This window comes from Neptunomonas sp., assembly GCF_016744175.1.
Classification (GTDB): domain Bacteria; phylum Pseudomonadota; class Gammaproteobacteria; order Pseudomonadales; family Balneatricaceae; genus Neptunomonas.
The window spans coordinates 65136-159303 of sequence record NZ_JADGEV010000002.1; the positions used below are offsets into that span (position 1 = coordinate 65136).

General features: G+C 43.4%; 90 protein-coding genes, 1 other RNA gene and 1 pseudogene. 24 read left to right on the forward strand and 68 right to left on the reverse strand.

What is annotated here, in order from left to right; genetic code table 11:
• A pseudogene (locus QZZ55_RS01325) lies at window positions 1-314 on the reverse strand (hypothetical protein); the annotation flags it as partial.
• Between the two features lie 3 nt (window positions 315-317).
• On the reverse strand, window positions 318-1859 hold the full coding sequence (locus QZZ55_RS01330) for a 2-isopropylmalate synthase (protein WP_293264510.1): 1542 nt from the start codon (window positions 1857-1859) through the stop codon (window positions 318-320).
• A gap of 348 nt (window positions 1860-2207) precedes the next feature.
• Between QZZ55_RS01330 and QZZ55_RS01335 the strand changes: the two genes are divergently transcribed.
• Window positions 2208-3362 (forward strand): PatB family C-S lyase, encoded by a 1155-nt coding sequence (locus QZZ55_RS01335; protein WP_293264512.1) that lies wholly within the window; start codon window positions 2208-2210, stop codon window positions 3360-3362.
• A gap of 43 nt (window positions 3363-3405) precedes the next feature.
• Here the strand turns inward: QZZ55_RS01335 and epmA are convergent, their stop codons facing one another.
• Both epmA and efp read right to left on the reverse strand, forming a co-directional pair.
• Complete coding sequence (epmA, locus tag QZZ55_RS01340; RefSeq protein WP_293264514.1) at window positions 3406-4371, reverse strand: EF-P lysine aminoacylase EpmA; 966 nt, start codon at window positions 4369-4371, stop codon at window positions 3406-3408.
• Window positions 4372-4454: 83 nt separating this feature from the next.
• Window positions 4455-5015: an elongation factor P gene (gene efp, locus QZZ55_RS01345; protein WP_028468067.1), complete on the reverse strand. Its 561-nt coding sequence runs from the start codon at window positions 5013-5015 to the stop codon at window positions 4455-4457.
• A gap of 141 nt (window positions 5016-5156) precedes the next feature.
• On the opposite strand from efp, the gene epmB reads away from it, so the two are divergent.
• From epmB to lnt, 7 genes are all read left to right on the forward strand, one after another.
• Window positions 5157-6167 (forward strand): EF-P beta-lysylation protein EpmB, encoded by a 1011-nt coding sequence (epmB, locus tag QZZ55_RS01350; RefSeq protein WP_293264517.1) that lies wholly within the window; start codon window positions 5157-5159, stop codon window positions 6165-6167.
• 124 nt (window positions 6168-6291) lie between these two features.
• Window positions 6292-6780 carry a hypothetical protein gene (locus QZZ55_RS01355; RefSeq protein WP_293264519.1) on the forward strand — a complete coding sequence of 163 codons (489 nt, stop codon included), beginning with the start codon at window positions 6292-6294 and terminating at the stop codon, window positions 6778-6780.
• A gap of 225 nt (window positions 6781-7005) precedes the next feature.
• Window positions 7006-8346 (forward strand): tRNA (N6-isopentenyl adenosine(37)-C2)-methylthiotransferase MiaB, encoded by a 1341-nt coding sequence (gene miaB / locus QZZ55_RS01360; RefSeq protein ID WP_293264521.1) that lies wholly within the window; start codon window positions 7006-7008, stop codon window positions 8344-8346.
• Between the two features lie 27 nt (window positions 8347-8373).
• Window positions 8374-9384, forward strand: coding sequence for a PhoH family protein (locus tag QZZ55_RS01365; RefSeq protein ID WP_293264523.1), 1011 nt, complete (start codon window positions 8374-8376; stop codon window positions 9382-9384).
• Complete coding sequence (gene ybeY, locus QZZ55_RS01370; RefSeq protein ID WP_293264525.1) at window positions 9381-9845, forward strand: rRNA maturation RNase YbeY; 465 nt, start codon at window positions 9381-9383, stop codon at window positions 9843-9845. Before QZZ55_RS01365 ends, ybeY begins: the two co-directional genes overlap by 4 nt.
• Window positions 9846-9855: 10 nt before the next feature.
• Complete coding sequence (locus QZZ55_RS01375) at window positions 9856-10692, forward strand: transporter associated domain-containing protein (RefSeq protein WP_293264526.1); 837 nt, start codon at window positions 9856-9858, stop codon at window positions 10690-10692.
• A 13-nt stretch (window positions 10693-10705) separates the two neighbouring features.
• Window positions 10706-12208, forward strand: a complete 1503-nt coding sequence (gene lnt, locus QZZ55_RS01380) for an apolipoprotein N-acyltransferase (RefSeq protein ID WP_293264528.1) — start codon at window positions 10706-10708, stop codon at window positions 12206-12208.
• Here lnt and QZZ55_RS01385 read toward each other — a convergent pair.
• From QZZ55_RS01385 to QZZ55_RS01415, 7 genes are all read right to left on the reverse strand, one after another.
• On the reverse strand, window positions 12177-12842 hold the full coding sequence (locus tag QZZ55_RS01385) for an aminodeoxychorismate/anthranilate synthase component II (protein ID WP_293264530.1): 666 nt from the start codon (window positions 12840-12842) through the stop codon (window positions 12177-12179). The genes lnt and QZZ55_RS01385 overlap by 32 nt on opposite strands.
• A 2-nt stretch (window positions 12843-12844) precedes the next feature.
• Window positions 12845-14242, reverse strand: coding sequence for a chorismate-binding protein (locus QZZ55_RS01390; RefSeq protein ID WP_293264532.1), 1398 nt, complete (start codon window positions 14240-14242; stop codon window positions 12845-12847).
• Between the two features lie 10 nt (window positions 14243-14252).
• Entirely contained in the window at window positions 14253-14501 is a 249-nt protein-coding gene (locus QZZ55_RS01395) for a Trp family transcriptional regulator (protein ID WP_293264534.1), read from the reverse strand.
• A gap of 123 nt (window positions 14502-14624) precedes the next feature.
• Window positions 14625-14996 (reverse strand): hypothetical protein, encoded by a 372-nt coding sequence (locus QZZ55_RS01400; RefSeq protein WP_293264536.1) that lies wholly within the window; start codon window positions 14994-14996, stop codon window positions 14625-14627.
• Window positions 14997-15090: 94 nt separating this feature from the next.
• Window positions 15091-15693: a peptidylprolyl isomerase gene (locus QZZ55_RS01405; RefSeq protein WP_293264538.1), complete on the reverse strand. Its 603-nt coding sequence runs from the start codon at window positions 15691-15693 to the stop codon at window positions 15091-15093.
• A gap of 98 nt (window positions 15694-15791) precedes the next feature.
• Complete coding sequence (locus QZZ55_RS01410) at window positions 15792-16493, reverse strand: MOSC domain-containing protein (RefSeq protein ID WP_293264540.1); 702 nt, start codon at window positions 16491-16493, stop codon at window positions 15792-15794.
• A gap of 441 nt (window positions 16494-16934) precedes the next feature.
• Complete coding sequence (locus QZZ55_RS01415; protein ID WP_293264542.1) at window positions 16935-18821, reverse strand: methyl-accepting chemotaxis protein; 1887 nt, start codon at window positions 18819-18821, stop codon at window positions 16935-16937.
• Between the two features lie 411 nt (window positions 18822-19232).
• On the opposite strand from QZZ55_RS01415, the gene QZZ55_RS01420 reads away from it, so the two are divergent.
• From QZZ55_RS01420 to QZZ55_RS01430, 3 genes are all read left to right on the forward strand, one after another.
• Complete coding sequence (locus QZZ55_RS01420; protein ID WP_293264544.1) at window positions 19233-20513, forward strand: DEAD/DEAH box helicase; 1281 nt, start codon at window positions 19233-19235, stop codon at window positions 20511-20513.
• A gap of 230 nt (window positions 20514-20743) precedes the next feature.
• On the forward strand, window positions 20744-21847 hold the full coding sequence (locus QZZ55_RS01425; RefSeq protein WP_293264546.1) for a phosphoribosylaminoimidazolesuccinocarboxamide synthase: 1104 nt from the start codon (window positions 20744-20746) through the stop codon (window positions 21845-21847).
• Window positions 21848-21882: 35 nt separating this feature from the next.
• Window positions 21883-22362 (forward strand): DUF4124 domain-containing protein, encoded by a 480-nt coding sequence (locus tag QZZ55_RS01430; RefSeq protein ID WP_293264548.1) that lies wholly within the window; start codon window positions 21883-21885, stop codon window positions 22360-22362.
• Window positions 22363-22390: 28 nt separating this feature from the next.
• Here QZZ55_RS01430 and QZZ55_RS01435 read toward each other — a convergent pair whose 3' ends face one another.
• Complete coding sequence (locus QZZ55_RS01435) at window positions 22391-22933, reverse strand: zinc ribbon-containing protein (RefSeq protein ID WP_293264550.1); 543 nt, start codon at window positions 22931-22933, stop codon at window positions 22391-22393.
• 158 nt (window positions 22934-23091) lie between these two features.
• On the opposite strand from QZZ55_RS01435, the gene leuS reads away from it, so the two are divergent.
• From leuS to QZZ55_RS01455, 4 genes are all read left to right on the forward strand, one after another.
• Entirely contained in the window at window positions 23092-25686 is a 2595-nt protein-coding gene (gene leuS, locus QZZ55_RS01440) for a leucine--tRNA ligase (protein ID WP_293264552.1), read from the forward strand.
• 17 nt (window positions 25687-25703) lie between these two features.
• The gene (gene lptE / locus QZZ55_RS01445) at window positions 25704-26204 is read left to right on the forward strand and encodes an LPS assembly lipoprotein LptE (protein WP_293264553.1); all 501 of its coding nucleotides are present in this window, start codon (window positions 25704-25706) and stop codon (window positions 26202-26204) included.
• 19 nt (window positions 26205-26223) lie between these two features.
• Window positions 26224-27252, forward strand: a complete 1029-nt coding sequence (holA, locus tag QZZ55_RS01450) for a DNA polymerase III subunit delta (protein WP_293264554.1) — start codon at window positions 26224-26226, stop codon at window positions 27250-27252.
• Between the two features lie 65 nt (window positions 27253-27317).
• A complete protein-coding gene (locus tag QZZ55_RS01455; RefSeq protein WP_293264555.1) occupies window positions 27318-27632 on the forward strand; it encodes a cytochrome c in 315 nt (104 codons plus the stop codon).
• A gap of 47 nt (window positions 27633-27679) precedes the next feature.
• Here the strand turns inward: QZZ55_RS01455 and QZZ55_RS01460 are convergent, their stop codons facing one another.
• The 14 genes from QZZ55_RS01460 to QZZ55_RS01525 form a co-directional block, all read right to left on the reverse strand.
• A complete protein-coding gene (locus QZZ55_RS01460; RefSeq protein ID WP_293264557.1) occupies window positions 27680-28120 on the reverse strand; it encodes an OsmC family protein in 441 nt (146 codons plus the stop codon).
• Window positions 28121-28278: 158 nt separating this feature from the next.
• The gene (gene lipA / locus QZZ55_RS01465) at window positions 28279-29262 is read right to left on the reverse strand and encodes a lipoyl synthase (RefSeq protein WP_293264559.1); all 984 of its coding nucleotides are present in this window, start codon (window positions 29260-29262) and stop codon (window positions 28279-28281) included.
• A gap of 1 nt (window position 29263) precedes the next feature.
• Entirely contained in the window at window positions 29264-29920 is a 657-nt protein-coding gene (gene lipB, locus QZZ55_RS01470; protein ID WP_293264561.1) for a lipoyl(octanoyl) transferase LipB, read from the reverse strand.
• Window positions 29920-30210 (reverse strand): DUF493 family protein, encoded by a 291-nt coding sequence (locus QZZ55_RS01475; RefSeq protein WP_293264563.1) that lies wholly within the window; start codon window positions 30208-30210, stop codon window positions 29920-29922. Before QZZ55_RS01475 ends, lipB begins: the two co-directional genes overlap by 1 nt.
• A gap of 2 nt (window positions 30211-30212) precedes the next feature.
• Window positions 30213-31067 carry an aminotransferase class IV gene (locus QZZ55_RS01480; RefSeq protein WP_293264565.1) on the reverse strand — a complete coding sequence of 285 codons (855 nt, stop codon included), beginning with the start codon at window positions 31065-31067 and terminating at the stop codon, window positions 30213-30215.
• Between the two features lie 78 nt (window positions 31068-31145).
• Window positions 31146-32294, reverse strand: a complete 1149-nt coding sequence (locus QZZ55_RS01485) for a D-alanyl-D-alanine carboxypeptidase family protein (RefSeq protein WP_293264682.1) — start codon at window positions 32292-32294, stop codon at window positions 31146-31148.
• A gap of 110 nt (window positions 32295-32404) precedes the next feature.
• The gene (locus QZZ55_RS01490) at window positions 32405-33244 is read right to left on the reverse strand and encodes a septal ring lytic transglycosylase RlpA family protein (RefSeq protein WP_293264567.1); all 840 of its coding nucleotides are present in this window, start codon (window positions 33242-33244) and stop codon (window positions 32405-32407) included.
• 6 nt (window positions 33245-33250) lie between these two features.
• Window positions 33251-34282, reverse strand: coding sequence for a lytic murein transglycosylase B (gene mltB / locus QZZ55_RS01495; protein WP_293264569.1), 1032 nt, complete (start codon window positions 34280-34282; stop codon window positions 33251-33253).
• A gap of 8 nt (window positions 34283-34290) precedes the next feature.
• Window positions 34291-35433, reverse strand: a complete 1143-nt coding sequence (gene rodA / locus QZZ55_RS01500; protein ID WP_293264571.1) for a rod shape-determining protein RodA — start codon at window positions 35431-35433, stop codon at window positions 34291-34293.
• Window positions 35426-37342 (reverse strand): penicillin-binding protein 2, encoded by a 1917-nt coding sequence (mrdA, locus tag QZZ55_RS01505; RefSeq protein WP_293264573.1) that lies wholly within the window; start codon window positions 37340-37342, stop codon window positions 35426-35428. The genes rodA and mrdA overlap by 8 nt, the downstream gene beginning before the upstream one ends.
• A gap of 2 nt (window positions 37343-37344) precedes the next feature.
• Entirely contained in the window at window positions 37345-37812 is a 468-nt protein-coding gene (rlmH, locus tag QZZ55_RS01510) for a 23S rRNA (pseudouridine(1915)-N(3))-methyltransferase RlmH (RefSeq protein ID WP_293264575.1), read from the reverse strand.
• Complete coding sequence (rsfS, locus tag QZZ55_RS01515; RefSeq protein ID WP_293264684.1) at window positions 37812-38183, reverse strand: ribosome silencing factor; 372 nt, start codon at window positions 38181-38183, stop codon at window positions 37812-37814. The genes rlmH and rsfS overlap by 1 nt, the downstream gene beginning before the upstream one ends.
• 10 nt (window positions 38184-38193) lie before the next feature.
• Complete coding sequence (gene nadD / locus QZZ55_RS01520) at window positions 38194-38871, reverse strand: nicotinate-nucleotide adenylyltransferase (protein WP_293264577.1); 678 nt, start codon at window positions 38869-38871, stop codon at window positions 38194-38196.
• A complete protein-coding gene (locus QZZ55_RS01525; protein ID WP_293264579.1) occupies window positions 38849-40105 on the reverse strand; it encodes a glutamate-5-semialdehyde dehydrogenase in 1257 nt (418 codons plus the stop codon). The genes nadD and QZZ55_RS01525 overlap by 23 nt, the downstream gene beginning before the upstream one ends.
• Window positions 40106-40224: 119 nt before the next feature.
• Here QZZ55_RS01525 and QZZ55_RS01530 point away from each other — a divergent pair, with 119 nt between their 5' ends.
• Window positions 40225-41859: a hypothetical protein gene (locus QZZ55_RS01530; protein ID WP_293264581.1), complete on the forward strand. Its 1635-nt coding sequence runs from the start codon at window positions 40225-40227 to the stop codon at window positions 41857-41859.
• Window positions 41860-41899: 40 nt separating this feature from the next.
• Here the strand turns inward: QZZ55_RS01530 and parC are convergent, their stop codons facing one another.
• From parC to ffh, 20 genes are all read right to left on the reverse strand, one after another.
• A complete protein-coding gene (gene parC, locus QZZ55_RS01535; protein ID WP_293264583.1) occupies window positions 41900-44170 on the reverse strand; it encodes a DNA topoisomerase IV subunit A in 2271 nt (756 codons plus the stop codon).
• 22 nt (window positions 44171-44192) lie between these two features.
• Window positions 44193-46085: a DNA topoisomerase IV subunit B gene (gene parE / locus QZZ55_RS01540; protein ID WP_293264585.1), complete on the reverse strand. Its 1893-nt coding sequence runs from the start codon at window positions 46083-46085 to the stop codon at window positions 44193-44195.
• A 17-nt stretch (window positions 46086-46102) separates the two neighbouring features.
• The gene (locus QZZ55_RS01545) at window positions 46103-46738 is read right to left on the reverse strand and encodes a YqiA/YcfP family alpha/beta fold hydrolase (protein WP_293264587.1); all 636 of its coding nucleotides are present in this window, start codon (window positions 46736-46738) and stop codon (window positions 46103-46105) included.
• Between the two features lie 58 nt (window positions 46739-46796).
• The gene (locus tag QZZ55_RS01550; protein WP_293264589.1) at window positions 46797-47552 is read right to left on the reverse strand and encodes a metallophosphoesterase; all 756 of its coding nucleotides are present in this window, start codon (window positions 47550-47552) and stop codon (window positions 46797-46799) included.
• Between the two features lie 5 nt (window positions 47553-47557).
• Complete coding sequence (locus QZZ55_RS01555; protein ID WP_293264591.1) at window positions 47558-48001, reverse strand: DUF1249 domain-containing protein; 444 nt, start codon at window positions 47999-48001, stop codon at window positions 47558-47560.
• Window positions 47998-48630, reverse strand: coding sequence for an NUDIX domain-containing protein (locus tag QZZ55_RS01560; protein ID WP_293264593.1), 633 nt, complete (start codon window positions 48628-48630; stop codon window positions 47998-48000). Before QZZ55_RS01560 ends, QZZ55_RS01555 begins: the two co-directional genes overlap by 4 nt.
• Window positions 48631-48834: 204 nt before the next feature.
• Window positions 48835-52536 carry an ABC transporter substrate binding protein gene (locus QZZ55_RS01565; protein ID WP_293264595.1) on the reverse strand — a complete coding sequence of 1234 codons (3702 nt, stop codon included), beginning with the start codon at window positions 52534-52536 and terminating at the stop codon, window positions 48835-48837.
• 68 nt (window positions 52537-52604) lie between these two features.
• Complete coding sequence (gene nfo / locus QZZ55_RS01570; protein ID WP_293264597.1) at window positions 52605-53459, reverse strand: deoxyribonuclease IV; 855 nt, start codon at window positions 53457-53459, stop codon at window positions 52605-52607.
• Window positions 53460-53513: 54 nt separating this feature from the next.
• Window positions 53514-53696 (reverse strand): hypothetical protein, encoded by a 183-nt coding sequence (locus QZZ55_RS01575; protein WP_293264599.1) that lies wholly within the window; start codon window positions 53694-53696, stop codon window positions 53514-53516.
• Between the two features lie 12 nt (window positions 53697-53708).
• Window positions 53709-55451: a single-stranded-DNA-specific exonuclease RecJ gene (recJ, locus tag QZZ55_RS01580; RefSeq protein WP_293264601.1), complete on the reverse strand. Its 1743-nt coding sequence runs from the start codon at window positions 55449-55451 to the stop codon at window positions 53709-53711.
• Between the two features lie 89 nt (window positions 55452-55540).
• Window positions 55541-56938, reverse strand: coding sequence for a threonine synthase (gene thrC, locus QZZ55_RS01585; protein ID WP_293264603.1), 1398 nt, complete (start codon window positions 56936-56938; stop codon window positions 55541-55543).
• An 11-nt stretch (window positions 56939-56949) separates the two neighbouring features.
• Window positions 56950-58251, reverse strand: coding sequence for a homoserine dehydrogenase (locus QZZ55_RS01590; protein WP_293264605.1), 1302 nt, complete (start codon window positions 58249-58251; stop codon window positions 56950-56952).
• Between the two features lie 168 nt (window positions 58252-58419).
• Window positions 58420-59142 (reverse strand): DsbC family protein, encoded by a 723-nt coding sequence (locus tag QZZ55_RS01595; protein WP_293264607.1) that lies wholly within the window; start codon window positions 59140-59142, stop codon window positions 58420-58422.
• A 66-nt stretch (window positions 59143-59208) separates the two neighbouring features.
• Window positions 59209-60153 (reverse strand): site-specific tyrosine recombinase XerD, encoded by a 945-nt coding sequence (gene xerD, locus QZZ55_RS01600; RefSeq protein ID WP_293264609.1) that lies wholly within the window; start codon window positions 60151-60153, stop codon window positions 59209-59211.
• 2 nt (window positions 60154-60155) lie between these two features.
• Window positions 60156-61511, reverse strand: coding sequence for a hypothetical protein (locus tag QZZ55_RS01605; RefSeq protein WP_293264611.1), 1356 nt, complete (start codon window positions 61509-61511; stop codon window positions 60156-60158).
• Window positions 61512-61646: 135 nt separating this feature from the next.
• Complete coding sequence (gene rplS, locus QZZ55_RS01610; protein ID WP_293264613.1) at window positions 61647-62003, reverse strand: 50S ribosomal protein L19; 357 nt, start codon at window positions 62001-62003, stop codon at window positions 61647-61649.
• A gap of 16 nt (window positions 62004-62019) precedes the next feature.
• On the reverse strand, window positions 62020-62769 hold the full coding sequence (gene trmD, locus QZZ55_RS01615; RefSeq protein ID WP_293264615.1) for a tRNA (guanosine(37)-N1)-methyltransferase TrmD: 750 nt from the start codon (window positions 62767-62769) through the stop codon (window positions 62020-62022).
• A gap of 3 nt (window positions 62770-62772) precedes the next feature.
• A complete protein-coding gene (rimM, locus tag QZZ55_RS01620) occupies window positions 62773-63306 on the reverse strand; it encodes a ribosome maturation factor RimM (RefSeq protein WP_293264617.1) in 534 nt (177 codons plus the stop codon).
• 26 nt (window positions 63307-63332) lie between these two features.
• Window positions 63333-63584, reverse strand: a complete 252-nt coding sequence (gene rpsP, locus QZZ55_RS01625) for a 30S ribosomal protein S16 (RefSeq protein WP_028468010.1) — start codon at window positions 63582-63584, stop codon at window positions 63333-63335.
• Between the two features lie 154 nt (window positions 63585-63738).
• Window positions 63739-65124: a signal recognition particle protein gene (gene ffh / locus QZZ55_RS01630; protein WP_293264620.1), complete on the reverse strand. Its 1386-nt coding sequence runs from the start codon at window positions 65122-65124 to the stop codon at window positions 63739-63741.
• Window positions 65125-65311: 187 nt separating this feature from the next.
• On the opposite strand from ffh, the gene ccsA reads away from it, so the two are divergent.
• Together ccsA and QZZ55_RS01640 are read left to right on the forward strand one after the other, a co-directional pair.
• On the forward strand, window positions 65312-66100 hold the full coding sequence (gene ccsA, locus QZZ55_RS01635; RefSeq protein ID WP_293264622.1) for a cytochrome c biogenesis protein CcsA: 789 nt from the start codon (window positions 65312-65314) through the stop codon (window positions 66098-66100).
• A gap of 75 nt (window positions 66101-66175) precedes the next feature.
• Entirely contained in the window at window positions 66176-67438 is a 1263-nt protein-coding gene (locus QZZ55_RS01640) for an HlyC/CorC family transporter (RefSeq protein ID WP_293264624.1), read from the forward strand.
• A 53-nt stretch (window positions 67439-67491) separates the two neighbouring features.
• On the opposite strand, the gene QZZ55_RS01645 is transcribed toward QZZ55_RS01640, so the two are convergent.
• Together QZZ55_RS01645 and QZZ55_RS01650 are read right to left on the reverse strand one after the other, a co-directional pair.
• Window positions 67492-67680 carry a DUF1289 domain-containing protein gene (locus QZZ55_RS01645; protein WP_293264626.1) on the reverse strand — a complete coding sequence of 63 codons (189 nt, stop codon included), beginning with the start codon at window positions 67678-67680 and terminating at the stop codon, window positions 67492-67494.
• A gap of 53 nt (window positions 67681-67733) precedes the next feature.
• On the reverse strand, window positions 67734-68330 hold the full coding sequence (locus QZZ55_RS01650) for a CoA pyrophosphatase (RefSeq protein ID WP_293264628.1): 597 nt from the start codon (window positions 68328-68330) through the stop codon (window positions 67734-67736).
• A gap of 97 nt (window positions 68331-68427) precedes the next feature.
• Here QZZ55_RS01650 and QZZ55_RS01655 point away from each other — a divergent pair, with 97 nt between their 5' ends.
• Window positions 68428-68991, forward strand: coding sequence for an NUDIX hydrolase (locus QZZ55_RS01655; RefSeq protein WP_293264630.1), 564 nt, complete (start codon window positions 68428-68430; stop codon window positions 68989-68991).
• Between the two features lie 13 nt (window positions 68992-69004).
• Here the strand turns inward: QZZ55_RS01655 and QZZ55_RS01660 are convergent, their stop codons facing one another.
• The 10 genes from QZZ55_RS01660 to QZZ55_RS01705 form a co-directional block, all read right to left on the reverse strand.
• Window positions 69005-69919, reverse strand: a complete 915-nt coding sequence (locus tag QZZ55_RS01660) for a DMT family transporter (protein WP_293264632.1) — start codon at window positions 69917-69919, stop codon at window positions 69005-69007.
• 66 nt (window positions 69920-69985) lie between these two features.
• Window positions 69986-72874 carry an EAL domain-containing protein gene (locus tag QZZ55_RS01665; RefSeq protein ID WP_293264634.1) on the reverse strand — a complete coding sequence of 963 codons (2889 nt, stop codon included), beginning with the start codon at window positions 72872-72874 and terminating at the stop codon, window positions 69986-69988.
• A 286-nt stretch (window positions 72875-73160) separates the two neighbouring features.
• Window positions 73161-75029, reverse strand: coding sequence for a V-type ATP synthase subunit A (locus tag QZZ55_RS01670; RefSeq protein WP_293264636.1), 1869 nt, complete (start codon window positions 75027-75029; stop codon window positions 73161-73163).
• Window positions 75026-75727: a DUF2764 family protein gene (locus QZZ55_RS01675; protein WP_293264638.1), complete on the reverse strand. Its 702-nt coding sequence runs from the start codon at window positions 75725-75727 to the stop codon at window positions 75026-75028. The genes QZZ55_RS01670 and QZZ55_RS01675 overlap by 4 nt, the downstream gene beginning before the upstream one ends.
• A gap of 12 nt (window positions 75728-75739) precedes the next feature.
• Window positions 75740-76417 (reverse strand): hypothetical protein, encoded by a 678-nt coding sequence (locus QZZ55_RS01680; RefSeq protein WP_293264640.1) that lies wholly within the window; start codon window positions 76415-76417, stop codon window positions 75740-75742.
• An 84-nt stretch (window positions 76418-76501) separates the two neighbouring features.
• On the reverse strand, window positions 76502-76948 hold the full coding sequence (locus tag QZZ55_RS01685) for an ATP synthase subunit C (RefSeq protein WP_293264642.1): 447 nt from the start codon (window positions 76946-76948) through the stop codon (window positions 76502-76504).
• A gap of 2 nt (window positions 76949-76950) precedes the next feature.
• Window positions 76951-78747, reverse strand: coding sequence for a V-type ATP synthase subunit I (locus tag QZZ55_RS01690; RefSeq protein ID WP_293264644.1), 1797 nt, complete (start codon window positions 78745-78747; stop codon window positions 76951-76953).
• Entirely contained in the window at window positions 78744-79358 is a 615-nt protein-coding gene (locus QZZ55_RS01695; RefSeq protein WP_293264646.1) for a V-type ATP synthase subunit D, read from the reverse strand. The genes QZZ55_RS01690 and QZZ55_RS01695 overlap by 4 nt, the downstream gene beginning before the upstream one ends.
• On the reverse strand, window positions 79339-80694 hold the full coding sequence (locus QZZ55_RS01700; protein ID WP_293264648.1) for a V-type ATP synthase subunit B: 1356 nt from the start codon (window positions 80692-80694) through the stop codon (window positions 79339-79341). The genes QZZ55_RS01695 and QZZ55_RS01700 overlap by 20 nt, the downstream gene beginning before the upstream one ends.
• Window positions 80695-80825: 131 nt before the next feature.
• The gene (locus QZZ55_RS01705; protein WP_293264650.1) at window positions 80826-81137 is read right to left on the reverse strand and encodes an NGG1p interacting factor NIF3; all 312 of its coding nucleotides are present in this window, start codon (window positions 81135-81137) and stop codon (window positions 80826-80828) included.
• Between the two features lie 252 nt (window positions 81138-81389).
• Between QZZ55_RS01705 and QZZ55_RS01710 the strand changes: the two genes are divergently transcribed.
• Entirely contained in the window at window positions 81390-82019 is a 630-nt protein-coding gene (locus QZZ55_RS01710; protein ID WP_293264652.1) for a hypothetical protein, read from the forward strand.
• Between the two features lie 39 nt (window positions 82020-82058).
• Here QZZ55_RS01710 and QZZ55_RS01715 read toward each other — a convergent pair whose 3' ends face one another.
• From QZZ55_RS01715 to grpE, 6 genes are all read right to left on the reverse strand, one after another.
• Window positions 82059-82448: a DUF3461 family protein gene (locus tag QZZ55_RS01715; RefSeq protein ID WP_293264654.1), complete on the reverse strand. Its 390-nt coding sequence runs from the start codon at window positions 82446-82448 to the stop codon at window positions 82059-82061.
• Between the two features lie 161 nt (window positions 82449-82609).
• Window positions 82610-83410: a 4-hydroxy-tetrahydrodipicolinate reductase gene (dapB, locus tag QZZ55_RS01720; protein WP_293264656.1), complete on the reverse strand. Its 801-nt coding sequence runs from the start codon at window positions 83408-83410 to the stop codon at window positions 82610-82612.
• Between the two features lie 29 nt (window positions 83411-83439).
• On the reverse strand, window positions 83440-84243 hold the full coding sequence (cysE, locus tag QZZ55_RS01725) for a serine O-acetyltransferase (protein WP_293264658.1): 804 nt from the start codon (window positions 84241-84243) through the stop codon (window positions 83440-83442).
• A 45-nt stretch (window positions 84244-84288) separates the two neighbouring features.
• Window positions 84289-85416, reverse strand: coding sequence for a molecular chaperone DnaJ (gene dnaJ, locus QZZ55_RS01730; RefSeq protein ID WP_293264660.1), 1128 nt, complete (start codon window positions 85414-85416; stop codon window positions 84289-84291).
• Window positions 85417-85525: 109 nt separating this feature from the next.
• Window positions 85526-87445: a molecular chaperone DnaK gene (gene dnaK / locus QZZ55_RS01735; protein WP_293264662.1), complete on the reverse strand. Its 1920-nt coding sequence runs from the start codon at window positions 87443-87445 to the stop codon at window positions 85526-85528.
• Between the two features lie 114 nt (window positions 87446-87559).
• Window positions 87560-88153 (reverse strand): nucleotide exchange factor GrpE, encoded by a 594-nt coding sequence (gene grpE / locus QZZ55_RS01740; RefSeq protein ID WP_293264664.1) that lies wholly within the window; start codon window positions 88151-88153, stop codon window positions 87560-87562.
• A 190-nt stretch (window positions 88154-88343) separates the two neighbouring features.
• On the opposite strand from grpE, the gene recN reads away from it, so the two are divergent.
• The gene (gene recN, locus QZZ55_RS01745; protein ID WP_293264666.1) at window positions 88344-90002 is read left to right on the forward strand and encodes a DNA repair protein RecN; all 1659 of its coding nucleotides are present in this window, start codon (window positions 88344-88346) and stop codon (window positions 90000-90002) included.
• Window positions 90003-90075: 73 nt separating this feature from the next.
• Here the strand turns inward: recN and fur are convergent, their stop codons facing one another.
• Window positions 90076-90498 (reverse strand): ferric iron uptake transcriptional regulator, encoded by a 423-nt coding sequence (fur, locus tag QZZ55_RS01750; RefSeq protein ID WP_293264668.1) that lies wholly within the window; start codon window positions 90496-90498, stop codon window positions 90076-90078.
• 82 nt (window positions 90499-90580) lie between these two features.
• Here fur and bamE point away from each other — a divergent pair, with 82 nt between their 5' ends.
• Window positions 90581-90919 carry an outer membrane protein assembly factor BamE gene (gene bamE / locus QZZ55_RS01755; RefSeq protein WP_293264670.1) on the forward strand — a complete coding sequence of 113 codons (339 nt, stop codon included), beginning with the start codon at window positions 90581-90583 and terminating at the stop codon, window positions 90917-90919.
• Here the strand turns inward: bamE and QZZ55_RS01760 are convergent, their stop codons facing one another.
• Genes QZZ55_RS01760 through QZZ55_RS01770 form a run of 3 tightly spaced genes read right to left on the reverse strand, consistent with a single transcriptional unit; the run spans window position 90920 to window position 93039 of the window.
• Entirely contained in the window at window positions 90920-91222 is a 303-nt protein-coding gene (locus QZZ55_RS01760; RefSeq protein WP_293264672.1) for an RnfH family protein, read from the reverse strand.
• 4 nt (window positions 91223-91226) lie between these two features.
• A complete protein-coding gene (locus tag QZZ55_RS01765) occupies window positions 91227-91658 on the reverse strand; it encodes a type II toxin-antitoxin system RatA family toxin (protein WP_293264674.1) in 432 nt (143 codons plus the stop codon).
• 16 nt (window positions 91659-91674) lie between these two features.
• Window positions 91675-93039, reverse strand: a complete 1365-nt coding sequence (locus tag QZZ55_RS01770; RefSeq protein ID WP_293264676.1) for a sodium-dependent transporter — start codon at window positions 93037-93039, stop codon at window positions 91675-91677.
• A gap of 176 nt (window positions 93040-93215) precedes the next feature.
• Between QZZ55_RS01770 and smpB the strand changes: the two genes are divergently transcribed.
• Together smpB and ssrA are read left to right on the forward strand one after the other, a co-directional pair.
• The gene (gene smpB / locus QZZ55_RS01775) at window positions 93216-93692 is read left to right on the forward strand and encodes an SsrA-binding protein SmpB (RefSeq protein WP_293264678.1); all 477 of its coding nucleotides are present in this window, start codon (window positions 93216-93218) and stop codon (window positions 93690-93692) included.
• A 58-nt stretch (window positions 93693-93750) separates the two neighbouring features.
• Window positions 93751-94109, forward strand: a transfer-messenger RNA (tmRNA) gene (gene ssrA, locus QZZ55_RS01780).
• Window positions 94110-94168: the final 59 nt, after the last annotated feature.

Sequence of the window (94168 nt, forward strand, 5' to 3'; positions counted from 1 at the left end):
TTATTTGAAATAACAGGATGTTTCGAGGGGGCAGGCGACAAATGAAGCGACTCTGCCGTAACGGGTGCCATCTGTGGTTTACGCTGTCCAGCAGGGCTTGAACTTACATGAGCAGGCTCACCGTCAGAGAGCGCTGGCATCTCATCAGGAGCATCATCAGACGAAAAATCTTCATCCATGTGCCCGTATATAAACTGGTAGACACTATCCGGCGAAGGCTTTGCGCCCGGCAATACAGCTCGGGGCAACCAGCTAGTCACCCCCATTGCCGCCAAGTATTGATGGCGCTGTTGCTCTGTGTGCTCAGACGACATTCATTAGACCTGCGGGTGAGCTTTTTGGACATTTGCATCCAACAGGTTGAGCGCGTGTACATAAGCCTTAGCTGAAGCGATAATAATATCAATATCAGACCCCATACCATTCACAATACGGCCAGCTTTCTCTAAGCGCACAGTCACTTCACCCTGCGAGTCTGTTCCGCTAGTAATAGCATTAACAGAGTACAGTTCGAGGCTAGAGTCAGAATGCACTATCTCTTCAATTGCTTTTAAAGCAGCATCAACGGGACCACCACCTTCAGACTCTGCTTTCTGCTCAACACCATCTACCATCAAGGAGATTTGAGCAACAGGCACTTCACCTGTTTGAGAAGTGACATTCAAAGAAGACAATTTATACTTTTCATAAGCATCAGCTGCACGTACGTCAGAAACGAGTGCGATAAGATCTTCATCAAAAATCTCATGCTTTTTGTCCGCTAATTCTTTAAAACGAGCAAATGCATGGTTCAGCTCAGCATCAGAGCTAAATGCCGTTCCTAGTTCGTCTAAGCGCGAGCGAAAAGCGTTTCGGCCTGAATGCTTACCCATCACCATTCGGTTGGTTTGCCAGCCGACATCTTGCGCCGTCATAATTTCGTAAGTTTCACGGTGTTTCAACACACCATCTTGATGAATGCCAGATTCATGCGCAAACGCATTTGCCCCAACAATGGCCTTATTCGGCTGTACAGGGAAGCCTGTAATACTAGACACGAGACGTGATGCAGGAACAATTTGTGTTGTATCAATATTTGTTTGCAAACCCAGCAAGTCTTTTCGTGTGCGGATGGCCATAACAAACTCTTCAAGAGATGCATTACCAGCACGCTCACCCAAGCCATTAATTGTACATTCCACTTGGCGCGCACCTGCGGTAACCGCGGCCAAAGAGTTTGCCACAGCCAAACCTAAATCATTATGGCAATGAACTGAAAAAATTGCTTTATCTGCATTGGGTATACGCTGTAGCAACTGCCCAATGGTATATCCAAATTCTTCAGGTATTGCGTAACCAACAGTATCAGGGATGTTGATAGTCCGAGCACCCGCATCAATCACTTTTTCTATGATACGACACATGAAATCAAGTTCTGACCGGCTTGCATCTTCTAACGAAAACTCAACATCGCTAATCAAATTATGCGCACGCTTAACAGCATGTACCGCATGCTCAATCACCTGATCAGGTGTCATTTGAAGCTTATACTTCATATGGATCGGCGATGTTGCTATGAAGGTATGAATACGCCCTGAAGCAGCCCCTACAAGCGCTTCTCCTGCACGGTCTATATCAGCATCCAATGCGCGTGATAATGAGCAAACTGTACTTTCGGTGACGTTATTCGCAATCGCTTTAATTGACTCAAAGTCACCCGGCGAAGCAATGGCGAAACCGGCTTCTATAACATCCACACGCATTTTTTCTAGTTGCTTAGCAATACGTAACTTTTCATCCTTGGTCATTGATGCACCAGGACTTTGTTCACCATCACGTAGCGTTGTATCAAAAATTATGACTTGGTCTTTACTGCTCATCGGAGGGGCTCCAATCAGTTACTCAATGCACGACAAGGACACTGAATTAAACGAATTATTTTTAACGAAATTTAACAAGGATGAGAACACGACTTAGCTACCTTAAAGCAGAGGGCGTTGAGGCTATAAACGCGTTAATTCACCACACGCAATGGTTGTCGTATCAACACGTGCTATATAGCTCACATAGGCGCTCACGAATTGCATATTCACCTGTTAACCGAATTGATTTGAATTACCGATAACTATAACCTGAAGCTAGCTATTTGTAACCTACCAGCCGCTGCAATTACTACGAGAAAGTACGCTCGTATGTGATGTAAACGTTGTACAAAGCAGGAAAGCCCAATGACACCTACAAATTTTGATGCTTTTATTGATCGTAGTGATACAGCCAGCCAAAAGTGGGAGCGGTACCGGGACACTGAAATACTCCCTATGTGGGTTGCTGACACCGACTTTATGGCCCCACCAAGTGTTATACAGGCACTGCAACAAAGAGTAGCGCATGGGGTCTTTGGATATACCAATACACCCGCAGAACTCAACCAGCTTGTCATTGATAGAATGCAATCGCTTTATGAATGGGAAATAGAAACTAACTGGCTAGTATGGTTGCCAGGCCTGGTGTGCGGTCTTAATCTGGCGTGCAGGGCTGTAGGCGAGGCAGGCGACCACGTTATTTCTCCCCAACCTGTTTACCCACCTTTTGTCTCTGCACCTCACTTATCAAAACGCAAAGTTATTCAGGTACCGATGAAGCAAGAAAACGACCGCTTCATTCTCGATTTTGCAGTATTAGAGAGCTCCATCACACCCGATACGCACATGATTCTTTTTTGTAATCCGCACAACCCCGGCGGCAGTGTTTACAGAAAGGAAGAGTTAGATAAACTGGCCGCTATCGCCAAAAAGCACCAACTTATCATTTGTTCTGACGAAATCCACTGCGATCTAATTCTTGAAGAAGAGTTAAAACACATACCGTTGGCTTCATTAAATTCCGATAGCGCTTCACGTACCATCACGCTAATGGCGCCCAGTAAAACGTATAACATTGCAGGACTTGGCTGCTCATTTGCCATCATTCCTGACGAACAATTACGTAAGCAGTTTATTAATGTGAGAAAAGGTATTGTACCTGACGTAAATTTACTCGGTTACACTGCCGCTATTGGTGCCTATCAGGCGGGTGATGACTGGAACCAAAAGCAGCTAAGCTATCTAAGAGAAAACAGAGATTACCTAATACAAGAATTGAACCAGATTCCAGGCTTAAAACTAAACCCCATTGAAGCTACTTATTTAGCGTGGATAGACATATCAGCTGCAAAATTAGAAAACCCAGCACGCTTTTTTGAAGAAGCAGGAATAGGTATGTCACCCGGACGTGATTTTGGTGATGCCAACTATATGCGACTTAACTTTGGTTGCCCACGGCCTTTATTAGAAGAGGCCGTAAAGCGCATAAAAAGTGCTCTGCTGAATCATCTCCCCGCATAACCTACACCTGCTTTGAGCGGTAACAGGCTTAGAGCAGGTCCTATTAGGCATTTCGGAATGTAAACGGTATCACTTCTTCTATATGCGAGGCATTCAAGGCAAGCATAACCAATCTATCCACACCTAAAGCGACACCTGCGCAATCTGGCAAACCAGAAGCCAGCGCGGCAACTAGGCGTTGCTCTAATGGGCGCTGAGGCAACTTTAATAATTTTCTTGTCTGTTGATCAGCACTTAATCGTCGCTGCTGCTCTTGTGAATCTGTGAGTTCATGGTAACCATTTGCCAGCTCCATTCCTCCCACAAACAACTCAAAGCGAGCTGCCACTAATTCACCATCCTCACCCTCTTTAATGCGCGCCAATGCTGATTGACTCGCCGGATAATCAGTAATAAACACCGACTCATCTTTTAACATGGGTTCAATCAAATGCGACATCAATAAATTCAACCAAGCATCACGGTCGTCTAAACTCATGTCAATTTCAACATGTTTATGCATTGCTTCAGCGAGTTGAGCTGTGCTAGATTTTTGCAAATCAAGCCCCAGTTTCTCTTTGAATATGTCATTATAGGTACACCGTCGAATTGGCCCTATGTCTAAAACCAACTGCACCAGACGCTCAACATCATCCATTAATGCATTGTCATCAAGCCCTAATCGATACCATTCCAACATCGTAAATTCTGGATTATGAAAGCGCCCCTCTTCACCATTGCGGAACACTTTTCCCAGCTGATAGATTGAACCACTTCCCGCTGCTAAGAGACGTTTCATTGCATATTCAGGCGAGGTTTGCAGATAACATGTTTCTGCCTCTGCCTCAGGGTAGCCACGAAAGCTCACTTCTAATGAATCAATAAAAGGATCACTGACCGCACACTGAGAGAGAACTGCCGTATCAACTTCGAGTACTTCTTGCTCAGAAAAATACTGTCGAATCGACGCAAAAACAGCTGCTCTTTTGTGTAAGCTTTTTATACAAGTGGTTGGCTTCCAATCAGGCATGAACATTTCACCATTTACTACAAAACACAAATAGACAGAAACAAAAACGGCAGCCAAAGCTGCCGTTAAACAACATTTAAAAACTACGCTCGGCTAACGTAATCGCCAGTGCGTGTATCAATTTTTAAAATATCGCCCTGTTCAATAAATAATGGAACACGAACGGATGCACCTGTACTCAACTTAGCAGGCTTAGAGCCACCTTGAGCGGTATCACCCTTCAAACCGGGATCAGTTTCAACTACTTCAAGCTCAACAAAATTAGCCGTTGTAATTGCAATTGGGTTGTCGTTCCAAAGCGTAACCATGCAGGTATCATTTTCTTTGAGCCATTTAGCAGCATCACCAACCGCAGTTTCATCAGCAGCGTATTGCTCAAAAGTAACCGGCACCATGAAATGGTATAGCTCACCGTCGTTATAGAGATATTCCATATCGCGGTCCATAACATCTGCACCTTCAACGCTTTCGTTGGATTTAAAGGTACGCTCCCAAACACGACCGGTGAGTAAATTACGCATTTTTACACGAGTAAACGCCTGGCCTTTACCCGGCTTTACAAATTCTACATCCTGCATCGCACATGGGTCACCTTCAAGCATTACTTTTAGGCCGTTCTTTAACTGGTTCGCGGAATATCCCATAATTTTCTCTAATTAATAATTAAGCTAAAATAATTTCACTAAAAAATAGTCAAATTAAAAAGGTTTCACACCAAAATTGACACCTATTCTACTTGAAAGGAGAATGCGAGCAAAATTGAATCGCTTTAGGCCCCAGTCATCATGAATCATATTACACCTTTTTTTGTTGAAACCGACTGGCAAACCCTGCTACGGCAGTCTATTTGCAACATTGACGAGCTACTCAATGAGGTTAAATTAGATTCAAGCATACTTCCAGTAAGCGCCCAAGCCGCCACTGATTTTGCGATCAGAGTTCCAACTCCGTATTTAAATCGTATCGAAAAAGGCAACCCGAACGACCCTCTTCTACTACAAGTGTTACCCCAGCCTGCTGAAATGGAACGCTATCCTGGCTATTCTAATGACCCCTTGGAAGAACTCGATACCAACCCTGCTCCAGGATTGATACACAAATACAAAGGCCGTGTACTTTTAATTCTCAGTGGTGCTTGTGCCATTAATTGCCGTTACTGCTTTCGGCGACATTTCCCCTATCAAGAGAACCAACTAGGCAGCCAGCAGTGGCAACAAGTACTGCAGTACCTGAAAAATGACCAGAGCATTACTGAAGTGATTTTTTCGGGCGGAGACCCTTTAGCCACTCCGGACAAACGCTTAAACAATATGATTCGTGACATTGAAGCCATCGCCCATATTCAACGACTCAGGATCCACAGCCGTCTACCCGTCGTTATTCCTCAGCGTGTTACCGATGAACTCTGCCATACATTAGCCTCTTCTCGACTCCAAACTGTCTGCGTTTTGCATGTCAATCACGCCAACGAAGTGGATACACAAGTAGCCAAGAGTATTGCTAAATTACAAGCGGCAAAAGTGACCGTACTCAACCAATCAGTCCTGCTCAAAGGCATTAACGACTCAGTTGATTGCCTGAAAAACCTCAGTGAAAAACTCTTTACCTACGGCGTTCTACCTTACTATCTATTTGTGCTTGACCCCGTTCACGGCGCTGCTCATTTTGATGTGAGTGATAATGACGCCATTGCTTTAGTCAATACACTGCAAACAGAACTTCCCGGTTACCTTGTTCCAAGGCTTGCCAGAGAGATTCCCGGGCGCCCATCAAAAACACTGCTATCCTTAACTTAATTTAAGGCAAGATAAAACTTAATCAGTTACCCTTAAGCTATTAGGTGTATAAAGGGAATAACACTCCAACAACGAGTGCCTTCTGATATTTTATTGCCATTTGCTATCGTCACAGGATTAATCAATGCAACTCATAAAACGGTCATTCATACTTATTGCACTCGTATTACTAGCCGCCTGTAGTACCGAGAAAGAGATAGTAAAGATACCTGACCCTGAGCCTGTATATGTACCTGAGCCACTCATCACGCTAGAGCTGGCTGAGCCAGTTCAAAAGAAAAAACGCGGCCCGGTCGGTGCAAACATCCACTTCACAAACTCTTCAACCGGCATTTACCAATACATACTGTTTCGTACCACTGCCTATGATAAAGATGGCAATGTTGTGCGCGCAAGAAAGAGTCGTGACCAAAGTGCTTACCTAAGAGTCGCAGGGCCTGTTCACCCTGGGGAATACAGTAAAGGGCACTCTTGGAAAAATACCTGGAGAAGTAAAGCGAATATAGATTGTATCGATATAGATCATGTAGAGATCGTATTCAGTGATGGAAGCGTTGAAGTTGCACAAGGTGACAGGCTGACAAAGCTAACCAATGGTACATGCGTTCGATAAATAACAACCGTCATTTAGGGGCACTTTCTTATAATGCTTAAAGCAAATAAGAAAGCTCCCCACAGTGAAATCCCCCGCTAAAGCTTTAACCTTATATATCGGCTACTCCCACCCCACTTGCCTAGCGATAAAATCGATTCCGGCCGACTCTGCAAAACCTATTAAAAGCCCACCCTATCCAGTACAATGACCGGTCTTTTTGCAAACGATAGAACAAGGTGTGTAATGGCGAAAAAGCTATTTATTAAAACTCATGGCTGTCAAATGAACGAGTATGATTCTGCACGCATGTCGGATCTACTGGGTGAAAGTCACGAGTTGGAGCTAACCGATAGCCCGGATGATGCAGATGTCCTGCTATTAAATACTTGTTCTATTAGGGAAAAAGCACAAGAGAAGGTTTTTCATCAGCTAGGCCGCTGGCGTAAATTAAAGAATGCCCGCCCAGATCTTGTTATCGGTGTAGGCGGCTGCGTGGCAAGCCAAGAAGGCGAGAACATTCTCAAACGCGCCCCTTATGTTGATATGATTTTCGGCCCGCAAACACTACACCGTCTACCAGAAATGATAGATCTGACTAATCAGGGTAAAAAAGGCATCGTTGATATCAGCTTTCCTGAAATTGAGAAATTTGACGTTTTGCCTACACCTAAAGCAGACGGTGCCGAAGCGTTTGTCTCTGTTATGGAAGGGTGCAGCAAATACTGCTCATTCTGTGTCGTTCCCTATACGCGCGGAGAAGAGGTCAGTCGCCCAATAGATGACGTAATTACCGAGTGTGTTGAATTAGCTGAGCAAGGTGTTAGAGAAGTAAACCTACTAGGCCAGAACGTAAATGCCTATCGTGGTGAAACACATGATGGCGACACAGCAGACTTAGCAGAACTCATTCGTAATGTAGCGGCGGTTGATGGCATAGATCGCATCCGTTTCACCACGTCACATCCCGTAGAGTTTACAGACAATTTAATTCAAGCTTTTGCTGACGTACCTGAACTGGTTAACCACCTTCACTTACCAGTGCAGTCTGGTTCTGACCGAATTTTGATGGCCATGAAACGTGGCCATACGGTATTAGAGTATAAATCAAAAATTCGCCGTCTGATGAAAATACGCCCCGAACTAACCATGTCCTCTGATTTCATCATTGGCTTCCCGGGCGAAACCGAAGCAGACTTTGAAGCGACAATGAACCTCATTCAAGAAATTGGATTTGATAACTCCTTCAGCTTTATTTATAGCAGACGACCAGGAACGCCCGCATCTGACTTGCCTGATACTGTTTCTGAAGAAACCAAAAAAGAACATTTGCAGATTCTACAAACACGTATTATTCAGCAAACCATGCAAATCAGCCGTCGAATGATTGGCTCAACCCAACGCATTTTGGTTAACCGCTATTCAAGAAAAGACCCCGGGCTTTTATCTGGACGCACAGAGAACAACCGTGTCGTCAATTTCAAATGCGACAACCCGAACCTGATTGGCCACTTCGCGGATGTGCGCATCCTCGATGCTTATCAGAACTCCTTGCTTGGTGAGCTAGTAAGCTCTGAGCTTGATTAAACCCATTGCGGATTGAACAACACCAGTATGACCACACAAACGACTAAAGACGTTAAATTTTTACTAGCGCCTTTTCATGCAGACGCTCTTGCCAACCTATGCGGCAAACTAAATGAACACCTAAAGTTATTAGAATCACGTTTAGATGTCACGATTCATAACCGCAGCAACGAGTTTCAAGTGTCTGGCAAAAACCAGCAAACACAACTCGCTGGAGAAATGATAAAGCAGCTTTATCAAGACTCAATAGATGGTACTGACATCACACCAGAGCTGATCCATTTACTATTGCAACAATCTGGAATTGAGCAACGCGCAAGCAACGGCAACAAACAGCCTAAAGGCGATATTAGCATTCGCACGCGTAAAGCACTCATCAGACCGCGCGGACCTAATCAACAAAACTATTTACGTTCTATTTTGCAGCACGATATCAATTTTGGCATTGGCCCTGCAGGAACAGGAAAAACGTACTTAGCTGTTGCCTGTGCTGTTCAAGCCTTAGAGCAAGAAGAGATCGAGCGTATTTTGCTGGTACGCCCTGCCGTTGAAGCAGGTGAAAAACTAGGTTTTCTACCTGGCGATTTATCGCAGAAGGTTGACCCCTACCTCCGCCCTCTTTATGACGCATTGTATGAAATGCTTGGCTTCGAGAAAGTCGACAAACTCCTTGAACGCAACATTATCGAAGTGGCTCCACTTGCTTACATGCGCGGACGTACACTAAATGGTGCCTTTGTTATTTTGGATGAAAGCCAAAATACCACACGTGAGCAGATGAAAATGTTCCTCACACGCATAGGTTTTGGCACAACCGCGGTTATCACTGGAGATATTACTCAGGTCGATTTACCTAAAGGCACCCCCTCAGGGCTCAAGCACGCTATCCATGTGTTAAGTGGTGTAAAAGATATTGGCTTCACTCACTTCTCATCTAAAGATGTTGTAAGACATCCTCTAGTGCAACATATTGTAGAAGCTTATGAGCGGTTTGATCTAGAACAAGAGCAAGACAAAAACAAAGGTCAGCAATCATGAGTTATGAAGTTGATATCCAAAGAGAAATCAACGATTCTGAGGTAGATACACCCTCTGATGAAGATTTTCAACGCTGGGTTACTTTAGCGCTCACCGACAGAAAATCAGGTGGTGAAATCTGCATACGGCTAGTAGAGCCCACTGAAAGCCAACAGCTAAATAGTGACTATCGCGGCAAAGATGCACCCACCAATGTTCTCTCTTTTCCCTTTGAAGCACCTGAAGGTATTCCTATGGAGCTTTTAGGAGACCTAGCGATTTGTGCAGATATTGTTGCCAAAGAAGCCCACGAACAAAATAAACCTGTACTTAACCATTGGGCGCATATGGTAATACATGGGACCTTGCATCTTATTGGTTTCGACCATATAAATGATAGCGATGCCGAACAGATGGAAACGCTAGAAACAACCCTACTGGCGTCCATCAATATACCTGACCCTTACCAACAAGGAGTGTGAGAAATTAGTTATGAGTGAAGACCGATCGGGACAACCACGAAGTTGGTTCGGGCGTTTTGCCCAGGCGTTCTCTGATGAGCCTAAAACACGCGAAGAAGTATTAACCATTCTACGCGATGCAGCAGAAGAGAGTGTACTGGACCAAGAGGCCCTCAGCATTATTGAAGGCGCGATTCAAGTTGCCGAGATGCAAGTTCGAGATGTCATGATCCCACGCTCTCAAATGGTTGTGGTTGAAGCAGAACAAACACCTAAAGAATTTCTTCCTCTTATTATTTCCAGTGCCCACTCCCGTTTCCCTGTCATTGGAGAGTCCCCTGATGAAGTCATCGGCGTCTTATTAGCAAAAGATCTTTTGCCATTAATTATTGACGATGGACAAGAAGAGTTCGACATTTACAACAAACTACGCAAAGCAACCTTCATTCCCGAAAGCAAGCGCCTTAATATTCTACTTAAAGAATTCAGGGCCAATCGAAATCACATGGCGATTGTCATTGATGAGTTTGGTGGTATTGCAGGTCTAGTCACCATTGAAGATGTTCTAGAGCAAATTGTCGGCGAAATAGAAGATGAACACGATATAGACGAAGATGAAGGCAATATTCGTTTATTTGATGACAATGCATACATTGTAAAAGCATTGACTGAAATTGAAGACTTTAACGAGTACTTTGACACGAGTTTCCCTGACGACGAGTTTGACACCATCGGCGGCATCGTCACACACCGTTTCGGCCATCTGCCTCGTAAGGATGAAGAAGTATCCATCCAAAACTTCACCTTCAAAGTATTATCATCCGATAACCGACGCATTCGTTTATTGCAGGTAATACGCAAATCATAAAGTGCCAGTAAGCATGCAAAAATCTTTAACAAAATATCGCGCTCTGATTGCTCTAATCAGCGGCGCGCTGACTCCACTGGCGTTTTCACCTTTTGATTTCTGGGGATTAATTTTTCTTACTCCAGGCATCTTATTTCTACTACTAGATAACCTTTCACCCAAAAAAGCCGCATGGATTAGTTGGTGTTTTGGCACCGGTTTTTTCGGCACGGGTGTCTCTTGGGTCTATGTGAGCATTCATACCTACGGCAATGCTCCTGTATGGCTTGCCGCATTAATGACACTGGCATTCGCAATGGGGCTAGCTCTCACATTCGCCCTACAAGGCTGGTGCTATGCAAGGTGGCTATCGCGATCATCTCTCTCTAGTATCGGGTTTATTGGCTTGTGGATCCTTTTTGAATGGTGCCGCAGCTGGTTTCTCACCGGTTTCCCTTGGTTATATCTTGGTTACGCTCTCATCGACTCACCTTTAAAATTTTGGGCACCCATTGGCGGCGTATGGCTACTTTCACTGGTTGTACTGTGCTTATCTGTCTCAACAATATTACTTCTTGCGGCGCGCAAAACCTCCCAGCGCATCATGTTGGCTGTAGTAATAACGCTACCCTTCATGTCACTGGCTTTACCAAAAGATTGGACGCAGACAACGGGAGAAACTCAAGAGATTGATATAGTCCAAGCCAATATTCCTCAACAGCTAAAGTGGAATAAAAGTTACTTGCCTGAGTTCATAAACACTTACAGCCGAATGACACTTGAAGAGACCCGCGCCCCTTTGGTCATTTGGCCCGAAACAGCTATCCCTGCCCTACTCTCATCAGCAAAACCTTATCTGAGCAAACTACTCGCACAATTAGAGCAAGATAATCGCTCCCTTATCAGCGGTTTACCTTCTATCGAGAGAGATGCTAAACACCCTGCGGGCTATCGCGTACACAACAGTCTGGCGTTATTAACAGACAAAACAGACACTTACCATAAACAACGACTGGTTCCCTTTGGTGAGTACGTGCCAATGGAAAGCTATTTACGTGGATTAATTGAATTTTTCAATTTGCCTATGTCGAGCTTTAGCTTGCCCACACAGCAGCAAACAACACTCAGCCTTGGTTCCAGCAAAATTGCTGCTGCAATCTGTTATGAAATAGCCTACCCAGAACTTGTGAGACAGTTATCTACAGACAGTGATTGGATTCTCACTGTTTCCAACGACACATGGTTCAGCCACTCCTTAGCCCCTGCTCAACATATGCAGATAGCACGTATGCGCGCATTAGAAAACGGCCGGTGGTTAGTTAGAAGTACGAATAACGGGCTAACAGCGATAGTCGACCCTTATGGTGATATAACGGCACAAGCACCGGCATATCAGCAGGCAGTATTATCAGGGAGCATTGAAAAAAGAACTGGAGCAACACCTTATCAAAATTACGGTGCTACTCCCGTGTTGCTGTTCAGCTTATTGCTGATAGTGGTTTGCTTTACTCGTCGGCAAAAAGAAAGTTCCGAATAAGCTCTTTACCACCCTCTGTGGCAAAAGACTCAGGATGGAACTGAATACCCGTAATAGGGTATTCACGATGACGCACAGCCATCACTTCAAACTCCCCCCCTTGATGAATTTTTGTATAGTCATCAAACTCGTCTGCCGTTAAACCTCCAACAATCGAGGTTAACTCCAAACATTCAGGAAAGCTTTCTGCCTCAGCCATCAAAGAGTGGTAACGCATCACCTCTAGTTGATCAGGAATTCCACGAAAGATTCCTTGGCCGTTATGCGTTATAGGGCTCACTTTGCCGTGCATAGGAACATGCGCTTTAACCACCTTTCCACCAAACTGATGCACAATCCCCTGCATTCCCAAGCACACACCCAATAAAGGTATGGTTTTACCAAACTGCGCGATCACTTGAGCACAAACACCAAAATAGTGCTCATCATCTGGTGATCCCGGCCCCGGAGAGATAATAATGCGATCAGGGTTAGCCGCTTGAATCTCACTTAACGTGATCTGGTCATTACGCTTAACGACAATATCAAAATTGTCTAACGTGCCTTTGGATTTTTCAGAGGTAAGAATCTCACCGATAAACTGATAAAGGTTATACGTAAAGGAGTCATAATTATCGATAATGTAAACTTTCATGCTCACGCCTCCTCTTTAATAAACTGATCTAATACTTTCTTAGTGCCCGCAAACTTACGACGAATCTCTTCATACTCATCTTCAGGATTAGAATCATAAACATTTCCACCACACGTTTGAACATACGCTTTCTCACCATTAGCAAACACAGTGCGAATCGGAATCGCGAACGCACAATCGCCATTAAAGGAGAAATGCCCAACGGCACCACCATAAGGACCACGCCCATCTAACTCAAGATCATCGATCACTTTCATCGCTTCAATTTTTGGTGCTCCGGTTAACGTACCGGCAGGAAAATTACTGGCCAGTGCCGAGAACATATCCTGATCTTCTGCAATAATGCCAACAATTTCACTGGAGATATGCTGTACATGGCTAAAGCGTTTTATATCCATCAGACTACGTACTTTAACCGTACCAAACTGAGCTACACGGCCAATGTCATTTCGATGCAAATCAACAATCATATTGTGTTCTGCAATCTCTTTAGGGTCATTTAATAAGGTACGCGCTAATGCCCGATCTTCATCTTCCGTTGCTCCACGTTTTGCTGTGCCCGCCAACGGGAAGGTTTCCATTTCTCCCTGACGCAAACGGAACAGTAACTCGGGGCTAGCACCAATTAACTTTTGCTCACCAAATTTAACGTAATACATCTGTGGCGACGGGTTTACTTCACGTAATTGCTCATAAATATTGATCGTATCGCCTTCCAACTTAAAGCGTTTTTTAAAGCCAACTTCTGTCTGGAAAATTTTCCCATCAATAATATCCTGCTTAACTTTCATGACGGCTGCAGCATGTTCTGCTTGCGTCATCGTCTCACCCATCGGTGTTATTTCCAGCTCACCATTTCCTACATACTTTTGCGCAATCAGTGATTCAACCAAATCCAATCGGCTATCTGTATAATAGAAGTAGATCACTTCTCCGGTCATCTTATCCAGAATCAAACCATCTTTATAAAGACCAAACTTAAACGCCTCAAACATATCACTGCGCTGCAAGTTAAGCGTCGGCTCAAAGTAGTTCATACTGTCATAACCGATATAGCCCGTTAGCCCGCCAGCATACTTACGCGAAATAACATTTTGTGGCACTAACTCTCGCAGCAAATAATACGGGTTATCGCTTTGATACTGTGCACACGTCCCATCACGCTCCTGAATGAAGAGCGTTTTCTCTTGCGCCCAGATAATTTTTTCAGGATCAAAGCCAATAATCGAATGGCGTGAGATAAAACTATCCTCACCCAGCGACTCCAACATAAAGCATGTTTCAAATTGCTTTTCGATCTTCTTGAAGAGATCAAAAAAATCGCAATCAGAAGCAATCGTCACATAATGAGGTTTTCTGGATAGGTCGATACGATCAGGTTTACAGGAAGTCATTGTCATTTAGCCTTATTCATTCTTCTTCAGCTTTGAGTGCACGTGAACCACGAGTCACCGTTGCAATACCAACACCTAGGGTTTCAGCAATTTGGCGCTGCGGCACACTCTGCTTCAACATCTTAAAAATCTGCAAACGCTTAGTGACTTCACTAAATTCAGCCGGGGTTAGCAAAGCGCGTAGCGCAGCCTCCATCTCATCTGGCGTTTTTAATACCAGCAGATGCTCCATTAACTCAAGAGTATATTGTTTATCTGTATTCATGTACTAGTATGCTAGTGCATAGAGAATAATTGTCAATAGGGGCGAAGATTTAAAAGAGGATTTATATAGACACAAAAAAGCCCCGATGAATATCGAGGCTCTTAAAATAACAACAGTACTTGCTTAATGAACTGTATATCCATCTTCTGCTATAAGTTTTCGAGCTTCATCTAAGTCTAACGCCTCAAGAGGCTCAGCCAGGTAATAAGGCAAAGTCACAGGACTTTCACTTAACTTAATAAGATCCCCCTCTTGAAGCCTCTCAATTACTGAGTGAACGGTCTGCTCAAGGTTATCTGGTGCAGAAGCGTATCGACTGCTGACATAATCCAGCAATTCCTGAATTGAATGCGCACCATCAGCTAACGACACAACAAGGCCTAGCCATTCATCCAAAGGCGTTACATTATCAGGCTGGTTGATATCCACCAGCCCAACTTCATTATTCTTTTTGGTGTAAATTACCGTTCGGTAAAAATATTGCGCATTATTCAAAATCAACACCTATCTATTCTTTCTAGCGTTAATATCGTTCCTGCTGATATTACACATAACTGAGCAGGAACATGTTTACGTATAAGGAATTAAGTTACTCAGCCACTAATACAAACGGTTTTTCTACAGATAACGTTCCGCTATCAGTGATGATTACTTCATTCTGAGGCGCATCACTTCTATCAGTTTTTAATTTCTCAACTCTGTTTATTACTTCCATGCCTTCGATAACTTTCCCAAAAACCGTGTGACGTCCGTCTAACCATGGGGTTTTTGCAAACGTGATGAAAAACTGCGACCCGTTCGTATTCGGACCAGCATTTGCCATAGATAACCAACCAGCGCCAAGGTGCTTCAATTTAAAGTTCTCATCAGGAAACTTATCACCATAAATCGATTTTCCACCTGTTCCATTACCCTTTGTGAAATCCCCTCCTTGCATCATGAACTGTGGAATAACACGATGAAACTTAGAACCTTTGTAGCCAAATCCTTTTTCATGAGTAGACAAGGCATAAAAATTATTCACGGTTTTAGGTACAGTATCACCGAATAAGCCAATAACAATACGCCCTTCAGGCTTGCCACCAATGGAAATATCCATAAATACTTTTTTAGTGACTAGCAAATCAGTGCTTGCATACGTTGGAGATAAACTAATAACAAATAAGAAAACAAATATAATCGCTTTTTTCATTTTTACTCTTCTATTTTTGTGTGAATACAAATCGAAACTCTTCAATTAATCTAAAGCAATGAGCCCTTGATCTTTCGAATCGAGTATATCATTCAGGTTTATACTTTCGCGCTCATTTCTGCTCGCCCTAATAATCTAAAACTCCAGTTCTCTACCTCACTACGCTCAAGACGCTGTATAACCTTATCCATCCAACTCGAAGAGAGTCTGCATTGCTGCTTTAGCTTTAACAGCCCATCCATATTCAATGGATCACCAAAGAACACATCACAGGCTTCACGTACCGTCATCGCATCTGGCACTCGCTCTACTAGCACAAGCGGTAGCTTTTTATTCACTATCCCCGGCTGAATAATCCGATACAACCAACCGCAGCGACTTAATTCTTGCATATCAACAGAAAATTCATCAATACCCCAACGTTTATTAAGCTTAAAACAAGGTGAGCGAGGTTGGCTAACTTCAATGATAGCCTCCCCCCATCGATAACGATCGCCCAAGCAGGCGGTATCTTCTGTCATACCTTCTGAGCTAAGGTTTTCACCCATACCCGGGGCTTGCCAGTTATGATCTACACCATATTTTTTTAGCCAATAGGCGTAGTGTTCTGAAGGATACTGGTGTAGCGCCCGCTCTAACCCGCCATGATGACGCTGGTCTGCACACTGATCACCTTCTAGGCCTATAGAAGATAGGTAAATATCTTTATCGATTGCTAATTTATCAATCGCAGTTTCAAGGCCATAACGCTGTGCTACTTTCCCACAGTAAACTCTATCGAGGTAGTGTTGATTGTTCATATAATCCTTATAACCTGAGCAGGTCATACCCAAACCTATTCCAACCCAGTAATTGGCACCACCGGTGTCCTTTGCATTACGTCACTACGCCAAAAATGTAGAGATCAACTAATGAGACTCCAAACTTCTACATAAAGGCTACAGGTAGCAACTCATTGCCACTATTAGATGTTAACTACGAAAAATTAACAAGATTCAGTCATTTTGAAACGTCCAGAAAAACCCAACGGCTCAACAAGAACACAGTATAAAGCAGAGATGAGAAAGTTAATTACTGAAAAACAATGTAATCATTATTAAGCCTTAATGCTCAGCTAAAAGAAAAAACTTTTAGCTTTAGATAGCAAACCTATTGAATGACAGGCTTTGGCCCATTAATGATGACTCCCAGCATCTAAGAAGACACTATTCACCATTAAATGGGACAAAGCCTTAAAGCAGTTAAACCTTAAAAGCATCTACCGAGTTATTCAGTTCACGTGCAATGTTTGCCAACCCTTCTGCTAGCTGCTTATTCTGCTCCGAGCTGTCAAAAGTATTTTTTGCCAAGCCATGAATCTCCACAATGCTGACATTAATGGTCTCTGCAACAGTGGACTGCTCTTCAGCAGCAGTAGCAATTTGGCTATTCATGTCCTGAATGCTAATTGCTTCAGAACCGATGACCACAAGCGCTTGATTTGCTTCAGAGGATTTAGCACCCGTAACTTCAACACCAGATGCATTTTTTTCCATAAGTTTTACCGCATTCATGGCCGCTGATTGCAAATTATCAATCATGTTTTGAATTTCACTGGTACTCGTTTTAGTTTTGTTAGCCAAACCACGGATTTCATCTGCTACTACCGCAAACCCTCTACCCGCCTCTCCTGCACGGGCAGCCTCTATGGCTGCATTCAAAGCGAGCAGGTTCGTTTGCTCAGAAATACTGTTTATAACTTCCAGAATACTGCCGACCCGGTTAGTTTCACTATCCAGCTGAAGAATAACCTCTTGGACATTCGTGATACCGGTAATTAGCTGAGCAATGCTGCCATTCATCTCATCAACCACTTCACTCCCCTTAATAGCAGAAGTCTGAGCCTGATTAGCTGAATCAGCTGCATGTTGAGCGCTACGAGCCACTTCATCTACAGTCATTGTCATCTCATTCATCGCTGTGGCAGTATGCTCCAACTGCTCCATTTGTGAGCGAGAACTATGGTTCACTTGGCCAGCAGACAACATCATTTCTTGAGATGAATTATTCAGTTTTGCGGTGGTATTATTAATGGTAGAAACCGTTTCTCGTAGGCTAGAGATCATGGCTAGTACCTGTGCATAAATACCCGTCTCATCTCCCTTAGTTTCAATCGAATAACGCAAGTCACCAGCAGCAACCCGCTGCACTAAAGCTTCAATAACACGCGGCTCTCCACCAATAGGTAAATACATTAAGCGATGTATAACGTAATAAACGACAGCCAAAGATAAACAGATAAAGATAAGCGCAAGCACGCTAGCTAATATGAGATTTTTGTTAGAAGCCAATAAAATGTGATCCCATGACTCCCATGCCCACACAGTCCAACCAAACTCAGCCACCTGTGAAGACACTACAAAATATTCTTTACCTTCGAACGCATAGCTATGCTCACTACTCTGCGCGTCTTTAAAAGGTTGGTAACTGGGACGCTGCTCATACAAATTGGTGCCTATATAATCGGGATACTTTGCGGCTAAAATAAAGCCGTCTGCTCTACTAACAAACAACTGGTTGTTCTTGTCCAAGCCTTCAATAAAGTCAGTAATTGTATTCAGAGATAAGTTGATAGATAACACACCCACTACAGTGCTATCACGTGTAATAGGCACGGCAACCGCCATAACCAAGTTACCCGAAGCGCTTTTATAGGGTGTAGTAATAATCTTCCTTTCACCCGAAAGAGCTCGCAGATACCACTCTCGCTGCTTTTCTTTCGCATTAAAATTGGGAATCAAACCATTTTTATTTATCGCATAGGTACGTCCATCTCGCAGACCAACATAGGCGTTAAGTACTTTAAATTGACTTTTAAGTGAACTCAATTGCGGCAACAACTCAGCAACCACCACATCTCCTGAAGCTGTAATTTCTACTTCACCTGCGGAGAGTTCTAACGCGTCGAACATACGATTCATCTTCTCTCCAATCGCCCTAGAAATCAGAAACGACTGGTTCTGCAACTTCTGTTCATAGTTATGAACCGATGCAGTTTTAAAGTGATAAAACCCGACAACAGATATGCTAACAATCGCTAAAGCGAACAACATACCTACATAGATTAGCAACTTTGCTTTGGCACTCATTAATCAGCCTCCAAGAGAATACAGCTTAGAGAATAGACCACCAAACAAGAAAATAACAAACTAAAAACTATAATAACGAAACTAAAAGTATCAATTTTAAGGAATTTATCCAAAAATAATTTGTTTTAACATTGACTTTTTTGTGAAGAAAAACTCACTACTTTACCTGCGTACGCTTAAGCAGATTTGATTTATTTGTTAAATTCGTAATAACGAATGAATGTATAAATACATACATCAAATAACAAATCTATACACAGGAAAGTCAATTCAACCTCATAATCACAAATTAGTTTTTACAAAATATGCCTAGCTATACAGCACTTACAAAAAACGACGCTTGTAAGGTCGATTTCCTTTATAATAGCCGCCCTGCATTTTGGCTGTGGCTGTGCCCACAAAGGATAGACAATGAAATTTTCCTCTTTAGATCTCGCTCCCGAGTTGCAACGCGCTCTGGACGCTTGTGGTTACAGCCAAATGACACCAATCCAAGAGCAAGCGATTATTCCTGCTCGGCGCGGTAAAGATGTGCTGGCTAACGCACAAACAGGTACCGGTAAAACAGCCGCATTTACTGTACCTATTTTACAGCAGATGGTTGATCGCCCAGCCACAACACAACCTGGTCATGTGCGCACCTTGATTTTAGCTCCCACACGCGAGCTTGCAGAACAGCTAACAAATACTATTAAAGGTTATGCTCAGTTTCTGCCATTTACCGTTAAAGGAATATATGGCGGTGTAAGTACTGCATCGCAAAAGGGGAAGTTAAAAGCGGGGGTTGATATTTTAGTTGCGACGCCAGGACGTCTACTTGAGCATGTAGTGCAATGTAATATCAGTCTTACACAGGCCGAATTTGTCGTATTAGATGAAGCAGACCGTATGCTGGACATGGGCTTTATCAGCGACGTATACAAGCTAATCCAGCAAACGTCCAAGAAACATCAAACACTCATGTTTTCTGCAACGGTAACGCCGACTGTTAACGAATTAGCTAAAAAGCTAATGTCACGCCACGAAACGATCCGTGCTACAAAACAAAATGCGACAGCCGATACAGTCGAGCACGTGGTTTATCCTGTTGAAGAGCGTCGCAAAGCAGATCTATTTGTCGAACTGATAAAAAAACATAATTGGTTTCAGGTATTGGTCTTTACCAGCACTAAAGCCCAAGCCGATGAGTTAGTCGTCGACTTCAAAATGGACAAAATATCTTATGTTGTTTGCCACGGTGATAAAACGCAGGGGTCGCGTAAACGTGCCTTAGCCGACTTTAAAGCGGGTAAAGTGCAGGTGATGATCGCAACTGAAGTTGCCGCTCGTGGTTTGGACATTAAAGGGCTTGAGTATGTTGTGAACTATAACCTGCCTTACCTAGCAGAGGATTATGTACACCGTATAGGCCGCACAGGGCGTGCAGGTGCTAAAGGTCATGCTATTTCCTTTGTAAGCCGTGAAGAAGAGCGTGCACTAGATGATATTGAGCGCTTAATTGGCTCACGTATTCAGCGTATCCATCAAAAGGGCTACGAGGTAGGGAGCCGAGATAACATACGTAAACAGCTTTCACAAAAAGCACATAAGCCCCGCACTAACAAAGCGAGCCAAACCAAAATCATTCGTAATAAAGTTACAACAGCTAAAACAACAGGCAAAGCGAAACAAAAACAGAAGCAAAAGAAATAAGACGCTTTCATCCCTAACGCTTAATAGGGCCATTACACTACGTACCACTCGTAATGGTCTACACCACTTATCTTCAAGATCCAATGCCTTAGTTCGCGCTAAGGCTATTTTTATCCCTACCTATTACTGCGTAAAAATCGTGTCTCATATTTTCTAATCTGATAAAATCCCCATCTATAATCTATTCTATAAAACTTGTACCACCTACCCTAAACAGGACAGCGCAACTCATGAGTCTTGCCGATAAAGTGCTGGCAGTTAATAACGATCTGCCGATTCGTACCGATAGCCCCGTCCACAGCGGTAAAGTACGCTCGGTTTACTGGTTAACCGAAGCCGATAGCCAGCGCCTAATCAAAGAGAAAGGCTATGATGTTGCCGCTGATGCGCCTTTAGCGATTATGGTCATTAGTGATCGTATATCTGCATTTGACTGCATCTGGCATGGCGAAGGCGGCATGAACGGAGTACCTGGCAAAGGCGCAGCCCTGAACGCAATATCCAACCATTGGTTTAAGCTATTTCGTGACAACGGCCTAGCCGATAGCCATATTTTAGATATCCCACACCCATTTGTATGGATCGTACAAAAGGCTAAACCAGTGATGATTGAAGCCATTTGCCGTCAGTACATCACAGGGTCTATGTGGCGTGCATACTCTAAAGGTGAGCGTGAATTTTGCGGCATTCAACTACCCGACGGTTTACAGAAAGACCAAAAGCTTCCTGAGATTCTGATCACGCCATCAACTAAAGGCATTCTTAAAGGCATACCGGGCGTACCAGAAGCGGATGACGTAAACATTACCCGCCAAAACTTAGAAGATAACTTTGCTGCTTTTAATTTGCGTAGCCAAGATGATATCAATCAATATGAAAAGCTACTGAAAGAGGGCTTTGGCGTTATCAGTGATGCACTGACCGCTTTGGAGCAAACCTTTGTCGATACCAAATTTGAATTTGGTTATGTTACTGATGCTGCTGGTAATGAAAAACTAATTTACATGGACGAAGTCGGCACCCCTGATTCTTCTCGTATCTGGGACACGGTGGCTTACAATAATGGAAAAATTGTTGAGAACTCCAAAGAAGGGTTTCGCCAATGGCTGTTAAACCACTTCCCTGAGCCTGATATATTGCTTAACAAAGAGCGCATGCCTGAACGTGAAGCTCTGGCTCGCGATAACGCCTTACCGGAAACCGTTATGATGGACATTTCAGCAACCTATGTAGGCGTTGCAGAGAAAGTGACCGGAAAAAAACTAGAACTTTCTGACAATCCGAAAGCCGATATTGTTGATATTTTGCGCAATCAGTACGATCTTATAGATTAGTCATACATTTTATAAGCCCTAAACAGAGATAAAAAATGCCGTATATAACTTTCCCTTTAATACTCGCTTTACTACTTTGCAGCTACACAGTAAACGCAGAAATTTATAAATGGAAAGACGAAAACGGTAAGACACACTATTCCGGCACGCCACGCGTGCTGGCACCCAACGTTAAGGAAGTTAAGCTACAAAAACAGCCTGCCGACCGGGCCAACGCACACCGTCAGGAACGCCTACTTAATAATAAAAAGCGTGATATTCGCCGTATTAAAGAAGAGAAAAGAAGCAAACTACGAAAAGAAAAACGCGTCCAAGCTGAACAAAAAGCCATGCTTAAACAAGAAGCTCGTGATCGGGATATGTGTGAGAAATATAAAGCACGCTACTCCAGATACCAGAAAAAAGGCATTCAAGGCATTAACGTTGTTACAGGGAAAAAGCAAAAGCTAACAGGCGCTGCTGCTCGCAACGCCCTCAAAGATGCAAAAGAGAATGTAGAGCTGTTCTGTAAATAACTACTCAACAGCAGCTAATTGGCAGTTTTTATACATTCCACGGGCTTGAAATACGCTTAAAGTGCTCTGAACTACATGCCACACATGGCTGAATCAGGCTCGTTTGCCTCAACTGCACTTCCTGCTTGCACTCCTGACACTCGAACGTCCCTACCGCAGCAATTTCACCCGCCATATATTCATCATCGGCATTTGCTAACTGCTCTCTTAACCTCTCCTGCTCAACTCTTGTTTGGTCAGCCAGAGCAACTAGCTTCTGCACAACCGTGTTTTCAAGAATATTTAAGTCAAAGTGCAACCAAGCAGCAATCCCCTCACCCGTTTCATGTGCGTAATAGCCAAGCTGCTTAAGATCTCGCTTGAGATAGGCACTGAGAAGATCCATTTCATCCCGCGTCATCTCTTCAGCGGTTAACTCCAATTCAACCGCTTCTTCAATCTTTTCTTGTAGGTAATCCCAAGAGCGATGCTCGGCGTTTTCTAATGTGCCTGTTAAGCGATCCAGAACACGATTGTATAAACTCGAAGCATCCTGTTTATTTTCAAGCATTTTTTTTGAATCTTTGTCCATTTTCAACTCCGGTCTAACGCAATTAGACGACCTATACTGCTGTTGATAGCAGGGCTTATATTGTATGCTATGCAGCATACTCTAAACTTTCCAGTAGACTCTTTAACCAGCATCAACATAAGCCGGTTTATTGCCTGAGATTCCAATACGATACTACTATGAACGATCAATACGAACCGCAAAAGATAGAAACCCAGACTCAACAGTACTGGGAAGATAATAATAGTTTCCTATGCACCGAAGATACCAGTAAAGAAAAATTTTACTGCCTATCCATGTTCCCTTACCCAAGTGGCCGTCTGCACATGGGACATGTTCGTAACTACACTATCGGTGATGTAATCTCTCGTTACCAGCGTATGCAAGGAAAAAATGTACTCCAACCGATGGGTTGGGATGCTTTTGGCCTTCCGGCTGAAAATGCAGCGATGAACAACAATGTTCCGCCTGCTAAGTGGACATATGAAAACGTAAGCTACATGCGCGATCAGTTAAAACTGATGGGCTTTGGTTATGACTGGAACCGCGAACTCGCTACTTGTCACCCTGAATACTACCGTTGGGAGCAATGGTTCTTTACTCGCCTAATGGAAAAAGGGCTTGTTTATAAAAAAGAAGCTGAGGTTAACTGGGATCCAGTTGATATGACAGTACTTGCTAATGAGCAAGTAATCGATGGACGCGGCTGGCGCTCTGGGGCTTTAGTTGAACGTAAAAAAATCCCTCAGTGGTTCCTTAAAATCACTGACTACGCAGACCAGCTTGTTGACGACTTAGATAAGCTAACTGATTGGCCTGAACAGGTTATTACGCAGCAGCGCAACTGGATTGGCCGCTCCCAAGGTGTTGAGCTTAAGTTCCATGTTGAAGATGGCTCTGACCTAGAAGTCTTTACCACACGCCCTGATACATTAATGGGGGTTACGTATGTTGCCGTGGCGGCACAACACCCATTGGCATTAAAAGCTGCCGAATCCAACCCAGAATTAGCTCAGTTTATTGATGAATGTAAAAACATCAAAATGGCTGAAGCAGACATGGCTACGATGGAAAAACGCGGCATGTCGCTGGGTATTCAAGCGACTCACCCCCTAACGGGCGAACAAGTTCCAGTTTGGACAGCTAACTTTGTCCTAATGGATTATGGTTCAGGCGCTGTTATGGCAGTGCCAGCTCATGACCAGCGTGACTGGGAATTTGCTAAGAAATATGGACTAAAGATCAAACAAGTTATCGACTCAACAAATAGCGATATACAGGTCGATATTGAAAAAGAAGCCTTCACAGACAAAGGGACTTTAATCAACTCCGGTGACTTCAACGACCTTGAATTTGACCTGGCCTTTAAAGCAATATCATCTGAGCTTGAACGCCAACGTAAAGGCCAAATCACTATCAACTACCGATTGCGCGATTGGGGTGTTTCACGTCAGCGTTATTGGGGCACGCCAATTCCGGTTATTAACTGTGCAAGCTGTGGTGCATTGCCCGTACCTGAAGATCAACTGCCCGTTGTGTTACCTGAAAATGTTGAATTTGATGGTAGTGGCTCACCAATCAAAAAAATGGACAGCTTCATTAATACCACCTGCCCTTCATGCGGTGGTGCTGCTGAACGTGAAACAGATACCTTCGATACCTTTATGGAATCAAGCTGGTACTACGCTCGCTATGCAAGTCGCTCGACCGATAACGCTATGCTTGATCCAGAGAAAGCCAATTACTGGCTGCCTGTAGATCAATATATTGGCGGTATCGAGCACGCTATTTTACATTTATTGTATTCTCGTTTTTTCCACAAATTGATGCGTGACGAAGGCTTAGTCAATTCTGATGAACCATTCACTCGCCTACTTTGCCAAGGTATGGTTTTAGCTAATACTTATTACCGCGAAGATGAAAAAGGCGGAAAAGTATGGATTGCACCAACCGACGTTGTAACTGAAACAGATGATAAAGGTCGTATTGTTAGCGCTAATCACAAAGACGATGGCCAAGCTGTTATGCAAGCGGGCGTTACCAAAATGTCCAAGTCAAAAAACAACGGTATTGACCCGCAGGTCATGATCGATAAGTACGGTGCTGATACTGTGCGCTTGTTTATGATGTTCGCCGCACCGCCTGAGCAGTCGTTAGAATGGTCTGATTCTGGCGTTGAAGGTGCAAACCGTTTCCTACGTCGTTTGTGGAAACATGTACATGATCACTTATTAGATGGACAGGGCGTTGTAGAGCTAGATACAACTGCACTCACTGAACCGCAGAAAGAGTTGCGCCGCAAAGTGCATGAAACCATCAAGAAAGTATCTGATGATATTGAGCGTCGCCAGACATTTAATACCGCTATTGCCGCCGTAATGGAACTTCTGAACAGTATTACTAAGTTTGTTGATGTCAGCGACCAAGGCCGTGCAGTTATGCGTGAAGCATTACAAACAGCTATACAGTTGCTGTCTCCTATCGTGCCACACATCACTCACAAGTTGTGGAGCGAGCTTGGACATACAACAGACCTTCTCAACTCACCTTGGCCTACATTTGATGAAACAGCATTAGTGCGCTCATCCATTCAAATGGTTGTACAAGTGAATGGCAAAGTGCGAGCAAAAATGGATGTTGCGGCCGATGCGGATCAAGACACTATTTTGCATTCAGCACTAGCACTAGAGAATGTTCAAAAGTTTATGGTGGACAAATCAATTCGTAAAAAGATTGTAGTGCCCGGAAAACTGGTCAACATTGTTGTAGGTTAAAAGGAGTTATTAAATAGATGACCAATTACCACTTTTTAAGCCGATTTGTGTGTTTCACTCTAGCCATTGCTCTGATATCTGGATGCGGCTTTAAATTACGCGGCACGATGGATGTTCCCGAGTCATCAAGGATGGTCACACTTATTTTAAAAAGTGGTTCACCCGCTCAGTTTGACCAAGCGCTGAAACGTACGCTTAACCAGCAGGGTATTTCTCTACTGGAAGCAGCGCCTTATCAGCTAGCAATAAAGCAAGTTAGAGAGAACCGACGCTCTATCACACTAGATCGTAAAGCCAACGTGGATGAGTATGAACTGCTAGTATTGGTTAAATTTGAAATATTAAACCTCGAAGGTGAATCTGTTTCAGGTCCTCTAGTGGCGCGTACTGAGCGTATCTTTGATTACAATGCCGATGCTGCTACTGCAAGCTACTCATTGGAAAAAGAAATTCGTTCCGAAATGTGGCAATCGATCTCTGAACGTATCGTTCGCCAATTCGTCGCTCAAACACGCTAATGCCACAAGATAACGACAAATGAAGCTTTCTGCTGAGCAACTGACAGGCCACTTGCAACAAACGCATGCACCTGTGTATTTGATATCAGGTGATGAACCACTTATCAGTGCAGAATGTTGCGATCAATTGCGCAGTGCTTTTCGCCAGAAAGGCTTCAGCGAACGAGAAGTACTTCATGTAGAAGGCCAATTCAAATGGGAATACCTGCTCGAATGCGCTAACGCTCTTTCTCTTTTTGCTGAGCAAAAGCTTATTGAAATTCGCTTAGGCAGCCATAAAGTCAATAAAGCGGCTAGCGAAATTATTCAAGAGTACATCGCACACGCCCCTCCTGAAAATATCCTGCTAATCATTGCCGACAAGCTAGATAGCGGAGCAAAAAAATCTGCATGGCACAAAGCTATCGAACAAAAAGGTGTCTGTGTTGAAATCTGGCCGGTCGAAATACATCAACTCCCAGGTTGGATCAGGCATCGGGCGAATAGCAAAAAAATGCAACTCGATGATAGTGCAGTGCAGTTACTGTGTGATCGAGTGGAAGGCAATTTATTAGCAGCCAAGCAAGAACTAGACAAGTTACACCTACTCCACCCACATGGCATCCTTACCGCTGAACAGATTGTTGACGCTGTTTCAGATAACTCAAGGTACGATGTTTATGGCCTTATGGACACGATTGCACTAGGACAAAGCGAGCGCTGTATTAAGATTCTCAATGTGTTACGCCAAGAAGGGACGGAGCCGCCTATTGTTTTGTGGGCATTAACACGCGAAATTAGAATTCTATACGCTATCAGCCAAGGCCTAGAACGTGGTTTAGCTTACGAGACTATCTGCCAAAAAGAGCGCATATGGGGTAAGCGAAAACAATCGTTGCGCCGCTGTGCTGAACGCCTCAGCTTATCAACATTAGAAGATTTATTAAAAACTAGCCAACAACTAGACAAAGTAATCAAAGGAATGGCTACTGGATCTCCTTGGTTAATGCTGTCAGATATCAGTATTGCGCTCTCCGGAAAACGCCTTCAACTCACACCGTTCTTCTAATATCCTGCATTGAATCACAGAATAAACTACACTGATTCATAGGGACTTAGAAAAGGTCGGTTCATATGAAGAGCTGCATATTACAAATTTGTTCTCTATTGATCGTATTTATTACTCTTTCAGGCTGCACTGAAGAAAACCCTTTAAAACTAAAACAAGGCGACCAGCTCTACAATTACTACTGTAAGCAATGTCACATTAAAAGTGGCGTAGGCGCTCAGTATGAGCACTTACCTAAAGATCGCAAGAAAATGGCTGACTACGAAATCATACTCATGATTAAGCATGGCTACAGCATGGGTCATCAAATGCCGGTGTTTACTCAACTGTCAGATGAACAAGCCGATGCGATCGCAGAATACGTAGCAAAGATCCAATAAGCGCCAAAAAAAATGGGCCAGAATAAGCAACCCTGGCCCAAGATAGTTTACTCAGCTAACGTATGAACCACTTCAGTTGCCAGTTTAATGTTGTCATGTAGCGGACAACGATCACATACTTCATCAAGGAAAGCTTGTTTTTCAGTAGACGACAGCTGCGCATCAATTTCAGCTGTAACACGCACTACTTGAAAACCAGAACGATTATCTGTTGGTTTTCCTAACAAACCTGCAGGATCATAGTCGGCTTCCACTGACACTGAAAAGCTGTGCAGCTCTATCTTTTGCTGTTTAGCTGCGACGCGTCCAATGGTAGCAACGCAACCTGCCAGAGAAAATAGAAAATATTCCAAGGGGGTCGGACCTTCATCTGTACCGCCGCCTGCAGCAGGCTGATCAATAATAACTTTATGACCACGAATATCAGATTGAACTCGAAATGAATCACCCATTTCCGCTTCAACTCGCACTGTTTTAGTAACAGACATAACCTCTCCATATAAGAATATACTAATGTAATAATATTAGTATATACCACTATAAGAATAGATCTATTGAGCTTAATCAGGAGAGGAAGTATAGAGTAAAAGAAACAGGTGCTGTTCTTGCAACAACACCTGTCATATAGCGATTAGTTAGAAAGAGATTAACTAACTGTTTCACCTTTCGCTTGTAAATCAGCATGGTAAGAAGAGCGAACCAATGGGCCACTCGCAACATGGCTAAAGCCCAGTTCTTTGGCTACACGCGCAAACTCATCAAACTCATCAGGCGTAACAAAGCGATCAACTGGCAAATGGTTACGGCTCGGTTGCAAATACTGCCCAATGGTCAGCATGTTTACATTATGAGCACGAAGATCCTTTAATACTTCTATAATCTCTTCGTTTGTCTCACCCACACCTACCATCAATCCAGACTTAGTACGGATATCAGGACACTTTTCTTTAAACCCCTTAAGTAGGTCAAGTGACCACTGATAGTCGGCGCCTGGACGTACTTTACGGTACAAGCGAGGCACTGTTTCAAGGTTGTGGTTGAATACATCAGGAGGTGTTTGGCTAAGAATATTTAACGCCACTTCCATACGACCACGAAAATCAGGCACTAACGTTTCTACTTGAATCGTAGTAGAGCGTTGACGTGTTTCAGATATGCAGTTTGCAATGTGCTGAGCACCACCATCACGAAGATCATCACGATCTACTGAAGTTATCACCACATAGCGTAAACCCATATCAGTAATAGCTTCGGCCAGCTCTCTAGGCTCATTTTCAGCCAATGCATTTGGGCGACCGTGTGCTACATCACAAAATGGACAGCGGCGTGTGCAGATATCACCCATCACCATAAAAGTGGCTGTTCCATTAGTAAAACACTCACCTAAATTTGGGCAGCTTGCTTCTTCACAAACTGAAGACAATTTATGATGGCGCAGCTTTTCTTTAATTTTTTGAACTTCCTTGCTCGAGCCCATACGAACTCGTAACCATGGTGGCTTACGAAGCATTTCATCCTTTTCTGTCGGGATTACTTTAATAGGGATACGTGCCATTTTTTCAGCACCACGTAATTTAACACCCTGTTCCACCTTCACTACTGAAGAGGCTTTATCGGAACTGTTCGCCATACTATTGTGAGTCCAAGGAAGTTTGATGTGATATGGAATTATAACCTATTTCTTTAGTCAAGTAATTCACAAGCCATTGGGTTGCTTGATGCGGATCCGCATCAGTTACTAAGGAGCAAAGCTGTGTCATTTCCATACCGGCGTAACCGCATGGGTTAATTCTTAAAAATGGTTCTAGATCCATATTAAGATTTAAAGCCAAACCATGGAATGTACAACCACGTCGTACACGTAAGCCAAGCGATGCTATTTTCGCTTGGCCAACGTAAACACCTGGTGCATCCGGTTTCGCAAAAGCCTCTACTCCGAAGTGTTGCAGTGCACTAATAACACCCTTTTCCATGAGTGTAACTACATCACGAACACCAAGCTTATTTCTGCGCAGATCCAACAAAAGGTAAATTACCAGCTGGCCCGGCCCATGATAAGTCACTTGCCCGCCTCGATCGACCTGAACAACAGGAATGTCACCTGTCAAAAGCAGATGCTCCTCTTTTCCTGCCTGACCTTGCGTAAAAACGGGTTCGTGTTGCAGGACCCATATCTCATCAGCCGTGTCAGCATCCCGCTGATCCGTAAATGCTTGCATCTTTTGCCATATAGGCTCATATGGCTGGATACCGAGATCACGGGTAATCAGTTTATTATTGGTACTCATCAGATCACTATATGCACACGATCAGAAGCAATTAATTCTTCATGCAAATTTTTGAGCTGCTCCTCACCTGTCGCCGTAATAAACATTCTAATGGATCTGAACGTTCCTTTTTTACTGTCTTGAATAGTAATCCGGCTTTCATCTAAATCAGGTACATGCACCCGCATAACATCGACAACAAACGATTGGAAATCATCAGCATTTTTGCCGACGACTTTAATTGGATAATCGGGACAAGGAAATTCAATTTTTGGTGGTTGTACTTCTGTTGAAGGCTGTTCTTCGCTCATAATTACTCCCCCGTCATCAATTGATGTTGATAACGAGTAAAAATTTCAAACATGCGCTGCCAAAGAGGGCCTTTCAGGCCATTCCCAACAACATAATCATCTACCTGCATCACAGGCACAATCGCTCTTGTTGAGCTAGAAATCCAGACCTCATCTGCGCCAATCAACCGCTGGTAATCGATTTCCGTTTCTTGACGAGGAATTCCATATTGATCAGCTAGCTCTAAAATCAGCGCCCTAGTAGTACCGCTCAATATTTCTGTGCCGATAGGAGGCGTATATAGAACACCCTGCTCGACAATAAAGAAGTTGCAACTCGCTCCTTCAGTGAGCGCCCCATCACGTTGTAATATTGCCTCTTGAGCACCCAGCTCGCGCGCCTGCTGGAGCACCAAAATATTAGGCAGTAAACACGTCGATTTTATATCACAACGATGCCAGCGAAGGTCGGCGGTAACGATAACCTTTATACCTTCAACTTTATCAGCACCCTCCTGATAAATATCTCGAATCGGCTGACAGCACGCAAACACTGTAGGCACAAGGCCTTGGTCTATTGCATGAACACGTTTGCCCGCACTACCGCGCGTTACTTGTAGGTAAACAGAGAGATTACCTCCGCCATTTAATTCAACTAAACGGCTTAGGGTAATAATCCAGTCAAGCTCTAATTCAATTCGTAATGCGCGAAGACTATGCTCCAAGCGTTGCAAGTGCTCTTCCAGTCTGAAGCCGACACCCTGATAAAAAGGTATCACTTCATACACGCTGTCACTGAACAGGAAGCCACGATCAAATACCGACACAGTGGCTTGGTCAGCGGGGATATACTCCCCATTTAAATATACTGTATCCATTGTCACCAAAACACAAAAGCTCACATTAAAAATGTGAGCTCATGTAACAGGCTAACTCCAAAGAGAATCAGCAGCTAATTAGCTAATCAAGCTCATAAAGAACAACATAATGGTATGCCATATCTGCTTCAATATGCCACCTTCCTCTACATTTTCCATTGCAACTAATGGCACTCTGACAACGTCTTCACCATTTAATGTAACGCGAACAGCACCATACTCCTGCCCTTTAACAACAGGTGCTTTAATCACTTTATCCACATCCATTGTTGCATTTAATTCATCGGCCTGACCTCTAGGAATGGTCACGGCTAATGACTCATCAAGACCTAAACGAACCTGATCCTGAATACCGCCCCATACTTTAGCGGTATTAAGGATCTCATCAGAACCGTATAGCTTATGCGTACGGAAGTAGCGAAATGCATAAGCCAATACTTTTTGGCTTTCTTGTGCTCTTGCTTCTTCGCTACTGGTGCCCATAACAACAGATATCAAACGCATGCCGTCACGCTTGGCTGAAGCAACTAAGCAGTACCCTGCTTCGTCCGTGTGGCCTGTTTTTATGCCATCTACGGTGCGGTCACGCCAAAGTAACTTGTTACGATTTGGCTGGCGGATATTGTTATAGGTAAAGTATTTTTCTGAATAGATTCCATAATGTTCAGGAAACTGCTGGATAATCGCTTTTGCAAGAATAGCTAAATCTTTAGCTGTAGAGAAGTGCCCTTCAGCTGGTAAACCCGTCGCATTATTAAAATGAGTATTATTCATACCCAGCAGTTTGGCATGCTGGTTCATTAAATCAGCAAAAGCAGATTCACTACCCGCAATATGCTCTGCTACTGCTACCGAAGCATCGTTGCCTGATTGAATAATTATACCTTTAAGCAAATCATCCAGTTTGACCTGCGTACCTTCTTTGATAAACATCCTCGAACCCGGAGTCCTCCAAGCTTTTTCGCTGACCAGTACTAGGTCATCTTTGCTGATATTCCCTTTATCCAGTTCGTATTCAACCAGATAACTAGTCATCATCTTTGTTAGGCTTGCTGGCGCAAAGCGCTCATCGGATCTACTGGATAGGATTAGCTTCCCGGTATCAGCATCCATCACTAAGTATGAGGTTGCCGAAATCTGTGGTGCAGAAGGGATCAACGCAGTCGCTGCTTGTAGGTGTCCAACACTTAGAAAAAGGAATAGAAAAGTTAAAAAGGCTGTTTGCAGTCTTTGCACAGTAAATTCCTGAATATGTCTGCTGATTTATTTCCAGAGTAGACGTTATTACAAAGAATAAGTTCTACTCAACTTTATGTTTTATGCGGTTTATCGCTATTTTATGGCAAGTCTACCAGATGCGCCCCAACAAACCCTCTTTGGTCTAGCTTTTCAATCATAATATCTACATTTTCATGATTCTTCACTGGCCCAAGTAACACCCTATATAGTTGCCCACTTGTACGATTAACACTATTTACATGAGCGGCAACGCTAAAATCACGATTTAATTGATTCGCTACTTTACGCGCCGATATTTGAGCCGAATAAGCACCGACCTGCAAATAACTTCCGGAAGCAAGAGCTCTGCCTTGTGCCACGCTTACACGTGACACTTGAGGAGCAGAAATCACTTTAGAGGCATTCCATGTAACGGGATTAATGGCTTCAACTTCTACCGCTGCAGTTCCACTACGCAACATACCCAGCTTTGAAGCAGCGGCATAAGACAAATCTATAATTCTACCCTTATGAAATGGGCCCCGATCATTAACACGCACTATCACTTGCCTACCGTTCTTTAAGTTTGTCACTTTTACGTACGTTGGTATAGGAAGTGACTTATGCGCAGCTGTCATTTTATACATATCATAGGTTTCACCATTAGAGGTCAGGTGGCCATGAAATTTATTACCATACCAAGATGCCCCTCCTCTCTCTTTATAACCATTTGATGATGACATTACTGAGTAGCGCTTTCCCAATACTTTATAATTACTCTTATTACCGCCACGGCTTTTTGGTTCAACTTTTGGAACCGCATCTTTCACGTGAGACACATCAACTTTTGCTGCAGGCCCATGGTCATATTTTATACTGTAACGGCTTGAGCTTGGCTTACTACTACAACCACTCAATAACAGAGCAATGATGGAAACTGATAGTATTAGAAATTTCATTCAGTGCTAACCTTTCGCGTCTGTTTGTTTAGCTGCTATTTTTTCAGCCAATTTCTTAGTCTTTATCTCTTCACTTAACTGCAGCACTGCCATCGCATATAAACGGCTACGGTTGTAACGAGTAACAACATAATAATTATTATAACCAAGCCAATAAGCTTCACTGTCTTGATCTTTCATTTTCAGTAATACGGCAGCTACATCCTGCGCCTCTACCTGGCTTGCCTTCACACCCAAGGCTTTCCAGCCTGATAGTAGTTTCGCCGGTTTTTCACCCGTATTAATAATATCATTAGGCAATGACCTCGATAATTTTACTTCAGTTACTGCATTTTTATTTGCCAGCCAACCATGCTTAAAGAAATAGTTGGCAACACTACCAATGGCATCTACCGGGCTATTCCATAGGTCTTTTTTCCCATCACGATCAAAATCTACTGCATAAGCTAAGAAACTGGATGGGATAAACTGCCCATAACCCATAGCACCAGCGTATGAGCTTTTTAATGTGGTAACGTCAATTTTTTCGTTTCTAGCAAGAATCAACAAATCTTTTAGCTGCCCTTGAAAGAAAGCTGCTCGACGCGGGTACTCAAAACCTAAGGTAGCCAAAGCATCTAACGCTCTATAACTACCCGTGTTACGACCATAATGCGTCTCGATTCCGATGATTGAGACGATTATTTCTGCAGGCACACCATATACTTGTTCAGCTCGGTGGAGCGTCTCTTCATGCTTACGCCAGAAATCAACACCGCGAGAAATACGCTTTGGCTTAACAAAGAGTTTTCGGTAGCCCCCCCAATCAAGTCGTTTTTCAGCAGGCCTATTCATTGCTTTCAAAATACTATCTTTCTTTCTAGCGCTAGAAAGTACAGATAGAAGGTAATCTTTTGAAAACGACTCATCTTCCATCATAAGCAGCCACTTTTGAGCTTCGGGGTGGCCGCTATATCCTTTAGCATCCTCGCCCAACACTACACTGTTTATACATGCGCCCAATATGATTGCGACACACACTTTCCAGCTCAATTTCATTTGCGTTATTACCTCATCACCATCTGTTTGTGACTATACACTGACATTAAAATACCAAAACCAGCCATCAATGTAACAATCGACGTACCACCATAACTAATCATCGGTAATGGCACACCCACCACGGGTAATAAACCACTGACCATTCCAATATTAACAAAGACATACACAAAGAAAGTTAACACGATACTACCTGCTACAAGCCGACCAAAGCTGTCCGGCACACGTGCCGCCATCCACAAACCTCGCCCAATAATTAATATATAAAGACAAAGGAGAATCATAACGCCAAATAGCCCTAACTCTTCAGCAATGACGGCAATAATAAAATCGGTATGCGACTCAGGCAAGAAATCTAACTGGGATTGTGTACCACCAAGCCACCCTTTCCCCCAAACGCCTCCCGATCCTATGGCTGTTTTAGATTGAATAATATTCCAACCAGACCCTAGTGGATCGCTTTCTGGATCAAGAAACGTCAATACTCGTTGTCGTTGATAATCCTTCATGACCATCCATAAACCAGGCAATGCTGCTGAAGCAACGCCAAACGCCCCTAAAATATACCGCCAGCGGATTCCAGAAAACAACATGACAAAAACGCCTGATGCGGCAATCAATAAAGACGTACCCAAATCAGGTTGTTTCATAATTAATACTGTCGGCAACCCGATTAGTATCAAACTGACAATACAGTGTTTAAAACTTGGTGGTAAAGATCGCCCTGCAATATAGCAAGCCACCATAAGTGGCAATATAAGTTTCATAATTTCAGATGGCTGAAAACGAAAGCCAGGTAGAGCAATCCACCTCTGGGCCCCTTTCGCCCCAACTCCGAAAAACATAACAGCTAATAACAAAATAACGCCTGCGGCATACACCCATGGCGCCCAACGCATCAAAATTCTCGGACTGAACTGAGCCAACATCACCAAAACAAAAAAACCTGCGCCAATACGCACAGCTTGGCGTATAACATAGTCAACATCTTGCCCGGACGCGCTATACAAAACAAACAATCCGAAGGAACACAATAAGAACAAAAAGAACAACATCCAAGCGTCTAGATGGGTGTGGCTCCACCATCCTTTTTTACGACGTAGATGGTGGCCTGCCTCAGGCATAGAGCGCTCAAAATCACGACTACTCATGACCCGCTCCTGTGTCTTCAATCACGTCCTCTGTTGGATCTATCCCTAATAGATACGCATCCATCACTTTTCTGGCAAGTGGTGCTGCCGTACTCGACCCACCGCCTCCATTTTCCACAATAACCGCCAATGCTATGCGTGGTTTGTCCGCTGGAGCAAATGCAACAAACAGAGCGTGATCATGAAAGCGTTTTGAAAGCGCACTTGCATCATATCTTTCATCTTGCTTAATCCCGACAACTTGCGCAGTACCGGTTTTACCCGCAATCTTATATTGTGCGTCTAAACCAATTTTGCGAGCTGTACCACGTTTGCCATGAACAACCTCCACCATATTATCCACGATCAATTCCCAGTACTCAGGATGCTTAAGCTCAATATCTTTTGGATAGGGCGTCGCATTTAGGATTTCCGGCATTTTAATACGGACTGTGCCTTCTTCATTTTTATCCCGAATACCTTTAAGGAGCTTAGGTTGAACCCACTTGCCACGATTGGCCAAAACAGTCGCAGCCGTCGCTAACTGTAGAGGTGTTGTTAGTAAAAAGCCTTGCCCAATACTGAGGTTCAATGAGTCTCCGGGATACCAAGGAAGCTTTCTCGATCTGCGCTTCCACTCTCTTGAAGGAAGGATAGCCGCTAACGCCTCAGGCAAATCAAGACTTGTTACTTGTCCAAAACCAAAACGCCCAAGATAATCCGACATCGGATCAACGCCCATGCGATAACCTGCATCATAAAACCAAACATCACACGACTGCGCAAATGCCAGCTTCATATTAACTTTACCATGCCCCCCACGCTTCCAGTCACGATACTTTCGACCGCCTTTAGTTAGCGTAAAAAAACCGGGATCCCACACAGAGTGTGTCGGTGGAACTGATTCGGAATCAATTGCGGCCAAACCAATAACAGGCTTAATAGTCGAACCAGGAGGGTAGCGCCCACGCACGGCTCGATTAAATAAAGGTAGATCAGGCGAATCTCGCAGCGCGCTATAGCTCTTACTGGAAATACCGGTCACAAACAGGTTAGGGTCATAACCTGGGGTTGAGACCAACGCCAATATACCACCGGTAGCAGGATCTATCGCCACAATAGACGCTTTCTCACCTTGCACCAGCTTCTCTGTTATCTGCTGCAACTTAAGGTCAATATGTAACTGCAGATCCTTACCCGGGATAGGGTCAGTACGTTCAAGCACCCTCATAACTCGGCCACGAGCATTAGTTTCTACTTTTTGCATGCCCACCGAGCCATGCAATATCGATTCATAAAATTTCTCTACACCAAGCTTACCTATATAATGCGTACCCGCATAAGCCTTAGGGTCAGAGGCTTTTAATTCTTTTTCATTGATGCGTCCAACATAACCCATGGCATGTACCAAACTTTCTCCGTATGGGTAATAACGAATTAAATCCGCCTCTACCTGTACTCCTGGAAGCCGATGGTAATTGATCGCAAGTTTGGCAATCTCTTCCTCAGTTAATCGAAACCTAACAGGAACGGTTTCATAAGGACGTCGACGCTGGTTAAGACGTTTCTTGAAGCGCTCAATATCTTTATCACTAATTTCGATAATATGCTGTAGCTCAGCGAGTGTCGCATCAAGGTTCTTACCCACCTCCTCTTTTAGAAGCGTGACACTATAGCTGGGACGGTTATCCGCTAACAAAACCCCATTCGTGTCATAGATAAGACCTCGCGTAGGTGCAACCGGTTGCAGCTGCACACGGTTTTGCTCAGACATAGCCGCATAGCGGTCATATTGCACGACCTGTAAGTAATAGAGCCTACCTAAGAGCACACCTATTAATAGCAATACAACCATAAACGCCAAAAATGCACGAAAACAAAAAGTTCGGCTTTCTTGGGAATGGTCTTTTAAACGTTCAAATTGAGACATGGTTACTTGTGATACGGATGACCCTGAATGATTGTCCAGGCTCGGTAAACCTGTTCGGCAAGAATGACGCGAACTAACGGGTGAGGTAATGTTAGACCAGAAAGAGACCACTTTTGGTCAGCTAAAGCGACACAGCGTGGATCAAGCCCATCCGGCCCGCCAACTAATAGAGAAATATTACGTCCATCCATCTGCCACTCACTCACTTTTGCTGCAAGCTGCTCAGTTGACCATGAGCGCCCTTCTACTTCCAAGGCAATTACCCTATCGCCTTTTGGCATAGCCGCCAGCATAGCATCACCTTCTTGGCGAATAGCACGAGCCATATCAGCACCTTTACCGCGGTGGCCCAGAGGAAGCTCAACTAGCTCTAACGTCATTTCATGCGGCAAACGTTTACTGTATTCATTGAATCCAACAGCAACCCAATCAGGCATCTTTCCGCCGACAGCCAGTAAACGTATTTTCATTAACTTAACCCGCTCACATTTGAATCTGATTCATTATCATCTTCTATCGGGTCAAACTGCCATAAACGCTCAAGATCATAGTAGCTTCGTGCGTCAGGCATCATAACGTGAACAACTAACTCACCTAAATCAACCAACACCCAATCACCATCACTTTGACCTTCACTACCTAGTGGCTCAACGCCTTCTGCTTTTACTTTATCTGAAACCGCTTGAGCCAGTGAAACCACATGACGCTTTGAAGTACCGGTAGCAATCATCATAAAATCGGTAATACTCGACTTTCCACGCACGTCGATAATTTCAATATCTCGCGCTTTCACGTCTTCAAGCGCATTACGGACAAGCTCAATAAGCTGCTTACTTTGCATTGACAATTAACTATCCTTTATCTGTGTAATAGAGTTTATGTTTTTGTATATAGTGCCAGACAGAATCTGGCAATAAATATCGAGGGGATTCACCATTAGCCATCAACTCACGAATATGGGTGGCTGAAATACTTAATGGCGTCAACTCATGTATCAAAATACTACCTGACGGAGTCTTCAGCATATCATCTTTCGTTTCTACCTGATGCTCCTCCAATAGTTGCTTCAAGGCCCCGTTCGGATCAAACAGATATCCAGGCCTCGCTACAACTATTATATGGCAGAGCGACAGGTACTCATCAAAACGAAGCCACTGATCTAGCGACAAAAATGAGTCCATTCCCATCACCATACAGACAGGCGTCTCTAAGCCAAGTTCCTGACGCAAAGCCTCCAAGGTATAAATCGTATAAGAAGGTCGATCCGAAAGAATTTCTCTGGGATCACAACGTAACGCGCCTTCTTCAGCGATTGCTTCTTCAACCATAGCTAATCGTGCTATCGCAGTAGAACCTGGAACCTGCCGATGTACTGGCACATTAGATGGCATTAGAGACACAGAGCTAACATTTAGCCATTGCTGTATTTCTAATGCTGTTCTCAAATGTCCGAAATGGACGGGATCAAATGTCCCCCCCATAAATACATGGGCCGCTGCCATTGGATTACTGTCGAATATGACCGTCACCCAATACTACGTATTTTTGTGATGTTAACCCTTCTAGCCCGACAGGGCCGCGTGCATGTATTTTATCAGTAGAAATACCAATTTCTGCACCCAGCCCATACTCAAAGCCATCCGCAAAACGCGTAGATGCATTAATAACTACTGAGCTGGAGTCAACCTCACGCAAGAAACGACGTGAGAGCGTATAGTTCTCAGTCACTATTGCATCAGTATGATGCGAACCGTACTGGTTAATATGCGCCATCGCCTCATCAATATTAGAAACAATCTTAATTGATAAAACGGGTGCAAGATATTCCGTCGACCAATCAGACTCCGTCGCTGGGTTAACACGTGGCGCTATCGCACGTGTTTGCTCACACCCGCGCAATTCAACACCTGCAGCAAAGTAGCGATCAACCAAGTCACCTAATACTGCTTCAGCAATATTTTCATGGATCAGTAAGGTTTCCATCGTATTACACGTGCCATAACGATGCGTTTTTGCATTGAGTGCAATATTGACTGCTTTTGCTCTATCTGCCTGATCATCAATATACACATGGCAGATACCATCTAAGTGCTTAATCACAGGCACTTTAGCATCACGACTAATGCGCTCAATAAGCCCCTTACCACCACGTGGAACTATCACATCCACGAATTCAGGCATCGTAATCAACTGCCCAACCGCTTCTCGATCAGTCGTTTCTACTACTTGTACAGCTTCTGCAGGCAGCCCGGCCTCTTTCAGCCCTACACGGATACACTCTGCAACGGCTTGGTTAGAATGAATAGCTTCTGAGCCGCCACGTAAAATAGTGGCGTTGCCTGATTTTAAGCACAAGCTAGCAGCCTCAACCGTTACATTTGGTCGGGATTCATAAATAATACCAATAACACCCAAGGGAACACGCATTTTACCTACTTGAATCCCGGAAGGGCGGTAATTCATATCGGTGATACTTCCTACCGGATCAGGCAATGCGACTACTTGGCGTAAACCTTCGATCATTCCGTCGATAGTTGCATCGTCTAATCCAAGTCGATCCAGCATAGCTGCATCCAACCCGTTTTGACGGCCGCTCTCGAGATCTTTCTTATTGGCTGTTATTAGCTCATTACGGCTGCTATCTAATGCAGTAACCATGGCCAATAACGCTTTATTTTTAACACCCGTTTCCGCTCTCGCCACTAATCGGGAGGCTTCTCTGGCGCTTTGCCCTAACTTGTTCATGTATGCTTCAACGTTCATCACTTACCCTTTCGCGTTCACGTGAACTCATAATTATACAATGCTATCAATCTCGGGTCATGAACTGCTTTATATGAGTGACCAGAAAGACCACTAACTGCTATCATCGGCACTAATAAATGGACAACCTTCAACGGATACATAATAGCAATATGCTAGCCACTTTAAAAAAGCCGCACTATCGCCTGATATTTGCCACAGCATTAGTCATGTTATCTGGCTGGATGCTTAGCGCAACGTATCTTTACATTGCAGCTGAAAACATAGCAAAGAGTGAAGCAACAAAGACAGCAAGGTTTACTGCCCGACAAGCGGCGATGACGATCCAGCCTTACCTTTTAGCAGAAGATATCATTAGCCTTAATTTTTTTCTCAATAGCTTATCGGAAGCGCGACAAGTCAAAGGCGTTGCCGTTTTCAACAAAAATAACAAGCTCATTGCTCGCGCAGGAGAAAGTAACGATGCGGAGCAAAAGGTCATTTTGGGAAGCCCGCAAAACCCTATGGGCACATTGAAACTCTATACAAGCCATGATGCCGAAAAAAACATGCTTACCGGCCTGTTGTGGCAAATTTCCATCCTTTCTATTACGACCCTATTAGCCACTTTAGTAACGCTATGGCTGTCCCTGAAGCAGCTCGTTTTACGATCAGCCTCAGCAGACGAAACACAAAAGACACCTTCTTCTTCCATTGAGACAAGTGACTTACTATCTAAACACAACGATACTTTGCCGCCGACAGAAATTACGCACGAAGAAAAAAATAATGAAACACCAACAGAAAATTTTTCTCAAGTGCTTGAAAACGCCAGTGGTCAGCCGTCATTAAAAGAGAGCAGTATCAAAGGCGGCCCATTAAGCCCTGCCCAAGACACTGAAAGAAGCGACACTCATACCATAGATGAAACCCTAGATAACGACGAACTTGTCGACTTACTTAGGCCTGATACTACACAACGAATGCCTCACTTTATACCAGCACCCATTCAGCCAGAGAATGAGCAGAAACAGACACCACAAAAAGAGCCGAGTTATGCGCTAGAAGAGAGTCAACAAAGTCTTTCTGAATCTCGCACTGAATCGCCCAGGTTAAAAACCAACCCTTTACGCAATAATGGGCGAGAAGAAGAACAACTCGATTTATACAGCTTAGAACATCAGCTGGAACTATCGCTGCAGCCCAAAGAAGCTGCCTATTTATTTTATATAGATGCAACAACGGGGCATGCAGACTACGTCGAACCTGATGAACATAATTATTTATTACAAACTTACGAGCAGCTAATCAAAAAGGTTTCCGCTATTTATGGTGGGTCTGTATCTATTGATGCTAGTGGGGACATGCAGCTATTTTTTGACGACCAAGATGAAGAGGATGGACATGGCGTTCACGCTCTTTGTGCTGCAAAGCTTTTTACACTACTTTATAGAGCATTCAATCACGCACGTATTAAGTCATTTAAACCTGTTTTGAATTTACACATGGCTATCGTACGAGGCAACCGCGATAAAATTAATCTTATTAAAGAAGAAGCACTCTTTTTAACACGCACAACTCAAACAAATGAGCTGATCAGCCATACTGCACTCACAGAAGCCAACCAACTCAAATCAACGCTATTATCCATTGCTGATGTTCGTCGCGAAGATGAAGACAAGGTACTAATACTTTCCCTTACATCCTCGTACCAAGCACTCCTCACAAAGCAAGCGACACACATATTAACAAAGCCTGCTACTGGAAAAGCATAGCAACCCATCGCAATACGCATCAATAATCTGAAATACTAGGTTACGAGTCTAGTATTTCAGTCTTACTACTCATCACCTCCAGCTTATCTACACGCTGATAACCTCGCGGCAATTTGTTACCTCGTCGCCCACGCTCTCCTCGATAATGCTCAAGGTCAGAAGGTTTTAGCTTAAGATGCTGACGCCCCGCATGCACTTGCAGTATTGAGTCAGGCATCAACACAACAACATCACAAACAATCTCTTCTCGTGTTGCGGCACGCACAGACGGAATGTTAATGATTTTATTTCCCTTACCTCGCGCCAACTCCGGCAGCTCTGCCACAGGAAACACCAATAAGCGCCCTTCACTGGTTATCGCGGCTAACAAGGCCTGCTCCATATTTTCAACTTTCACAGGGCCTAACACTTGGGCATTTTTGGGTAATGTAAGAGCAGCTTTACCATTTTTAGTTTTACTGGAAAGGTCAGAAATCGATGTAATGAATCCATACCCTGCATCAGATGCCAACAGGATCTTATCATTGTCTTTTCCAGACACAGCCGCCTCAATTGTGGCTCCTTTTTGAAGCGTCACCCGCCCAGTGATCGGCTCACCCTGGCCGCGCGCTGACGGTAGAGTATGCGACTCAAGAGTATAGCTTCGTCCAGTCGAATCTAGCAAAATCAACGGCTGATTCATTCTCCCCGCACACGCTAGCTTAAAGCTATCCCCAGACTTATAACTCAAGCCTGCACCATCTATATCATGCCCCTTAGCTGCGCGAATCCAGCCTTGCTTAGATATAATTGCCATCACAGGATCAGAAGACAGCAAATCTTTTTCATTAAAGGCTTGAGCTTCACTACGTATTACAACAGGTGAGCGGCGCTCATCACCATAGGTTTCCATATCGTCTTTGAGTTCTTTTTTGATCAGTGTGCGCATACGCTGGTCTGAACCCAGTATCAACTCAAGGCGCTTACGCTCAGCATCAAGCTCATCCTGCTCAGACTTAATTTTAAACTCTTCTAGCTTAGCAAGGTGGCGCAGTTTAAGGTCCAAAATTGCATCAGCCTGAGTCTCGCTCAGACTAAACCGCTTCATCAACTCTTGCCTAGGCTCATCCTCATAACGGATGATAGCAATCACTTCATCTATATTCAGATACGCGACCATCAAACCTTCAAGAATGTGTAAGCGATCCAGCACTTTTGATAAACGATGCTCTAACCGGCTTCTCACAACACCCGTGCGCCAACTTAGCCATTCAGTCAAAATCATACGTAGATTTTTCACTTGAGGGCGCCCATCAACACCGATCATATTCATGTTGACGCGATAGGTTCTTTCCAGATCAGTAGAGGCAAATAGATGCGCCATCAACTGTTCTGCGTCGATGCGATTTGAACGTGGAATAATCACTAAACGTGTGGGGTTTTCATGATCCGATTCATCTCGCAGATCAGCTACCATCGGTAGTTTTTTCTGCTGCATCTGCTGAGCGATTTGTTCAAGAATTTTATCACCCGACACCTGATAAGGCAGCGCAGTAACAATAATATCGCCTTGCTCTTGCGTATACACAGCACGCATACGTACTGAGCCTCGGCCAGTCTCGTAAATCTTTTGCAGGTCACTTGGTGACGATATAATCTCCGCGTCCGTTGGCATATCAGGCGCAGGAACAAAAGTGCACAATTCAGCAATGTCAGCTTTTGGGTTATCCAGCAGGTGAATACATGCCGAGGTGACTTCACGCAGGTTATGCGGTGGTATATCAGTCGCCATACCTACCGCGATACCACTACCACCGTTCAGTAAAATATTAGGCAATCGAGCAGGTAAAACTGCAGGCTCAACCATAGTACCGTCAAAGTTAGGCAACCAGTCAACGGTTCCTTGACTGACTTCCTGTAGCAATACTTCTGCATACTTTGCTAGCTTTGCTTCGGTATATCGCATGGCAGCAAAGGACTTAGGATCATCTTGTGATCCCCAGTTCCCCTGCCCATCAATTAATGGGTAACGGTAGCTAAAAGGCTGCGCCATCAACACCATCGCCTCATAACAAGCACTATCGCCGTGAGGATGGTATTTACCTAACACATCCCCCACAGTACGCGCTGATTTTTTATGCTTAGCTGAGGCCTTTAACCCAAGTTCAGACATCGCATAAACAATACGACGCTGTACCGGCTTCATTCCATCACCTACATGCGGTAAAGCACGATCCAAAATGACATACATGGAGTAATCCAAGTACGCTTTTTCGGTGAAATCTTTTAAGGGTAAACGCTCAATGCTATCGTCTGTTATTACTTCACTCATATCTCAACATCCATCCAACTGACTACTTTTGAGCCAGGTCACCCTTACTTTCCAGCCAGCTTTTACGATCAGCGGCGCGCTTTTTAGCTAACAACATATCCAACATCTCATGCGCGTTATCTTCAGCGTCAACAGTGAGCTGTACTAAACGGCGTGTGTCTGGATCCATTGTTGTCTCACGTAATTGCAGGGGATTCATCTCCCCCAGCCCTTTGAATCGCTGTACATTAATTTTAACGTTTTTGCGTTCGGCACGTATGCGTTCCACGATGCCGTTCTTCTCAGCGTCATCCAGTGCATAAAACACATCTTTAGCCGCATCAATACGATATAGCGGCGGCATAGCAACATAAATGTGCCCGGCATCTACCAAGGGTTTGAAATGGCGTAAAAATAATGCGCAGATCAAGGTAGCAATATGTGCACCATCAGAATCGGCATCGGCTAACACGCAGACCTTTCCATAGCGCAAACCTTCCAAGTTATCTGAGCCTGGTTCGACGCCCACTGCCACTGAAATATCGTGAATTTCCTGCGATGACAGAATTTCTCCAGAATCAACTTCCCAAGTATTCAGTATTTTCCCACGTAACGGCATAATTGCCTGAAATTGTCTGTCACGCGCTTGCTTGGCAGAACCACCAGCAGAATCACCTTCCACCAGAAACAGTTCAGAACGCATTGTTTCTGAACCGGCACAGTCAGCCAATTTACCGGGAAGTGCTGGACCTTGAGTAATTTTCTTACGCACTACTTTCTTACTAGAGCGTAAACGTTTCTGAGCATTAGCAATGACACTTTCAGCTAATTGCTCTCCCTCTTCAACATGGCTATTTAGCCACAGTGAAAAAGCGTCCTTAGCGGAGCCCGAGATAAAGGCAGCAATATGCCGAGATGAGAGTCGCTCTTTAGTTTGGCCGGAGAATTGAGGGTCACGCATTTTTGCTGAGAGGATAAAAGCACAACGCTCCCAAATATCGTCCGCTGTTAATTTCACGCCTCGCGGTAACAAGCTGCGAAATTCACAAAATTCGCGCATCGCCTCAAGCAAGCCGGTTCTGAACCCATTAACATGGGTTCCGCCTTGCACTGTTGGAATGAGGTTAACAAAACTTTCACACGTTAACTCTCCCCCTTCAGGTAACCATTGCACCGCCCACTCAACAGCGTCTTCCTCTCCTTGCAAGGAGCCGATAAAGGGCTCTTCAGGTATCGTTTCAAATACCTGCGTTGTTCCACGAAGATATGCACTAAGTCCGTCTTCGTAATACCACTCTTGCTTTTCGTTTTTACCGCTACTCTGATCTGTAAAAGTAACTTTTAACCCAGGGCAAAGAACGGCTTTGGCACGTAAATTATGTTTAAGATGAGGGACACTATATTTGGGTGAGTCAAAATATTGCGGATCTGCTAAAAAGCGAACGGTAGTCCCGGTATTACGCTTACCACAGGTATCAATCACTTCTAATTCAGAGACTTTAAATCCATCGGCGAATCCGATTTTATACACATTAGCATCGCGCTTAATTTGTACTTCAAGCAACTTAGACAATGCATTCACAACAGAGACACCAACACCGTGCAATCCACCGGAGTAGTTGTAGTTGTCATTATTGAATTTACCGCCTGCATGTAAGCGAGTGAGGATAAGCTCAACTCCACTAACGCCCTCTTCAGGGTGTAGGTCAACAGGCATACCGCGTCCATCATCACTGACAGACAAAAATCCATCTTTATGCAGAATCACATCGATCTGCTTAGCATGCCCTGCCAAAGCTTCATCGACTGAGTTATCAATAACTTCTTGCGCTAGATGGTTAGGACGGTCAGTTTCTGTATACATACCTGGACGTCGTTTAACCGGGTCCAGCCCACTTAAGACTTCTATCGAGTCAGCTGTATATTGCGTTGACATCTATTTATTTATTCCTGTCACTCTATAAAAGAAGGTAAAGGGTTCGCTTCTGGTAACACTAGCTGCCCCCTGGAAAAACTGATAATCGCAGGAATCAGTTTTTCAAATTGATCGAAACCATGACTACCACCGGGCTGGATAAAAGCAGGAGATTCATTAAAAAACTCAACCGCTTCACGATAATCCAACGTTTCATCCGCTGTTTGCGTTAATAATAAATAACGCTGAGGATCTGCCACCTTATCTACAGCCAAGGCTTCTAGCTGAGTCAAGTGCTCTCGCGTTAACGTATAACGCTCATGCGTGTATAGATTTTCATTATCTCCTAACCACTCAGCTAATAAATGATAAGGATAGATCGCTGGATTCACCAGTACTGTTGTGCAATTTTCATAACGTTCTGTTAACCATAAGCTATAAAATCCACCTAATGAGCTACCAATTAATAAAACTGGACGCTGCGGATTTTCAGTTATCAATGCTTCTAGCTGCATTATCGCTTTTGACGGCCAATGCGATAATGCAGGTACGGAATAATCACCGATATCGGCCTGTTTATGATTCGCTTTAAGATATTCCCCAAATAATCGTGCTTTCACTGAATCTGGCGAACTATTAAAGCCGTGTATATAGATAAATAACGGCAACAACATACTGGTTATCCTTACAGTGTTTAGAAGAAGTTACCTAAGGTTTCAATGGGATGCAAGCTCAGAAAGGGACTCGTTTTACGATTGTTTCATACCGACCGTCATCAAACAGATCGATAACCCTATAGCCTGGTAACGAGAGATCTCTATCAGGCTCTAACAACGGCGTATCAGTACCCACTGCAAATTGAGGCGCTGTTGCTGGTGTGACCAATACTGCTACATTTTCTCGATGTATTTGATGCTCCTGATGAAGATGTCCACATAACACTAACTTTAACTTTTCATACGAAGCAACTTGCTTCCAAAAAATCTCTTTATTAGAAAGCATAATCTTATCTTGCCAGAGACTTCCAACGTTAACAGGCGGATGATGCAGCCCTATAAGTATGAAATGGTTAGGATACTCATTCACAACGTTATCCAACCAACACAACTGCGCACCACTGAGCGCGCCACCACCCGCACCATCGGGTTCGGAGGTAGAATCCAATAAAATAACGCACCACGCCCCTTCCACCACAACTTTTCCTGAAAGGCTTTTGTATTCCAGCATTTTGCTGGCATCATCATGATTGCCGGGAATCCAACGAATAGCTGTCGCCATATTGATTGTATAGGATTGCAAACGATCATAAACGGTGCTGTAACCGTGATGAGCGAGGTCACCCGTCAGCAGCAATATATCAGGACAAGGATGAGTAGCTCTTACGTCATCGAGAACAGCCAGCAAGCGCTGCTCCGGATTCTCCTCTTTAAACAGATCATCTTCACCAGCTTGCAAGTGACAGTCGGTAACTTGAATAATACGCGTCATATGCATTAGGCAGTAAACACAGGTTCTATAAATTGCCCATGCTGCTGACAATGACTTAACCATTCTCCCAAATAATTATTCAGCTGTACTTTCTCATCCGGCTGATGCATTTCACGATTAGGATAGGGGTACACTCCAGATAATTGGCGACGACGTTTCAGACAAATCACTTCCGCCATGTTGGCATCATGATAAAGCCTAACAATCAGCGCGGGAGATTCAAGCCATGACGAACCACTTTCTTCCTGTTGCGAAATTTGTAATGTAGTGGTGTAAACAAACCGCTCTTCTACTTCAATCCGTATTTGCGTCTGATGCTCTCCGCATACCAGACGGAACTCGCGCATATCGCACTCTTCCAAATCAGGCATTAGCTTATTCAAGCGGGCATAGTTGACCTCACATATGGCCATTTGCCGCGTTAAATCAGGCACATATTTACGTTTCATACAGCGTCAACGCTCCATTTTTCTTTTATCACCGCTTTATTTAACTGTAGCCACTGTATTGCAATAATTGCAGCAGCATTATCCACATCGCCCGTCTTCAACATCGCTACCGCAACATCAACAGGAAACAAATGTACTTTAATGTCCTCTCCCTCACCTTCCAGCCCATGAACACCACCTAAGCCATCACTATTCACACAGCCACAATACAAATCTATATACTCTCTGGCTCCACCTGGGCTTGGAGTAAACCGGCTAATATGCTCAAGTTGTAGTATTTCTGCCCCTGCCTCTTCAATACTCTCTCGCCGAGCTACCTCTTCAATAGTTTCGCCAGGCTCAACAAGACCTGCAACAAGTTCCAGCAACCACGGACTGCGAGGGTGATCGATTGTACCAATGCGAAACTGCTCAATTAAAACAACAACCTCTCGCTTAGGGTCGTACAAAAGTACACACACCGCATTAGGCCTCCAAAAGAGATCTCTTGTAATCTCTATTCCCCCACCTTCAAAGCGCTTATGACGTAGCTTTATTTCTCGCATCTGATAAAAGCTATCACAGATAACTGTGTCTTCTTCTACCTCAAAATCAGCGATGCTAAATGCAGGGCTCCAGTGCTTGCTCATCGGCAATGCTCCATCAAAGTGAATAAAACACAGGTCTAGGTTCTAGTTAAAATAGCAAAATAAACACAATGGAAGAAATACGATCTTTACGCAGTATAGTCTGATTAGTAACGGAGACCAAAACCATCAGTTTTAGCGAGAAACAAGCGAGGAACTTCTAAAGCTGCTCGACTGATTGCAATAAGGTATTAAAAGCAGGCAAAATTAATCTTCTTGTGAATCCATTTCAACATCAATATATTTCATTATTTCATCCAACGGCGCCGGGCGAGCAAGTAAAAAGCCCTGCCCCATTTCACAGCCATTTTCTCTCAAAAAAGCCAATTGCTCATGTGTTTCAATACCTTCTGCTATCACTGCCAAGCCCAGTTTGTGCGCCATAGCAATAACAGCGGAAGTAATTTCCATATCACTTTTATCTTGAGGAATATCACGAACAAAAGATCCATCTACTTTTAGATTATCAAAAGGCAGACGTTTTAAGTAACTAAGCGAAGAGTATCCTGTTCCAAAGTCATCAATAGCTAAAGAAACCCCTAAAAGTTTAAGCTGATGTAGAGTATCAACAACAACATCAACCTCCTCCATAATCATAGATTCAGTTATTTCTAACTCAAGTAGCGATGCAGGAAAGTCATTTAATTCCAACGCTTTTTTGATTTTATTCAGCAACTCTGGATCAAAAAACTGACGCATAGATAGATTAACGGCTATACGAATGGAATACCCAGCCTCAATTAACGAACGCCCTTGGCTACACGCTTCGTTTAACACCCATTCACCTAGCTCAACAATTAAACCAAGCTCTTCAGCTATCGGAATAAACTCACCAGGAGACACTCGCCCTCTTTCAGGGTGATCCCAACGCACTAATGCTTCCAAGCAAACAGGCTGTAGCTCTTTTAGAATGGTCCATTGCGGTTGGTAATGAATACAAAACTCATTATTTTTTAGCGCATTTCGTAGTTCCTGCTCCATGCTGGCACGATTCACTACTTCATCATTCATTTCATGAGTGAAAAACTGAAAGTTATTTCGCCCCTTATGCTTAGCTTCATACATTGCTAGGTCGGCATTTTTCATCAGCACTGCCCAGTCATCACCATCAGTAGGCACCATAGTAATACCTAAACTAATCGTAACTTTTACTTCACTGCTCCCAAGTAAGACGGGGCGGCTAATTGCCTTGAGCAATTTATTTGCGACTGCAGCTACCTCAGCAGGCCCACTAACATCAGGCAACAGCACTATAAACTCATCGCCCCCAATACGCGCAATCAAATCTGACTGTCGTAACGTAGCTCTTAACCTATCGGCAATAGCCTGCAATAAACCATCACCAACATCGTGCCCTAAAGTGTCATTTATCTGTTTAAAGTTATCTAAATCCAGATAAAATAGCGCAAAAATTGTAGAGTTCCTCTTTGCTTTTTTGAGCTCTACATCTAACTGCTCTTTAAATAAACGCCGATTTCCTAGCAGTGTAAGCGGATCATAAAAAGCAAGCTGTTCTATCTGTTCCAATGTCTTTTTCTGTGCTGAGATATCTTCACTAACGCCTATGAAATGTGTAATTTCATGTGCTTCATCAAGGATAGGAGAAATAGAGAGCATTGACCAATAAGGCTGCCCAGACTTAGTTTTATTGCGAATTTCTCCATGCCAATCATGCCCCGCAAGTATGACATCCCACATTTCAGCATAAAACTCTGGCGCAGTTTCTCCTGCATTTAAAATTGCGGGAGTTTGCCCTCTAACTTCATCCAAGGAGTATCCGGTAACATCCGTAAACTCTTCATTCACATACTCAATTTTTCCTTTTTCATCAGTAATCAACACCATCGTTGGACTTTGTTCAACAGCTCTAGATAGCTTCTGTAAGTCCCCTTCAACTTGCTTGCGTTCCAACGCCAAACTTACCAATTGAGATGCTTGTTCCATCATTGCTATATGGTCATCACTTGGTTCAAGTGGGTAGTGGTGATAAATGGCAAACGTACCCAAAATATCATGTGTAGAACCAAAAATGGGCTGAGACCAACATGATGCTAAATCAGCTTTTGCAGCGAGCTCTTTATAGTCACTCCAGTAAGGGTCATTTTGAATATCCGCGCTAATAACCATCTCACCAATACTTGCAGCTGTGCCACAAGAACCCACCCCCACCCCAATTGCTAATCCATCAATAGCCTCACTATAAAACTCAGGCAAGCTAGGAGCAGCACCACGTAGAAAATGTTTTTTTTCTTTATCTAATAACAGAATAGAGCACACACTATTCGAATAAACACCTTCTATACCTTTTACAATTTCATTAAGAATACTGCTCAATGAAACACCACGAATCAGCATATCTAGCACTCGCGTGCTCTGTTTTAGCAATGCATTTTCAAAGTGCCGGCTAGTAATGTCTCGGTTTACAGCCAATAACCCAATCACTTTTCCATCAGAATTCTTTAAGGGAGTTTTCATACACTCAATTAGCTGATCTGCGCCAGACCTTCCTGCCACCCAAATTTCTTTGCAAATCACCTCATCTTTTGCGAATACCATTGCATCTTGTTCATTCGTTAAATGTATATTTTTTTCTGTGAAAAAATCCTCAACACGACTGCCTATAACGCTCTCACGTGATTGCCCTACAAAAGCGGTAAACGCCTGATTGCAATCTAGGTATCGACCATCCAGACCTTTGGCATAAATATGATCAGGATTTGAGTTCATCAACGTTCTTAACAACAATGTTTCATCAACAACATGCTCTAACTCATCATTGAGCGACGAAATCTCATTCCTTTTTCTACTCCACTCAAAAATACCGCCTGTTAAAATGAAGAACAAAAAAACAAGAGGGATGATCAAGTAATTAGAAAACTCTTCCGGTTCAATAGGGTTAAGAATAAGACTGCCTTGCGGAATATTCTCTTGATCAATGCCGTGTTTTTGGAGCGCTACACCATTAAAAACAGATTCAGCTGGACTCTCAAGAATAATGGGCAACTCATCAATAGACTTACCACGAAGCACTTCTAGTAAATACTCAGCAGCCACAGCACCTTGTAGAGAAGACGTTGCTACATAGCCTCCGACTACACCTTCTGCTATAGCAGTATCCCATGCTGAATAAATAGGGACCGATGTACTCTCTAATAGAATACCAATGCTCTCTTTCAACGTCATCGAGAGGCCATTTTTATCTTTATGCAAAGGCAATCTAAACACGATAGTGCCAGGCTTTAATTCAGAAAGCTGCTGCTTGAGCTCGGATAGCGTCCAGTCACTAATCGACCGAGTAGAGAATGTGGATTTATATTGCTGAGCCGCAAGTTTAAAACGCTTCTGCTCAGCCAATCCGGTTGGAGTAGCATCACTCAATAAGACAACTTCGGTCATATCAGGATGCATAGACATCAGTAGTTTATAATTAGCATCTGGAGCCGTCGTTTCAGCAATCCCTGTAATGAGCTTATCATTACCGATTAAATATTCAGAATAGGAGTTAACACCAACAAAGACTACGGGGATACCGGCAAAGTGTGACTGCCGATATTTCATTAGAAAACTCAACGCATTATTGTCAGTAACAACAATAACATCAAAGTGGCTAACACTTTTCTCAGCCAACACAGAGGCAACCAAAGGGAACATTGTTTTGATTGGAAAGCGTTTGGTATCTAGGTATTCAACGTGTAAGTCAATTGGAAAGCCAGCTTCATCTAAAGCTTTCTTGAAACCCGAATAGATTCCATCCGACCATGGAAAGCCTTGGTGATAAGAATTGATCACTAAAACGGTTTGGCCATAGCTAGAGTCTGCTTTCACTATAGCCGACACACTTGTCAGCAAAAGAAAGAAAAACAAAGAAAACTGCCAACATGTTGTTTTGGCAATACTTTTTAGCGACATAATGAACCGGCACGATCAGTCTAAGTTGGCCTCAGTATAGTCCTCTATTTCAATATTCGCCATTCAGCTTATATAAAGCTTCGCAGCATCTGAATCTCTTCAGCCCAAACAGTTTCATCAATCGTTTCCAGCACCAAGGGCACCCCTCTAAAACGCCTGTCTTGCATAATAAATTTAAAGACTTCTAAACCTATTTCACCTGCACCAAGGCTATGGTGACGATCGACACGAGCCCCCAGGGCCGCCTTTGAATCATTTAAGTGCATACCACACAAATACTCAAAACCCACCTTCTCCGCAAAATCATTAAATGTATTCTGGCACTCTTTATGTGTATTCAAGGGGTAGCCTGCGGCAAATATATGACAAGTATCAATACACACGCCAACCCTTTTCTTATCAGAAACTCCATTGATAATTTCAGAAATTTGAGAAAAATCATAGCCCAAGTTACTCCCTTGCCCGGCTGTGGTTTCAATCACAGCAATCACCTCATCCGTTTCTAGTAAAGCAAGGTTAATTGACTCGGACACCCTCTCTATACATTCGGATTCTGATAAGGCGCGCAAGTGACTGCCCGGATGAAAGTTTAAGTATTTCAACCCTAGTTGCTGACAACGCTTCATCTCATCAACAAAAGCAAAACGCGACTTATCTAAAGCCTCAGTTTCGGGATGGCCTAAATTAATAAGGTAACTATCATGTGGCAGTATTTGCTCTGATGAGAAACCTAACTCTTGGCAACGCTCTTTAAACAAAGAGATGCTTTTTTCCGTTAGCGGCTTTGCTTCCCAGCGGCGCTGATTCTTTGTAAAGAAAGCAAACGCATTTGCGCCTAACTTTTGAGCATTCAGAGGCGTATTCTCAACGCCTCCTGCTGCACTAACATGAGCACCAATATAATAAGGTTTCAATTCAGTCATGTTCTTACTCTGCTATTAGCCAAAATATATCACTAGACTTTATATGCACAGTTTTTACAGCTTGCACGCGCCACCAAGACAATCATCAAAGTCCATGCTTTCCAACTCTAGTCTTTCTGCATGAGACAATTTTATCCGCTCAAGCATCTCCAACTCTTCTTTATCCTGATCGGCTATCGCTGCACGCTCAAAAACAGCAATTAAGGTAGCCAACTCAGTCAGTGTTAAATCTTTCATTTTATCTTCCTTTTATTCCTCAACAACAGGTTCCAAATATTCAATCATTAACTGAACTGATTGCTGTCCCCTGAACTCATTTACATCTAATTTATAGACAGCACGAACACGATGAATACTGTCGTCAGGCCATACAGCTAAATCTGTATTGAACTGAATACCATCAAGAGCTAAACCTGAAGATAGCTCCATCAATACTATTTTCAGGTGCCGCTGCCCCACAATTCTTTGCTGTAATACTCTAAAAACACCATCAAATAAAGGCTCCGGAAACTGATGCCCCCATGGTCCGGCTTCTCGAATACTTTCAGCTAATGCAAGTGTCATATCTGCAGCTTGTAAGGCGCCATCTGTCTCTAATCGCTGCTCTAGATCTTCTTTAGAGAGCTGCTCTCGGACAACTTCATCAAATACTTCTCTAAATCGCTCCAAGCCTGTAGCGGCAATCGTTAAACCTGCCGCCATCGCATGGCCTCCAAACTTACTGATCAGCTCAGGAAATCTGCTAGCAATTTGATCGAGCGCATCACGAATATGCAAACCCGGAATGGAGCGAGCCGAACCTTTAATCTCTCCATTGTCACCAGGAGCAAATGCAATGACTGGTCGGTTAGTACGATCTTTTATGCGTGAAGCCAGAATACCTACAACACCTTGATGCCAACCATCATCATACAAACACACGCCGTACGGTAGCGTATCTATATCAAAGTGCATTTCATCCAACCAACTCAATGCTTGCTGCTGCATATCTTGTTCAATCGCACGCCTATCTAAATTGAGCTGATCTAACGTTTGAGCCAACTCACGAGCATACTCTGGATCATCTGCTAACAAGCACTCAATACCAATCGACATATCTTCCAACCGGCCCGCCGCATTCAAACGCGGCGCCACAGCAAAACCAAGATCACTGGCTACTAAACGCTCTTTACGCCTGCCTGCTATCTCTATTAATGCCAGTAAACCAGGACGTGCATACCCTGCACGAATACGCTGCAACCCCTGATATACCAATGTTCGGTTATTGTGCTCTAACGCCACAACATCTGCGACAGTACCCAGGGCAACAAGATCAAGTAGTGATGCCAAGTTAGGCGCAGGAATATTTTTTCCCTCAAACCAATTCTCAGCCTGAAGTGCACGCCTCAGAGCGATCAACACATAAAATATAACACCCACACCACATGTCGACTTTGCTTCAAAGTTGCACCCAGGTTGATTAGGGTTAACAATCGCCACGGCCTGCGGAATCACATGTCCAGCCAAGTGGTGATCCGTTACCACAACATCCATACCCAATTGATTGGCACGCGCCACACCCTCCACACTGGAGATTCCATTATCAACCGTGACTAACAACTGCGGTGATTGAGTAAAGGCAACATCAACAATCTCTGGGCTTAAACCATAACCATACTCAAAACGATTCGGCACTAGGTAATCAATATTACCAGCCCCCATCATTCGCAACCCCAATACAGCAACAGCGGTACTGGTTGCTCCATCGCAATCAAAATCACCAACAATCATAATCGACTCATTGGCTTTCACAGCCTGCAACAAACGAGAGACAGCGGCATCCATCCCTTTCATGTGTGTATCAGGCAGTAATTCTTTTAAGTTACGCCCCAGCTGCTTTTGGCTTTGGATGCCTCGCGCAGCGTAAATACGCGCCAAAGCGCTGCTTACTTCTTTAAATATAGGAGAATGCTCATCAGGCACACCACGACGATGAATGGTTACGTGTTTCACACTCTCTCCTTTTATCAGAAAACAAAAAAGGCCCGATTAATATCGGACCTTTTCAACTACCAAACTACAACAGCTAAAAGCAACAGTCGTTATGACTCAGAATGCACATGTTCTGCAATAAAACGTTGCACAACAGAGATATCATTATCCAAGACTGTTAGCTTCTCTTCTCGATCAAATAAGCCTTCCATATGAGCAGGTAAATCAGGCGACTCCAGATTAGCTTTAAGGACAGCATCAGGAAATTTCACTGGATGAGCTGTTGCCAAAACAATCATTGGAACGGCTGTATCACGGTTACATTCTCGGCCCGCTTTCACACCAATAGCAGTATGAGGGTCAAGCAAATAACCTGTTTCTGCATGTACATCAGCAATAATCTGACAGGTTGTTTCATCATCAACCGCACAGCTATCAAACAGCTCACGCATTTTATCCCAACGTGAAGCATCCAGCTGTACTGATTCTGTTTTAAAACGCTTCATCAGATCATCAATAGCGGCACCGTCACGGTCATAGATATCAAACAACATACGCTCAAAGTTAGATGAGACCATAATATCCATAGAGGGTGACAAGGTATGCACCAACTCACTTTTGGACATATCGTTGCTAGAAATAGCACGATGCAGAATATCATTATGGTTGGTTGCTACCACTAACTGAGTGATAGGCAAGCCCATCTTCTTCGCAAGATAACCGGCAAAGATGTCACCAAAGTTTCCGGTGGGTACAGAAAACGCTACCGGGCGATGCGGGCCACCTACAGCCAAGGAAGCTGAGAAGTAATAAACGATCTGAGCCATAATACGCGCCCAGTTGATCGAGTTAACCGCGCCCAACTTCATCCCTTTAAGGAAACTCTGGTCTGCAAAGCTTTCTTTAACCATTTCTTGGCAATCATCAAAATTCCCTTCTAATGAGATGTTATGCACATTCTCATCCAGAATAGTGGTCATTTGACGGCGCTGCACTTCCGAAACACGGTTATGCGGATGTAGGATAAAGATATCCACATGTTTTGAGTGACGACAACCTTCAATCGCAGCTGATCCGGTATCACCCGATGTAGCGCCCATGATCACTAAGTGCTCATTACGCTTCACCAGCACATGATCCATTAAACGACCTAGCAACTGTAGAGCAAAATCTTTGAAAGCTAAGGTTGGACCATGAAATAGCTCCAACACCCACTCATTTGTGCCTAACTCTTTTAAAGGAGCAACAGCTGAATGATTAAAACCTGCATATGTTTCATCAATCATCTGCTTGAGATCAGCATCATCAATGCAATCGTTCACAAAAGGAGAGATGATTTTAAAAGCTAGCTCAGCATAAGAAAGCCCTGCCCAACTAGCGATCTCTTCCTGGCTAAAAACAGGCAAGTTTTCTGGCACATACAAACCACCATCACTTGCTAAGCCAGCTAACAAAACCTCTTCAAAGTTAAGTGCAGGCGCTTGCCCACGTGTAGAAATATATTTCACGTTTAGTCCCCTTAACCTTGAAGATGCTCAACACGTATCCGCGTTACTTGGCCAATGATGTCATCCAGCGCTTCAATCGCTGTAATCGCTTCGTCCATTTTTTGTTCTTTAACACGCTGCGTTAACAGAATAACCGGCACTTGCTCTTCGGCTGTTTCTTTCTGCACAATTGCTTCAATGTTAATGCCGTTATCACCTAGAATTTTAGTAATACTCGCCAATACACCTGGCTTTTCTGCGGCCTGCAGGCGCAGATAGAATCCAGTTTCAGTATCACTCATCGGCAAAATTGGCAGATCTGACAATTCAGATGGCTGGAACGCCAAATGAGGAACGCGATTATCACGGTCAGCTGTTAGCGTACGTACCACGTCAACAATATCTGCAACAACAGCAGAAGCCGTTGGCTCAGCACCCGCTCCCGCTCCGTAATATAATGTCTGACCGACAGCATCACCATCAACCAAGACCGCATTCATTACGCCATTTACATTAGCAAGCAAGGTAGATGTTGGAATCATTGTAGGATGAACGCGCAACTCAATCCCTTGCTCAGTACGACGGCTGATACCTAAGTGCTTAATGCGATAACCAAGCTCTTCAGCATATTCAACATCCGCTGGTGTAATCGCACTAATGCCTTCGGTATACGCTTTATCAAACTGCAACGGAATACCAAAAGCGATTGAAGCAAGAATTGTCAGCTTGTGCGCCGCATCAATACCTTCAACGTCAAATGTTGGATCAGCTTCAGCGTAACCTAATGCTTGCGCTTCAGCTAAAACATCAGCGAAATCGCGACCTTTATCACGCATTTCGGTAAGGATAAAGTTACCAGTGCCATTAATAATGCCTGCCAACCACTCGATGTTGTTAGCTGATAAGCCTTCACGAATTGCTTTAATTACGGGAATACCACCAGCAACAGAAGCTTCAAATGCCACCATGACATTGTGACGCTGCGCCGCTTCGAAAATTTCATTTCCGTGTACAGCAATCAACGCTTTGTTTGCAGTAACAACATGCTTGCCGTTTTCGATAGCTGTCATCACTAATTCACGTGCTATGTCGTAGCCGCCAATCAGCTCGACGACAATATCAATTTCCGGATTAGTCGCTACATCAAAAATATCACGAGTAACCTGAGTGCCTTTTGTATCACACCCGGGGTTGTCTCGACGCGAACCAATCTGCTCAACCGTAATACGACGCCCAGCTCTACGAGAAATTTCATCTGCATTGCGATGCAGGACATTAAACGTACCGCTACCAACAGTACCTAGACCACATATTCCAACTTTTACTGGTTTCAAACCAATACCTCGCAGTTTACTAGTCAATCGCAAGCCAAGCGCAAGCTGAATTAACGAACAAAAATGGGGAAATAGTATATCGAATAACTTCTTCAGACTCTATTCACGTCGCAACAAACAACAATAAAAAAAGGAGCTAGAAGCTCCTTTTTTTTGTAGAAACAGAGACTAGGGTTTAATACCAAGCATAGCAGCCAGTCGTTCTGCCGGCATATAACCTGGAATTAGCTGCCCATCCTTTGTAATGATTGCCGGCGTTCCGGTAACACCGATGTTCTGACCCACTTTATATTGAGCTAAAACAGGATTTTCACATTCAACACTCTTAAGTGATTTACCCTGCTTAGAACGGGTCATCGCCTTAACTTTGTCTTCAGCACACCAGATATTTGTCATCTTCTTAAATGTTGCTGTATTGGGCCCTTGGCGAGGAAACGCCAAATACTCAACACTGACCCCCATTGCTTGTAACTTCGGCACTTCATTATGTAACTTTCTACAATAAGGACAGTCAACATCGGTAAACACATAAACAGATGCCTTCTCAACCCCTGTAGCTTTAAAGACAACCTTCTCAGACTCAGGAATAGATTTTAACTTAATAGAACGCTGTGAATTCATTTTTGCTTCAGACAAGTTTACAAAGCCCTTTTCATCAGACATCTGATACAGCTGCCCCAATAAAAAATACTCTCCTTTTGCATCCGAATAAATTACTTCTCCTGTACCCAGCTCTACTTCATACATGCCTGTTAGTTGTGCTTTACTAACAGAAACTACTGGAATATTTGTATCAATTTTTTGCAACTGCTTAATAATCACATCTTTAACATCTTCGGCTGCAACTACTGTACTAGCCAGCAACAAAGCGCTAACCATCAACGTTTTCATTCGCATACGTTCCTCGATATCCGGATAATTATAGTCATCAGATTAAATCAAACTCATAAAGTTCAATCACCCTCTGGGGTGATGCTGCTGATGGATTGATTGTAAACGCTGCTGAGCCACATGAGTATATATTTGCGTCGAAGACAAATCACTATGCCCAAGCATCATCTGAACAACTCGCAGATCAGCGCCATGATTAAGTAGATGTGTAGCAAAAGCATGCCTAAGGACATGCGGTGATATTACCTTTTCAACACCCGACTCCAGAGAGTATCTCTTAATGCGATACCAGAATGTTTGACGTGTCATCATTCTACCCCGCAAGCTAAGGAAGAGAGTATCATCAACCGCGTTCTGCACAAGCCCCTCTCGACCGTTTTCAATATACCGTCTCACCCAACTCACAGCTTCATCGCCTAAAGGAACAAGCCTTTCTTTTGCTCCTTTCCCAACGACTCTTATAACACCCACATCGCAGTTAATCTGCGTAAGATTTAGTGTAATTAATTCAGAAACTCTCAACCCTGATGCATACAACACTTCTATCATGGCTCTGTCTCGTAGACCAAGCACTGTGCCAACATCAGGTGCATTTAGTATACGATCAACATCTTCCTCACTTAATGTCTTAGGTAAAGCACGCCCTCGCTTAGGCATGGATATCAACAACATCGGGTCTTCAAACACAATAGACTCTCGCAGCAAATATCTAAAAAAGCGACGAGCAGATGAAAGGAATCTAGAGGTAGAGGTGGGTGTAAACTGCTGCTCAACACGCCATGATAAATATTTTCTAACCAGAAGCGCATCAACGCCAATTAACTTTTGACGTGCATCATTGACCCAACAAGCAAAAATGGACAAATCACGCTGGTAAGACATTTGCGTATTCTTACTTAACCCTTCTTCCAACCAAATAGCATCAATAAACCGCCCGATAAGCACGGCATCATCATTACTTGGACTACGACGTGTAAAACGCTTATCCCCACAAGCCTCATTTACTGGCATTGCTACCTATACACTTCAATCAAAGCTATCTTATCTTTTGCAACCGGGAACGTTGCTCTACCCTGCTCTACCTGATGACGAATGCTGATTGCACCACTATTCACACTGATTAAAGTACCTCGCATTTCACGACCAAAAAAGGTTCTTAGCTTCACAGCACTTCCCACATAGCTCGACAAATCACCTACAGATGTCTTTAAAAAAGATTTTGGAGCTTCATAAGGCCTTATCGGCATAACACCCGGAATGATTTCCCTCATGGAGCTGCGATCATAAGCATCCGCTTTCAATACAATATCTTTTTCATCGACAACAGCGAGAGCAGCAAGGCGCACATTCCCACTAAATAGCTTTCTTATTACCTGCCACTCCGACTCAACCAACTCAAGCACTTTTCCGTTAACTTGTATCGCAAATTCGGCACTAGAAAAAAGAGACTCTGCTCCTTCCGGGCTTGCTAAAATACCGAGCCCCACAGGCACTGCAGGCTCAAGACGAGCAGCAACAATGGAGCGCTCACTCCTCGCGCTAACTAGCGCTTCCAATAGGCGCTCTCCTTTATAATGAGCCCCCTCTCCTCCCAAACTTTGGACGAGTGCATTACGATAGTATTCTAAATACTCTGAAGGTTTTTTACCTTCTTGCTGAGCACAGTATGCCTTCCAACGTTGGTTATATCCTAAGTCGCTGACGGTAATTCTAAACATTTGAACCGCTGTTTTAACCAAGTCATCACGTCTTAACGTTCCACCTTGATGTAAAGCTAACCAAAAATTTATTTCGCCTTTTATTAGCTCTGCAAACTCTGACCCTAGACGAACTTTCATCAATGTTTTATTGGCAGAAGATTCTAGCAGCAAATTTACATCACCCTGGAGAAGCCGATAACCCATAGCCAGCAATGCAGCTTGGTCAATATTTTTAGTATCACCGCACACAAGTGTATCTAGAGAGGTATTACTCGATACAGAAGAAGAAAAGCCTATGTTTTTAGCATAGTCGGCATTGAGATCATAACTCAACCCTTTCAAAGATAATGACACAGGGTCATTCAAGACACCCGTTCGTAATTGTTGGTGAGCTGTAAAAAAGAACGTTCGGGAAGGTGATGTAAGCGATGCCCGTTTAATAGAGATTTTTTCTTGATAGGCATTAGGCTGAATAGTAACTTGCTTTAAAACAACCTCGCCAAAAACAACAGCCGATATTCCACCGTACTCGATTTTAGCAAAAGGCCTAATTGATGCAATAAGGCTATCAATATCAGACTTCACTTGGTACCAATAATACCCCTGCACCCCAAGCACTAAGAGCAAGAGAACTAACGGTACTAATAACCACTTCAGCCAACGCCGCATTTACAACCTCATCTATGCCCTACAAAAGATAGTGTTTTGATGATTCTAGTGATCTTTACTGCAATTTACTATTTTCCACACAAAAAAAGGTGACCTGAGGTCACCTTTTTTCTATAGCAGCGAATCTGGTTTAACTCAGCCGAGTTTTTCCTTGATACGTGCAGATTTACCACTACGCTCACGCAAGTAGTAAATTTTAGCCTGACGTACATCACCACGACGTTTCAGAGTAATCTCTTCAACTGCAGCACTGTATGTCTGGAAAGTACGCTCAACACCCACACCGTGAGAAATTTTACGTACTGTGAATGCAGAGTTCAGACCGCGGTTACGCTTACCGATAACTACACCTTCAAAAGCCTGTAAACGGCTGCGTGTACCTTCAACTACTCGAACCTGTACAACTACTGTGTCACCAGGTGAGAAAGTTGGTATTTCTTTTGTCATCTGTTCAGCTTCAATCTGCTGAATGATTAAGTTTTTGCTGCTCATCGCTCGCTCCTAATATTCAACCATCAGACGCTCGGGTCTCATGGATATAATCGGTTAACAACGCCTGCTGTTCAGCAGTCAACTCGAGTTTTTCCAGCAAGTCAGATCGGCGTTGCCAAGTTCTGCCTAATTGCTGCTTCAGACGCCAGCGCCTGATATTCTCGTGGTTGCCACTTAACAACACATCAGGTACATGCTGTCCTTCAATTGATTCTGGTCGCGTGTAGTGAGGACAATCTAACAACCCCTCAACAAAAGAATCTTCTTCGGCCGAGTCTTGATGCCCTAACACACCCGGAACTAATCGGGAGACTGCGTCGATCATGGTCATTGCAGGCAATTCACCTCCACTGAGAACAAAATCTCCCAGCGACCACTCCTCATCAATCTCTGAGCCTATTAACCGCTCATCAATACCTTCATAGCGTCCAGCCACTAAAATCAATTTCTTACAGGAAACTAGCTCCTGCACACCTTTGTGGTCTAGCTTGCGACCTTGAGGTGAGAGGTAAATAACTTTAACCCCCTCTCCTGCTACTGCCTTAGCAGCATGAATCGCATCTCGTAACGGCTGAACTTTCATCAGCATCCCTGGACCACCACCGTAAGGCCGATCATCCACAGTGCTATGCTTATCGTGTGCAAAGTCTCTAGGACTCCAACAATCAATAGACATCAACTCATTACGAACCGCTCTTCCTGTCACGCCATACTGACTTACAGCATCGAACATTTCAGGAAATAACGTAATAACGCCAAACCACATGGTTTAGAACTCCGAATCCCAATCGATCCGCATCGTACCTGATTCCAGGTCAATTTCTTTTATCACCTGATCGGGCAGATAAGGAATTAATCGCTCACGGCGATCAATACTCTCTGCATCACCTTTAACGATAATGACATCGTTAGCTCCGGTTTCCATCAGATGACTTACACGCCCCAGTAATTCACCAGAAAGTGTATAAACTGTCAGATTTTCCAGCTGACTCCAGTAATACTCACCCTCTTCCAAATCTGGAAGAAGAGAAGATTCAATCGCAATATCCATGCCGCAAAATTTACGAGCAACATCACGATCAGTAATACCGTCCAGCTTGGCTATAAAGCCTTTACCGTGTTTTTTGGCTGTCTCTACTTTAAGAGGCTTCCACTGACCATTTTCTTTGATCATCCACGGTGAATAAGTCAGGATACTATCCATCGGTTCGGTATGAGAGAAGACTTTCACCCACCCTTTCACACCATAAACCGAGGTTATCTGGCCGATTACAGTAAATTCATTATTCGTGTTTCGGCTCATCGACCTATCCAGCTACTATATAAAAATTACTGTGCAGCTTTTTTAGCTTCTTTTACTAGCTGTGCAACACGCTCAGATAACTGCGCGCCTTTACCAGTCCAGTATTCAACACGTTCCATATCCAAGCGAAGACGCTCTTCTTGACCGCGAGCTGATGGGTTAAAGAAACCGATACGCTCAATAAAGCGACCATCGCGCGCATTGCGAGAATCAGCTACTGTTAGTTGATAGAAAGGACGCTTTTTAGCGCCGCCACGTGACAAACGAATAGTGACCATACGTTAATCCCTTTATATTGCGTGGGTTTTGATATCGCCCAGCGTTGCAGTTCCGACCGAATAGTTTTTCAGTCGAGCCAAAATAATTCAAGGGGCGCATTCTACGTGAAAGCACCCCTCTTGCAAAGCAAATACGGTTATTCTTTACTCAGCATTACATCCGAGGCATTCCACCGGGGCCGCCACCCATACCTGGAGGCAACATTCCCTTCATGCCACGCATCATTTTTGTCATACCGCCTTTGCCAGAAAACTTTTTCATCATCTTCGACATTTGCTTGTGCTGCTTAAGTAAGCGGTTAACATCTTGAATTTGTGTACCTGAACCCATCGCGATACGTTTTTTGCGAGAACCACTGATAATATCGGGATTTCGACGCTCGCCGCGAGTCATAGAGTTGATGATCACTTCCATCTGCCCCATGCCTTTTTCAGCTTTTGTTGCATCAGCGGCTTGGGCTAGCTGCCCCATACCAGGCATTTTATCCAGCATCCCCATCATGCCGCCCATGTTTTTCATCTGCTGTAACTGTTCACGAAAATCTTCTAGATCAAAGCCTTTACCTTTTTTGATCTTAGCCGCGAATTTCTCAGCTTTATCTTTGTCAATTTTACGTTCCGCTTCCTCTATTAAAGAAAGCACATCACCCATACCCAAGATACGTGATGCCAACCGATCTGGATGAAACGGTTCTAACGCATCAACTTTTTCACCCATACCGATAAACTTAATCGGTTTACCTGTGATGTGTCGTACCGATAAAGCAGCACCGCCACGCGCATCACCATCGGCTTTCGTCAGAATAACACCCGTTAAAGGCAGCACTTCATTGAAAGAACGCGCTGTATTCGCTGCATCCTGCCCTGTCATTGCATCAACAACAAACAAGGTCTCAACAGGGTTAACTGCACTGTGTAAACGCTTAATTTCATCCATCATGTCATTATCGACATGCAAACGACCTGCCGTATCTACAAGCAGAACATCATAATGTTGAACTCTCGCATGCTGGATAGCTGCTTCAGCAATGGCGATCGGGTCTTGATCAGCAGAAGATGGGTAAAAATCAACACCCACCTCACCGGCGAGCATTTCCAGCTGTTTAATGGCTGCTGGACGATACACGTCAGCAGATACCACCAACACCTTCTTCTTTTCACGATCTTTTAGAAATAAAGCCAGCTTCGCCACAGAAGTGGTTTTACCTGCCCCCTGAAGACCTGCCATCAACACAACAGCAGGAGGCACCGCCGCAAGATTCAGGCCTTCATTGGCCTCCCCCATTACCCGCACAAGCTCGTCATTAACAATTTTTACAAAGACTTGCCCAGGCGTCAGGCTTTTTGAAACTTCCTGCCCTACTGCTCGCTCTTTAACAGCATTTACAAACTCTTTTACAACAGGCAATGCAACATCCGCTTCAAGCAACGCCATGCGCACTTCGCGCAGAGTGTCCTTGATATTATCTTCCGTAAGCTTTGCTTGCCCTGTTACCGCGCGTAGCGTCTTCGTTAATCGTTCTGACAGATTCTCAAACATAGTTGCCTCTACAAGGACCTAACCTTATTTATATGAATATTATTCGCAAAGTAAAACTTCGAATAAGATCAAACCCTGAAATTCGTAAAACTTTGGCGACATTATAGCGTAGTGACGTTCAAGGCCACACCCCCATATTTCAACCACCGCACATTTATGCCAAACTACTCATCTTTAGGAGAAAAAGATGCTCACTCTGTTTACATTAATAGCGGTATTTCTGTACCTGACAGCAGCCATTTTGCAATTTAAGCTGCTAAAGCAACAAACTAGCTCGCCTGCCACGATCAAAACAATCGCAGGTGCCGGCGCTATTGTGCATACTTTTTCTGTTTATACCGTGCTACACCAACCGGACGGGATAAATCTTGGCTTTTTTATTGCTGGCTCACTAATTGGCTGGCTAGTGGCAGCTGTCGTAATCATTAGTAGCCTTCGACAACCCATTGAAAATCTTTTTATTGGCGTTCTCCCGATGGCAGCGCTGACAGCAGCTCTTTCAGTGTGGGGACCCAACCTAGGCATCGCTAAAATTTACGAAGGCGGTTTAATTGTTCATATTTTGCTATCCATTCTGTCTTATAGCATTTTCACAGTCGCTACTTTTCAAGCTTTCTTGTTATCCAGGCAAGACCACGCTCTTAAACAGCACCATACCCGCGGGTTAGTTGCATCACTTCCTCCTCTACAAACAATGGAGCGCCTGCTATTTGAAATGATTTGGATCGGAATGATTCTTCTCACAGCATCACTAACAACAGGCTTTCTATTTTTAGATGATTTATTTTCACAACATTTAGTACATAAAACTTTATTATCGATAATTGCATGGATTCTTTATGCTATTTTGCTATGGGGACGTACTATACGAGGCTGGCGGAGCCACCGGGCAGTCAGATGGACCATCAGCGGTTTTTTCTTACTTATGCTCAGTTTTTTCGGATCAAAGCTTGTTCTAGACATTATTGACTTTTAGACGGCAGCAAAATCTTGACACACCCTCTGTCCACACTGAAAATGTACCTCCAATAAGTAACGTTAGGCGATAGTTTTGGAAGACGCATCAATAGGTTTTCTTTTAGGAGTTCTTTGCTTCCTGATTTTATGCTCGGCTTTTTTTTCCAGCTCTGAAACAGGGATGATGTCTCTTAATCGATATCGATTAAAACACCTCGTCAAACAGAACCATCGAGGGGCACGCAAAGCTAACAAATTACTGGAACGGCCCGACCGACTAATCGGTGTCATTTTAATCGGTAATAATTTTGTTAATATTCTTGCATCCGCCATAGCCACAGTCATTGCTGTACGCTTATGGGGAGATGCTGGCATTGTAATCGCCACTGCGGCATTAACCATTATTATTCTTATTTTTGCTGAAGTATCACCCAAGACAGTCGCTGCACTTTACCCTGAGAAGATAGCGTTCCCAGCAGCATACATTTTAACGCCACTGCTTACGCTTACCTATCCTCTTGTGTGGGTCGTTAATGGGATCACCAATGGCATTCTGAAAATCTTTGGTATCAGCCCTGATGGCAACAGCAACCACTACCTTAGTACCGAAGAGCTACGCACATTAGTTCATGAAGCTGGAGCATTACTGCCACACCGCAAACAATCTATGCTCTTAGGCGTCCTAGAGTTAAATGATGTAACCGTAGATGACATCATGATTTCAAAGAATGACATCCAAGGTATAGATCTCGATCTTGAGCTGAATGAAATTCTTAACTGCTTATCTACAACCAACCACACACGACTACCTGTTTACAATGGGGATATTAATAAGGTTATCGGCATTTTGCATATGCGTAACCTGGCGCAACTAATACAACAAGGAAAAGTCACTAAAGCCTCTATTCTTCAAGTTATTGGTGAACCCTACTTCATCCCCGAAAGCACGCCTTTACAAACACAGCTATTGAATTTTCAAAAGGAAAGCCGCCGTATTGGCTTGGTTGTCGATGAATATGGCGATGTATTGGGTATAGCTACCCTTGAAGATATACTTGAAGAAATTGTGGGAGAGTTATCAACTGACCACAGAGAAGAAAACGCAGATATACATCGACAAGATGATGGCAGCTACTTCATAGAAGCTTCGGCTTTTATTCGCGACATTAACAAAGCACTATCTTGGGATCTTCCAACGGATGGACCAAAAACACTCAACGGTTTGATTATGGAAACACTGGAATCCATACCTGATGCCAATGTATGTTTAGATATTAGTGGCTACCGGATAGAAACGCTTCAAATGAGTGATAACTTAATTACAACAGCTCGCTTATTTGCACTAAAAACAGACTAAGCGAAGCCTTCCCCGCTGGAAACACCGTGCTGTAGTGGCAGCATCGTGTTACCTCACTTACAAATCTCACCTTGATACCGACGTTCAATTTTTTTAATTACTTCACGGCGCTGATCATTGTTCAGCACACCCCACTCGGCTATCTCCATGCCGCTACGGCGGCAGGCAATGCAAAGGTCATTCTCATCCAATGCGCAAACACCCATGCATGGACTTCGAACTAAATTAGTTTGCTCTTTCATTTGCTAAATCACACTCTTTACAGAAACTTTATTTTTGTTAACCGACTTCCCTACTAACATTTTGAAGCATGCTCTGGACGAGGCCTCATTGGGATTTTCGCATCAAAACCTATATTTAACATCTCAATCAGCATGTAAGCCGTTAACCCCCAAATAATATGCCCTTCATACTCATATGCAGGTACAAAATGAGTCATACCTTTGAATCGAATTTCATCTGTATGGTGGCGTTGGTCATCTAAAAAAAAACGTAACGGCACTGTAAATATACTATCAATTTCATCAGGACTAGGCGTCAGACTTACCGCTTCAGGTACAATCCCAACCCAAGGAGTCACTTGTAAGCGATGCTTAGACATAACCTGCCCTAACGGTGCAAGAATCTCTACATCTTCAGGTAACAAACCAACTTCTTCATTCGCTTCACGCAACGCAGTAAATAGTAAATCAGGGTCTGTTAGGTCATGCCGCCCACCAGGAAATGCAACCTCCCCACCATGAGTTGAGAGGCCAGCAGCACGCTTAGTTAAAATAACATGAGGATCATGACTATCCGTAAGCGCAATCAATACACTTGCTTGCGCTTCTTGGCTATCAAAACGGCGCGCATGATAACAACTCAATCGTTCTCGTAACTGATCTAACATCATAAACTAACTCGAAAGTTCTCTCATTGTATGGCACTCCTCATATTATTGATTACCATGAGTCTTCATCTATACACTATAGTATGAACAAGGAGATAAAATGAAGTACTGTAGCGAATGTGGTAACAAAGTGTTTTATTACACTCCCGAAGGAGACAATAGATCTCGTCACAATTGTCATTTTTGCAAAATAACCCACTACAGCAACCCAAATATTGTTGCTGGCTGCCTACCGGTTTACAAAGGCAATCAAATATTGCTATGTAAACGCGCTATTGAACCACGACGGGGTTATTGGACTTTACCTGCAGGTTATATGGAAAATAAGGAATCTGTTGAAGCCGCAGCCCTTAGGGAAACCATCGAAGAAGCCAATGCTGACGTTAAAATCATCAGCCTCTACACACTCACATCCATAGTACATGCCAGCCAAGTACAAATGTTATTCCTAGCAGAACTAACCACACCTGAATTTTCAAGCGGCATCGAGTCACTTGATGTTCAACTATTCAACTTTGATGAAATCCCATGGGATGAACTGGCTTTTCAAACCATCAAAAATGCTCTCACATTCTATATTGAGGACTACAAAGCCGGAAAGTTCCCACTGCATAATGTCGTATTAGAGACACCTCTAAAACAACTCATTAAACCGCAGGACTAAATTCAAGTCTTCCTTATACGACTGTAGCGTTTACTGCCTCAACCTTAACAGAAGCTTTTCTTTGGCTAAGAAACACACCACCCAATACTAAGACAGAAGCACACATTTGCTGAATATTAAATGTTTCATGCAAAATAAGATAAGCCATCAATAGTGTGAAGACTGGGATCAAATTAATATATGCAGAGGCTTCAGCCGCTTTGATTTTTGAAACACCTAAATTATAGAGCCCATAAGCACCAATATTGATTAAGGTACCTAGGTATAAAATAGCCAACACACCATCTAGCTCCCAACCAATGTGCCACACAGCTCCTTCACCAGAAAAAGGAAGAAAAGGAAGAAAAAAGAACGTACCGCAAAAAGCTTGTAACGCAGTTAAAAACCAAGTGGAATAGCGTTGTGACAGATGTTTAAGGCATAAAGTATATCCTGTGGCACACACCATAGCGCACAATTCTAAAAAATTACCCAATAATGGGTTGGGAGCATGCTCTGTTTCATCTCCGGATAAGCTCAACCAAATAGCACCTACAACAGCCACTAGAAAACCGACCCAAACCTCTTTCTGAAGTTTCTCTTTAAGAAAATACAACGCGCCAAGGCCCACCAACAACGGTGCCATAGAAGTAATCATTCCAGCTTGCGCTGCGCTTGTATTTTGCAACGCATGAGCTTCAAACAGAAAATACAAACACGGCTCTGATATCACCATCAGTAAGAGCAACCGCCAGTCACCTTTTTGATACTGAAAACGCATTAAATATTTCAAGAAAAAGATAAAACAAATAGCAGCGATAAACATGCGCCCAAAAATCACTACCATAGGGTCGTAAAATTCAAATGCTATTTTTAACGCAATAAAAGAGCTAGCCCATAACAACATCGCTAGAAATAAAGAAACAACTGGAACCCAACGCCCTAGCATAATGACCTCACTGCAAAAAACATCAGGATACTCTGTTATTTTTTACTGCCAATCAAATAATTATGACTAACCATTAGCAGAATTAATCAACAACTCAAACTCATTTACTGGCAATGGTTTAGCAAAATAGAATCCTTGCACTTGCTCACAACCATGCTCTTCTAGGAAGTGTAATTGCTCAACAGTTTCAACACCTTCAGCAATCGTTTCTAATCCCAAATGCTTCGCGACATCAAGAATAGAGGATGTAATAGCTATGTCATCTGTATCATTTGGTAAACCATCAATAAAGGCCCTATCAATTTTCAGCTTATCTAATGAGAATTTCTTCAAATAAGCCAAACTTGAATATCCCGTTCCAAAATCATCTAAAGCAATCTGGATTCCCAGTTCACGAAATTGAGTTAATAGGAATTCTGTTCTACTGACATCGCTCATCAATGCGCTTTCAGTCACTTCTAACACTAATAAACTGGGCGGAAAGCCAGTATGGCGTAAGACACTATCAACCGTGCGGTAGAACTCTTGTCTGAATTGGAAAGCAGATACGTTAATAGCAACAGAAGGTATATCAATACCTTTACTTAACCACTCTGCGCCTTGGCGACATCCTTGCTCAAGCACCCATTTCCCTAGGGGTAGTATGCACCCAGTTTCTTCAGCTAGCGGGATGAAAACATCAGGCGGAACAAACTCTCCTTCATGGAACCATCTCAACAGCACCTCACAACCCGTCAGTTGTTTTGTGCTCAGGCTATACTGCGGCTGATAATAGAGTTCTAACTCAGCATTTTCTATTGCTTGTCGAAGTGCATTTTCAAGCTTTAAACGAGCAGATGCTTTCTCATTCATCTTGCAATTATAAAATTGATAATTATTCCGCCCACGTGATTTTGCGTGATACAAGGCAGCATCCGCATTACGTAATAACGTTTCAAAATCATCACCATCAGCAGGATAAGAGACAATTCCAATACTAGGCGTCACTATCAAATCTAACTCTTCATTTTGAATTGGCTCAGACACCATCGTCAACAATCTATGAGCCAAATTTGCCGCAGTAATAACAGCATCGTTGCCTTTGCCTGTCACAAGAATAACGAATTCATCACCACCAATGCGGCTAACCGTATCAACTTCACGGACAGCGCCCTGTAACCTTTGAGCTACTTCTTGAAGCACTAGATCACCAACACTATGACCCAACGAATCATTGATATTCTTAAAACGATCAAGATCGATAAACATCAAAGAAAAACAACGCAACTCATGCCGCTTAGTCCTTGCAATGGTTTGCACTACTCTATCCATCAGCAGGCGCCTATTAGGCAAGCCGGTCAAGTCATCATACTCAGCTAAGTAACGTAACTGCTCTTCAGCGTGTTTTTTATCAGTCACATCACTAAAAGTTGCTATATAATTGACGACACTCCCATGCTCATCTTTTGACACTGAAATCGACAATTGCTCAGGAAAAATTTCTCCGGACTTTGTTTTATTCCAAATTTCACCACTCCATTGGCCCGATAACTTTAAAGACTCCCAAATTCCTTGATAAAAGTGCAAAGAGTGTCTTCCAGAGGCAAGCACACTTGGACTTCTGCCTATAATTTCATCAATTTCATAACCTGTAATCTCTGTAAACGACGCGTTAACGGCAACAATTTTATTATCAGGATCGGTTACCATAATGCCTTCACGAGCAGTATCAAACACGCGAGAGGCTATTTTTAAAGATCGAGCATCATCTTCAATTTGCTCACTCTTTGATTCAATATCTGCGCTATATCGTAGGAATAGCTTTTCCAGCCACTTTCCATAAAACCAAACAATTATCATCACAAAGAAACCTGCACACGATAAGCCCAGCAATAAAAACAACCCATCTTCCCGGAGCTTCTCTTGCAATTCTTCTTGTTGCAGGCGAAGCATTTCCTGAAATTCTTCCGGATAAACACCCGCTACTAAAACCCAATTCCATGAAGGAACCACCTCTATCAAAGAAAGCTTTGCTGTGAATGTTTTAGGGAGAGGCCCATCATTGTTCGGCATAAACCAATCATATTCAGTAAAGCCACCACCCTGCTCAGCCACATTTACGATATGCTCGACTACCTGACGCTCCTGAGCATTAGTAAATGTACTGTAATGGGCAGGAAGCAATGGTGCACTGGTATGCGGCGTATACAAAACATTACCGTCTAGATCCAACACTGCAATATAACCATTCCCGCCGAAACGCTGCGCTGATATTCTCTTCAAAGCTGCTTTTTTTAGATCATTTTCCGTTTGAAATACATAATCACCTGCACCAATAACCCAATTAAAGGGCGCAAAGTGACGTACATAAGTAATTTTTTCTTTCATTTCGACAGTGTTACCCGGAGGGTACCAACGATAGCGGCTATAACCAGCACCGACTGAATTCTTTACGGCATCAATGAGAGATCGCATGATATAAAGCCCATTATCATCTTGAGTATCCCAGAGAGATTGGCCTTCTAATTGAGGTGCCGTTGGTAATAAAATACAACGTCCATCCATATCATCTATAAAAACATACCCTCGACCATTAGAGAATCGAATGTATCGCAGTGCTTCACGGATAACTGTTTTAATTTCAGCTTCTGGACGAGAACCATTTAATTGCCGGAAAATAGAGAGTGCTACGCTATAGGCTTGATCTACTTGGTTTTTAGCGTTTGCCATGAGCACTGCATCAGCCTGCTGGCTCATAAACTGAATATAATCTTGCGTAGAGCCCAACTCTGCACGCAAGCGTACTTTCTGGCTATCAAGAATCTCTTGGTATAACAAAGCTGCTCGCTTATCATCAGCAACATATTCACGCGAGATAAAAAACACGAAAATGGTGGTCAGTAATAACAGCACGATACCCATCATGCCCCACATCTGGTAGCGGGGTATTGAGTGGGCATCTAATCGAAATGACATAAATAAAGTACTATTCCAGCAATCGAAAACTGCTTAATCTGCAGCCATCACGTTAAAACGACTATAGCGTCGCTTATTTAGGACGGCGATTGTATAACAGCTTTCACGGGCGGAATAGAAAAAATGAATATAAGCTTAATAAGATTTAAGCTAAGCCTTCTATACTTATTGAAGAAACACACCCAAGCAATCATTATTCACAAACTCACGAAGAACTCATAACATATTGATGTATAGAACAATAAATAGTAAAACCAGTATAAATATGTGCTACCCAATCACTTCCTTATGATTTTCGCACTACGGGTGCCCTTTCGGCAGATTCTTTTAATAATGAACCAATTTGCTCCAAATACTTCTTATGATCCTCACCGTTCATCTGTGAGTAGTTTAAATTCTTAAAAGTATCAGTCATACGGCTAAACCAACGACGCGTCTCCGCTTTTGATTGAAATATCATTTTGGTATCAACTATTTTTATCAACAACGAAAAACTATGCTTTTGGCGCTCTATATCCGTTGAAACGTCCACATCATCGAAAGCATCTTGCTGTAAATAGACCATATCCACTAATGTAGATTTTTGCTCGGTCACAAAATCAGCTTGGCTCACACCCTCTTCGCCCGTTACTTGCATCATTCTCGATATTTCATCACCTCTAATCAGTAGCTGGTTGATATGAGCGACTCCATCTAACCAAGAAGCACCCATATTTTCTAAAAACCAAGGTGTCAGCTGTTCTGTATAACGACTCCAAGATTGCAGCGGATCTACTGCTGGATAGAAGCGTTTGTAGGCACGATCATAACTTAGCCCTAAAAAAGTCTTAACGGTATTCAAGGTTCCCTGCGTTACAGGTTCTTCAAAGTTACCCCCAGCAGGAGAAACAGTGCCTATCAACGTTAATGAACCTTCACTGTTATCATTGCTACGAATAACACCGGCTCTCTCATACAAATTACGAATAGAAGACTCTAGATATGCAGGGAACGCTTCTTCGCCAGGAATTTCTTCTAAGCGACCAGAGGTTTCGCGCATTGCCTGTGCCCAGCGCGAAGTAGAGTCGGCGATCAACAATACCTCATATCCCATTTGACGATAATATTCCCCAAGAGTTACTCCCGTATAGATAGAAGCTTCTCGTGCAGCAACAGGCATCGAAGAGGTATTACAAATAATGATAGTACGATCCATTAACGTACCGCCGGTATGAGGATCTTGTAGTTTGGGAAATTCAGTAATGGTTTCAACTACTTCACCGGCACGCTCACCACAAGCCACAACAATGACAATATCAACATCAGAATAGCGAGAAATCAGATTCTGCAAAACCGTTTTTCCCGCACCAAATGGCCCGGGAATACACCCTGTTCCACCTTTAGCGATAGGGAAAAATGTATCAATAAGACGTAACGTGGTTATGATGGGTTGTGTTGGGTATTTGCGCTCACTGCAACCATCTTTAATTAGATTAACTGGCAGAGGGATACGCACAGGCCAACGCTGAACCATAGAAATGTCGTGAAGCCTGCCTTTTTCATCACGTAATCTTGCTACAACGGTTTCGACAGGAAACGTCCCTTCCTGAATCCACTCAATAGTGAGCGCTCCCCTAAGCAAAAACGGCACCATAATCTTATGAGTAAAGCGACCTTCTTGTACCGTACCCAATACATCACCGGGTTTTAGCTGGTCTTTTACACGACCTTTGGCCACAAAAGCCCATTTAGCATTTCGATCCAATGCTGCAGCCACTTCACCACGAAGAAGAAACCGCCCGTTCATGACCTCTAAACGATGTAATGGGTTTTGCAATCCATCATACACCTGACTCAATAAACCAGGACCGAGCTCTACTGAAAGCATTTCTCCGCTTTGCTCTACAAAATCTCCAATCGCGACACCCGTTGTATCTTCATACACCTGAACGTCTGCACGGTGCCCCCTTACTCTGAGAACCTCGGCTTTCAGTTTTTCTTGTTTAGTGCCAGGCACTGTCTGAGGGCAAATAAACACAACTTCATTTTTAACCAAAGGAGTAACCGTTTCTCCTACACCTTTGCCTATTGTTTCAATGGTGACAACATCATCACTAACCGATACAACCCGTGCGCTGGCATTAAGAGTATTTAATCCTGATATTTTCTGGCTCATGCCATTGCCCTCAGTTGTTCCATTGGTTGCTTTAGCCCAGCCTGAACAAGCTCTTCGAAGTGTTGTTTAGCTACATCGGCGTTATAACAACACCAGCGATCAACAAGATCCCATTTTGCTGCGTAGAGCCAAACATCAGAAAGCGAGTAGGGCTTATCTGCTTCCTGACGCGAGTAATAGTCCCACGCAGTCGTCATCAGATGTCTCTCCAACCCATAGCTATCTCCTGACTCTAATAAATCCTTTGCTTCAGGCAACCAAGGAAAACGTGACTCCAATTTGAACGTAGGGTGACTCCAGTGACGATGGATATGGCTTACATAATGACCATACCCCCACAATTCGTTTCTATCCGGAGCTGCTAATCCCTGTTTTCGACGCCTGAGAGCAGTAATAACAGTACGAAAATCCATTCTCCACATCTGCCATTTTTTAATATCCTGAAACGGTAACGTCTCAATGATACGTGTCGCTTTGCGTACGAGTTCTGCATCGGAATCATCAAGTTTAAGCAATCCCCAGTAAAAGGTTCCCGCCAACTCATCAACTAACTGGCGGGACTCAAAATCAAGCATCTTTAATCTTTTTCTAAACTGCACAGCAGAAATGGGAGGCCGATGACGAACAAAGGGATTATGCAAGTAAGGCAGTGAGCAAAGTAGCTCTACATAATCTGAATTAACATTAGGACTCATCATATACTTCGCCCACTAGCTCACCACTCCTTCAAGAATGGCTCTAAAACGAGGCTGCAAGTGCTTAAGCAACATGTTTGACAGTGATTTATCTGTCACTTCGACTGTGATTTCTCCATCATTTAACAACAATACAAATCCATTGTTTATAGTGCTATCAAGACGTATATCGACACCTTTTGTTAACATTTTTTTAGCGGTATCTGAGACTAACTCCACCAACACCCCCTGCTCAAGAGAGCGGGAATCTTCCCGTAGCTCATTAATACCTACTGCCCTGTCAGGTAAAACAATAACTTGCGGCTCTTCAGGTATCGATATTTTTGATACGGCAGAAATAAGTAATAACTTGAGCGTCTCCGGATCTTGTAACTCTTTTTCAACCAATTTTCGCAACTGTTCTGAAAATTGAATTGATAGCTCATCCTTAAGCTTTAGCTTAATATCCCTAAACGCTAAGGCCAACGCCCCCTTACCCGCCTCTGTAACAAAACGGTAATTTTCATCCGCTTCTTGCTTAACCGCTTCAGCTTCTTCTTTAGCTTGCTTAATGATCCATTCTGCTCGCAATTCAGCATCTTCAACAATTCGAGAGCCTTGAGTTTTACCTTCATTAACCCCTTTATCCCTGATTTGATCAATGAGCTCCTGCACACCACTGGCAGACTGTTTAGTATCTAAAGACTGTGACATATCGACCTCTTATTCCTGAGCGTTACGCTTGAACTCTTCTATCAGCCTTCCCTTATCCAGGAAATGAACCTATTGAGTTACCATCTACGCAGGTAAAGAGCCTGCAAGTACTAGTGCAAAAACAAATGCGAATACTGAGAAGCCTTCAACAATGGCGGCAGGTGCAATTGCTAAGCCGAATATTTCCGGTTTATTTTTAGCCGCATTAATAGCGGCAACAAGTGCCTGCCCTTGATAAATAGCACTCATCATTAACGCCAAGCCTGTCAGCATTCCAATCGCAAAAATGCCAGGAGAGTTATCAATTGTAAGCTCTCGATTGAGTGTAAACATCACAACGATACCAAGAATAACCTGTGTTGAAGGCATGGCAGATAAGCCAATATATTTACCATAACCGCTTTCTGTATCCAGCAAAGCTCCTGCGGCTGCCTGCCCCGCACGAGAACATCCATAGCTACTGCCGATAGCGCCCAATGCTGTCGGAGCAAATATACCCAACCATCCTAAGGTAATTATGAATTGTTCCACCTTTATTCTCCTCGTTTCTTAAAAGCTTTAAAGGGATAGCCTTCACCTTTGACACCCCAGTTGTAAAATTCAAGTAAGTTCAAACGCAAACCATGAATCACTCCACTCATAACACCGAGCACAAAATTTAATCCGTGCCCTAGGAGAATAATTAGCGCAAACAAAATAAACCCGCCTGCTGATACAGAATCTCTCGCCACAATAGCCAAGTCATTAAACGTCACTGCCAGTGAGGCACTGGATAAGCCCAAAGCAAACAAGCGCATATAACTAAGCACATCACCAAACGCTTTAGACAAGCCATATAACGCCGTAAAGCCGTCAAATAACTGTAAGCACAAGCTTTTTACGCTATCCATTTTCCGCTCACCTGAAAACAATAAAATAAGCACAATGCCAGCAATGATAACTTTCAGAGAAAGCGTACTCGCCACATCAAGATCAGCGATACGTATGTAGCTAAGCCATAATGCAAAAGCACCGGCAATACTGAGCACCCAGCCAACCGATGAAAGCGCAACTAACGATTTACGTTTCCCCCAAGCAACCATGCTATTTGCAATCACTAAATGCAAAACACCGGCACCAATTGATAACTTCATCATTGATGTAAAATCACCCATATTGATCACATGAAAGAGGCTTAAGAATGTTCCATCCGTAGGTGTAAGACCGAAGTAACTTCCCACCAAAACACCATAAAAGAATGCTGCGGCTACTAGCGCCAACCACAGGTTACGAATTCTTACCTTAGTTTCACCACCATCACTGAGCTTTCGCCAAGAGATCAACAGAACGCCAGCCAATACCAGTGCGTAACCGGCATCGGCCATAATCATAGAAAAGAACAATGAAAAAGAGAAAAAAATGACAATTGAAGGATCCCAAGAACGATACCCAGGCAATTGGAAGAAAGAGACCGCTTCTTCTCCCCCACCCATAATACTGCCATTCTTCAATAACGTAGGCGGAAGCTCATTTACAGTCGGTTCCTCGAACTGATAAGCAACCGGCAAGCCTTCTGCCCACACTTTAAAAGCAGGCAAACTATCTTCCGGTACCCAAGACTGTAGAACAAAAAAGTCACCCGTATCCAAAACAAGCTGTTCAGCCAAAGCCAGTTCATGCGAATTAATGGTGTCATTTAAGGAGAGCGTCAGTGACAGTATCCAGCGCGTTAGTAGCTGCCTTTCAGCATTCAAATCCTCCAACCGTACGAGCGCATCATTTTTTAATTTTTCCAAACTAAAAAGGGAACTTGATCCGATATGTGCTCGTGGAAACGCTACTTGCTCTGCATTAGGCTCATCAACAGCAATCACTACCAGATAGATACTTTTATGATCTCTATTAATAATTTTCCAAGGAAGTTCAACATTAGCCAACAGTGCTTCTTTACTCAACGGTACTAAATAAAGCCAAACCCGATACTGATTCATCTCGTCTAGAGGTGGGAACTCAAAATCACCCCATACACCTAGTTCTTTTTTTCTCGTTGCCATTAACTCAATTTCATCAATGACATCTTCACGAGCAACTTTGTTTTTTATTACTCGATCAATTACATCCGATAACTCAATTGATTCAGATGGCATCTGCATTCGTCTTTTAAGCGGCGCGCTCATCAAATAGCTTAATGCTTCTCGCAGGTAAGTTGTTGCATCAGTTGATTGATCTAGAGTTTGCTCCGATAGTGTAATGAGATGAGCCAATCCAAATGTTTGAAACTGCTCCATAATGGCGCTTTTTTCATTTATCTCGCCAATCAGGGTTAATTTTTGTAGCGCCGCTATACTCATAACTGCGCCCTCCCCAAATCAACCAGCTTCTTTTGTTTAGCAAGCTTTGAGCGAACAACACCGGCCCTTTCTTGATCAGATAAGAAAAGGCCTATTTTCTTTATATTATCCTCCGCTTCAGGAATGAGTACTTTAGAAAACAAATTAACCCGCTGTGTAATAGTACGTGCGGCCAATTGTAATTTTTCAAGCCTGATACACAGAACTTGCTCTTCCATTTTAAGCTGCATTACTTTTTCAAGAGAAATCGCGAGTTCTTCAAACCAATGCGGTCGAATAAGATAACCATATTCAGCCCGTTTAAAGATGATACTTTCTAAAACAGGCACCTTGGTTCCTAACAGGTTTTCTTCAGAAAGCTTAAAACTTTCAACAACGACTAAGCCATCCATTTCGATATTGACAACCGCTAACATTGGAAGCTTCTGATAGACAGCAGCCTCCAAGGAAGCTATATCGCATACATGCTGCTGCAACGCTTCTTCTGCTTTTTTTCGCTCGATCAGCAACTGCTTCTGCTTCATTTCAAGCGATGGCAAGTAACGACCATACGAAGCTTTACGGTGCTTTTCTTTGCTTAAGGCACTTTTATTAAGCGCTAACTTTGCCATCAGTCCCTGCCCAGTATTTATCCTTTAATACCTGTTTAATGACCACTTCTTCTTTATCAAAACACTCAGCAAGCAATACCCAGCAAGCATCAAGTGCAGGTTCTAATTCCATCGAAATATCAAGGCGCATAAACTGCTTTTTAAACAACTGACTAAACTTTAACAACTTATGATCAAACTCACTTAAATCAAATGCCATTGCTTGCTTCTGTTCAGCATCAACACCTTCAGAGTAGTAGCGGATCATGGTATTCATAATTTGGCTATGGTCATCTCGCGTCTGCTTACCAATAACATGCTGCTTCAAACGAGATAACGAACCGAACGGATCAATAACACCATTGTGGAGATAAAATTGGCCTTCTGTAATGTACCCCGTGTTATCAGGCACCGGGTGCGTCACATCATCACCAGGCATAGTCGTAACAGATAATATTGTGACTGAACCGGCTCCTCTGAAGTCGCAAGCCTTCTCGTAACGACGCGCCAACTGAGAGTACAAATCGCCCATATAGCCACGATTTGAGGGAATATGCTCCATCGCAATACCAATTTCTTTCATAGCATCAGCGTAAGCTGTCATATCGGTCATTAGTACCAATACTCTCTTACCCTCTTCGACAGCGAGCTTTTCGGCGACGGCTAAAGCCAGATCAGGTACCATTAATCGTTCAACAACAGGGTCAGATGCAAGATTGACATACATAACTGTTCGAGACATGACACCGGCATCTTCAAACATTTTCTTGAAGCCGTAGTAGTCATCAAAAATCAAGCCTAGGCCAGCAAAGATAACGACATCAGCATCAGCCTGTACACCAATGCGCCCTAGAAATTTATTAAATGGCTCTCCTGCAACCGAAAAAATGGGGATTTTTTGGCTTTCGACAAGACAGTTAAATACATCAATCATTGGGACATTAGTGCGAATCATTCGGGAAGCAAGTACGCGCGACACCGGGTTTACCGTAGGACCATTAATCGCAACCTTAGGCTCCTGAGTCAAACTAGGCCCATTGTCGATAGGCACACCAGATCCATTAAAAATACGACCAAAGATGTTTTCAGAATAAATAGCCTTCATGGTTTCACCCAAAAAACGCACAGAAGCATTATTCGACAGACCTTTAGTGCCAGAAAATGCCTGTAATGACACCACGTCATCAGACAGTTTGATAATCTGGGCTAAAGAAAAAAATTCGCCATTTTGTTCAATAATCGCCAAATCACGATTTCTTGGCGGTGTGCTCATAGTAGCTACATCAGAAACTCGTAAATTAACAATATCACCAACAATGCTAGATATACCTTTATAGTAAGTGAACCCTAAGTCCATTTATCTATCCATCCTATTACTTTATAAATTAATAAATTCGGTAACTAGGCTCAGGCACTACTTAATACCTGCATCAATAACAGATATATTCCCTGTCTCTACCTGCACTCCCCCCTAAGTGAAGTCATAGCTTATATATCTGCAAGTTTATATACATCGTAAGCCACCTCTTCATATGGATGCACTTGCTTCAACTTGGCTACCACTTCTTTTATCAAGTGATCTTCACATACCATTTCGACCTTCCACTCAGACATCATTTCCAACTGATCAAGTGTTCCAACATAAGGTTGACTGCCTTCAGAGGGCTTAAACTGTCCTTGCCCTAAAACTTGCCAACAGCAAGCATCATAGTCCCCTATTTTTCCAGCTCCATGCTCAAACAGAGCAACTTTTACAGTATCAAGATGAGACTCAGGAACAAAAAAAGCTAATTTGTGCATACGTTAACTCCCAATAGAATTGGCTTCATTGACCTACAACATAAGACATGACCGACACATTCTGCAAGCGCCTCGTTACAGTATTATTTTTTATCGCTGTTTAACGAGAAACGAATCCAAAAAATCATCAGGCACTCGAAAAAAGAAACACTAACACTTTAAAAAAACTAACTAATTCATGTTGTTACTAATCATAAAAGCAAAATCACGCGCTTGATATATAATCAATAGGAGTAAAAGAAAGGATCAATCATGCTTAAACTTTTTTCAGTTATTGGTGGCATTGTGCTACTTTTTATCTGGCTGGCACCAGACAACAGCGCTCCTCCAGAACATCAGGCTAATATTACTCCGATATTGGCGCCATTAGATGCTCCTGTTCAAAAGCTTTTGTCAAAATCGGCCCAAAACGCTCAGCCTTTTTTGCTTAATGAATACACTTTACAGCCAAAAGCTGAAATACATTTTTCTGCTCGCTTACTAGGCAAAGAACGATATAGATTAGGAAGAGAGTCCGACTTGTCGCCTGTCGACTTAGCATTAGGCTGGGGGGCAATGGCTAACCCACAAATAACAGATAATATTAAAATATCTCAGAGCAATCGTTGGTTTCATTGGAAAACCGACCAACTACCTATACCACGCCGCCAAATAGAAACAAGCGCAGCAAACGTTCATATTATTCCTGCAAACCAAGCAGTCAAAGATCAGTTATCTAGAATTGATGAAGGAGAGATTCTTCAAATATCAGGCCAACTCGTGGACATACAAAGCGCGGACGGCTTCTTTTGGCGCACATCCATGACACGTCAAGACGTTGGAGCAGGGGCCTGTGAAATTATCTATGCAACACATATAGACGTGTTACCAGACCCCTTTTAACAGCGAACCGGTGAAGACCTGCTGACAGGCATTCGCTACTTAGATTTCGTCAATCTGTCGACGAATATCTTCTATTTTGCGTGCAACAACTTTTTCAAGGTGCTCTATATCATCTAACAGTTTTGCTTTACGTGTTTGCGTAGTTTTCTCAGCGCTGACCAGCTGATCTAACTCCGCAACTGCACGCAGAAAATAAGGAGAAGATTCTGTTGTAGCGATATAAGGAACACGGCCTTCATTCACTCGCATGTTTTTATGCATACGCTTAAATTTAAACTTTTTACTTTTAGTCATCCAATCGCCTTGATGGCGATGGAAGTAAATTTTTAGAATATCGATATCTCCTTCAATACGAGACGTATAACGCTCGATATCTGAAGGCTCATCAATACCCATTTCTGTTAATGTTGGAAACTTCTCAGCTGACATATCCCTACCACCTCACTGTTTTTTCATCGATACCAAAGTATAAAGCACCATAAGAAAAAAATTCACTAAAGGAAACAAAAATTTGTATTTAAGACGTTATTTTAGACTATATAAAAAAAGCTGCTCATTGGCAGCTTTTAAGAGTGCAAATAAACACGAAATTAACGCAAGTTTAAAACATCCTGCATATCAAACTGCCCTGTTGGCTGATCAGCCAACCACAGTGCAGCACGCACAGCACCTTTTGCAAAGGTCATACGACTACTCGCTTTATGTGTAATCTCGATACGCTCACCTTCCGTTGCAAACAATACTGTATGATCACCAACAACATCACCCGCACGAATAGTTTCAAAGCCGATTTCTTTTTGAGTACGTGCGCCCGTTTGACCTTCACGACCATAGACTGCGCACTCGCTAAGATCACGCCCTAGTGCTCCTGCGACTACTTCACCTAAACGTAATGCCGTGCCCGATGGGGAATCCACTTTATGCCGATGATGAGTCTCAATGACTTCAATATCGTAGTCATCGCCCAGCGTACGTGCAACAAGGTCCAACACCTTAAAGCAGACATTAACGCCTACGCTCATATTTGGCGCAAACATAACCGCTGTTTGCTTAGCACAACCGGCCAAATGCTGCGTTTGATTTTCCGTCAAGCCCGTTGTTCCAATGACAATTTTTTTGCCATGTGCAGCACAAAAATCTAGATTACTCATCGTGGTTTCTGGTGAAGTAAAATCAATCAACAAATCAAAATCATCTTTCACATCAGACAATTTATCAGCCAAACGTACATCAAGCTTACCGACCCCTGCCAATTCACCCGCATCAGCTCCCACAAGTGAGCTACCAGCCTGAACAACAGCAGCACTTAAATTCACACCTTCGGCTTGGCAGACTGCTTCAATTAAAGCTTTACCCATGCGCCCTGCGGCACCCATTACTGCTATTCTCATTGTTTAACTCTCTTATCGTGTGCCGACACTTAATTTTCTTCTAAAGAAATTTGCTGATTCATATTGAAGGCGGGCTTTTCACACCCAGAGCCACCGACTACCCGAGCAGGAACACCAACAACCGTGGTATGACAAGGCACATTATCCAGCACAACACTACCACCGCCGACTTTAGCACCTTTCCCCACTTCGATATTGCCTAAGATTTTAGCCCCTGCGCCAATCAAAACGCCTTCACGGATCTTCGGATGACGATCACCACTTTCATTACCAGTCCCACCTAGTGTTACCGACTGTAAAATAGATACATCATTCTCAATCACACAGGTCTCACCGACGACAATACCGGTAGCATGGTCAAACATCACTCCTTGACCTATTCGAGCCGCAGGATGAATATCAACCTGACACATGGTACTAACACGGCTTTGGATATAGGACGCCATTGAACGACGATTTTGATGCCAGAACCAATGAGCAACACGGTGCGCCTGCAGCGCATGAAACCCCTTTAAGTAAAGCAACACAGTGGAACAATGTACGACAGCAGGATCACGTTTTCTGACTGCTATAATATCGTGACACGCCGCAGTAATTATTTGAGGGTCAGCTTCCATAGCTTTTTCTAGCAACTCACGAAGCAACAACGATGACATAACATCGTCAGCTAGCTTACTGGCTAAAAGGTAGGAAAGTGCTGATTTCAGGTCAGAGTGATTAATAATACAAGAGTGGTAAAAGCTAGCCAGACAAGGTTCTTTCGCTACTTCAGTCTTTGCTTCTTCCTGGATACTCAGCCACAACTCAGCCGGCTCTGTACTTAAAATCGTCATTCAATACTCCAGACAACTCGGGCCGCTAAGCGGCCCGGTTACACATCAATCTTCGAAGAACTTTTTCACAGAGTCAAAGAAGGAGTGCCTCTTTGGACTATGCTTTTTCTGCCCATCTTTAGTCGCTTCCTGAAATTCACGTAACAGTTCTTTTTGACGGCTGTTAAGGTTCACAGGGGTTTCTACAACCACTTTTACCATCAAATCGCCAGCACCACCACCACGTACCGGCGCCACACCCTTACCACGCAGGCGAAACAGCTTTCCGGTTTGCGTCTCAGACGGCACTTTCAATTTTACACGACCATCCAATGTAGGCACCTCTAGCTCACCGCCTAAGGCTGCATCAATAAAGCTAATCGGCACTTCACAGTATAGATGTCGACCATCTCGTTCAAAGATCGCATGCTCACGCACACTCACTTGAACATATAGATCACCGGCTGGGCCACCATGACTTCCTGCCTCACCTTCACCTGATAAACGAATACGATCACCTGTATCCACACCAGAAGGAATTTTAACAGACAAAGTCTTCGTCTTTTCTACACGTCCTTGGCCATGACAGCTATTACAAGGATCGCTGATAACTTTTCCTTCGCCGCGACAAGTAGGACACGTTTGCTGTACAGAGAAAAATCCCTGCTGCATGCGCACTTGACCAACACCACCACAGGTACTACATGTTTTCGCCGTCGTGCCTTTTTTTGCACCACTACCATCACACGGATCGCAAGGAACCAGCGTAGGCACTTTAATAGTTTTTTCGACACCTCGAACCGCTTCTTCTAAAGACAATTCCATGGTATAACGCAAATCTGCACCACGCTGGACCGAGCTACGACGTCGACCACCGCCACCGCCACCGCCAAAAATGTCGCCAAATACATCGCCGAATACATCAGAGAAACCACCGTCAAAACCACCGCCACCGCCACGCATGCTGGGATCAACACCTGCATGGCCATACTGATCATAAGCAGCTTTTTTCTGCGCATCAGAAAGTACTTCATAGGCTTCATTCAGCTCTTTGAATTTTTCTTCAGCCGTTGCATCATCGGGATTGCGGTCAGGGTGATGCTTCATCGCCTGACGGCGAAATGCTTTTTTGATGTCCCGATCATTGGCGTTGCGCTCAACACCTAGAATTTCATAATAATCTTGCTTAGACATATCCGGGTTAATTCTCTTGCAGCGGTTAGCTCCCGCCGGGAGCCGGACACAACAACGCGGGCTAACGCCCGCGCTGTCACACTTCAGTAATTATAAGGGCAAGAAGTATTTACTTCTTGTCATCCTTAACTTCTTCAAACTCAGCATCAACAGCGTCATCAGCAGGAGACTCTGCTTCAGCGCTAGGCTGTTCAGCACCCTCTCCTTGCTGAGCAGCATCTGCGTACATTTTCTCAGCCAGTGCAGAGATAACAGCAGTCAGTGCTTCAGTTTTAGCTTCGATGTCAGCTTTATCATCTTCTTTCAGTGACGCTTCTAAATCAGCGATCGCAGCTTCAATTGCAGCTTTCTCTTCTTCAGTTGCTTTATCACCACCTTCTTTCAGCGTTTTCTTCGCAGAGTGGACCATTGCATCACCCTGATTACGGGCTTGAGTCAGTTCTTCAAACAACTTATCAGCATCAGCGTTAGCTTCTGCATCACGAACCATCTGCTCGATCTCTTCATCACTCAGACCAGAAGAAGCCTTGATAATGATTGACTGCTCTTTACCTGTTGCCTTGTCTTTAGCAGAGACGTTTAGGATACCGTTGGCATCCAAGTCGAATGTCACTTCAACCTGAGGCACGCCGCGTGGTGCTGGCGGGATATCAGCCAAGTCAAAACGACCTAGTGATTTATTCTGCGTTGCCTGTTTACGCTCACCCTGCACAACATGGATCGTTACTGCGTTCTGATTATCGTCAGCTGTAGAGAAGATCTGCGATTTCTTAGTTGGGATAGTTGTGTTCTTTTCAATCAATGCAGTGGCTACGCCACCCATAGTCTCGATACCCAACGTTAGCGGTGTAACATCCAACAATAGAACGTCTTTTACATCACCAGACAATACTGCACCCTGAATTGCTGCGCCTACGGCTACTGCTTCATCTGGATTAACATCTTTACGTGCTTCTTTACCAAAGAAATCAGCAACAACCTGCTGAACCATAGGCATACGTGTCTGACCACCCACCAAGATAACTTCGTCGATATCAGAAGCGCTTAGGCCTGCATCTTTCAAGGCAGTACGACATGGGTTGATAGAGTTAGTCACTAATTCTTCTACCAGAGACTCTAACTTAGCACGCGTAATTTTAACGTTAAGGTGCTTAGGACCTGTTGCATCAGCAGTGATATAAGGTAAGTTAACATCAGTGCTTTGAGCAGTAGATAGCTCAACCTTAGCTTTTTCAGCACCTTCTTTCAGACGTTGTAGAGCTAGAGGGTCGTTATGTAAATCGATACCTGATTCTTTCTTGAATTCGGCTGCCAAATACTCGATAAGACGCATATCGAAATCTTCACCACCAAGGAAAGTATCACCATTAGTCGCCAATACTTCAAACTGATGCTCACCATCTACATCAGCAATCTCGATGATAGAGATATCGAACGTACCACCACCTAAGTCATAAACAGCGATTGTTTTATCGCCTTTCGACTGATCCATACCATAAGCAAGTGCTGCTGCTGTTGGCTCGTTAATAATACGTTTAACGTCTAGACCAGCGATTTTACCAGCATCTTTCGTTGCCTGACGCTGAGAATCGTTAAAGTAAGCTGGAACAGTGATAACCGCACCTGTTACTTCTTCGCCCAGATAGTCTTCAGCAGTTTTCTTCATTTTCTTCAAGATTTCAGCAGAGATCTGTGGCGGAGCCATCTTATCATCTCGTACTTGAACCCAAGCATCGCCATTATCAGCTTCAACGATTTTGTAAGGAACCATGCTGATATCTTTCTGAACTACGTCATCTTTGAAACGACGACCAATTAGACGCTTAATAGCATATAGTGTGTTATGTGGGTTAGTTACAGCCTGACGCTTTGCAGACTGACCTACCAAAATTTCATCTTCTGTATAGGCAATAATAGAAGGGGTTGTACGATCACCCTCAGCGTTTTCAATAACACGTGTTTTGTCGCCATCCAGAACTGCCACACAAGAGTTGGTAGTACCTAGATCTATACCGATAATTTTGCCCATGTTTCTTTCTCCGCTATTCGTTGCTCAATTGAATGAGCTGTAAATCTGTTAAAATCTGTATGCCCTTTATATGGATACGTTTTGTACAATTTCAAGGCATTTAATGTGGTTTTTTTAACTTTTTGATACGATTACCATTGCAGGCCGAATCAATCGTCCGTTCAGGCTATAGCCTTTTTGCATTACAGCAATCACTGTATTAGGCTGCGCATCCGGTGCATCCACCATTGACATCGCTTGATGTGAAACTGGGTCAAAGGCTTCGCCTTGTGGATCAATACGATCAACATTAAATTTTGCCAACCCTGCGATATACATGCCATGCGTCATTTCAACACCATCACGTAACGCTTTTGTTGCTTCATCATCAGCACTACACGTTTCTAGTGCACGCTCTAGACTATCTACGATAGGTAGCATTTCATTCACAAACTTATCAAGAGCAAATTTATGAGCTTTCTCAACATCCTTTTCTGCTCTACGACGAGCATTTTGAACATCGGCTGCCGAACGTAATACTTGCTCTTTAAGCGTTGCTATTTCAGCCTGAGCTTCAGATAGTTGCTGTGTAACATCGTCTACGCCCACAAACTCCGCATCTATATCTTCTGCAGATTCTGGTTGTTCTAAATCTTGTGCTTCAATGCTTACTTCATCTATATCTACAGGCTCAACCTGTTCATTTTGTGTCGTCTGGTCATTTGCCATGGGGCTCTCCAACTCAAGCAGCCATAAAATACTAAAAAACTAAGATGCGATCTTTTATGGGGCCCATGACGATAAATTCAACCCTAAATAGGCTTTTTTTCAACTCATTCTATTTCACACGATTGCGCCTGATACAAAAATCACTTATAACTAAACTACTGTATAAATAAACATGTATGGGAAAATAAAAATGCTGACGCAATTAACCATCCGCAACTACGCCATTGTTGAGTCTCTAGACCTTGAACTAAAAAAAGGAATGACCGTGGTTAGCGGTGAAACAGGCGCCGGAAAATCCATCATGTTAGATGCTCTTGGACTAACTCTTGGTTATAGAGCCGACAGCGGCAGCGTCAGACACGGAGCAGAACGGGCAGAGATAATCGCCAGCTTTAATATTGACGCTTTAGAAGAAGCTCAACAGTGGCTAAAAAAACAAGACCTTGACCAAGACAACGAGTGCATAATTAGACGGGTAATCACTAAAGAAGGCCGCTCCCGTAGCTATATTAACGGCCAACCCTGCCCTCTGAATGCACTCAAAGAGTTTGGCGAGTACCTAATTGCTATTCACGGACAGCATGAACACCAACGCCTTTTAAAGAAAGACCACCACCGCGAATTAGTCGATCAATTCGCTGCTCAGTCTACTCAAGCAACAAAAGTCAAAAATCTATTTTACCAATGGCAAAAACAACAGAAGCACCTTGAAACTCTCCTTAACCAGGGCGAAGAACATCAAGCCAAAGTTCAGCTTCTTAGTTACCAGTTAAGCGAACTTGACCAGTTAGGCATGCTTGAAGACGAGTTAAGGGCGCTTGAGCAAGAACAGAAAACATTAAGCCAGGCCGGCAGCATTTTACAAAGCGGACATAAAATACTTGAAGTTACTTGCGAAGCAGAACAAAAGAACTGTAATCAACTCTTACATAACGCACTGCAGCTACTAACCGAACTTAACGACCAAGCACCTGCCGTTACCCAAGCAACAGAACTACTAAGCAGTGCACAAATTCAGATTGATGAAGCCAGCCAAGAATTACGTCACTATCTAGACACTGTAGAGATCAACCCTGAACGCTTATCCAACACAGAAGAGCGCCTTTCTTGTATTTATGAAATTGCGCGTAAACATCGAGTTTCGCCTGAAGTACTGCCAAACTTTCATCAGGAGCTGAAAACTGAGCTTAATAACTTACAAACAACGGACGATGCACTCGACCAGCTCCGAATAGATGCTGAGAAATCGCATTCTGAATACCTAACCGCTGCTACAAAGCTCAGCACGGCACGTAAAAAAGCCGCGACACAGATCAACAAAAAAATAAACGAACAGCTACATATGCTGGGCATGAGCTCCGCAAGCTTTATTGCCACATTGACAAAAACAGCTACCCCCCAATCCGGCGGCTTAGAAGATATAGAGTTTCTAATTTCTACAAACAAAGGACAACCAGCTCGCCCATTAGCAAAAATAGCCTCTGGCGGCGAGCTTTCACGAATCAGCTTAGCAATTCAAGTTATTACCGCCCAAAGCTCCACTACAGCCACACTTATCTTCGATGAAGTAGACGTCGGGATTGGCGGCGCGATTGCAGAAGTCGTGGGAAAAATGCTGCGTCAGCTCGGAGAAAGAGCCCAAGTCATGTGTGTAACACATCAACCGCAAGTTGCCTCACAGGGCCATCAACATTTATTTGTAAGTAAACGCGCAGGGAAAGAACACACTCATACACAGATAAACGCTTTAGAGAACACCGATAGAGTTCAAGAAATTGCCCGAATGCTAGGCGGAATAGATGTCACCAAACGTTCCATTGATCATGCAAAAGAGATGCTTGGTGTTTAGCCAATATATACATTAAAACACTAGATAAAATCAAAAAGCCGACCTTGAGTCAGCTTTTCATTAAGCTGTGCTATTACTCTGCACAACCGTTTGCACATACACCATAAAGATAAAGCGTGCGATCTGTGATAGAAAAGCCTAAATTTTTAGCAATTTCATACTGTCGTTCAATCAACTGCTGATCAACAAACTCTCGAACCTTGCCACACTTCACGCAAACTATGTGGTCATGCTCTTCATCACTTGCCAATTCAAATACTGAATGCCCACCTTCAAAGTGGTGACGAGTAACCAACCCGGCTGCTTCAAATTGAGTCAGCACTCGGTAAACCGTTGCCAAACCAACATCTTCGCCAATTTCCATCAGCAGTTTATAGATATCTTCAGCACTAAAATGATCACCCTCACCTGCTTTTTCGAGAATCTGATATATTTTAACGCGCGGCAAAGTAACTTTAAGGCCTGCCTTCCTTAATTCTTGATTTTCGATGGACATGATCTTTACTCTATTGATTCCAACAACTGGATGTTAGACTCTATTATCTTTATTTACACGTGAAAGTGGAAGTCATTTACAGATGCGAAAGTTTCTAATTAGCATTACCGCCGTATTTTTACTATCAGGCTGCTCAGGATTCCCTGGCGTTTACAAGATTGACATCCCACAAGGGAATGTTATTACACAAGAGATGGTTGACCAACTCAGACCCGGAATGAGCCATAGCCAAGTCCGCTACGTGTTAGGTACCCCGCTAGTTGTCGATACTTTCAACGGTGAACGTTGGGACTATATTTCCACCTTTAAAAAAGGGGGAGAAACCAGAACACAAGAGCATCTTTCATTGTTCTTCAATAACGGAAAGCTTAGTAACTTATCGGGTGATTACAAACCATCAACAACAGCAGCTCAACAATAATTATTGCTGAGCTTTTTGTTGTGCTTTAACTTTCGCTGCCCGTTTTGCTCTCGCTTCTTTAGGATCGGCAATTAACGGGCGGTATATTTCAACTCGGTGCCCTTCCTTTAACACCGTGGTTTTTGGGTCTTTTATTGATTTACCAAAAATACCCATTGGATCAGATTCAACATCAACCTGCGGATATATTTTATCCACACCGGAAATTTTCACTGCTTCGTATGCTGTAGTACCCTCTTCTACAGAAAGGGCAATAATTTTTTGTTCAGTTGGCAAGGCAAAAGCCACTTCAACATTAATCATTACATTACTCATACAATGTGTCAGCCCGCTGTACAAAAGCATCCACCAAGGTGGTAGCTACCTGATTAAACACTTTACTCATTGCCAAGGTTTTGAGCTTGCCATCAAACTCAAAACCTAAACTCAAACTCACTTTGCACGCCTCATCGCTTAGCGCCTCAAACGTCCAATACCCAGATAACTGAGAGAAAGGACCTTCGACAAGTTCAAGGGCAATTTTCTTTGGCCTTTCTAAACAGTTTTTCGTCGTAAAACTATATTTTAATCCCGCCTTGGCTAAATATAGCGTAGCTTCCATTTGCTGCTCATCTTCAAACAGAAGCTCAGTTTTGGCACACCAAGGTAAAAAGTCCGGGTATGCCAACACATCATTCACTATATCGAACATTTGCTGAGCACTATGCAGCACTAGGGCACTACGATTTACTTGCGTCATGTTTTAACTTTCCACTCTACACAGCAAACTTATTGTACAAATTTAGAGCAAAAATTGCTGCAACGGCAAGAGGGGCAATGTAACGAATAGCAAAATACCAAGCAGAGAACCAAAAGCCGTCCATCGCTAACTCGTCATGCAATGCATATTGCTTAACTTTCCAGCCCGCAAAAATAGCAATAAACAAGCCGCCTAAAGGCAGCATAATATTTGCCGTTGCAAAGTCCATTAAATCAAAGAAAGTCATACCCGCTATTTTAAAGCCGGACATAAAGTTAAACGAACCTAAACATGCCACACCCAGCGACCACACCAAGATGCCTAAAGCAGTACACGCTGGAAGACGTTTGATCTTAAACTTCTCTACCATCCACGCAACAGCAGGCTCCATTAAAGAGATAGCTGATGTCCATGCGGCAACGGCAATAAGCACGAAGAACAAGAAACCAAAGATGTGCCCACCCGGCATCTGCCCAAAGGCGACCGGCAGAGTAATAAACATTAGACCAGGACCAGCACCAGGATCTAACTGATTTGCAAATACGATAGGAAAAATAGCTAACCCCGCGACCAAAGCGACTAACGTATCCAATAGTGCAATCATTATAACCGTGCCACCAATACTGGCCTTTTTCGGCATGTAAGAGCCGTAAGCCATGATGGAGCCCATACCCAAAGATAAGGTAAAGAAAGAATGCCCTAGCGCCACAAGGACAGAATCCCACGTCAATTGAGAAGGATCAAAATGAAATAGAAAATCAAACCCCTGGCCAAATGCACCCGAGGTCATAGAATAAGCCAACAAAATAAACAAGAGCACAAACAACGCAGGCATCATGATACGTGTAGCACGTTCTAAGCCTTTGTTTACACCACCTGCAACAACAGCCATCACCATAACAACAAAGACACTATGCCAAATCAACAGCGTTTCGAAGTCCCCTAATAGCGTTTCAAAGCGCTTACCGGCCATCTCACTACCGATATCAATAAAATCGCCATTGGCCATCCCCGCCACGTAATAGAGCACCCAGCCGGCAACTACTGAATAGAAAGAGAAAATCATCACCCCGGCTAAGGCACCCATCCAACCAGCTAAGGACCACTTGGTTGTGCGACCTGATTCAACCGCAAGGTCCTTCATCGAATTGATGGGGCTTTGCCTACCGCGGCGCCCTATCAACACCTCAGACACCATTATCGGAATACCCACCATCAAAATACACACTAGATAAACCAGCACGAATGCGCCGCCACCATTCTCACCAGTGATGTACGGAAACTTCCAAATATTACCTAAACCGACTGCCGACCCAGTCGCCGCTAAAATAAATACCCAACGGTTTGACCAAGCACCATGAATTGATATTTTTTCTTGCATACGTTTCTCAAGTATATGTTTTTGGCTAATAGTAGAAATAAACGGGCATTGTTCCCTTTCTTTGAGGCGTTGACAACTTTAGTAGAAGAAAAAAAGAAGAATTCATTCAATAAAAAAACAACAAATACGGCCAATCAGCTTCCTACAAACCAACTCCATCGCTATAATCGCGCATTATGGCTAAACAGAAGAAAGAAAAAAATACGAGTAGCACTATCTGTCTCAACAAACGAGCTCGATATGAATACCATATTGAGGACAAATTTGAGGCAGGCGTTTCATTTGCCGGATGGGAAATAAAAAGTCTCAGAGAAGGCCGTGGACAGCTCATAGACTCCTACGTCCTGATCAAGGATGGCGAAGCATGGCTTGTAGGTGCCAACATCAGTCCCTTATCACAAGCATGCACCCATTTTGTCACTGAGCCGCGCCGTGACCGTAAGTTATTGTTACACCGCCGCCAGATAGACAAACTCACTGAAGAGATCGAAGCAAAAGGCTACACTTGCGTTGCATTAGGCCTCTATTGGAAAACCGGCCGCGTTAAATGTGAAATCGCCTTAGTAAAAGGTAAGAAATTACACGACAAACGTGAGACAGAAAAAAACAGAGATTGGGATCGCCAAAAGCAACGTGTAATGGCGGAACGCTAAAACAACTGCGAAACTTCTTTCTTTTCATACACTCAAGCCGCTATAATCCTCGCTACTTGGGGGTGACATGGCTTCGACGTTGATAACAAAACCTTAAGTGCATGCCGTGAGTGTAGTGAATCACGTAAATCAATTACTGCACAGTTATAGTTGCTAACGACGATAACTACGCTCTAGCAGCCTAAGGGCCGCTAGCGCCGCACTCAAAGGTGTCTGTAACTTAGAGGTTCGCGGTGTCATTTGAGACAGAACCGCCCGGATGCTTCGCCTTAAGCTGAACGGTTAAAACTAAAAAGGCTCGCCCTAAACGCCCTGACCCTCGGGCCGTGGTGGGTTAACTTAATAGAGGAGTCTATGCATGTAGACCTTATGGCGGCGGATTAGCGGACGCGGGTTCGAAACCCGCCACCTCCACCAAAATACAATGACAAGGGCCTGTTTTTACAGGCCTTTTTCATGTCTGGCGTTTAAGAATT

Coding starts and splice junctions, on each gene's coding strand:
- QZZ55_RS01330 (WP_293264510.1), bottom strand. CDS start 1,859: ATGAGCAGTAAAGACCAAGTCATAATTTTTGATACAACGCTACGTGAT.
- QZZ55_RS01335 (WP_293264512.1), top strand. CDS start 2,208: ATGACACCTACAAATTTTGATGCTTTTATTGATCGTAGTGATACAGCC.
- epmA (WP_293264514.1), bottom strand. CDS start 4,371: ATGCCTGATTGGAAGCCAACCACTTGTATAAAAAGCTTACACAAAAGA.
- efp (WP_028468067.1), bottom strand. CDS start 5,015: ATGGGATATTCCGCGAACCAGTTAAAGAACGGCCTAAAAGTAATGCTT.
- epmB (WP_293264517.1), top strand. CDS start 5,157: ATGAATCATATTACACCTTTTTTTGTTGAAACCGACTGGCAAACCCTG.
- QZZ55_RS01355 (WP_293264519.1), top strand. CDS start 6,292: ATGCAACTCATAAAACGGTCATTCATACTTATTGCACTCGTATTACTA.
- miaB (WP_293264521.1), top strand. CDS start 7,006: ATGGCGAAAAAGCTATTTATTAAAACTCATGGCTGTCAAATGAACGAG.
- QZZ55_RS01365 (WP_293264523.1), top strand. CDS start 8,374: ATGACCACACAAACGACTAAAGACGTTAAATTTTTACTAGCGCCTTTT.
- ybeY (WP_293264525.1), top strand. CDS start 9,381: ATGAGTTATGAAGTTGATATCCAAAGAGAAATCAACGATTCTGAGGTA.
- QZZ55_RS01375 (WP_293264526.1), top strand. CDS start 9,856: ATGAGTGAAGACCGATCGGGACAACCACGAAGTTGGTTCGGGCGTTTT.
- lnt (WP_293264528.1), top strand. CDS start 10,706: ATGCAAAAATCTTTAACAAAATATCGCGCTCTGATTGCTCTAATCAGC.
- QZZ55_RS01385 (WP_293264530.1), bottom strand. CDS start 12,842: ATGAAAGTTTACATTATCGATAATTATGACTCCTTTACGTATAACCTT.
- QZZ55_RS01390 (WP_293264532.1), bottom strand. CDS start 14,242: ATGACAATGACTTCCTGTAAACCTGATCGTATCGACCTATCCAGAAAA.
- QZZ55_RS01395 (WP_293264534.1), bottom strand. CDS start 14,501: ATGAATACAGATAAACAATATACTCTTGAGTTAATGGAGCATCTGCTG.
- QZZ55_RS01405 (WP_293264538.1), bottom strand. CDS start 15,693: ATGAAAAAAGCGATTATATTTGTTTTCTTATTTGTTATTAGTTTATCT.
- QZZ55_RS01410 (WP_293264540.1), bottom strand. CDS start 16,493: ATGAACAATCAACACTACCTCGATAGAGTTTACTGTGGGAAAGTAGCA.
- QZZ55_RS01415 (WP_293264542.1), bottom strand. CDS start 18,821: ATGAGTGCCAAAGCAAAGTTGCTAATCTATGTAGGTATGTTGTTCGCT.
- QZZ55_RS01420 (WP_293264544.1), top strand. CDS start 19,233: ATGAAATTTTCCTCTTTAGATCTCGCTCCCGAGTTGCAACGCGCTCTG.
- QZZ55_RS01425 (WP_293264546.1), top strand. CDS start 20,744: ATGAGTCTTGCCGATAAAGTGCTGGCAGTTAATAACGATCTGCCGATT.
- QZZ55_RS01430 (WP_293264548.1), top strand. CDS start 21,883: ATGCCGTATATAACTTTCCCTTTAATACTCGCTTTACTACTTTGCAGC.
- QZZ55_RS01435 (WP_293264550.1), bottom strand. CDS start 22,933: ATGGACAAAGATTCAAAAAAAATGCTTGAAAATAAACAGGATGCTTCG.
- leuS (WP_293264552.1), top strand. CDS start 23,092: ATGAACGATCAATACGAACCGCAAAAGATAGAAACCCAGACTCAACAG.
- lptE (WP_293264553.1), top strand. CDS start 25,704: ATGACCAATTACCACTTTTTAAGCCGATTTGTGTGTTTCACTCTAGCC.
- holA (WP_293264554.1), top strand. CDS start 26,224: ATGAAGCTTTCTGCTGAGCAACTGACAGGCCACTTGCAACAAACGCAT.
- QZZ55_RS01455 (WP_293264555.1), top strand. CDS start 27,318: ATGAAGAGCTGCATATTACAAATTTGTTCTCTATTGATCGTATTTATT.
- QZZ55_RS01460 (WP_293264557.1), bottom strand. CDS start 28,120: ATGTCTGTTACTAAAACAGTGCGAGTTGAAGCGGAAATGGGTGATTCA.
- lipA (WP_293264559.1), bottom strand. CDS start 29,262: ATGGCGAACAGTTCCGATAAAGCCTCTTCAGTAGTGAAGGTGGAACAG.
- lipB (WP_293264561.1), bottom strand. CDS start 29,920: ATGAGTACCAATAATAAACTGATTACCCGTGATCTCGGTATCCAGCCA.
- QZZ55_RS01475 (WP_293264563.1), bottom strand. CDS start 30,210: ATGAGCGAAGAACAGCCTTCAACAGAAGTACAACCACCAAAAATTGAA.
- QZZ55_RS01480 (WP_293264565.1), bottom strand. CDS start 31,067: ATGGATACAGTATATTTAAATGGGGAGTATATCCCCGCTGACCAAGCC.
- QZZ55_RS01490 (WP_293264567.1), bottom strand. CDS start 33,244: ATGAAATTTCTAATACTATCAGTTTCCATCATTGCTCTGTTATTGAGT.
- mltB (WP_293264569.1), bottom strand. CDS start 34,282: ATGAAATTGAGCTGGAAAGTGTGTGTCGCAATCATATTGGGCGCATGT.
- rodA (WP_293264571.1), bottom strand. CDS start 35,433: ATGAGTAGTCGTGATTTTGAGCGCTCTATGCCTGAGGCAGGCCACCAT.
- mrdA (WP_293264573.1), bottom strand. CDS start 37,342: ATGTCTCAATTTGAACGTTTAAAAGACCATTCCCAAGAAAGCCGAACT.
- rlmH (WP_293264575.1), bottom strand. CDS start 37,812: ATGAAAATACGTTTACTGGCTGTCGGCGGAAAGATGCCTGATTGGGTT.
- rsfS (WP_293264684.1), bottom strand. CDS start 38,183: ATGCAAAGTAAGCAGCTTATTGAGCTTGTCCGTAATGCGCTTGAAGAC.
- QZZ55_RS01525 (WP_293264579.1), bottom strand. CDS start 40,105: ATGAACGTTGAAGCATACATGAACAAGTTAGGGCAAAGCGCCAGAGAA.
- QZZ55_RS01530 (WP_293264581.1), top strand. CDS start 40,225: ATGGACAACCTTCAACGGATACATAATAGCAATATGCTAGCCACTTTA.
- parC (WP_293264583.1), bottom strand. CDS start 44,170: ATGAGTGAAGTAATAACAGACGATAGCATTGAGCGTTTACCCTTAAAA.
- parE (WP_293264585.1), bottom strand. CDS start 46,085: ATGTCAACGCAATATACAGCTGACTCGATAGAAGTCTTAAGTGGGCTG.
- QZZ55_RS01545 (WP_293264587.1), bottom strand. CDS start 46,738: ATGTTGTTGCCGTTATTTATCTATATACACGGCTTTAATAGTTCGCCA.
- QZZ55_RS01550 (WP_293264589.1), bottom strand. CDS start 47,552: ATGACGCGTATTATTCAAGTTACCGACTGTCACTTGCAAGCTGGTGAA.
- QZZ55_RS01555 (WP_293264591.1), bottom strand. CDS start 48,001: ATGAAACGTAAATATGTGCCTGATTTAACGCGGCAAATGGCCATATGT.
- QZZ55_RS01560 (WP_293264593.1), bottom strand. CDS start 48,630: ATGAGCAAGCACTGGAGCCCTGCATTTAGCATCGCTGATTTTGAGGTA.
- QZZ55_RS01565 (WP_293264595.1), bottom strand. CDS start 52,536: ATGTCGCTAAAAAGTATTGCCAAAACAACATGTTGGCAGTTTTCTTTG.
- nfo (WP_293264597.1), bottom strand. CDS start 53,459: ATGACTGAATTGAAACCTTATTATATTGGTGCTCATGTTAGTGCAGCA.
- QZZ55_RS01575 (WP_293264599.1), bottom strand. CDS start 53,696: ATGAAAGATTTAACACTGACTGAGTTGGCTACCTTAATTGCTGTTTTT.
- QZZ55_RS01595 (WP_293264607.1), bottom strand. CDS start 59,142: ATGAAAACGTTGATGGTTAGCGCTTTGTTGCTGGCTAGTACAGTAGTT.
- xerD (WP_293264609.1), bottom strand. CDS start 60,153: ATGCCAGTAAATGAGGCTTGTGGGGATAAGCGTTTTACACGTCGTAGT.
- QZZ55_RS01605 (WP_293264611.1), bottom strand. CDS start 61,511: ATGCGGCGTTGGCTGAAGTGGTTATTAGTACCGTTAGTTCTCTTGCTC.
- rplS (WP_293264613.1), bottom strand. CDS start 62,003: ATGAGCAGCAAAAACTTAATCATTCAGCAGATTGAAGCTGAACAGATG.
- trmD (WP_293264615.1), bottom strand. CDS start 62,769: ATGTGGTTTGGCGTTATTACGTTATTTCCTGAAATGTTCGATGCTGTA.
- rimM (WP_293264617.1), bottom strand. CDS start 63,306: ATGAGCCGAAACACGAATAATGAATTTACTGTAATCGGCCAGATAACC.
- rpsP (WP_028468010.1), bottom strand. CDS start 63,584: ATGGTCACTATTCGTTTGTCACGTGGCGGCGCTAAAAAGCGTCCTTTC.
- ffh (WP_293264620.1), bottom strand. CDS start 65,124: ATGTTTGAGAATCTGTCAGAACGATTAACGAAGACGCTACGCGCGGTA.
- ccsA (WP_293264622.1), top strand. CDS start 65,312: ATGCTCACTCTGTTTACATTAATAGCGGTATTTCTGTACCTGACAGCA.
- QZZ55_RS01645 (WP_293264626.1), bottom strand. CDS start 67,680: ATGAAAGAGCAAACTAATTTAGTTCGAAGTCCATGCATGGGTGTTTGC.
- QZZ55_RS01650 (WP_293264628.1), bottom strand. CDS start 68,330: ATGATGTTAGATCAGTTACGAGAACGATTGAGTTGTTATCATGCGCGC.
- QZZ55_RS01655 (WP_293264630.1), top strand. CDS start 68,428: ATGAAGTACTGTAGCGAATGTGGTAACAAAGTGTTTTATTACACTCCC.
- QZZ55_RS01660 (WP_293264632.1), bottom strand. CDS start 69,919: ATGCTAGGGCGTTGGGTTCCAGTTGTTTCTTTATTTCTAGCGATGTTG.
- QZZ55_RS01665 (WP_293264634.1), bottom strand. CDS start 72,874: ATGTCATTTCGATTAGATGCCCACTCAATACCCCGCTACCAGATGTGG.
- QZZ55_RS01670 (WP_293264636.1), bottom strand. CDS start 75,029: ATGAGCCAGAAAATATCAGGATTAAATACTCTTAATGCCAGCGCACGG.
- QZZ55_RS01675 (WP_293264638.1), bottom strand. CDS start 75,727: ATGATGAGTCCTAATGTTAATTCAGATTATGTAGAGCTACTTTGCTCA.
- QZZ55_RS01680 (WP_293264640.1), bottom strand. CDS start 76,417: ATGTCACAGTCTTTAGATACTAAACAGTCTGCCAGTGGTGTGCAGGAG.
- QZZ55_RS01690 (WP_293264644.1), bottom strand. CDS start 78,747: ATGAGTATAGCGGCGCTACAAAAATTAACCCTGATTGGCGAGATAAAT.
- QZZ55_RS01695 (WP_293264646.1), bottom strand. CDS start 79,358: ATGGCAAAGTTAGCGCTTAATAAAAGTGCCTTAAGCAAAGAAAAGCAC.
- QZZ55_RS01700 (WP_293264648.1), bottom strand. CDS start 80,694: ATGGACTTAGGGTTCACTTACTATAAAGGTATATCTAGCATTGTTGGT.
- QZZ55_RS01705 (WP_293264650.1), bottom strand. CDS start 81,137: ATGCACAAATTAGCTTTTTTTGTTCCTGAGTCTCATCTTGATACTGTA.
- QZZ55_RS01710 (WP_293264652.1), top strand. CDS start 81,390: ATGCTTAAACTTTTTTCAGTTATTGGTGGCATTGTGCTACTTTTTATC.
- QZZ55_RS01715 (WP_293264654.1), bottom strand. CDS start 82,448: ATGTCAGCTGAGAAGTTTCCAACATTAACAGAAATGGGTATTGATGAG.
- dapB (WP_293264656.1), bottom strand. CDS start 83,410: ATGAGAATAGCAGTAATGGGTGCCGCAGGGCGCATGGGTAAAGCTTTA.
- cysE (WP_293264658.1), bottom strand. CDS start 84,243: ATGACGATTTTAAGTACAGAGCCGGCTGAGTTGTGGCTGAGTATCCAG.
- dnaJ (WP_293264660.1), bottom strand. CDS start 85,416: ATGTCTAAGCAAGATTATTATGAAATTCTAGGTGTTGAGCGCAACGCC.
- dnaK (WP_293264662.1), bottom strand. CDS start 87,445: ATGGGCAAAATTATCGGTATAGATCTAGGTACTACCAACTCTTGTGTG.
- grpE (WP_293264664.1), bottom strand. CDS start 88,153: ATGGCAAATGACCAGACGACACAAAATGAACAGGTTGAGCCTGTAGAT.
- recN (WP_293264666.1), top strand. CDS start 88,344: ATGCTGACGCAATTAACCATCCGCAACTACGCCATTGTTGAGTCTCTA.
- fur (WP_293264668.1), bottom strand. CDS start 90,498: ATGTCCATCGAAAATCAAGAATTAAGGAAGGCAGGCCTTAAAGTTACT.
- bamE (WP_293264670.1), top strand. CDS start 90,581: ATGCGAAAGTTTCTAATTAGCATTACCGCCGTATTTTTACTATCAGGC.
- QZZ55_RS01760 (WP_293264672.1), bottom strand. CDS start 91,222: ATGATTAATGTTGAAGTGGCTTTTGCCTTGCCAACTGAACAAAAAATT.
- QZZ55_RS01765 (WP_293264674.1), bottom strand. CDS start 91,658: ATGACGCAAGTAAATCGTAGTGCCCTAGTGCTGCATAGTGCTCAGCAA.
- QZZ55_RS01770 (WP_293264676.1), bottom strand. CDS start 93,039: ATGCAAGAAAAAATATCAATTCATGGTGCTTGGTCAAACCGTTGGGTA.
- smpB (WP_293264678.1), top strand. CDS start 93,216: ATGGCTAAACAGAAGAAAGAAAAAAATACGAGTAGCACTATCTGTCTC.